General features: G+C 61.3%; 103 protein-coding genes, 1 tRNA gene and 2 pseudogenes (2 of these 106 running past the window's edge). 36 read left to right on the top strand and 70 right to left on the bottom strand.

Annotated features, from left to right (window positions below):
- The 7 genes in view from mdoH to Thiowin_RS09455 are tightly spaced (at most 59 nt apart) and all read left to right on the top strand, a layout consistent with a single transcriptional unit that may run on beyond the window.
- Positions 1-1511, top strand: partial view of a glucans biosynthesis glucosyltransferase MdoH gene (gene mdoH / locus Thiowin_RS09485; protein WP_328987483.1) — the 3' portion only. It extends 265 nt beyond the left edge of the window; the window shows 1511 of its 1776 coding nt (coding positions 266-1776); its start codon lies off the left edge, out of view; its stop codon occupies positions 1509-1511.
- Between the two features lie 11 nt (positions 1512-1522).
- Positions 1523-2518: a zinc-dependent alcohol dehydrogenase gene (locus tag Thiowin_RS09480; RefSeq protein WP_328988051.1), complete on the top strand. Its 996-nt coding sequence runs from the start codon at positions 1523-1525 to the stop codon at positions 2516-2518.
- Between the two features lie 59 nt (positions 2519-2577).
- Positions 2578-2988, top strand: a complete 411-nt coding sequence (locus Thiowin_RS09475; protein WP_328988050.1) for a 6-pyruvoyl trahydropterin synthase family protein — start codon at positions 2578-2580, stop codon at positions 2986-2988.
- Positions 2989-3020: 32 nt separating this feature from the next.
- On the top strand, positions 3021-4112 hold the full coding sequence (locus tag Thiowin_RS09470; RefSeq protein WP_328987482.1) for a glycosyltransferase family 4 protein: 1092 nt from the start codon (positions 3021-3023) through the stop codon (positions 4110-4112).
- On the top strand, positions 4105-4923 hold the full coding sequence (locus tag Thiowin_RS09465; RefSeq protein WP_328987481.1) for a class I SAM-dependent methyltransferase: 819 nt from the start codon (positions 4105-4107) through the stop codon (positions 4921-4923). Before Thiowin_RS09470 ends, Thiowin_RS09465 begins: the two co-directional genes overlap by 8 nt.
- Before the next feature lie 8 nt (positions 4924-4931).
- A complete protein-coding gene (locus Thiowin_RS09460; RefSeq protein WP_328987480.1) occupies positions 4932-5663 on the top strand; it encodes an ATP-binding cassette domain-containing protein in 732 nt (243 codons plus the stop codon).
- A 23-nt stretch (positions 5664-5686) separates the two neighbouring features.
- Positions 5687-7285 (top strand): ABC transporter permease/substrate-binding protein, encoded by a 1599-nt coding sequence (locus tag Thiowin_RS09455; protein ID WP_328987479.1) that lies wholly within the window; start codon positions 5687-5689, stop codon positions 7283-7285.
- A gap of 49 nt (positions 7286-7334) precedes the next feature.
- On the opposite strand, the gene Thiowin_RS09450 is transcribed toward Thiowin_RS09455, so the two are convergent.
- The 8 genes and pseudogenes from Thiowin_RS09450 to Thiowin_RS09415 all read right to left on the bottom strand — a co-directional run bounded on the left by Thiowin_RS09450 (position 7335) and on the right by Thiowin_RS09415 (position 13521).
- The gene (locus tag Thiowin_RS09450; protein ID WP_328987478.1) at positions 7335-8306 is read right to left on the bottom strand and encodes a RibD family protein; all 972 of its coding nucleotides are present in this window, start codon (positions 8304-8306) and stop codon (positions 7335-7337) included.
- A gap of 2 nt (positions 8307-8308) precedes the next feature.
- Complete coding sequence (locus Thiowin_RS09445; protein WP_328987477.1) at positions 8309-9724, bottom strand: hypothetical protein; 1416 nt, start codon at positions 9722-9724, stop codon at positions 8309-8311.
- 7 nt (positions 9725-9731) lie between these two features.
- On the bottom strand, positions 9732-10322 hold the full coding sequence (locus Thiowin_RS09440; protein WP_328987476.1) for a cytochrome b: 591 nt from the start codon (positions 10320-10322) through the stop codon (positions 9732-9734).
- Between the two features lie 97 nt (positions 10323-10419).
- Positions 10420-11349: a hypothetical protein gene (locus tag Thiowin_RS09435; protein WP_328987475.1), complete on the bottom strand. Its 930-nt coding sequence runs from the start codon at positions 11347-11349 to the stop codon at positions 10420-10422.
- 5 nt (positions 11350-11354) lie between these two features.
- Positions 11355-11585, bottom strand: a complete 231-nt coding sequence (locus tag Thiowin_RS09430; RefSeq protein WP_328987474.1) for a 4Fe-4S binding protein — start codon at positions 11583-11585, stop codon at positions 11355-11357.
- Positions 11578-12441: a thiamine pyrophosphate-dependent enzyme gene (locus Thiowin_RS09425; RefSeq protein WP_328987473.1), complete on the bottom strand. Its 864-nt coding sequence runs from the start codon at positions 12439-12441 to the stop codon at positions 11578-11580. Before Thiowin_RS09425 ends, Thiowin_RS09430 begins: the two co-directional genes overlap by 8 nt.
- Complete coding sequence (locus tag Thiowin_RS09420) at positions 12438-13007, bottom strand: hypothetical protein (RefSeq protein ID WP_328987472.1); 570 nt, start codon at positions 13005-13007, stop codon at positions 12438-12440. Before Thiowin_RS09420 ends, Thiowin_RS09425 begins: the two co-directional genes overlap by 4 nt.
- 1 nt (position 13008) lies before the next feature.
- Positions 13009-13521, bottom strand: a pseudogene (locus tag Thiowin_RS09415) (carbon monoxide dehydrogenase beta subunit family protein).
- Positions 13522-13754: 233 nt separating this feature from the next.
- Here Thiowin_RS09415 and Thiowin_RS09410 point away from each other — a divergent pair.
- The 4 genes from Thiowin_RS09410 to Thiowin_RS09395 all read left to right on the top strand — a co-directional run bounded on the left by Thiowin_RS09410 (position 13755) and on the right by Thiowin_RS09395 (position 18489).
- Entirely contained in the window at positions 13755-14657 is a 903-nt protein-coding gene (locus Thiowin_RS09410; RefSeq protein ID WP_328987471.1) for a LysR family transcriptional regulator, read from the top strand.
- A gap of 123 nt (positions 14658-14780) precedes the next feature.
- On the top strand, positions 14781-16409 hold the full coding sequence (locus Thiowin_RS09405) for a SulP family inorganic anion transporter (RefSeq protein ID WP_408034185.1): 1629 nt from the start codon (positions 14781-14783) through the stop codon (positions 16407-16409).
- A gap of 37 nt (positions 16410-16446) precedes the next feature.
- The gene (pyrC, locus tag Thiowin_RS09400) at positions 16447-17484 is read left to right on the top strand and encodes a dihydroorotase (protein WP_328987470.1); all 1038 of its coding nucleotides are present in this window, start codon (positions 16447-16449) and stop codon (positions 17482-17484) included.
- A gap of 15 nt (positions 17485-17499) precedes the next feature.
- Complete coding sequence (locus Thiowin_RS09395; RefSeq protein ID WP_328987469.1) at positions 17500-18489, top strand: L-threonylcarbamoyladenylate synthase; 990 nt, start codon at positions 17500-17502, stop codon at positions 18487-18489.
- 569 nt (positions 18490-19058) lie between these two features.
- On the opposite strand, the gene Thiowin_RS09390 is transcribed toward Thiowin_RS09395, so the two are convergent.
- From Thiowin_RS09390 to orn, 15 genes and pseudogenes are all read right to left on the bottom strand, one after another.
- Positions 19059-20255, bottom strand: a complete 1197-nt coding sequence (locus Thiowin_RS09390) for an O-succinylhomoserine sulfhydrylase (protein ID WP_328987468.1) — start codon at positions 20253-20255, stop codon at positions 19059-19061.
- 60 nt (positions 20256-20315) lie between these two features.
- Entirely contained in the window at positions 20316-21845 is a 1530-nt protein-coding gene (gene purF / locus Thiowin_RS09385) for an amidophosphoribosyltransferase (protein ID WP_328987467.1), read from the bottom strand.
- 27 nt (positions 21846-21872) lie between these two features.
- Positions 21873-22364 (bottom strand): CvpA family protein, encoded by a 492-nt coding sequence (locus Thiowin_RS09380; RefSeq protein ID WP_328987466.1) that lies wholly within the window; start codon positions 22362-22364, stop codon positions 21873-21875.
- Between the two features lie 45 nt (positions 22365-22409).
- On the bottom strand, positions 22410-23135 hold the full coding sequence (locus tag Thiowin_RS09375; protein WP_328987465.1) for an SPOR domain-containing protein: 726 nt from the start codon (positions 23133-23135) through the stop codon (positions 22410-22412).
- A 45-nt stretch (positions 23136-23180) separates the two neighbouring features.
- A complete protein-coding gene (folC, locus tag Thiowin_RS09370; protein WP_328987464.1) occupies positions 23181-24515 on the bottom strand; it encodes a bifunctional tetrahydrofolate synthase/dihydrofolate synthase in 1335 nt (444 codons plus the stop codon).
- Positions 24516-24556: 41 nt separating this feature from the next.
- Complete coding sequence (gene accD / locus Thiowin_RS09365) at positions 24557-25417, bottom strand: acetyl-CoA carboxylase, carboxyltransferase subunit beta (protein WP_328987463.1); 861 nt, start codon at positions 25415-25417, stop codon at positions 24557-24559.
- A 58-nt stretch (positions 25418-25475) separates the two neighbouring features.
- Positions 25476-26282, bottom strand: coding sequence for a tryptophan synthase subunit alpha (trpA, locus tag Thiowin_RS09360; RefSeq protein WP_328987462.1), 807 nt, complete (start codon positions 26280-26282; stop codon positions 25476-25478).
- Positions 26279-27484: a tryptophan synthase subunit beta gene (trpB, locus tag Thiowin_RS09355; RefSeq protein WP_328988048.1), complete on the bottom strand. Its 1206-nt coding sequence runs from the start codon at positions 27482-27484 to the stop codon at positions 26279-26281. Before trpB ends, trpA begins: the two co-directional genes overlap by 4 nt.
- A gap of 79 nt (positions 27485-27563) precedes the next feature.
- Positions 27564-28202: a phosphoribosylanthranilate isomerase gene (locus Thiowin_RS09350; protein WP_328988047.1), complete on the bottom strand. Its 639-nt coding sequence runs from the start codon at positions 28200-28202 to the stop codon at positions 27564-27566.
- Positions 28203-28212: 10 nt separating this feature from the next.
- Positions 28213-29139: a tRNA pseudouridine(38-40) synthase TruA gene (gene truA / locus Thiowin_RS09345; protein WP_328987461.1), complete on the bottom strand. Its 927-nt coding sequence runs from the start codon at positions 29137-29139 to the stop codon at positions 28213-28215.
- Positions 29140-31374 carry a FimV/HubP family polar landmark protein gene (locus Thiowin_RS09340; protein ID WP_328987460.1) on the bottom strand — a complete coding sequence of 745 codons (2235 nt, stop codon included), beginning with the start codon at positions 31372-31374 and terminating at the stop codon, positions 29140-29142.
- Positions 31375-32283: 909 nt separating this feature from the next.
- Positions 32284-33171, bottom strand: a pseudogene (locus Thiowin_RS25565) (type IV pilus assembly protein FimV); the annotation flags it as partial.
- Positions 33172-33471: 300 nt separating this feature from the next.
- Positions 33472-34587 carry an aspartate-semialdehyde dehydrogenase gene (gene asd, locus Thiowin_RS09335; RefSeq protein ID WP_328988046.1) on the bottom strand — a complete coding sequence of 372 codons (1116 nt, stop codon included), beginning with the start codon at positions 34585-34587 and terminating at the stop codon, positions 33472-33474.
- Positions 34588-34820: 233 nt separating this feature from the next.
- The gene (locus tag Thiowin_RS09330) at positions 34821-40310 is read right to left on the bottom strand and encodes an alpha-2-macroglobulin (RefSeq protein ID WP_328987459.1); all 5490 of its coding nucleotides are present in this window, start codon (positions 40308-40310) and stop codon (positions 34821-34823) included.
- Between the two features lie 199 nt (positions 40311-40509).
- Complete coding sequence (orn, locus tag Thiowin_RS09325) at positions 40510-41058, bottom strand: oligoribonuclease (RefSeq protein ID WP_328987458.1); 549 nt, start codon at positions 41056-41058, stop codon at positions 40510-40512.
- A gap of 39 nt (positions 41059-41097) precedes the next feature.
- Here orn and Thiowin_RS09320 point away from each other — a divergent pair, with 39 nt between their 5' ends.
- Both Thiowin_RS09320 and rsgA read left to right on the top strand, forming a co-directional pair.
- A complete protein-coding gene (locus Thiowin_RS09320; protein ID WP_328987457.1) occupies positions 41098-41541 on the top strand; it encodes a hypothetical protein in 444 nt (147 codons plus the stop codon).
- 18 nt (positions 41542-41559) lie between these two features.
- On the top strand, positions 41560-42588 hold the full coding sequence (gene rsgA / locus Thiowin_RS09315) for a ribosome small subunit-dependent GTPase A (protein WP_328987456.1): 1029 nt from the start codon (positions 41560-41562) through the stop codon (positions 42586-42588).
- A 42-nt stretch (positions 42589-42630) separates the two neighbouring features.
- On the opposite strand, the gene folK is transcribed toward rsgA, so the two are convergent.
- Together folK and folB are read right to left on the bottom strand one after the other, a co-directional pair.
- The gene (gene folK / locus Thiowin_RS09310) at positions 42631-43140 is read right to left on the bottom strand and encodes a 2-amino-4-hydroxy-6-hydroxymethyldihydropteridine diphosphokinase (protein WP_328987455.1); all 510 of its coding nucleotides are present in this window, start codon (positions 43138-43140) and stop codon (positions 42631-42633) included.
- Between the two features lie 3 nt (positions 43141-43143).
- A complete protein-coding gene (folB, locus tag Thiowin_RS09305; RefSeq protein ID WP_328987454.1) occupies positions 43144-43503 on the bottom strand; it encodes a dihydroneopterin aldolase in 360 nt (119 codons plus the stop codon).
- Positions 43504-43640: 137 nt separating this feature from the next.
- On the opposite strand from folB, the gene plsY reads away from it, so the two are divergent.
- Both plsY and uvrA read left to right on the top strand, forming a co-directional pair.
- Positions 43641-44285, top strand: coding sequence for a glycerol-3-phosphate 1-O-acyltransferase PlsY (gene plsY / locus Thiowin_RS09300; RefSeq protein ID WP_328987453.1), 645 nt, complete (start codon positions 43641-43643; stop codon positions 44283-44285).
- A gap of 57 nt (positions 44286-44342) precedes the next feature.
- Positions 44343-50006: an excinuclease ABC subunit UvrA gene (gene uvrA, locus Thiowin_RS09295; protein ID WP_328988045.1), complete on the top strand. Its 5664-nt coding sequence runs from the start codon at positions 44343-44345 to the stop codon at positions 50004-50006.
- A gap of 224 nt (positions 50007-50230) precedes the next feature.
- On the opposite strand, the gene Thiowin_RS09290 is transcribed toward uvrA, so the two are convergent.
- The 3 genes from Thiowin_RS09290 to Thiowin_RS09280 all read right to left on the bottom strand — a co-directional run bounded on the left by Thiowin_RS09290 (position 50231) and on the right by Thiowin_RS09280 (position 52037).
- On the bottom strand, positions 50231-50806 hold the full coding sequence (locus Thiowin_RS09290) for a Uma2 family endonuclease (RefSeq protein ID WP_328987452.1): 576 nt from the start codon (positions 50804-50806) through the stop codon (positions 50231-50233).
- Positions 50807-50976: 170 nt separating this feature from the next.
- Positions 50977-51540 (bottom strand): Uma2 family endonuclease, encoded by a 564-nt coding sequence (locus Thiowin_RS09285; RefSeq protein WP_328987451.1) that lies wholly within the window; start codon positions 51538-51540, stop codon positions 50977-50979.
- Between the two features lie 251 nt (positions 51541-51791).
- Entirely contained in the window at positions 51792-52037 is a 246-nt protein-coding gene (locus Thiowin_RS09280; protein ID WP_328987450.1) for a group II intron maturase-specific domain-containing protein, read from the bottom strand.
- A 296-nt stretch (positions 52038-52333) separates the two neighbouring features.
- Between Thiowin_RS09280 and Thiowin_RS09275 the strand changes: the two genes are divergently transcribed.
- The 10 genes from Thiowin_RS09275 (at position 52334) to Thiowin_RS09230 (ending at position 61502) form a co-directional block, all read left to right on the top strand.
- On the top strand, positions 52334-54190 hold the full coding sequence (locus tag Thiowin_RS09275; protein WP_328987449.1) for an OPT family oligopeptide transporter: 1857 nt from the start codon (positions 52334-52336) through the stop codon (positions 54188-54190).
- Positions 54191-54373: 183 nt separating this feature from the next.
- Positions 54374-55105, top strand: a complete 732-nt coding sequence (locus Thiowin_RS09270) for a hypothetical protein (protein ID WP_328987447.1) — start codon at positions 54374-54376, stop codon at positions 55103-55105.
- Between the two features lie 321 nt (positions 55106-55426).
- On the top strand, positions 55427-55699 hold the full coding sequence (locus tag Thiowin_RS09265) for a Fic family protein (protein ID WP_328987445.1): 273 nt from the start codon (positions 55427-55429) through the stop codon (positions 55697-55699).
- Positions 55696-56025: a Fic family protein gene (locus tag Thiowin_RS09260; protein WP_328987444.1), complete on the top strand. Its 330-nt coding sequence runs from the start codon at positions 55696-55698 to the stop codon at positions 56023-56025. The genes Thiowin_RS09265 and Thiowin_RS09260 overlap by 4 nt, the downstream gene beginning before the upstream one ends.
- Positions 56026-56185: 160 nt before the next feature.
- Positions 56186-56536 carry a hypothetical protein gene (locus Thiowin_RS09255; protein WP_328987443.1) on the top strand — a complete coding sequence of 117 codons (351 nt, stop codon included), beginning with the start codon at positions 56186-56188 and terminating at the stop codon, positions 56534-56536.
- A 232-nt stretch (positions 56537-56768) separates the two neighbouring features.
- A complete protein-coding gene (locus Thiowin_RS09250; RefSeq protein WP_328987442.1) occupies positions 56769-57524 on the top strand; it encodes a hypothetical protein in 756 nt (251 codons plus the stop codon).
- A 70-nt stretch (positions 57525-57594) separates the two neighbouring features.
- A complete protein-coding gene (locus Thiowin_RS09245) occupies positions 57595-58680 on the top strand; it encodes a MoxR family ATPase (RefSeq protein WP_328987441.1) in 1086 nt (361 codons plus the stop codon).
- Between the two features lie 6 nt (positions 58681-58686).
- Complete coding sequence (locus tag Thiowin_RS09240) at positions 58687-60012, top strand: VWA-like domain-containing protein (RefSeq protein ID WP_328987440.1); 1326 nt, start codon at positions 58687-58689, stop codon at positions 60010-60012.
- A gap of 334 nt (positions 60013-60346) precedes the next feature.
- A complete protein-coding gene (locus tag Thiowin_RS09235) occupies positions 60347-61036 on the top strand; it encodes a toll/interleukin-1 receptor domain-containing protein (protein WP_328987439.1) in 690 nt (229 codons plus the stop codon).
- 91 nt (positions 61037-61127) lie between these two features.
- Positions 61128-61502 carry a hypothetical protein gene (locus tag Thiowin_RS09230; RefSeq protein WP_328987438.1) on the top strand — a complete coding sequence of 125 codons (375 nt, stop codon included), beginning with the start codon at positions 61128-61130 and terminating at the stop codon, positions 61500-61502.
- Positions 61503-61602: 100 nt separating this feature from the next.
- Here the strand turns inward: Thiowin_RS09230 and Thiowin_RS09225 are convergent, their stop codons facing one another.
- Positions 61603-65085, bottom strand: coding sequence for an acyl-[ACP]--phospholipid O-acyltransferase (locus tag Thiowin_RS09225; protein ID WP_328987437.1), 3483 nt, complete (start codon positions 65083-65085; stop codon positions 61603-61605).
- A gap of 102 nt (positions 65086-65187) precedes the next feature.
- Between Thiowin_RS09225 and Thiowin_RS09220 the strand changes: the two genes are divergently transcribed.
- Positions 65188-66228 (top strand): GMP reductase, encoded by a 1041-nt coding sequence (locus tag Thiowin_RS09220; RefSeq protein WP_328987435.1) that lies wholly within the window; start codon positions 65188-65190, stop codon positions 66226-66228.
- Positions 66229-66262: 34 nt separating this feature from the next.
- Here Thiowin_RS09220 and Thiowin_RS09215 read toward each other — a convergent pair whose 3' ends face one another.
- The 22 genes from Thiowin_RS09215 to tpiA all read right to left on the bottom strand — a co-directional run bounded on the left by Thiowin_RS09215 (position 66263) and on the right by tpiA (position 88015).
- Positions 66263-66820, bottom strand: coding sequence for a sugar transferase (locus Thiowin_RS09215; RefSeq protein ID WP_328987434.1), 558 nt, complete (start codon positions 66818-66820; stop codon positions 66263-66265).
- Complete coding sequence (locus Thiowin_RS09210) at positions 66817-67770, bottom strand: UDP-glucose 4-epimerase family protein (RefSeq protein ID WP_328987432.1); 954 nt, start codon at positions 67768-67770, stop codon at positions 66817-66819. The genes Thiowin_RS09215 and Thiowin_RS09210 overlap by 4 nt, the downstream gene beginning before the upstream one ends.
- A 107-nt stretch (positions 67771-67877) precedes the next feature.
- On the bottom strand, positions 67878-69749 hold the full coding sequence (locus Thiowin_RS09205; RefSeq protein ID WP_328987431.1) for a nucleoside-diphosphate sugar epimerase/dehydratase: 1872 nt from the start codon (positions 69747-69749) through the stop codon (positions 67878-67880).
- A 264-nt stretch (positions 69750-70013) separates the two neighbouring features.
- The gene (gene nuoN, locus Thiowin_RS09200) at positions 70014-71453 is read right to left on the bottom strand and encodes an NADH-quinone oxidoreductase subunit NuoN (RefSeq protein WP_328987430.1); all 1440 of its coding nucleotides are present in this window, start codon (positions 71451-71453) and stop codon (positions 70014-70016) included.
- A 49-nt stretch (positions 71454-71502) separates the two neighbouring features.
- Positions 71503-73056: an NADH-quinone oxidoreductase subunit M gene (locus Thiowin_RS09195; protein ID WP_328987429.1), complete on the bottom strand. Its 1554-nt coding sequence runs from the start codon at positions 73054-73056 to the stop codon at positions 71503-71505.
- A 79-nt stretch (positions 73057-73135) separates the two neighbouring features.
- Complete coding sequence (locus Thiowin_RS09190; RefSeq protein ID WP_328987428.1) at positions 73136-73648, bottom strand: ribonuclease toxin HepT-like protein; 513 nt, start codon at positions 73646-73648, stop codon at positions 73136-73138.
- Positions 73649-73651: 3 nt separating this feature from the next.
- Positions 73652-74086, bottom strand: coding sequence for a nucleotidyltransferase family protein (locus tag Thiowin_RS09185; protein WP_328987427.1), 435 nt, complete (start codon positions 74084-74086; stop codon positions 73652-73654).
- The gene (nuoL, locus tag Thiowin_RS09180) at positions 74073-76067 is read right to left on the bottom strand and encodes an NADH-quinone oxidoreductase subunit L (protein WP_328987426.1); all 1995 of its coding nucleotides are present in this window, start codon (positions 76065-76067) and stop codon (positions 74073-74075) included. The genes Thiowin_RS09185 and nuoL overlap by 14 nt, the downstream gene beginning before the upstream one ends.
- A gap of 3 nt (positions 76068-76070) precedes the next feature.
- Positions 76071-76376 carry an NADH-quinone oxidoreductase subunit NuoK gene (gene nuoK / locus Thiowin_RS09175; RefSeq protein WP_328987425.1) on the bottom strand — a complete coding sequence of 102 codons (306 nt, stop codon included), beginning with the start codon at positions 76374-76376 and terminating at the stop codon, positions 76071-76073.
- Entirely contained in the window at positions 76373-77026 is a 654-nt protein-coding gene (locus Thiowin_RS09170; protein WP_328987424.1) for an NADH-quinone oxidoreductase subunit J, read from the bottom strand. Before Thiowin_RS09170 ends, nuoK begins: the two co-directional genes overlap by 4 nt.
- An 81-nt stretch (positions 77027-77107) precedes the next feature.
- Positions 77108-77599, bottom strand: coding sequence for an NADH-quinone oxidoreductase subunit NuoI (gene nuoI, locus Thiowin_RS09165; RefSeq protein WP_328987423.1), 492 nt, complete (start codon positions 77597-77599; stop codon positions 77108-77110).
- 154 nt (positions 77600-77753) lie between these two features.
- The gene (nuoH, locus tag Thiowin_RS09160) at positions 77754-78794 is read right to left on the bottom strand and encodes an NADH-quinone oxidoreductase subunit NuoH (RefSeq protein WP_328987422.1); all 1041 of its coding nucleotides are present in this window, start codon (positions 78792-78794) and stop codon (positions 77754-77756) included.
- Positions 78795-78798: 4 nt separating this feature from the next.
- Entirely contained in the window at positions 78799-81189 is a 2391-nt protein-coding gene (gene nuoG, locus Thiowin_RS09155) for an NADH-quinone oxidoreductase subunit NuoG (RefSeq protein ID WP_328987421.1), read from the bottom strand.
- A gap of 61 nt (positions 81190-81250) precedes the next feature.
- The gene (gene nuoF / locus Thiowin_RS09150) at positions 81251-82573 is read right to left on the bottom strand and encodes an NADH-quinone oxidoreductase subunit NuoF (RefSeq protein WP_408034184.1); all 1323 of its coding nucleotides are present in this window, start codon (positions 82571-82573) and stop codon (positions 81251-81253) included.
- A gap of 36 nt (positions 82574-82609) precedes the next feature.
- Entirely contained in the window at positions 82610-83137 is a 528-nt protein-coding gene (locus Thiowin_RS09145) for an NADH-quinone oxidoreductase subunit NuoE family protein (RefSeq protein WP_328987420.1), read from the bottom strand.
- Positions 83137-84396: an NADH-quinone oxidoreductase subunit D gene (locus tag Thiowin_RS09140; protein WP_328987419.1), complete on the bottom strand. Its 1260-nt coding sequence runs from the start codon at positions 84394-84396 to the stop codon at positions 83137-83139. Before Thiowin_RS09140 ends, Thiowin_RS09145 begins: the two co-directional genes overlap by 1 nt.
- Positions 84389-85120, bottom strand: coding sequence for an NADH-quinone oxidoreductase subunit C (locus Thiowin_RS09135; protein WP_328987418.1), 732 nt, complete (start codon positions 85118-85120; stop codon positions 84389-84391). The genes Thiowin_RS09140 and Thiowin_RS09135 overlap by 8 nt, the downstream gene beginning before the upstream one ends.
- A gap of 90 nt (positions 85121-85210) precedes the next feature.
- A complete protein-coding gene (locus tag Thiowin_RS09130; protein WP_009146990.1) occupies positions 85211-85687 on the bottom strand; it encodes a NuoB/complex I 20 kDa subunit family protein in 477 nt (158 codons plus the stop codon).
- A gap of 118 nt (positions 85688-85805) precedes the next feature.
- Positions 85806-86162, bottom strand: a complete 357-nt coding sequence (locus Thiowin_RS09125; protein ID WP_328987417.1) for an NADH-quinone oxidoreductase subunit A — start codon at positions 86160-86162, stop codon at positions 85806-85808.
- A 246-nt stretch (positions 86163-86408) separates the two neighbouring features.
- Positions 86409-86493, bottom strand: a tRNA-Leu gene (locus tag Thiowin_RS09120).
- 61 nt (positions 86494-86554) lie between these two features.
- The gene (gene secG, locus Thiowin_RS09115) at positions 86555-87067 is read right to left on the bottom strand and encodes a preprotein translocase subunit SecG (RefSeq protein WP_328987416.1); all 513 of its coding nucleotides are present in this window, start codon (positions 87065-87067) and stop codon (positions 86555-86557) included.
- A 186-nt stretch (positions 87068-87253) separates the two neighbouring features.
- Positions 87254-88015 carry a triose-phosphate isomerase gene (tpiA, locus tag Thiowin_RS09110; protein ID WP_328987415.1) on the bottom strand — a complete coding sequence of 254 codons (762 nt, stop codon included), beginning with the start codon at positions 88013-88015 and terminating at the stop codon, positions 87254-87256.
- A 373-nt stretch (positions 88016-88388) separates the two neighbouring features.
- Here tpiA and Thiowin_RS09105 point away from each other — a divergent pair, with 373 nt between their 5' ends.
- Positions 88389-90068 (top strand): DUF342 domain-containing protein, encoded by a 1680-nt coding sequence (locus tag Thiowin_RS09105; RefSeq protein ID WP_328987414.1) that lies wholly within the window; start codon positions 88389-88391, stop codon positions 90066-90068.
- A gap of 71 nt (positions 90069-90139) precedes the next feature.
- On the opposite strand, the gene Thiowin_RS09100 is transcribed toward Thiowin_RS09105, so the two are convergent.
- The 5 genes from Thiowin_RS09100 to Thiowin_RS09080 form a co-directional block, all read right to left on the bottom strand.
- Positions 90140-91006, bottom strand: coding sequence for a PP2C family protein-serine/threonine phosphatase (locus Thiowin_RS09100; protein WP_328987413.1), 867 nt, complete (start codon positions 91004-91006; stop codon positions 90140-90142).
- A gap of 47 nt (positions 91007-91053) precedes the next feature.
- Complete coding sequence (locus Thiowin_RS09095; protein ID WP_328987412.1) at positions 91054-91839, bottom strand: DsbC family protein; 786 nt, start codon at positions 91837-91839, stop codon at positions 91054-91056.
- A 19-nt stretch (positions 91840-91858) separates the two neighbouring features.
- The gene (locus Thiowin_RS09090; RefSeq protein ID WP_328987411.1) at positions 91859-92341 is read right to left on the bottom strand and encodes a YajQ family cyclic di-GMP-binding protein; all 483 of its coding nucleotides are present in this window, start codon (positions 92339-92341) and stop codon (positions 91859-91861) included.
- Between the two features lie 102 nt (positions 92342-92443).
- Positions 92444-93343: a site-specific tyrosine recombinase XerD gene (gene xerD, locus Thiowin_RS09085; protein ID WP_328987410.1), complete on the bottom strand. Its 900-nt coding sequence runs from the start codon at positions 93341-93343 to the stop codon at positions 92444-92446.
- Positions 93340-93831, bottom strand: a complete 492-nt coding sequence (locus tag Thiowin_RS09080; protein WP_328987409.1) for a methylated-DNA--[protein]-cysteine S-methyltransferase — start codon at positions 93829-93831, stop codon at positions 93340-93342. The genes xerD and Thiowin_RS09080 overlap by 4 nt, the downstream gene beginning before the upstream one ends.
- Positions 93832-94589: 758 nt before the next feature.
- Here Thiowin_RS09080 and Thiowin_RS09075 point away from each other — a divergent pair.
- The 3 genes from Thiowin_RS09075 (at position 94590) to Thiowin_RS09065 (ending at position 96052) form a co-directional block, all read left to right on the top strand.
- The gene (locus tag Thiowin_RS09075) at positions 94590-94862 is read left to right on the top strand and encodes a type II toxin-antitoxin system Phd/YefM family antitoxin (RefSeq protein ID WP_328987408.1); all 273 of its coding nucleotides are present in this window, start codon (positions 94590-94592) and stop codon (positions 94860-94862) included.
- Positions 94843-95118 carry a Txe/YoeB family addiction module toxin gene (locus Thiowin_RS09070; RefSeq protein ID WP_328987407.1) on the top strand — a complete coding sequence of 92 codons (276 nt, stop codon included), beginning with the start codon at positions 94843-94845 and terminating at the stop codon, positions 95116-95118. The genes Thiowin_RS09075 and Thiowin_RS09070 overlap by 20 nt, the downstream gene beginning before the upstream one ends.
- Before the next feature lie 175 nt (positions 95119-95293).
- Positions 95294-96052, top strand: coding sequence for a PD-(D/E)XK nuclease family protein (locus tag Thiowin_RS09065; protein WP_328987406.1), 759 nt, complete (start codon positions 95294-95296; stop codon positions 96050-96052).
- Positions 96053-96225: 173 nt separating this feature from the next.
- On the opposite strand, the gene Thiowin_RS09060 is transcribed toward Thiowin_RS09065, so the two are convergent.
- The 6 genes from Thiowin_RS09060 to Thiowin_RS09035 all read right to left on the bottom strand — a co-directional run bounded on the left by Thiowin_RS09060 (position 96226) and on the right by Thiowin_RS09035 (position 99386).
- Positions 96226-96363 (bottom strand): tyrosine-type recombinase/integrase, encoded by a 138-nt coding sequence (locus Thiowin_RS09060; RefSeq protein WP_328987405.1) that lies wholly within the window; start codon positions 96361-96363, stop codon positions 96226-96228.
- Positions 96344-96850 (bottom strand): tyrosine-type recombinase/integrase, encoded by a 507-nt coding sequence (locus Thiowin_RS09055; protein WP_328987404.1) that lies wholly within the window; start codon positions 96848-96850, stop codon positions 96344-96346. The genes Thiowin_RS09060 and Thiowin_RS09055 overlap by 20 nt, the downstream gene beginning before the upstream one ends.
- Before the next feature lie 4 nt (positions 96851-96854).
- Positions 96855-97019, bottom strand: coding sequence for a site-specific integrase (locus tag Thiowin_RS09050; RefSeq protein WP_328987403.1), 165 nt, complete (start codon positions 97017-97019; stop codon positions 96855-96857).
- Positions 97016-97525, bottom strand: coding sequence for a methylated-DNA--[protein]-cysteine S-methyltransferase (locus tag Thiowin_RS09045; RefSeq protein WP_328987402.1), 510 nt, complete (start codon positions 97523-97525; stop codon positions 97016-97018). Before Thiowin_RS09045 ends, Thiowin_RS09050 begins: the two co-directional genes overlap by 4 nt.
- 80 nt (positions 97526-97605) lie before the next feature.
- The gene (locus Thiowin_RS09040; RefSeq protein ID WP_328983484.1) at positions 97606-98286 is read right to left on the bottom strand and encodes an ISAs1 family transposase; all 681 of its coding nucleotides are present in this window, start codon (positions 98284-98286) and stop codon (positions 97606-97608) included.
- A gap of 20 nt (positions 98287-98306) precedes the next feature.
- Positions 98307-99386, bottom strand: a complete 1080-nt coding sequence (locus tag Thiowin_RS09035) for a Druantia anti-phage system protein DruA (protein WP_328983485.1) — start codon at positions 99384-99386, stop codon at positions 98307-98309.
- 242 nt (positions 99387-99628) lie between these two features.
- Here Thiowin_RS09035 and Thiowin_RS09030 point away from each other — a divergent pair, with 242 nt between their 5' ends.
- Both Thiowin_RS09030 and Thiowin_RS09025 read left to right on the top strand, forming a co-directional pair.
- Complete coding sequence (locus tag Thiowin_RS09030) at positions 99629-100072, top strand: YcgN family cysteine cluster protein (RefSeq protein WP_328987401.1); 444 nt, start codon at positions 99629-99631, stop codon at positions 100070-100072.
- 41 nt (positions 100073-100113) lie between these two features.
- Positions 100114-100719, top strand: coding sequence for a Maf family protein (locus Thiowin_RS09025; RefSeq protein WP_328987400.1), 606 nt, complete (start codon positions 100114-100116; stop codon positions 100717-100719).
- 5 nt (positions 100720-100724) lie between these two features.
- On the opposite strand, the gene Thiowin_RS09020 is transcribed toward Thiowin_RS09025, so the two are convergent.
- The 3 genes from Thiowin_RS09020 to Thiowin_RS09010 form a co-directional block, all read right to left on the bottom strand.
- Entirely contained in the window at positions 100725-101717 is a 993-nt protein-coding gene (locus Thiowin_RS09020) for a S49 family peptidase (RefSeq protein WP_328987399.1), read from the bottom strand.
- Between the two features lie 35 nt (positions 101718-101752).
- The gene (locus tag Thiowin_RS09015; protein WP_328987398.1) at positions 101753-102406 is read right to left on the bottom strand and encodes an HAD-IA family hydrolase; all 654 of its coding nucleotides are present in this window, start codon (positions 102404-102406) and stop codon (positions 101753-101755) included.
- 112 nt (positions 102407-102518) lie between these two features.
- Positions 102519-103505, bottom strand: coding sequence for an RluA family pseudouridine synthase (locus tag Thiowin_RS09010; RefSeq protein WP_328987397.1), 987 nt, complete (start codon positions 103503-103505; stop codon positions 102519-102521).
- 691 nt (positions 103506-104196) lie between these two features.
- Between Thiowin_RS09010 and rne the strand changes: the two genes are divergently transcribed.
- The 4 genes from rne (at position 104197) to Thiowin_RS08990 (ending at position 110365) form a co-directional block, all read left to right on the top strand.
- A complete protein-coding gene (rne, locus tag Thiowin_RS09005) occupies positions 104197-107172 on the top strand; it encodes a ribonuclease E (protein ID WP_328987396.1) in 2976 nt (991 codons plus the stop codon).
- 13 nt (positions 107173-107185) lie between these two features.
- Positions 107186-108388 carry a sulfotransferase gene (locus tag Thiowin_RS09000; RefSeq protein WP_328987395.1) on the top strand — a complete coding sequence of 401 codons (1203 nt, stop codon included), beginning with the start codon at positions 107186-107188 and terminating at the stop codon, positions 108386-108388.
- Positions 108382-109554 (top strand): glycosyltransferase, encoded by a 1173-nt coding sequence (locus tag Thiowin_RS08995; protein ID WP_328987394.1) that lies wholly within the window; start codon positions 108382-108384, stop codon positions 109552-109554. Before Thiowin_RS09000 ends, Thiowin_RS08995 begins: the two co-directional genes overlap by 7 nt.
- 139 nt (positions 109555-109693) lie before the next feature.
- Entirely contained in the window at positions 109694-110365 is a 672-nt protein-coding gene (locus Thiowin_RS08990; protein ID WP_408034183.1) for a polysaccharide deacetylase family protein, read from the top strand.
- On the opposite strand, the gene Thiowin_RS08985 is transcribed toward Thiowin_RS08990, so the two are convergent.
- The 5 genes from Thiowin_RS08985 to Thiowin_RS08965 form a co-directional block, all read right to left on the bottom strand.
- Positions 110322-111032: a PqiC family protein gene (locus Thiowin_RS08985; RefSeq protein ID WP_328987391.1), complete on the bottom strand. Its 711-nt coding sequence runs from the start codon at positions 111030-111032 to the stop codon at positions 110322-110324. The two genes, Thiowin_RS08990 and Thiowin_RS08985, sit on opposite strands and share 44 nt — an antisense overlap.
- 352 nt (positions 111033-111384) lie before the next feature.
- Positions 111385-112077: a rhodanese-like domain-containing protein gene (locus tag Thiowin_RS08980; protein ID WP_328987390.1), complete on the bottom strand. Its 693-nt coding sequence runs from the start codon at positions 112075-112077 to the stop codon at positions 111385-111387.
- A 393-nt stretch (positions 112078-112470) separates the two neighbouring features.
- A complete protein-coding gene (locus Thiowin_RS08975; protein ID WP_328987389.1) occupies positions 112471-112761 on the bottom strand; it encodes an RNA recognition motif domain-containing protein in 291 nt (96 codons plus the stop codon).
- Between the two features lie 142 nt (positions 112762-112903).
- The gene (locus Thiowin_RS08970; RefSeq protein ID WP_328987388.1) at positions 112904-114247 is read right to left on the bottom strand and encodes a DEAD/DEAH box helicase; all 1344 of its coding nucleotides are present in this window, start codon (positions 114245-114247) and stop codon (positions 112904-112906) included.
- A 334-nt stretch (positions 114248-114581) separates the two neighbouring features.
- A protein-coding gene (locus tag Thiowin_RS08965; protein WP_328987387.1) for an Hsp70 family protein crosses the window boundary here: on the bottom strand, positions 114582-115343 show its 3' portion. The gene runs 672 nt beyond the window's last position; 762 of the gene's 1434 nt are visible here — the last part of the coding sequence; its start codon lies beyond the right edge, outside the window; the stop codon is at positions 114582-114584.

Below are 115343 nucleotides of genomic sequence, written 5' to 3'. Positions count from 1 at the left end.
GCTGGAACAGGACGGTCGATCAGAAGGTCGCCATTCTGAGCTGCATCCGCAATGAGGATGCGGCGACCGTATTCCGCAACCTCGACCGCATGGTGGCCGGGCTGGTCGAACGCGGGGTGGCGGATGGTTTCGCGGTCCATCTGCTGAGCGACTCGACCTGGGCGGAATGGATCGCCGAGGAGGAAGGCTTGATGGCGAGCTTCCGCGATCGCTGGGGATCTGCCTTGTCCCTGAGCTATCGGCGACGGCGCGACAACCCGGGCTTCAAGGCTGGCAACATCGGCGAGTTCATGGAGCGCCGCGGGGCGGATTACGACCTGGCCTTGGTGCTCGATGCCGACAGCCTGATGGACCCGGACACCCTGCTGCGCATGGTGCGCATCATGCAGGCCAATCCTGGTCTCGGCATTTTGCAAAGCTTGGTGGTAGGGCTGCCATCCGCCAGCGCCTTCGCGCGGGTGTTTCAGTTCGGCATGCGATTCGGGATGCGCTCCTACACCCTGGGCAGTGCCTGGTGGCAGGGCGATTGTGGCCCTTACTGGGGACACAATGCACTGCTGCGGGTGCGTCCCTTCATCGCGCATTGCCGGCTTGCGCCCATTCCCGGTCGCGGGCCGCTGTCCGGCTGGGTGCTGAGCCACGATCAGATCGAGGCGGTGCTGATGCGTCGTGCCGGGTATCAGGTGCGCGTGCTGCCGGAAGAGACCGGCAGCCATGAGGAGAATCCCACCACCCTGTTGGAGTATATCCGCCGCGATCTGCGCTGGTGCCAGGGGAATCTCCAGTATCTGAGGCTGCTCTGGATGCCCGGTCTTCATGTCATCAGCCGGGTGCAGTTGGTCTTGGCCATCCTGATGTTCGTCGGCTCGCCATTCTGGGTGCTGCTGATGGTGATCGCGGCGTCCCGGGCCTTTTTCGCCTCCGGATCCGCCCTGTTCGATCCCGGCTACGGCATGCCGCTGTTGTTCATCATCCTGACCATGGTGTTCGCGCCCAAGCTCGCCTCGGTGATCGACGTGCTGGTCGATGCGCACAGAAGGCGCGCTTTTGGCGGCGCCTCTCGGGTGATCGGCGGCGCCCTTGGCGAGGCGGTTTTCAGCACCTTGCTGGCACCCGTGTTGGCCATTGCTCACACGGTCTTCATCGGCGGCTTGCTGGCGGGTAAGAAGCTGGTGTGGGAGCCGCAGCGGCGGGCGACGCATCGGGTGCCGGTGGCCTTGGCCTGGCGACGACTCTGGCCGCAAAGCCTGCTCGGATTGGCGGCGACCCTGGCCCTGATCACCCACGGCGGCCTGACGGTGGCGCTCTTGTCGCCCTTTTTCATCGGCGCCCTGCTGGCCGTGCCGATCGCGGTGCTGAGCGCCGATCCGCGCCTCGGGCGCTGGGTGACGCGACGGGGTTTGTGGACGATTCCCGAGGAATTGATGCCAAGTCCCTTCCTGGCCTCTCTGCATCTCGAGGCGCTGGAGAGCGATCGGGCGCGGATGGCGGGCGCGGCGGGGAGGTCTTAGCACAGGTGGCGCTGGAGAATCCTATCGCCACGGCCTTCTGGGTGAACGCGCCGGGTCGCGGAGAGCTGCGCGAGGAACGTCTGCCGCCGCTGGCCGCGGGCGCTGTGCGAATACGCACCCTGTTCAGCGGCATTAGCCGTGGGACCGAGGGCTTGGTGTTTCGCGGCGAGATTCCGGAGAGCGAATTCGAGCGCATGCGCGCGCCCTTCCAAGCCGGGCGTTTTCCGGCGCCGGTCAAATATGGCTACTGCAATGTCGGGCGCGTCGAGGCGGGACCGGACGACTTGATCGGCTCCCCGGTCTTCTGTCTCTTTCCCCATCAAACGGTGTTTCAGGTGCCCCTCGACTGGGTGCATCCCCTGCCTGCTGGTCTGGCGCCCGAGCGCGCCGTGCTGGCGGCGAACACGGAAACCGCGATCAACGCACTCTGGGACGCGGCCGCCCGGGTTGGTGACCGCATCGCGGTGGTTGGCGGCGGCGTTCTTGGCAGTCTCTGTGCTTGGTTGGCGGGACAGATCCCGGGCGCCGAGGTCGAGTTGATCGATCTCGATCCGCGGCGTGCCGCCATTGCCGTCGCGCTCGGTGTTGCCTATCGCCATCCGGACCAAGCCAGCGCGGAGGCCGATCTGGTCATTCATGCGAGCGGTTCGCCCGCGGGTTTGGCGCGCGCGCTGGAACTGGCCGGCTTCGAGGCGCGGGTGATCGAACTCAGCTGGTTTGGCACCCGCACTGTGCCGCTTGCGCTTGGCCAGGGCTTTCATCAGCGTCGCTTGCGCTTGATCTCCTCCCAAGTCGGGAGCGTCGCGGACGCCCAGCGGGCGCGCTGGGATCACCGCCGCCGCATGGCGCTCGCCCTGGCACTGCTCAAAGACCCGGTGCTGGATTGCCTGATCAGCGCCGAGAGCCCGTTCGCCGAGCTGCCCGAGGTGCAGGCGCGGCTCGCCCAGGATCCGCAAGGCGCGCTGATGCATCGCATCCGCTATCCGCTCGCGCAGACGGCGCGCTGATGCATCGGTGATAATCTTAAATCTCAAGCGGGCAGGTGAAACTCAATCGGGGGACGACGATGTACGGGATTCGCGTTCGTGATCAGATGATGATCGCTCATAGCTTCGAGGGGGAGGTGTTCGGCCCCGCGCAACGGCTGCATGGCGCCACCTATGTCGTGGACTTGGATTTTCGCCGCGAGGCGTTGGACGAATCCAACCTGGTGGTCGACATCGGCCTCGCCAGCGCGGCCTTGCGCGCGGTGCTGGACGAGCTCGACTACCGCAATCTGGACGAAGTGCCTCGGTTCGCCGGTCAGAACACGACCACGGAATTCCTGGCCCGCTCCATTTTCGATGCCATGGCGCGGCGCATCGCCGACGGCGAGCTTGGCGCGGCCGCGGCGGGCCTGACCAGCCTCCGGGTCGAGCTGGCCGAATCCCATCGCGCCTGGGGCTTTTTCGAGGCGGCATTGCCTCACGCGACGTGACACGGACGCTGTGGTTTCTGATTCCCGGCGACTTGAACACAGCAAGCGGCGGCTATGCCTATGACCGGCGCATCGCGTCCGGTCTTGCCGAGCTCGGCTGGAAGCTGGAAGTCCGCCGTCTCGACGACAGCTTTCCCAACCCCTCGGATTGCGCCCTGGAGCATGCCCGGCGGACCTTGGCGGCGATCCCCGAACAAGCCATGGTGCTGATCGACGGCTTGGCTTTGGGCGCGATGCCGGAGCCGGCGCGAGAGCATGGCCAGCGCCTGCGCTTGGTCGCCCTGGTGCATCACCCGCTCGCGGATGAAACCGGGCTCGACCCGGCACGCCAGGCCGAACTGCGGCACAGCGAGGCGCGCGCGCTGGCCTGGGTGCGCGGCATCATCCTGACCAGTGAATTCACGGCGCAACGCCTAGTCCGCTATCAGGTGCCACGGGAGCGGCTGCGGGTGGTCGAGCCCGGCGTCGACCAAGGCTTCCAACGCCTTGGCGCCCGAACCGATCCGACCGATCATGTTGGCAAGGCCCCGGTCTCCCTGCTCTGCGTCGCGAGCCTCATCGAGCGCAAAGGTCATGACCTGCTGCTGCAAGCCCTGTCCGAGCTTCGCCACCTGCGCTGGCAGTTGACCTGCATCGGTGATGTGACGCGCGATCCGACCTGGACGGCGCGCATCCTCGCGCTGCGCGAGGACTTGGGCCTCGGCGAGCGGGTGCACTTGACCGGCACCTTGCCTGCAGCGGAAGTCGAACAATATTACCGACAGGCCAATGTCGCGGTGCTGGCGACCCGCTTTGAAGGCTATGGCATGGTGATTGCCGAAGCACTGGCGCATGGCTTGCCGATGGTCGTGACGCGCGGGGGCGCCGCCGCCGAAACCCTCCCCGACACGGCGGGCTTGAAGGTGCCGGTCGAGGATGTCGCCGCCTTGCGCGACGCGTTGCGGACCCTGATCCTCGACTCCAGCCTGCGCGCCCGTCTTGCCGAGGGCGCCCGGCGTGCCGCGCTCGGCCTGCCAAATTGGCGCCAGTCAGCGCTCGCCTTTGCCCAGGCGCTGGAGCATTTCGGGCAGCATCCGGCGCCGCTTGACGCGCCGACGGCGCCGGTGGAACCCGCCCATGCCTGAGGAGACCGAGCGCTTCGCGACGGATTGGCTGAGCCTGCGCGAGCCGGTCGACCATCGCTCGCGATCGGCGCCCGTCCTGGCGGCGGTCACTCGCTGGGCCGCCGGCCGCGATCAGCTGCCGGTGGTCGATCTCGGTTGTGGGTCTGGCTCCAATCTGCGCTATCTTCTTCCGCGGCTGCCGGGTCTCCAGCACTGGGTTTGTATCGATCAGGATGCGGAGCTGCTCGAGCGGCTGGTCGCCACGGCACCCGATTCGTCACGGCTCGCGGGACTGAGCACCCGCTTGGGCTCGCTGCGGGCTTTAGACGCGCTTGCCGACATCGAAGCCTCGACCCTGGTGAGCGCCAGCGCGCTACTGGATCTGGTATCCGCGGCCTGGCTAGCAGACCTGGTGGCCTTGTGTCGGCGCAAAGGCGCCGCGCTCTTGGTCGCGACCACCTATGACGGACACGTCGACCTGCATCCCAAGCACCCCGATGACGACTGGATGATGACGGAATTCAACACCGATCAGCGCCGAGACAAGGGCCTGGGGCCGGCGCTCGGGCCGGATGCGGCACGCACACTCCGGCAGTTCGGCGAAGCACAGGGGTTCCGCCTGCATCAGGGCCGGTCGGATTGGCGATTGGACCGCACTGACCGCGCTCTCGCCGCGCATCTGATCGCGGGCTGGGCGGAGGCGGTCGAGCGACGACGGCCGAGCGAGAGCGCGCGCATCCAGGCATGGCATGGTCGGCGTCAGGCCGCTCTCGCCGCCGGCGAGTTGCTGATCCGCGTCGGCCACCAGGATCTGTTTCTTCAGCCGCAGTAGAGTCGCGCATGTTCGAGCTCGATCAAGTCACCAAGCACTATGGTGCAACCCTGGCCCTGGACGCCGTCAGTCTGCGGCTTGCGCGCGGGCGGACCACGGCGCTGATCGGGCCATCTGGCTGTGGCAAATCCACGCTGTTACGCACCCTGATTGGCTTGATCGAGCCCGATGCGGGACAGGTGCGCTTCGATGGCCAAGGCCTTGAGCGCAAGACGATGCGTTCCCAGCGCCAGCGCATGGGCTATGTGATTCAGCAGGGCGGCCTGTTTCCGCATCTGACGGCACAAGAGAACGTCGCGCTCATGGCCCGCTACTTGAATTGGCCCCCGGCGCGGATCGACACCCGGCTGACCGAGCTGCTGGAGCTGACGCATTTCCCGCGCGTGGCCTTGGCACGCTATCCCGGTGAGCTGTCCGGCGGCCAGAATCAGCGCCTGGGACTGATGCGCGCCTTGATGCTGGACCCGGAGGTTTTGTTGCTCGACGAGCCGCTCGGCGCCCTGGATCCCATGATCCGCTTCGACCTGCAGGAGGAACTCAAAGAGATCTTCGCGACCCTGGGCAAGACAGTCGTTCTGGTGACCCACGACCTGCCCGAGGCGGCCTTCCTAGCCGACAGCATCGTGCTGATGCGCGCTGGCCGCATCGTGCAGAGCGGAACCCTGGCCGATATGCTGAACCAGCCCGCCGAGCCCTTCGTCGAACGTTTCGTGCGCGCGCAGCGCAGTCATCTCGCATGAAGGTCCGAGCACGGATTTCTCCCATGCCGGGCCGCGCGCGACGAGTTGCACCAGCAGCCCGGCCAAGCGGCGTGACCGGGCGCTGCGCGCGGCTCGGCTGGCGGCTGGTCTTGGTCGTTCTGGTGCTCGGTTTGCTCGGCGCATGCAGCCGCCCGGATGACGAGATCCTAATCGGCAGCAAGAAGTTCACCGAGGGGATCATTCTTGGCGAGGTGCTGCAGGGGCTGGTCGCCGAGGCCGGTCTGCCGGTGCGGCACCGGCGGGCGCTCGGCGGCACCCGCATTGTCTTCAATGCGCTCGTCAATGGTGAGATTGATGCCTATGTCGACTACACCGGGACGCTGCTGCACGAGATACTGCCGGAGGAGGGCGCCAATCTGGGACAAAGCCCGAGCCAAAGCCCGAGCCAAAGCCTGGAGGCGCGGCTGGCCGCCCGGGGCATCCGCCTGGCCGGCTCGCTCGGATATCAGAACAACTATGCCCTTGGCATGCCGGAAGCGCGGGCGGCATCGCTTGGCATCGCGCGCATTTCGGATCTGTTGGATCACCCCGAGCTGCGGTTTCGCTTTGGCAACGAGTTCATGGACCGTGCCGATGGTTGGGCGGGGCTAAGATCCTTCTACGGACTGCCGCAGACCGATGTCCGGGGGCTGGAGCATGAGCTGGCCTACCGCGCGCTCGCAAGCGGCGAGGCGGACCTGACCGATCTTTACACCACCGACGCCGAGATTGCCCATTACCAGCTGCGTCCGCTGCGTGATGATCGCGACTGGTTCACCCAGTACGACGCGGTCTTGCTTTATCGCGCCGACCTGGCGCGGCGCTCGCCGGATGCCGTGGTCGCGCTTCAACGAGCCCTGGGGCTGATCGACGCCGCGCGCATGACGGCGATGAATGCCGCCGTTCAACTTGAGGGCCGCTCCGAGCAGCAGGTGGCCGGCGAGCTGTTGCGCAAGCGCTTGGGGGTCGAGACGCAGACCCATACCCGGAGTCTCGCCAGCCGCCTCGCGCAACGCACACTTGAGCATGTCACCCTGGTCGGGGTGTCCCTGTTCGCGGCCGTGCTGGTTGCCATCCCGCTGGGCCTCGCCGCCGCGCACCGACCGCGCCTCGGTCAGCTGCTGCTGGCCACTGTCGGTATCGCGCAGACCATTCCGGCGCTGGCCTTGCTGGTGTTGATGATCCCCTTCTTCGGCATCGGCGCCGGCCCGGCTCTGGTGGCCTTGTTCCTCTATAGCCTGTTGCCGATCGTGCGCAACACCCACGCCGGGATCAACGGCATTCCCACCGCCATGATCGAGTCCGCCGACGCACTCGGGCTGCCGCCGAGCGCGCGCCTACGCTTGGTCGAGATCCCGCTGGCGCTGCCAACCATCCTCGCCGGCATCAAGACCGCCGCGGTCATCAATGTTGGCGCCGCCACCCTCGGCGCCCTGATCGGCGCCGGCGGCTATGGCCAACCCATTCTGGCCGGCATCCGCCTCGACGACCTGGGGTTGATTCTCGAAGGCGCGCTGCCGGCCGCGGCGCTCGCGGTGCTGGTGCAATGGCTGTTCGAGCGCGCCGAGCACGCCGCGCTGCCGCGCGGCATTCGCGGGCTGGGGCGGAATGCGAACGGCTGAACTGCCTGACCTGGCTCTCCGGGTGACCTGGGTCCGCGGATGACAGCGCTCAGGCAATCCGCTCCAGACCGCTCGGCGGTTGATCGGCGCGACCCTCGCGCGGATGGCGCATGTCCAGGTCGTAGAGGATGTCGCGCCCCATGCGATAGAGGCGACACGGCGGGCAGATGGCGTTGCGCAGCAGGTCGCTGGTCGGTGGCGACAGGCCGGCGCGCCCGCCGCCAATCAAAAGTGGCGCGATGGCGACCTGCAAGCGATCGACCAGACCGGCGGCGACAAAGGCCGACACGGTGGCGCCGCCGCCCTCGATGAACAGGCGGCGCAGGCCAAGCTCGGCGACTGTGTTGACCAGGACGCTCAGATCCAGCCGACCATCGCGGGTCGGGACGCCGAGCAGCCGCCCTCGCTTGGGGACCGGGCCGGGCGCCGCAAGCCGGCTGTGGTCACAGATCAGCCAGGTGTCCGCGGCATCGTCGGTGAAGACGCGCAGATCCGCGCGCAGCCGACGGCGGCGGTCAAGAATGATGCGAACGGCATTGTCACCCTTCACCATCCGTGTGGTGAGTTGGGGGTCATCGCAGGCGGCGGTCTCGGTGCCCACCAGCACGGCGTCGGAGAGCGCGCGCATGCGGTGCAGGTGGCGCAGGTTCTCATCCCCGGTGACATAACAGGAGTCCCCGCAGGCGGTGGCGACGCAGCTGTCGATGCTTTGCCCGAGGTGGGCGAAGACCAGGCGACCCTTGGTCATGGGTTGGCACAGTGGTAGATAGAGTTCAGCCAGGGAGCGTGCCGGATCCGCGGGCGGCGCTGACGTCAGTCGCCAGCCGTCGCGCGGTGACCATTCGATGGCGGCCTCCTCTGGCCCCGCCGACACCCGCTCGAGTGCGGGCGCGGGTCCATCGCGCAGTGCGAAACGGCCCTGGATCCCGGGATCGAGCGCGCCCGAGCGAACCAACCGCGAGGCGCCGAGAATCAGCGCCCACAGCCTCCGCGCCGACTCGGTGTCAGTGCTCGCGTCCATGCTCAAGGCGTCGCCGGCTGTGCGCTGGACAATGGCCGCAAGGGGCCAAAGCGCTCATCGAGGATGCGCCAGGAGACCGGCAACCATGGGGTCATGTAAGCCATCCCGGTAGACGCAACCCGCTCGCAACCATCGCGTGGCAGCAGGATCGCGATCGGGGCGAGGGTATCGCTTCCGCGCTGTCTGAAATCGGGGCGGAAGAGCAAGGCATTCATGGGTGCATTCCACTCGTCGATCATCGCCATCCATGGCCATTGCAGCGCAAAGGGTGACTGACGACCGTGCTGAATACAAGGCGCGCCAGGTTCACTGACGACATTCTGCAGCCCGCGGGTCGCGGTCCACCAGGCCGCGCTCTTGACCAGCATCAGCGCGGCGATGGCCATCAAGGCGATCCGCAACACCGGCGTCCAGTGGGACAGGAGCGCTTGCGGATGTGATGCGGGGCGTCGCGCTCGGGCCGGGCTGTGCAGCGCGGCGATCAACATCAGCAGCAGTTGCGCGGGGAAGGTAATGCCGGACTTCAGCCGCCAGCCCTGTCCCCAGATCAACTCGTGGCCGAGGAGGATGGCGGCGACGATCAGCACACCGGCAACAGCCGTTGGCGCGAAACTGAACACAGGCAGCGGGCCTTTCAGCCAGGCAAGCGCGATGCCCAGGCCGACCACGACGACGCCAAACAGCATCAGATGCTGCCCGGGCGTCTGCGTCAGCAGATACCAGAGCGCGCCGTCCCCGGCGAGGTGGGATTGTTCATAGCCGCTCAGCCCGCGCAGGCTCCACAGCAGCCGCGGCAAGGCGCAGGCGGCGAGCCAGGCGGACAGCCATCGATCCCGAATGGTCAGCTCGACGACGACGGCCAGCATCAGACAGGCCAGCAGCGCGACCGGATGCAGGGTCAGGATCAGGGGCGGGGCCAGCCACGGGAGCCACCTGACGGCGCGTTTTTCTCCGTACAGGCTGAGCGCGAGGACCAGCGGCCAGATCAGATAGAGGATGGCGAGCAGTTCCGAGACCGCAGAGGCATTGATCTGATTGAGCAGCGCGCCGCTTGCCGGGAGCACCATCAACCCGGGAGCGCGGGAGCGGACGATCAACCAGCAGGCCAGCAGCGACAGCACCGGAAGCAGCAGATAGCCGAGCGAGAACGCCAGCCTCAGGGCATCGAGGCTGGCGCCGAATCGCAGCAGCAGCCAAGCCGGCAGTTGCGGGATGACGGCGGCCAGACGTCCGTCCGAGACATAGGGCAGGCCATCGACGATGATGCGGAACAGATAATGACCGCCGTCGGCATACAAGGGCAAGCCGACCCAGGCGGCGATCAGATAGGCCGCCGCGACCAGCGCCAGCAGGCCGTCGATCGCGCGCGGCGCCAGCCCGGCCGCATCCATGGCTGAAGGCCGGAACCTTAAGTCCATCGGCGATTCAGTCGCGCTTGGCGAACAACGCCATGCGGTGCATCACCCCGTCGCGCCAGAGGAGCCAATGCAGCAGCGCGGCGCCGGCGTGAACCAGGATCAAAGCGATCAGCACGAAGCCGATCAGCGCGTGGAGCTCGAACAAGGCCTTGCTGAGTTCCGGGTTCCTGTCGATCAAGCCGGGCAATGTCCAATTGAAGAACTCGACCGGATACCCACCGGCCGCGGTCGCGAGCCAGCCAACAACCGGCATGGCGATCAACAACCCATAGAACGCCCAATGACTGACGCGGCTTGCGATGCGCTGCCAGCCCGGCAATGCGCGGGCGTAATCTGGCGCGCCCAGCGCGACACGCAGCCCCAGTCGCGCGATCATCAACCCCAGAACCAGCACACCAAAGGTCTTATGGGTTTTGTACATCAAATTGGTCACATCATTGCCGAAACGCTCGACCAGCCCCTCATAGCCGAGCGTCCCAATCACCAAACCGGCCATCAGCAACAGGATCACGAAGAGAGCGATCAGCCAATGCAGCAGGCGCTGGATCAGGGCATAGGGTCGGCCGTTCACCGACGGGTCGTGGGTCTCCGCGGACATCAGAATATCTCCCTCGTTTAAGCTATGATCGCCAAATATCGATTCTCAACGCTCTCATCAAGGAGACTGGTGGCTGCGTGAACAGGTCCCTCTGCCGCTATACCGGGCGCGACGAGTCGGGCGCGGGATGAGGCACCAGCAATTCGTAATCGACCAGCGCCCAGAGCGTCCGGCCGTGGCAACGGACCAGCCGGCCCGGCTCCACAGCCGGGCGGACGATGACATGGCGCGCCTTGTGATCGATCACGTCCCAGCCGAAACCCCGCAGCTCTTGCCGTGCCTTCTGGTAGAGCGCGCGCAGCTCGCTGATGGTGAGATACGCCTGCTGACAGGCCGTCTCGGCGTCGACCCCGTCGATCCAGCGATAGATCAGGACGTAGATCCGCTCCCAGAAATAAACCACTCGGGCATCCTCGGGCTGCTCGGCCTGATCCTCGGCGAGCACGCGATCATACCACCAGCGGCGGTGATCAATGCGCCCGAGTTGCCAGCCGAGGTAGCGGGTTGCCGGCGAGTAGATCGCCAGCGGCGCCTTGGTCGGAATCCGCACGCCGGCGCGCGCGCGCAACCGCTCCAGGTTGCCAAATTCCTGGAAAGGGGACAAAAACTCACTCGCCGCGATCCGATCACGCTCGGCCCAACCCAGCGGCTCGTTCGGGTCGATCGAAACCAGGGCATCCTGGGCGAAGCGGCTGAACTTCACCACCAGCGCAAACCCGGGTCGCGTCCGATGGGGGACTGGCATCCGGTAGACGGCGCCGGTCGCCCCGGCGAGCTGGCGCCCGATCTTGCTCAGACGGTCGCCGACGAACCACTGCGACGGGAGGATCGACTCCAGCACCGGCCATCCGTGGCGGGTGACATAGAGATCGCCCGAGCCTTTGCCGCGCAGGTGCAGGTAGTCAACCCCGAGGACGCGCCGCCTCAGGCGCGCGGGTGCGTCGTCGAAGGAGCGCGGCTGGTGCCGATGCGGCAGGAAACCGAACGGCTCCAACCCAATGTCCCCGCGTCCTCCGGTTCCAGACATGACGGTTAGCCGTTCAGGCTGACTTGTTTCACGCTCATCGCATCCTTGGTGCACAGGGTGATGCAGATGCCGCATCCCTTGCAACGCTTCTGGTCCACGGTTACCTTGTCTCTGTCCTCGCAATAGGTGGTAACCTGCAGATCATCCTTGTAGGCGGCCATGCCCAGGATATGCGCCGCGGTGACGACACCCTGACCGCCCAGGCCGGACATGCGAATGGAAATTTTCTCAGCCATGTCTGCTTGCCTCCTCGAGCGCGCTCAAGTAACTCCGGGCGTCGTCGGAGATGTATTCGGACTGCTTGAAGTGCTTCTCCTTTTCCCGGGTCTTGATCGACACCAAGGTGTCCGAGGGCTTGGTCTTGAAGTTGGTGGGACAGGGACTGAGCAGCTGCACATAGGTGGATCCGACCTCGCGGGCGATCAGGATGGCGCGTCGCACCATCTTGCCCAGCTTGCCCGGGCGCGACGGGGAGGTCGCGGCCACATAGGCGCAGCCGGAGGCTTCGGCCACCCGGGGCAGATCGGCTTTGGGGAACACCTTGCCCTTGGGCACCATGTTCATCACAGTCCCTTCCATGCTCATGCCGCTCTCCTGACCGCCGGTGTTGGCGTAGGCCTCGTTGTCGAGCATGATGGTCGCGATCTTCTCGCGCCGGAACCAGGACTGCATGACCATGTCCAGGCCGATGTCGGCAGTGGCGCCGTCGCCGGCAACCACGACCACATCCTTCACCTGGTCCGGAAAACGCAGGCTCAGCGCGCGCTTGATGCCGCTCGCCACGGCGTTCTGGTTGCCGAACAGCAAGTGGACGTTGTGCAGGCCGACCTGCGGAAACACCAGGGCGCTGCAGCCGGTGGAGCCAACGATCACCGTATCCTCGGGGCTCGGCAGCGAGCCGAGCACCAGCCGCAGCGACAGCGCCAGCCCGCAGCCGGCGCACAGCGGATGCTCCTCGATCAGTTCCTTGTACTTGCCCAGATCAGTGACCTTGTAGTCTTTCCCGTACGGGCCGTTCTCCACCAGTTCCTTGTATTCCTGGGGCATCACGTCCTCGAACGCGGGCGAGATGCTGACGATGCGCGTACTCACTGGAGCACCCTCCTGATTTCATCGACGATGAGATGGGCTGGCATGGTCATGCCGCCATAGACCCGGGGAGCGCCAACCACCTGCCGGGGGGGCGTCCACCACGGCCTTGATCTCCTTGGCCAGCCAGCCCGCCCGGTTGAACTCGGGCACGATAACGGCGCGTTTTCCAGCATGGTATCCGGCTGGATCGTCAGCGGACTGTTGATGCCGCGGGTCAAGAAGGCACAGACAATGGGCAGTCGCGAGCCGGCCCACACCGGGAACATCTCGAACGCCCGCATAGTGCCGGGGCCGCCGGTGGCGGTGAAGACGCGCACGCCGGCCACCGAGGACATGACCGCGAACTCGTTTTCGCCGCGGAAATACTCTTTCACATAGCCTTCGGCAAAGAGGTCGCCGACCAGGTGCATGCTCTCTGACTGCGGCGTGATGGGATAAGAGATGGCCATATCCACATTTGCCTTCCTGATCGTCTCGCGGATAGCTTCACTGCCGCTCAGGAAGTGCTTTTTCTTTTCCGCCTCGAAAAACGGGTACTCGGGGCTTCTTACTTGCTGCTGCCGCATCTCAGTCCTCCGCCTTTAACCGCTTGACCGCCGCCGTCAGCGCCTGCAAATCGGCCAAGTTGAAACCCCGCAGGGAGATCATGGCATCCTCGTGGCCGGCTTCCGCGCACAGGGCAATGGTGGCGCAATCGGTGCCGCCGCGAATGATCTTCAAGGCGACATCGGCATAGTGGCAATGCACGCCGATGAACACGCAGACATCGATCTTGTTATGCCAGATGGTCAGGTTCGGATGGTTAGGGTTGACCTCGATCTCCGGGTTGATCATCGGGTACCTGGGCCGATCATCCGGCATCGGGATGATTTTCACACCCAGGGTGTCGGCCAAATCTTTTAGCGCCCGCGCCTATTCCGCGATCCCATCCTTCCAGTTCCAGAGAATGAGCGGACCGGGGAAGAAGGTCGGTTTTTTGGCGCGTATTAGTCGCATCGCGGCCTCTTCCAACGCGCGTGCGGTCGGAACCCGCGCACCTTCGACGAGACCTTCACCCAGCTCCGGCAGTTCGACGCCCATCAAGGCGGCGGCCGGTGGCAGAAATCCTTCTGGTCCCGGAACCACTTTGTATTGCCGTGGAAACATGTCAACCTCCGATTCGATTGTCTTCATGTGTCTTGATTCGCTTAAGGCGCGCCAGAACGCGGCCAGACGAGGAAGGGCTAGAAATAAACCTTGCGGAAAGTAAAGTATATTCGTATTCTTCTGCTGAATTGTTCGGGGGAAACTGACAATCGCGAGAGCGCCGGGCTTTGAACTACAAGCAGTTGTTTTACTTTTGGAATGTGGCGACCCTGGGGGGCGTGTATCGGGCAGCCGAAAGACTGAATCTCACACCACAGACCATCAGCGGCCAGATCAGCGAGCTGCAAAAGAGCCTGGAAGTCGACCTCTTCCGCCGCGTCGGCCGCAAGCTGGAACTCACCCAGGCCGGTCAATTGACCTTGGCCCAGGCGGAAAAGATCTTCCAGTTGGGTGAAGAGCTAGAGATGAGTCTGCGCAACTTCCCCATCGAAAACGAGTTGTTGTTTGAAGTGGGCGTGATGGACGCCGTTCCCAAATCCATGGCCTACCGGCTGTTGCAACCGGCTTTTGAGATCGACCGGCCCATGCGCCTGATCTGCCACGAAGACAAACCAGACAACCTGTTCGCGGAGCTGGCCATCCGCAGGCTCGACCTCCTGATCGCCGACCGTCCTCTTCCACGCGAACTTGGCATTCGCGGCTTCAACCACGAATTGGGAACGAGCAGCGTGACCTTTTGCGCGTGCGAATCGCTCGCGCGCCAGTACGCGTCAGGATTTCCGGAGTCGCTTGACGGAGCCCATTTGCTGTTGCCACGCAAAGGCGCCACACTCAGAGGGGCCGTCACCAACTGGCTAGCAAAAGCGGGTATCCATCCGCGCATTGTTGGCGAGTTCGACGACACCGTACTGATGAAGGCCTTCGGACAGGCTGGCCTTGGCGTGTTCCCGGTGCCGACGGTCATTGCCGAGGAGGTGATGAACGCCTTTGCCGTGCGGAGCCTTGGATGCGCGAACGACGCGACGGTCAAATACTTCGCCATCGCGCGCGAACGCGAGCCCAAGCACCCGGCGGTGGTCGCTGTAAATCACAAAGCCCCCAACACCTTTGCGCCGGCGAAGTGCGACTGATGCCATCGCATTTTGCGCATTTTGGCGCGGGTCGGCACGGTCGCAGCTGGGTTGTTTTCGCGGTATGACGCATCCATGCAGCGCTTGACAGTCAAACATTTTGGATCGGATCTTGCCGGCGGGGTGACCACCTCCATCCTGTCGCTGCCACTGGCGCTTGCGTTCGGCGTGGCTTCCGGGGCCGGTCCACAGGCAGGCCTGTACGGCGCCGTCTGCGTCGGGTTGTTCGCGGCGCTGTTCGGAGGCTCCACCCGCCTGATTTCCGAGCCGACCGGTCCCATGACCGTAGTCATGACCGCGGTCATCACCAGCCTGATGGCCCGCCATCCCGAGCACGGTATGGCCATGGCCTTCACGGTAGTCATGGTGGCTGGGGCGTTCCAGATGCTGATCGGGTTCATGAAACTGGGGCGTTTCATCACCCTGATGCCCTACGCGGTCATCTCCGGTTTCATGTCCGGCATTGGCATCATCCTGATCCTGATGCAACTCCCGCCCATGCTGGGACAGGCGGCGCCTCCCGGCGGCGCACTGGCTACGCTTGATGCCCTTCCCGGGCTGATCCAGGAGCTTGACGCGACGGAACTCCTGCTCGGCGGGCTGGCCTTTTGCTTCCTGCTGCTGTTCCCGGTTCGGTGGCGTCGCTTCTGCCCGCCGCAACTCCTGGTCCTGCTGATCGGCACCGCCGTTGTCATCTTCTTCACAATGCCGGGCAGCCTGCGCACCATTGGCGAGATTCCCATGGGGCTGCCCAGTCTCATGCTGCCGTCTTTCACCCCTGAGGAAGTCACCCGGATTCTCCTTGACGGCATCGTCCTCGGCACCCTGGGCGCCATCGATACCCTGCTGACCGCCATGATCGCGGACAGCCTGACCCGGGAACAGCACGACAGCAACCGCGAGCTGGTTGGCCAGGGCCTCGGCAACATCCTGTCCGGTCTGCTCGGCGGATTACCCGGCGCCGGTGCCACCATGGGGACCGTGGCGAATATCCAGACCGGCGCCAAGACCATCCTGGCCGGTGTGATCCGCGCCCTGCTGCTGCTTGTCGTCGTCCTGTGGGCGGCGCCGCTGCTCGCGGATGTGCCCATGGCAATCCTGTCGGCCATTGCCATGAAGGTGGGCATCGACATCCTCGACTGGAGCTTCCTGAAGCGGGTGCACCGGGTTTCAAGAACCAGTACCATCCTCATGTACAGCGTCATGCTGCTGACGGTCTTCTTCGACCTGATCGTCGCCGTCGGCTTCGGTGTCTTCCTAGCCAACCTCCTCACCATCCAGAAGCTGTCGGAACTGCCGGCGCACAAGGTCAAAGCCATCTCCATCCTGGATGACGGCATCGAGATCAGCGACGAAGACCGCGTCTTGCTGGAGACCGCGGACGGCCAAATCCTGCTGTTCCAACTCAGTGGCCCGATGATTTTTGGGGTTGCCAAGGCCATCTCCCGCGAACACGCCGCCATCGCCAACGCCAAGGTGCTGATTCTCGACATGACGGATGTACCGCTCATGGGCACCTCGGTCTCGCTGGTCATTGAGACTATGGCCTATGATGTCATCGCGGCGGGGGGGCAGGTGATGGTCGCGGGCGCCGGCGAACCGGCCAAGAAGCGCCTGCGGAACTTGAAGGTGTTCGATCGCGAAGAGGTATTGGATTACCCGGATCGTCACACGGCCGTTCAAGCCGCCATGGATGTTTTACGAAAACGCGTGAGAAACAGCGCGTCAGATCGGAAAATGCTCGCGGCATGACGGTCTTCGCAACAATCACCAGATACTCCAGTTTGACATGTCAAACCAACACATTCGCATCACCAAACCCGACGATTGGCATCTCCATCTGCGCGATGGTGAACTGCTGAAGTCGGTGATCCCAGCGACAGCACGCTGCTTCGCGCGCGCCATGGTGATGCCGAACCTCAAGCCGCCGGTGACCACCGTGGCGCAGGCCGTGGCCTATTGTGAACGCATTCTGGCGGCGGTCCCCGAGGGCATGCGCTTCGACCCGCTGATGACCCTCTACTTGACCGAAAACACCTCGCCCGATGAAATCCGGCGGGCCAAGGCCGCGGATTCGGTCCATGCGGTTAAGTATTATCCGGCCGGCGCGACCACCAATTCCGACACGGGCGTTCGCGATCCGAGCAAGGTTGACGCGGTGTTCGCGGCCATGCAGGAGGTCGATCTGCCGCTGCTGTTGCACGGTGAAGTCACGGACCCGGAAATCGATGTCTTCGACCGGGAAGCCGTGTTTATCGAGCGGCATCTGCAGCAGATCAATGCCCGCTTTCCGGCCCTGCGCACCGTGCTGGAGCACGTCACCACCAAGGACGCCGTTGACTATGTGCTGGCGGCCTCCGAACGGGTCGCGGCGACCATCACCGTGCATCACTTGTTACTCAATCGCAACGCGCTTTTCGATGGCGGGTTGCGACCGCATCATTACTGCCTGCCGCTGCTCAAGCGCGAAAGCCATCGCCAGGCGTTGCTGGCCGCCGCCACCAGCGGCAGCCCGAAGTTTTTCCTCGGCACGGATTCGGCGCCGCATCCAAAACACGCCAAGGAGTCGGGTTGCGGCTGCGCCGGTATCTACAGTGCGCCGGTCGCTATTGAACTCTATACGGAGATCTTCGCCACTGCCGGGGCCTTGGATCGACTGGAAGGCTTTGCCAGTTGCCATGGCGCGGATTTTTACGGCTTGCCCCGGAATGCGGACAGCATCACCCTCGCAGCCCAAGCCTGGTCGGTGCCCGAGCTGATCAGTGCCGGGTCGGACGAGATCCTGCCACTGCGCGCCGGAACCGACGTCGCCTGGCGGCTGGTTTGAACCTTCGCGCCAGCCATGGAACTGCTGCGACCTGACCCAGTCGGCATCCAGCGCGCAGTCACCCTGTTGCAACAGGGTGACTTGGTCGCCTTTCCGACCGAAACCGTCTACGGCCTCGGTGGCGATGCCCAGAATGATCAAGCCATTGGCCGGATTTTCACCGCCAAGGGGCGGCCCACCGAGCATCCGCTGATCGTGCACTTACCCGATGCCCAGGCCATGACGGCCTGGGCGCGCGCGATTCCGGATGCGGCCTGGCGATTGGCCGAGTTCTATTGGCCCGGGCCGCTGACGCTCATCTTGAATAAAACCACTGGTGTTTCAAACCGCATCACAGGCGGGCAGGCGACTGTCGGCTTACGCGTACCCGAGCACCCGGTCGCCCGGCAACTGCTGCATGCCTTTGGCGCCGCGCTAGCGGCGCCCTCGGCCAATCGCTTTGGCCGCATCAGCTCCACCACCGCCGTGCACGTGCTGGAGGAGTTTTCGCACGGGGAAAAGGTCGCCGCCGTGCTCGACGGCGGCGCCTGTCGCCTCGGCTTGGAGTCCACAATCATCGACTTCAGCGATGACCAGCCCCGGTTGCTGCGCCCGGGCATGATTGGCCTGACCGACATCGAGCAGTTGCTGGGTGAAAATGTTGCCATACCGGCCATCGGCGCTGGCCCCCGTGCCTCGGGTCGCTTGCCCTCGCACTACGCACCGACCACACCCTTGACGGTGATGTCTTGTAGTGAGATTGCCGCGATGCTGGCACAAGCAAGGCCAAGAGTGGCCGTACTCGCTTTGCAAACGTCAATTGCAGATATCGGCTCTCATCACTGGGTGATCATGCCGCGGGATCCAAACTCCTATGCATCTGGTCTGTATGCGCACTTGCGCAGACTCGACCAATTGAAACTGGATCGAATTCTGGTCGAGCAACCCCCAAAATCGCCCGAGTGGGATGCCATCAACAACCGTTTGGAGCGGGCCGAAACGAAAAGCAGGACTGGTCAGCACTGAAACCATTATCAAGCCCCAGGTCAGAGAACCTGATCAGTAAGTCACCGATTTCCGCGAGATCAGCATGGGCGTCGCCGGATTGCCGACCCCTCAAGAGGTGTCAATCACCAGCCATCTGGTGGAACCTGCTCTCAACCCTGCATGCACAGATCAAGGCCAACAGCCTGAGCGCTCTTGTCACTTTTAGTATGCTGAAGATCCAACTGGAGGCCCAACAGCAAACAGCAGGCTCAAGGAGACACTAAAACGCGCAGCGGCTCGGCCGGCCAGCCGCGGTCAATGGACCTTGAGGCAATAGCACAAGCTATCGACCGATTCGACTAAGAAAATGCCCGACAACTCTGCGAGCGACTTCTCAATGAGAACGCACTGTCATGACGAGCTGAATACGGCGTGACTCCCAGCCTGTCCGAGCGCTCCAAGTGCTGATGGTCTTTGCCGTCGGCTATCTGTTCAACCGCTGGGTAGGGGTACCGCAGACCATTGCCGGACCTTGCGCACTAATCGCTAGCAGCCATTTCTTCGCGCTGGCGTTGGGCACACTCTACACTCTGCTATCGCACGGCGAATCAATCGAGTCCGCGCGCCAGATCGACCTGTATATCGGCAATATCCTCAAGTCCCACGGCGAGCCGTATTAGGCCATCGGTGATGCCGGCGGCGAAGCGCTCTTCGGGTGTCAGACGGGCGTGGGTCGTGGTAGCGGGATGGGTGATTGTGGTTTTGGTGTCGCCGAGGTTGGCGGTGATGGAGAGCATCTGGGTGTGATCGATGACGCGCCAAGCGGCATCGCGGCCACCAGCAACCTCGAACGACAGAATCCCCCCGGCATGCAGCATCTGATGGCCGATGAGTTGATGTTGGGGATGTTGGTCCAAGCCGGGGTAGTGCACGCCGGTAACGGTCGGATGCGCGATCAGCCATTCCGCGAGCTGTTGCGCGCCTGCTGAGTGGGCGCGCATGCGCAGACTCAGCGTTTCCAGACCCTTGAGGAAGACCCAAGCATTGAAGGGACTCATGGAAGGACCGGCGGTACGCACCACGCCGAACACGTCGGCAATCACGGCTGGATCGCGGGCGATGACGGCGCCACCCAGGCAGCGGCCCTGCCCGTCCAGATATTTGGTGGCGGAGTGAATGACCAAGTCAGCGCCCCACTCCAGCGGGCGCTGCAAGGCAGGGGTGGCGAAGCAGTTGTCGACCGCGAGCAGACAGTCCCGTTGGTGCGCCAGTTCGGCCAGGGGCGCGATGGCAGTCATTTCGGCCAGTGGATTAGAGGGGGTCTCGAGAAACAGCAGCCGGGTCCGTGGCTCCATCGCTGCCCGCCAAGCGTCAAGGTCATCAAGGGGGACATACCGGGTTTGGATCCCGAAGCGCGCCAGGTATTTGTCAAACAGCATGCGGGTACTGCCGAACAGGCTGCGCGAGGCGAGGATATGGTCCCCGCTCTTCAATAGCCCGAGCACCATGGTCAGGATGGCCGCCATGCCGGAGGCGGTGGCGACACAGCCGGCACCGCCCTCGAGGGCATTTAGCCGCTGCTCGAAAGCCTGCACCGTGGGATTGGTAAAGCGGGCATAAACATTGCCTGGGGCGTCCCCGCTGAAGCGGGCGGCGGCTTCGGCGGCGGAGGCGAAGACGAAACTGGATGTCGCAAAGATGGGTTCGCTGTGCTCGCCCTCTTGCGTGCGATGGTGTCCGCTGCGAAGCGCGAGAGTATTGAAGCCTGGCAGGCGTTCGATGCCATCATCCATGGCGGTGGCCATTCGTTGCGGATGGCTGACGGAAGGAAAGCCTAGGGCGCATGTGGTAATGGCCCGCGCGCCTTAGGCGGCGTTGTAGAGGCCGATCATGTCGGCTTCGTTCTCGCCGCCATCATCAAGGGTTCTTTGTGTGCGAGCAGACTCGCCGCGAACGCGCTCCAGATTGGTCAGATAGTCTTCGGTGACATCGCCGGTGATATAGACCCCATCAAACACCGAGGTATCGAAGCGGTCGACCAGGCTTTTGTTCTTTTTCTGCACGGCTTCAATCAGATCCTGAAGATCCTGAAAGATCAGACGGTCACAGCCGAGCAAGCGTTCGATATCCCATTCGCTACGACCATGGGCGACCAGCTCGCTCGCGGCCGGCATGTCAATGCCATAAACATTGGGGAAGCGCACCGGCGGCGCGGCCGAGGCGAGATACACTTTTTTTGCTCCGGCCTCGCGCGCCATTTCAATGATCTGCCTGGATGTGGTGCCGCGCACAATGGAATCGTCCACCAGCAGAACGTTTTTTTTGCGAAACTCGAAATGAATGGCGTTGAGCTTCTGACGAACGGACTTTTTGCGCACCGTCTGCCCCGGCATGATGAAAGTCCGCCCGATATAGCGATTTTTGATAAAACCCTCGGCATAGGGCACGCCCAGATGATTGGCGAGCTGCAACGCGGCGGTGCGACTGGTATCCGGCACCGGAATGACCACGTCGATATCGTGCCCTGGCCAGATGCGTTTGATTTTGGCCGCCAGCTTTTTGCCCATGCGCGAGCGGGCCTTGTGCACCGAGATATTGTCGATGACCGAATCTGGCCGCGCGAAGTAGACAAACTCAAAGATGCAGGGCGAGAGCACCGGCTGGGGCGCGCACTGCCGGGTGTGGATCTCCCCATTGGCGCTGATAAAGACAGCCTCTCCCGGCGCGATATCGGAAATGAGCTTGAAGCCAACGGTGTCGAGCGCGACGCTCTCGGAGGCGATCATATACTCGGTGCCGCCGGTGGACTCGCGCTGACCATAAACCACGGGCCGAACACCGTGCGGATCGCGAAAACCCACAATCCCGAATCCAGGAATCATGGCCACCACGGCATAGCCACCACGGCAGCGGCGGTGCACGCCCTCAATGGCATTGAAAATATCCTGCTCGTCAATGCGCAGCTTGTTCTGCACCTGCAACTCATGGGCAAAGACATTCAGCAGGATTTCAGAATCCGAGTTGGTATTGATGTGGCGCAGGTCATCGACGAAAACGTCACGCTTTAGCTCCTCGGCATTGGTCAAATTGCCGTTGTGCGCGAGCACGATGCCATAGGGAGAGTTAACGTAAAACGGTTGTGCCTCGGCCGAGCTGGCCGCGCCGGCGGTAGGATAACGCACATGGCCAATGCCCATGTTGCCGCGCAGTCGCAACATGTGGCGGGTGCGAAAAACATCGCGCGCCAGGCCATTGTCCTTGCGCATGTGGAGTTTTTCCTGGTCGCTAGTCACGATCCCTGCGGCATCCTGGCCGCGGTGCTGCAGCACCAGCAGTGCATCATAGAGCAGTTGGTTAACAGCGTGCTTACCGACAACACCGACAATGCCGCACATAATGCCCCCGGTCAGTCCCTAGTCTGGTTAGATCGACTTGACCCGCGCCGTCAATTCAGGCGGCACCAGTGCCAGCAGCTGATCGGCCAGGTGCTGGAAATGCACCAGCAACTGAGATTGCTGCCACCAGGGGTCGGCGGTCAGCGGCGTCAGCGCCGCGAGAAAAACCGCGAGCGCCACGATCACGGCGCCGCGCGCGGCACCGAACACCAACCCCAGCAATCGATCAGTACCGGACAGACCGGTTTTCTCGACCAACAAGGTGAGGATGTAGGCGAAAATTGCCCCAAGAAATAGCACCCCTAGCACCAGCAGCAAAACCGCGAGCCCCAGACGCAGCGATGGGGTGGACACCCAAGGCGTGAGCATCTCCGAGACCGGCTGATAGAAGGTCCAGGCCACGAAGATGGCCACGCCCCAGATTGCCAGGGAGACAACCTCTTTGATCAATCCGCGTACCAAGCCGATAATGGCCGAAAGCACAATGACACCGATAATGGCGTAGTCGACCCAGATCATTTGCGCTTACCCCTGCCCGTGGCCTTTGCATCAGAATGAGATGATTCAGCGGTATTGCTGAACCAAAGGCGCGCTACCCGTTTCCGCGCCAATGGCGGTTGCCATCTTATCGGCACGGGCGCGGTCCGCTTCCGGCCCTACCCGCACCCGATAAAAAGTGGCGTCGTTGATCTTGGCTTGCTCGATGAAAGCGGGATAGCCCTTGCCACGCAGCTCGTTGCGCAGGCGTGTGGCCGCATCCTCCACGCTCAAGCTAGCCACCTGCACCACCCAGGATGGCGCCCCCGCGGGAACTGGCGGTGGCGGCCCGGCCGGTTTGGCCGCCGTTTCAGGGCGCGAGGATGATACCCCGCTCGAGACCTGTGATGGGGGTTTCTCGGACGTCGGTGCCTGCACCGGTGCTAACGCTGGTGTCGGTCGAGCTGGCGCCGGAGCAACCGGTTTGATGGGCAGGCGTTCGACCTCAATCGGTGCCGGTCGGACAGCACCAGGACGCAGATCGCGCGCATCAGCATGGGTTTGTGGCGGGCTTTCCACTTGGGGTTGCCTTTGAACCTGCGTTTGCGGCTGGGGCACCGGGCGATTGAATTCATCCGCGGAAGGCTCGACCGAGGCGTCGAAGCGCGAATCGAACGAGGGTGGAGTTGGGATCACAATTGGCTCGCCAAGCTGGTCATTGTCTTTGTCATCGACCAACATGGGAACGAAAATAACCATCAGGGCGACCAGCACCGCGGCACCGACCAGCCGGCGTTTGGCGTTTTCATCCATCGCGTGACTTTGCCTCCTGTGTGCTTTGCTGATTCATGCCGCCCATTATACAGAAGCCTTGCTTGCGATAGCGGCAGAAGCGGCCGCGGGCGCGCGATAGCGCAGGGCGGCCTCCACCGTCATGAAAGAGCCCGTGACCACGATCAGATCAAGCCCAGAGGCACAAGCCATTGCCTGCTGCAAGGCGTTCATCAAATCATCGCACAGCATGGGATCGGACCCAGTTGCCGCGACCACCTTCGCCGCCAGCGTCTCTAACGGCATGGCGCGTTTTCCCGGCGGCTCGGCCAGATACCAGAAATCCACCACGGGCGCCAGAAGCGCCGCGATGGTCTCGGCCTCTTTATCTTCAACAACTCCAAACACCAGATGAACCTGCCCGGCCACCTCCAACTCGCGAAGATTGTCTGCCAGCACACGGGCAGCATCCTGATTATGGGCAACGTCAAGAATCCATGATGGTGCCCCCGGGATGCGCTGAAAACGTCCCGGCAATCTGGCCGCATTTAGCCCGCTACGCAGGTGCGCATCCTGCATCTTCCAGGCTGTTTGCTGCTCACGCGCAAGCAGATGCAGCGCGCAAAGCGCGGCGGACGCGTTATCCAGCTGCACCCGCCCGGTCAGTGCCGGCAGCGGCAGATGCAAAAATTCCGTTCCATCGGCATGTCGCCAGTGCCATGTTGGCGGATCGCTCTTACCACTATCCGCCAGTTGCCAGTCAAACTCCCGCCCCAGTTGATACACCCGCGCATTCACCGCCTCGGCCTGGCCACGCAGGCGTGGCGGTGGTTCGCGGCTGCCGATGATGGCTGGTCGCCCCGAGCGGAAAATACCCGCTTTCTCGAAGGCGATCTGGTTCGGATCCTCGCCCAGCCAGGCCATGTGGTCACGCCCAATGCTGGTGACCAGGGCAATGTCGGCATCAAGCAAATTGACCGCGTCGAGTCGTCCACCCAGTCCGACCTCGAGCAGAATGAGCTCAACCCGGGCACGGCTGAATAACTCCAGGGCAGCCAAGGTGCCAAACTCGAAATAAGTGAGCGAAATCTCCCCTCGCGCCAGGTCGATGCGCGCGAAGGCTTGGCACAGTGCCTGGTCGGATGCTTCTTGCCCATCAATGCGCACCCGCTCGTTGTAGCGCAGCAGATGAGGCGAGGTATAGACGCCGGTTTTCAGCCCGGCGGCACGGCAGCAGGCATCAAGGTAAGTGACAGTGGAGCCCTTACCGTTGGTGCCGCCGACGGTCATCACCGGCCCATGCAATGGCGGTGGACCCAGTGCTTGCCATACGGCTTGCAAGCGTTCCAGGCGCAGATCGATCCGCTGGGGATGCAGTCCTTCCTGCCAGGCGAGCCATTCGTCCAGGGTGTTCCAACGCATGGGCAGCGGCGGGCTCGGACTCTTGTACTTGGACGCCGCGCTCAGGGACGCGGACGACGCATCAGCATGGCGATCATGCCGCCGATGCGATCCCGATGCTCGCGACGGTCGATGATGGCATCAAGCGCGCCATGTTCGAGCAGGAATTCGCTCTGCTGAAAGCCCTCGGGCAAGGTCTCTCGCACGGTTTGTTCAATCACACGCGGCCCGGCGAAGCCAATCAGAGCCCGCGGCTCGGCCAGATTGATATCGCCGAGCATGGCCAGGCTGGCCGAGACGCCGCCCATGGTAGGGTCGGTCATCACCGAGACGAAGGGCAGTTTGCGCTCGCGCAGACGTCCGAGCGCGGCACTGGTCTTGGCCATCTGAAACAGGGAAAACAGCGACTCCTGCATGCGCGCCCCACCGCTGGCGGAAAAGCACACCAGGGCGGCGTTGTCTTCAATCGCGGCCTCGACCCCACGCACAAAGCGCTCTCCAACCACCGAGCCCATTGAGCCACCCATGAAGCGAAACTCGAAGGCCGCGGCCACGCAGGCCATTCGCTTGAGCCGTCCGCGCATCACCACCAGGGCTTCTTTCTCGTTGGTTTGTTTTTGCGCCTGCGACAGCCGGTCGCGGTATTTTTTCAAGTCCTTGAACTTAAGCGGATCGGTGGATTCAAGATCCTGGCCGATTTCCTCGCGCGCATCCGAGTCAAGAAAGACATCAAGCCGCCGCCGCGCGCTGATGCGGTTGTGGTGCCCGCACTTGGGGCAGACTTCGAGATTGCGCTCCAGCTCGGCGCGATAGAGCACCGCGCTGCAGCCCGGGCACTTGGCCCAGAGCCCCTCGGGCACTGTACGCTTGTTGCTCGCCTCGATCTTTATCCGGCTGGGGACCAGCTTTTCAAACCAGCTCACGCTTGTATCCTGTTGCTCATGTCAAATACCACCCGATCTGCCGCACTCCACACCAGCCTTAGACCTTGTCGATGGCCTGGCGCAAGCTGGCAACGAATTCACCCACAGCGTCAGGGATCTCGGCCGGGCGTTCAACCAAGGCCTCGATACGGCCAACGATGGCGCTGCCGACGATCACGGCATCGGCAATGCCGGCGACTTTCGCGGCCGTCTCGGCATCCTTGATCCCGAAGCCGACGCCCAGTGGCAAATCGATGCGCGAGCGAATCAGGCTCAGCTTCTCCGTCACCGCGTCCAGGTCGAGATTTCCGGCACCCGTCACCCCCTTGACCGAGACATAGTAGACGAATCCCGAGGCGATGGCGCCAATTCGCTCAATCCGCCCGGCATCCGAGGTGGGTGCGAGCAGATAGACCAGATCCAGCCCCTGGGATTTCAGCGCCTCGACAAGATCATGGCCTTCTTCCGGCGGCACGTCGACAATGAGCACGCCGTCAACCCCGGCATCGGCCGCCTGGGCGGCAAATTCGGCATAGCCCAGCACCTCGATGGGGTTCAAATAGCCCATGAGCACCACGGGGGTATCGGGGTCTTGGGCGCGAAAAGCGCGCACCAGTTCCAGAAGCCCGCGCAGACTCATCCCCCGGGCCAGAGCGCGCTCGGTGGCACGCTGGATGACTGGCCCATCGGCGATGGGATCGGAAAAAGGCACGCCCAGTTCGATCAGGTCCGCACCGCTGGATACCAAGCGGTGCATCAAGAGCACTGTGATTTCGGCTGTCGGATCGCCGGCGGTGATGAAGGGGATGAGCGCCGTGCGGCCCTGTTCGCGGCAGGCGGCAAAACGTGCGGCAATGCGACTCATAGCGAAATCCCGTCGAGCTGAGCGACTGTGTGCATGTCCTTGTCTCCACGGCCGGACAGATTAATCACAATGGTCTGATCCGAGCGCATGCGCGGGGCGAGTTCAGCGGCATAGGCCAGGGCATGGCTGGTCTCGAGCGCCGGGATAATGCCCTCGGTGCGGGTGAGATCATGGAAGGCCGCCAGCGCCTGCGCGTCGGTCACCGAAGCGTAGTGGGCGCGACCGCTGTCCTTCAGCCAGGCATGCTCTGGACCGACGCCCGGGTAGTCGAGCCCGGCCGAGATGGAATGGGTCTCGCGAATCTGGCCATTATCGTCCTCCATCAGGTAAGTGCGGTTGCCGTGCAGCACGCCTGGCCGCCCGGCACACAAGGGCGCGGCATGGCGGCCAGTACTCAGGCCATCGCCGCCGGCCTCGACGCCGTGCAGATCGACCTCGGCGTCCTCGATGAAGGGATAAAAGAGCCCCATGGCGTTGGAGCCGCCACCGACACAGGCCACCAGCGCGTCCGGCAGGCGACCGGTGCGCTCGAGCATCTGCGCGCGTGTTTCACGACCGATCACCGCTTGGAAGTCGCGCACCATGGCCGGATAGGGGTGCGGGCCGGCGACCGTGCCGATGATATAGAAGGTGTCGTCGATATTGGTCACCCAATCGCGCATGGCCTCGTTCAGCGCATCCTTTAACGTGCGCGAGCCGGATTTGACCGCCACCACCTCGGCGCCAAGCAGGCGCATGCGATAGACGTTCGCCTCCTGACGGGCGACATCGACTTCCCCCATGTAGACGATGCACTCGAGCCCCATGCGTGCCGCCACTGTTGCCGTGGCCACGCCATGCTGACCAGCGCCGGTCTCGGCAATAATGCGGGTCTTGCCCATGCGCCGCGCCAGCAGTGCCTGGCCGACAGTGTTGTTCACCTTGTGCGCGCCTGTGTGGTTGAGATCCTCGCGCTTGAGATAAATCCGTGCGCCGCCGAGCTTGGCCGACCAGCGCTCGGCCAGATAGAGCGCCGAGGGCCGCCCGACATAGTCGCGCAGGTCGGCATCAAGCTCGGCCAGAAAGTCCGGGTCGCGCAGATAACGCTCATAGGCGGCGTGCAGCTCCTCGAGCGGATGCATCAGGGTTTCAGGCACATAGATGCCGCCATAGATGCCGAAATGCCCTTGCGCATCCGGCAGCGTATAGGCACCTGGGGGCATTTGGGGGGCGCCGGTGTGGCTACCGGTGTGGCTACCGGTGTGGCTGCCGGTGTGGCTACCGGTGGGGCTGCCGGTGGGACTATTGGCCTCGGCGGAACTGATCGCCATTCGCTACCTCTTGCATGAATGCGGAAATTTTTTCACTGTCTTTAAGGCCCTTGTCGCGCTCAATGCCGCCGCTCACATCGACCGCATGGGGCCGCACTCGGGCAATGGCGAGCGCGACATTCTCAGGGGACAGGCCGCCGGCCAGTATGCTGCGGCGCGCCAGCCATTCTGGCACCAATTCCCAATCGAAGCAGCGCCCGGTGCCCCCGGCCTTGTTTGGATCATAGGTGTCAAGCAGCAGCGAGGCGGCGCCCTGGTAGTCTTTCGCGGCCCGCGAAAGGTCAGTCCCCTCGCGCACCGCGATGGCCTTGATCCAGGGGCGCTCGAACGCCTGGCAATAATCAGGCGGCTCTGTTCCATGAAACTGCAGCGCGCCGAGCGGCACCCGCGCAAGCACCGCGCGCACCAGGGTCGGCTCGGCATTGACGAAGAGCCCGACCAGGGTCACGAAAGCCGGCACCGCGGCGGCGAGCGCGCGGGCCTGCTCGACAGCAACCGCGCGTGGGCTCTTGTCGAAAAACACCAGGCCGATGGCATCGGCGCCATGGGTCACAGCCGCCTCGATGTCGCGCGGGTGCCTGAGCCCGCATAGCTTGACCCTTGTTCGCATCATCGGTGTTCTAAGCCCCGGCTGGTCCGGGTTCCATGGGTGCCGGGTGATCATCTGATACCCCGAGAGGGTCCGAACGGCCAAAGGGGCTATTGTAATCAAAGGCAGGCGCACCAGAGAAGCGCGGCCAAGAACTCGCCGTTAGTGATGCGGCATTCGGGCTTGGCACCGCGAAATGCTCCGGATAATCGACCGCGCTCAAGTAAAGCCCCTGCGGTGGTGCCGTGACGCCGCCGCGGGTGCGGTCACGCTGGGCAAGCAGTTGCTCTGTCCAGCCAATGGGCGCATCCCCGCGGCCGATGGCCATGAGCACCCCAGCGATGTTGCGCACCATGTGGTGCAGAAAGCCGTCGGCACCCACGGCCAGTTCAATCAAATCTCCCTGACGGCTGAGGTCCAGGTAATGCAGGGTGCGCACTGGGCTTTTGGCCTGACAACCCTGGGCGCGAAAGCTCGAGAAATCCCGGGTACCCACCAGCGCCCTGCCCGCCTCGCGCATGGGTTCAAGCGCCAACGGCCGGTGCGTCCACACCGCCCGTCGCGCAAGCAAAGCCGAGCGCGTTGGACTATTGAGAATCAAATAGCGGTAATGGCGCGCGCGGGCGCTGAAGCGGGCGTGAAAGTCCGCCGACATGGCGCGTGCCCAGCGGATGGCGATCTCGGGTGGCAATTGAGCGTTGATGCCAAGTACCCAAGAGCGCTCGGTGCGCACGGCCGGGGTGTCGAAATGAGCCACCTGCGCAAGGGCATGCACGCCGGCATCCGTGCGCCCGGCACAGTGCAGCACCACCGGGTGATCGGCCACCCGGCTGGCGGCAGCCTGCACCTCCTGCTGCACCGTGGGTGCGTGATGCTGCATTTGCCAACCGCTGAAGCGGCTGCCATCGTATTCAATACCAAGCGCGATGCGGTGAGATTGGACCTCGCTGTCGTCCATTCAGCCATCAAGCTTCTTAAGCAACCCCTGCGCCTCGGCGCGCTGCTCGTCGTTGCCCTCGCGAATCACCTCTTCGAGGATAGCGCGCGCGGCCTCGGTGTCTTCCATTTCCACATAGGCGAAGGCCAGATCCATCTTGGTGGCAACCTCGTCCCACATGGCTGAATCCATGCGCCACTGCGAGGAGAGAACGTCACTGGCACCGCTGTCTGGTGCCATTAGGGACTCATCGCCAAACATGGGCGACTCATCACCAGAGGAGTCGCGCGCCCCCGGCTCATTGAATGCGGGCGACCCGGCTGATCGATTGGCGGTGGCAGTCGCATCCTCCGACAAATGATCATCCCTTGCTTGGGGATCCGACGATTTTGGCGCCTCTTTGTCAGTCAGCGATGCGCCCAGCGACTCGAGGTCTTCCAGCCCAAAATCGAGATCCGGAAGATCCGAGGATGGTGTCTGGCCAGGTGCCGCCGAGGAAGGTACCATTTGTGTATGGAAACCTGCCTCGGATGACATATCTAGGTCGAGCTCATCGTGGTTTTCAGCCTCGGGCTTTGTGATCGGCTCCGGAGTTTTCTCATTTCCGCCATATAAAAACTTCTCGATGTCGGCAATCACATCATTGTCCGGGGTCGCCTCGGGCGCGCGTGCGGGCGGTTCCTCCGGCAGATCGAGTATCTGCAGATCACTGTCATCGATCGGAGTTGACTCCTGTGCAGCTGCATTGGTCGGTGCATCGACGGAATCACCCAGCGGGTCTTCGACTGACGATAGATCCAGGTCAGGCAGACTATCTGGGGCGTTGCCAATGTCGGCTGTCGAACCAAACGACTGCTCGGGCAGTTCACCACCGAGTTCATTTGCCACCAGTTCCTCGAAGGGATCGACACCACGGTTGGATTTAGCCGCATCTGTTGCACGTTCAAGCGGCGTTCGCGGCTGAGGCTCTGGCGCATTCGCCTCAGCAGAGAATTCTGGCAGATCCAGCGACGACAGATCATGCTTCTCAGCCGCGTCCCCTTTGGGCGCGAAGGGCTCCTCGGGAAGATCGAACTCTTCATTCTGGTCGACCGCGTCCAGATCGGCGAAGAGACTGTCGCCCAGCTCATCGCCGCCGAGTTGTTGATCAAGATCCTGCAGCGGCAGCGAGACATCAAGGTCCGGCTCGCCAGGAGCAATCTCGACCTGATCCAGGCGCGCCTGGCGCTCCGGCGGTTGCGTCGCGGCCGGTGGGGTCTTGTCGTCACCAACAGCCTCGGGAAAGGCTATCGCCAAGTCGTCTTCGTTCAGGTCGTTAAAATTGAGCCTGAACGACTCGAGTTCCGATGGCCCATCAGAATCCTCAGCATCGGGCGTCGACATGCGCCGCGACGCGACGTTCGGTTCCGGTGCCCCAAGAGTGGAGGAAGCGACCTCTGCCGCGGCGACAGCCCCAGCAGAACCGACCAGTGCCAAGATGCCATTCCAAACTTGGGGATAGCGCTCGGGAAGTCCGCGAGCGGCCATGCGTTGCTGCAACTTGGCGAAGTTTTCCATATCACCGCTGCCAGCATAAGCCTCGGCAAGCTTGAGTTGGAGAGCATCGGATGCAGGTAGCTTTGCAAGCGCCGTCATCAGCGTTCCCTGCGCATCGTGGTGGCGGCCGGAGGAGATGTCGTTGTTCGCCTTTTCCAGTGCTTTTTGCTCGATCGCGAGCAGTTCGTCTGACTTCGCAGAAAGAGCAACAATTGGCAGGGGTGTGGCCGTTTCGGTGCGAAGGCCAGCCGGAGCTGGTGGCTCAGCTGGCGGTGGTTCTGCCGTCCGCAATGGAGCTTCGGGGGCTGGTGCTAGTGGAGGTGTTTCCGAGACCGAGGCCGGGATTGGCTCGGATTTTGGCTCAGGTACTGGCTCAGGTACCGGCTCGGATTTTGGCTCGGATTTTGGCTCGGATTTTGGCTGAGGCTCTGGTTCTAGCGCTAACCCGGGAGCTTCCTGGACTGTTACCGGTTCTGAACTCCGTATTTCCTCCAGCTCATGGCCTTCGACTGCTTGCGGCTTAACATTCGCATCCGCATGCTCATGTGAATCTGCCTTAGTTTTTCCACGCTCTGAAACCAATTTCACACTGATAAGAGCAAACAAGGCCAAAAACAGTGCCCCGCCCGCTCCGACCAGCGACCAAAGGAGTACAGGATTCAGGCCCGAAGAGGATGCTTCGGGATCGGGTGGTGTCTCGGCAGCTTGTTCTTCAAGCAAGGATCCGAGCTTGCTGAGTTGAGCCTCAAGCTCGCGAATGCGCTGCTGCATGGCTGCATCTTCTGGATTCGCAGGCGCGCTTTCAGCAGCCGCTTCGGTTGCAGTCGCATCTTCGCTCTCAAGCTGCTCTGGCGCGCTATCAGCAACCGCGGCAGTGTCAGCGGAGGTGGTTGGCGCGGCGCTTTCAGATTCAGCTGCCTCTGCTTCGGCCCCGTCAGCATCCGAAGTGTCAACGGAAGCAGCCTCCGAGGTATCTGACTCAGCCAACGAGGACCGCGCCTGCTCGGACGCTGCATCGGCGAGAGCAGGATCTTGGCCCGCGCCTGCTTGGGCGGTGACTTCCTGGGAGAGCGCCGCGGGCATTTCAGCGGATGCCTCGCTATCCAAAATGGCATCCTGCCCCTCAGACTCGGCGTTCGCCGCGGATTGGCCAATATCGGTCGTCACGGGAGTTTGGGTATCAGAATCAGCGCTCGCTGTATCTTCAGCGTCTTCATTGGCCTGCCCTGCCTCGGCATCCGATGCATCCGCGAGGACTTCCAGCTCCTCGGCTTGATCCAAAGCCTCGGCTGTTAGCTTATCTGAAGAATCCCCAGGGCTTGAAGAATCCGCGGAGGCGATCTCCCCTTCGCCTTGCGCACTAGCCTCGGACGCTTGATCTCTTTCCTGCCCAGCTTCCTCCCCAACTTCCTGATCGCCTGACTGACTTGCCTCCGCTGCGGCTAGATCGGCAGATTCAGGTTTTTTTTTTACCTCATCAACTGCTAGCTCGACTGGCTCAGCGCTAGCAAGCCGCTCTTTGGCCGGATCGGCGAGCGGCTGATTTGCAACGGGCTCTCCGGCAAGCGCCGCCTTGTACTGGCGAGTGGCCTCGGCCGGAGCCAGGGCAAAAAGTTCGGCAGCGGAGGGGATGACGAGCTTGGAGCCAGTAATCAACCGATTCACACTGCCGTTGCCGAAGGCTTTGGGATTGCTACGATAAAGAGCCATGGCCGTCTGCTGCACGGTCGCCCCTTCTGGAGCGATCGAATTAGCAACGCGCCAGAGTCCGACACCAGCAGCGACCGGGCCATAGTGGATCGGGAACTCACCCGCGTCGGCATCATCGGCGTAGGTCGCCGGCACCCGATCCGGTGGTTCCCCTGCAATAAGCGGCTGCTCCAACGCTGAGCCCTCCGCATCCTGAGGCTTCGCGACAACGTCTGCGGAATCGGCTCTGGAAACAGTCTCGGCATCGCTGGTATTTAGAGAACCTGCGTCCGCCTCGGCCACATCAGCTGGGGCTGTGGGAGCTGGCGATTCAGAAGCGACATCTTGAGCCTCGCTCAAGACCGGCTCCGGGGAAAAAACATCTGAACTGATCAGCTGGCCTTTGACGACCACTTCCGGCGGTTCAATGCCAGCCCGGGGTGGATCCAGCAGAATGGTGTATTCCTTGACGATCCGTCCCTGTGCCCAGACCACTTCAACCAGAAAATCCATGAATGGCTCTCGGACCGGGTTCCGGCTGGAAACCAGAATGACAGGATCACCAGCGGCATTGAGCCCAGGCTCGAAGGTGAGTTCTGTCAGAAAGAAGGGGCGCGGCACCGAGGCCTTTTTAAACTCTTCGGGGCTGGCCAATTTTGCCTGGATACCGTCAAGCTCATCCGCCCTTGCATCGTAGAGTTGAATTTCCCCCTCGAAGGGTTGATTCAGCGCGGATCTTGATACCAGGGAACCCAGGCCAAGCGCCCAGGATGTCGCGGAAGCGAACGCCAGAGACAGAGCAAGTAAGACCGATGCGAAGCGAGACATCATCTCTCCTAGCCGAATATTTTGCGACAATCGATGTTGCGACAATGATGCAAATCTTGTTAAGGGCATCTGAAAATCCCCGCCGACGGGAGCGTGGCGTCAGCACCTATGGCATTCAGAACCGGCATTCAGAACCCCAGTAAAAAGCCACGATCTGAGCAGAATCCCCTTGCGCTCACCGTCTTAAAGCTGATCGCCTTTAACAAGATAACGGAAAGCACGGGAGAACCTCAATTTATTTCTCTATAAAGTAACAGATTATCGGCATTTGTGTGACGCCAAAGCGCGAAACTCCAAAGATTATTGTTCAAGCAACAGCCTCAACATGCGCCGCAGCGGTTCGGCCGCACCCCACAGAAGCTGATCGCCAACAGTGAAGGCACCAAAGTAGTCAGGCCCCATGGCTAGCGGATGCAGACGCCCGATGGGAATATCCAAAGTGCCGCTGACCATGGCGGGCGACAAGCCAAGGATGCTCGCTTCGCGTTCATTGGGAATCAGTCGCACCCAGGGGTTGGCACTGGCGATGATATCCGCCACTTCATTCTCGGGGATGGCTTGCCTTAGCTTAATGGTCAAACCCTGACTATGGCAACGCATGGCGCCAATGCGCACGCACAGACCATCGACAGGTATAGGCCGGTCGGACCGCCCGAGGATTTTATTGGTTTCCACCCCGCCCTTCCATTCCTCGCGACTCTGCCCGCCGGGCATGGCTTTGTCGATCCAGGGGATGAGACTACCCGCCAAGGGCATGGTGAAGAGTTCATCGGGGAAGGACTCCGCGCGCAAGCAGTCACTCACGGCGCGGTCGATGTCAAGAATGGCAGTGCCGGGATCACTTAACTGGCTGGCCACGGCCGCGTGCAGGGCACCCATTTGACTGAGCAACTCACGCATGTTGCGCGCGCCGGCGCCAGAGGCGGCCTGGTAGGTCATGGCGCTGACCCAGTCGACCAAATCGCGGCGCAGCAACTCGCCGATGGCCATGAGCATGAGGCTGACGGTGCAATTGCCGCCGATGAAATCGCGCCGTCCGGCGTGCAGGGCATCCTCGATCAGCGCGCGATTGACCGGATCAAGCACAATGGTGCTTTCGGGCGCCATGCGCAGGCTGGAGGCGGCATCGATCCAGAATCCCTTCCAGCCGCGCTGGCGCAGCGGGTCGAAGACCGCGCCAGTGTAGTCGCCACCTTGGCATGTGAGGATGGCATCCATGGCCGCGAGGGCGTCGAGGTCATTGGCGTCACCCAGCGGCTGGGGCCCCCTGCCAACATCCGGGCCGGGCTCTCCCTGCTGGGAGGTGGAGAAAAACACCGGCTCGGCGATTTGCGCGAAATCATCCTCCGCGCGCATGCGTTCCATCAGCACCGAGCCAACCATGCCACGCCAGCCGACAAAACCCACTCGCTTGATCTTCACCATCCGTACCCCTGAAAAATGATTCTTGTGCTGCTGACGATGGAAGAGTCGCGGACCCGCCCATTTGACTGGTTCATCCGATGCTCTGTCGAGACCTGGATATTTTTTTGGCTTTTGTCAGCGGAGAAACGATGCGAGTGAGTCTATCCGATGGATTCTTGCCTGTCACGAACTGGGCTTCCGGCCATTTTTCCCATTGAGACGAGCCGGACAATCCAAGGGACGCCTTATTGTGTCGCACTGATCTTAACCTCCCCGGCATCCGTCCAGGCGCGCTCTTGCGGGCGGTACATGTCCTCCACCCGAGCCTGTGGATGAGCGAAGCGCCCGGGCGAGACCGCGCGCACCGCGTAGGCCAGGCGAAAATGCTCGGGATCGCTGGCATCGCGGTTCACGGCGGCCAGCATGCGATCAGCCAGGAAGGCTTGATAGTCGGGCCGCGCCAGCGGCTCGGGCCCTTGTTGCAAGCCGGGCAGTCCGCTGAGATCGCCAGCGGCGAGCAGATGCGGATTGTCGATTTCAAATCCGGCTGGCAGCGGATCCTCGACCATCAGGCGCGCGGCGGCGCGCCGGTCGGCGGTGATGTCGAGCACCGCGATCAGGCGCATGCCTTGGGTGATCTCGCCTGCGTCCACCAGGTTGCCGGACAAATCATGGAACTGGCGACTGATACGATAACCCTGGCCGCCAGCGGTCGGCGGGGTGCGCGGCTGACCGGTCAGGGTGACGATGGCGGTTTGCGCTTGCGCGCCGAGATTGCGGATCACCAGCGGCTCGGTTGCCAGATCGACGGCGTCAAAACGCCTGTTCCACGGACCTTTGTGGGGCTGACCGTCGATCTCGAGCTCCGGGGTGGTGGCGCCCGTCATCTGGGCTTGGGCAGCGAGAACCAGCCAGGCTTGTTCCTGCGTGCTCAGGCTTTGACTCAAGCCGGAGCTGTCGGTTTTGGTCGTGGCTCGCGCATTCACCTCCCGCGCCAGCTCAGCCAGCGGCAGGGCGTCGGGTAGATGCTCGGCGGCGAGCGCGAGCAGAGCCGCGCCATCGCGCAGATGGGAGCCGAAGTCCGGTCGCCAACCGGCATCCTCCAGACTGGCGTCGCGCGCTTGCCACAGCTGGTAGGCGGATGCAAAGGCCTGCCGAGCGCGCGGTTGCGCACCCTGCAGCGCCAGCGCCGCGCCGAGCTGGGCACGCGCCATGGGCGTGGCGAATGCATTCAACTTGGTTTCGAAATAATAACGAATATCGCCCAGGGAGATGCGCCCATTGCGCGCCAGCACATTAAGCGCATAGGCGATGCCCTGGCCGCCGTGGTCGAAGTCCGAGCTGTAGGCGAGGCGGTTTTTCAGATTATCGAGTGCCAGCTTGAAGGCGGTCTCGGGCGTGTCATAACCCTGCTCGGCCGCGCGTGTGAGGAAGTCGGTCACATAGGCATCCAGCCAGAGCTCCTGCTCCTGGTCGCCGCCATCATGGGGCGACCAGAGGCCGAAACCACCGTCGCTTGCCTGCTTGCCAATCAGCTCGCGGATGGTCCCAGCGATCCGTTGCCTGAGGTCTCCATCGGGTTCGACATCAAGCGCCCCATCGCCGCCCTGCCCCGGCGCCGTCTGTTGAATGCCCAGCGCCAGGCTGTCGACATAGAGCAGAGGCAAGGCGCGACTGGTGAGTTGTTCGGAACAGCCGTAAGGATAGCGATCAAGCGCCTGCAGCAAACCGACCACATCAAGCCCGCCGGCGCCCGTGATCGAGACCTGCCAGGACTCGGTCCCCGTCACCAGGGCCTGGCGAGCGGCCTCGCCCAGCCGCACGTCCAGCAGGCCGGTGCCGAGTTCAAGACCGGGGCCACGCGGGGCAATCTCGCGCTGCTCGCGCATTTGCACCGGTGGAGTCAGATCCCGCACCTGCAGCCGCAGGCTCTTGGTGAGCTGCTTGCCATCGGGCGTGGTGAGTGCCAGATCGAGCTGGCCCTTGCCGGAGGCCAACGCCTTAAGGGGGAACTCTGCACGCACGCGGCCTTCAGATGCGATTTCAAACTCGGCCGCAGCGGGCCCGTCGAGCGCAAGTGCCACCCCGTCGCTAGCAAGCTCCAGGCGCACGCGCCCTGTTGGCCCCTCGACATGGGCCAAATCGACCAGGAGCCGCGAGCTGTCACCTGGCGCGAGAAAACGCGGTAGCGAAGCGGTGAGCACGATGGGATCGCGAATCAGAGTGTCGCTCGCGGCATGACCGACGCCATCGGCGCTCCAGGCCATGGCCATGATGCGTGCCCGACCGTTGAAATCAGGTAATTCAAAGCGGACCTGGGCGCGGCCCTCGGCATCGGCCGCTAGCACGCCGGAGTGGAAGGCCAGCAGGGCCTCGCTGGGCGGCGGGCCATCCACGCGCATCAGGGCCGCGGCATCGCCACCGGTGCGCAGGCGGCCGGGCTCGCCCTGCATGGGGTCGATCAGCCGACCATAGAGATCGCGAATCTCGAATCCCAGGCGGCGCTGGCCGAAGTACCAGTCATCCGGCGCCGGGGTTTTGAAATCAGTCAGGTTGAGAATACCCTCGTCGACGGCGGACAGGGTCAAATAGGCCGGCTCTCCGGCGGGCAGGTTGGTAATCCGCAGCCCGATTGGCAGTGGACCGCGTGGCTCGACCTGTTCCGGGGCCTCCAGGACCAGGTCGAGTCGCCTCGGGCCCGGATCGACCCCCGCCCATTGCAGCCCGAGCGCGCGCTTGGGCATGCGTTTGGCCGCGACATCCAGCGGGCGATAGAGCGCGGCGGTAATGTACGCACCACTGCCCCAATCGGCGGTGACTGGGAGTTCAATCTCCCCGCCCTGCTCCGTGACCCGCACCGGGTGCATACTGACAATGCCCTGATTGATCACCATGACCAGCGCCAGCCCTGGAAAGCGCGGTTGAAGATGCACGCGCGCGGTCTCGCCGAGACGGTATTGGGCTTTGTCCAGCACCAGTTTGACGGCATCCGGAGTGTCGTAGGCCTTGGGCGAGACATACCAACCGGCATCGAACGCCAGGCTGACCGGCACCAGGGCACCCGCGCCCTCCCCGGCCCGCACCTCCAGCTCATAGGCGCCCCAATCGACGGGCATTTCCAATTTGGCCGGTGCCGAGGCGGTCAACTCCAGCTGACCGCTGGCGACCCGGCGGCGCTGCTTGATGGGCTCGAAGCGCCAGTTGCCGTCGCGCTGATACCACTGAAAGGAGGTGCTAACCCGCGACAGGGTCCAGGCCAGATCGGTTGCCGCCATGGGCTGGCCGTCGGCATCCAGGGCAATGAGTTCAAATTCCGCCTTGTCGCCTTCCGGCAGCGCGCCATCGAACAGCGGCTTGAGGCCCAGCCGCGCGCGCTTGTCGACCAGCGGCAGTTGCAGCTCGCGCTCGACCGGCCGGCCACTGGCCTCGATCACCCGCACGCTGATGTCGGCGCGCAGCAGCTGGCTTGCCGAGACCCCGTCGGGCAGCTCGACCGGCAACTCGGCGCGGCCCTCGGTGTCGGTCTCGGTGCCATCGAAGAGTTCAAGTTCAGGCGTGAACTCCTCATCCGCCAACCCAAAGCGATAGCCGGGAAAGGCCGCCAGAGCGCCGCTCGCGACCACCCGCGCCTGGCCCTCGACACGCAGACTGGCCGCCGGGGCACCGTAGAGATAGCGCGCGTCCAGCTGCAACAGGGGCGGATTGCTTGGGTCGATTTCCTTGGCCTGGGTGTCGAGCCCGAACGCCAGGCGTTCGGGCTCGAAATCCTCGACCAGAAAAGTCACGCGCGCGAGCGCTGGCTCTTCGGGGTCGAGATGCACCGCTGCCTGCCAGGCACCGCGCATGGCATCCGGCAACAAGCCAAGATCAAGCCCATGGGCGCCCAGTCCCAGGTCGGGGGCTGGCTGCCGCAAGAATTCAACACCATCCGGGCGCTTGATAATAAAGGTCAGCGGCAAATCGGGAATGGCGCCTGCCAAAGGATCGCGCGCCAGTGCCGTGAGCGCGACCCGCTCGCCAGGGCGATAGACACCGCGTTCAGTCGTTAGAAAGACATCCACTGGATCGGGTGCCGGACGGCCTGCCACGCCACGATCTGTTAGATCAAAGGGGCTGGCGTTGAGATCCAGAAAACCATAGTCGCCACTTGGGCTTTCAGCCGTGAGCAGCGCGGCGCGATTGCCGCCAGTACCGCGCAGCAGGCCGGGATCGAAACGCGCATGGCCACTGGCATCGGTGCGCGCCTCCCCCAGCACCTGTTGGTTGACCGCCAGCAGGCGCAGGCGCACATCGGCCAGTGGCTCGGCGCTGGCAAGGGAACGCACCAGCGCATGCAGGCCATCGTCGCCGGAAAGCGCCGTGAGGCCCAGATCGGAGATTAAGAACCATTGGGTGGCGAGGCTGTAGTCCTGATCCAGGCGCTCGCGCGAGCGCGCGGTCAGCACATAGATACCAGGTGCCAGGCCGCGATCAACAGGGCGACCACCAATCAATTCGGCCAGCGGGAGGCTGGAGGTAATGTCTTTATTGAGCACATTGCGCACCTCGAACTCGCCTTTCCAGAGCGCTTCGCCGGAGCGCTCGGCCAGTTCATTGGCACTGTCTTCATTCAGGGTCTCGAACAGATTCTCTTGCGCCGCCAAGCCGCCGAGGGCGCGATCCCCAATGCGATAGAGCTGGCCCTGGATCACATCGGTGTTGACCGAGACAATGGGCAGACTGGCCCCGCCGCCACTGGGCAGCACATAGGCGCGACCGGGAAAATGCACCGAGGGCCGACGGTCGCGCACATAGACCTCCAGCTCAACTGTCTTGGGCAGCGTCTCGCCATCGTGCGCGGGCAGACCGGCGCGCAGGCCAATGCGATAACGCTCGCCGTGACGCACGCCGTCGATGCAGATGGCGCGTTCCTCGGGCTCGATGGCGAGATCCGCCTGCTCAAGGGTGACATAGTCCGACAGAGGCGCGGCTTGCTCGGATCCGGCGCCAGATTGGCTTCCATCCAGGGCTAGCACATCGGAGAATTGCACGCAAATGCGCGGGTCGCTCGCATCCGATGACACCTCATGGCCGGTAATGCGAAAGCCGTGCTTGGCGATGAGCTTGTCGAGATGCTCGCGATAATTTGGGTTGTCCGCCACCGCCAGGGAGGCGCGCCAGGCACGGATGGCACCGCGCCAGTCCGACCTCAGTTCCAACGCCTGCCCGAGGGAGGCCAGGGCATGCGCGGCACCGGTTTTGGTGTTCGCGCTCAGGTAGGCATTTATGGCCGCGGCGCTGGCCTCCTGCTGCATGTTCCGGCGTTCCTTCCAGCCGTTGGGACGATAGGCCAGGGCCGCGCGCGACAGGCCAAACCAGGCGGCATGGCGCTCGGCTCCGCCCTGTTGCAAGGCTTGCGTATAGAGCTTGATGGCCGCTTGGGGATTCTTGTTCTGGCGCTCGGTCTCGGCCTGTTGCAGCAGGGCCAGCGGCGGAGGGCTGTTGGCGGCCGCCGGGCTGGGTTGCAGGCGTGTGCGCTGTTGTTCAGCCTCCTCGAGATAGGACGCCGGGAGGAACGCGAGCGCCTCGGTGCTTGGTGGCCAGACCTCTTTGGTACCATTGCTGGCCGCCGCCGAGAGGGATCCGGACAGGCCAACTAAAGACAAGATCAGCAGGGCTAGGATGATCAGGGATCGCGAAATAAACGGCAACCAAGCGACTGGCGCCCACTGGCGGAGTCCGGCGGTTGTCAACATGATGGCGAATCTCCGTGGTGGCCTGACAGGACAATTGCTTGGTTGCTGAGTTGCCTTTTAAGGGAGTTTGATCCTCCAGGTCAACTCCGCGCGACCCCAGGGGCGAGGGCGACTCTTCCAGCTAGGTCACCGCTCCCGAACCTGGCCCGAAATTGGCCCGAAACCGGCCCGAAACTGGCCCGAAATTGGCCCGGTCAGCTTAATCAACCCGCAAAAATTCGGACCTATAGTGCTTGAGTTCGGTAATGGACTCGCGGATGTCGGCCAAGGCTTCGTGGCGGTTCTCCTTCTTGAAGCCGTCCACCACCGCCGGGGCCCAGCGCTGGGCCAAAATCTTCAAGGTACTGACATCCAGATTGCGATAATGAAAAAAAGCCTCGAGCCGCGGCATGAAGCGGGCGAGAAACCGGCGATCCTGGCAAATACTGTTGCCACACAAGGGCGATTTCCCGGCCTGGCAGTACAGCTGCAAAAAGCGCAACATTTGCTGCTCGGCCTCGGCTTCGTCGGAATCGCTAAAGCGCACCCGCTCAATCAGGCCGGACTCGCCATGATGCTCGCGATTCCAGTCATCCATGGCCGCGAGCACTTCTTCTGACTGGCGGATGGCAATACAGGGCCCCTCGGCCACCACCTTGAGCTGACTGTCGGTGATAATCACCGCCATCTCCAGGATGCGATCAGTGAAGGGATCGAGCCCGGTCATTTCCAGATCCATCCAGATCAGGTTATCTTCGCTGGCCGCCATAGTATGTCAGCTTCCTATTGAACCACAGGAGAATGCAGAATGACCCAAGTCGCAAATCGCTCGTCCAAGTCACTTCAAGTTCCGAACACCAATCTTCCAGCCAAGAGCCTTCCAGCCAGGAGTCTTCCAGCCAAGAGTCTTCTGGCCAACAGTCTTCTGGCCAACAGTCTGCCGACCAAAAGTCTGCTGGCGGCTGCCCTGCTGCTGCCGCTCGCGGCTTGGGCCGCGTCGGATGCAGCCGCGGAGCCTGAAACCGAAGCCGCCACCGACATGGCGGAGGCGGGAACGCTGTTTGAATCCAATTGCACCAACTGCCACGGCAGCGAGGTCTATACCCGTGACGACAGACGCGTTGCATCCTTGAGCGGGCTTGAGGCCCAGGTGCGGCGCTGTGAAACCTCGCTTGAACTGCAATGGTTCGATGAGCAAGTCATGGCCGTGACCGATCTTCTCAATACGCGATATTACCACTTCAAGCCCTGATCGCATCGGCCAGTCGAGATGCCACGGCGACGGCTGTCGGAGCAGCAACTCAAGCGCGTTCGGGCGATTCAGGAACGGCGCCGCCAAAAGCACGACATCCGCGCCGAGGAGCAAATCGCCTGTGCAGGAGACGCCACCACCCTGACCGGGCTGGTCGTGGTGCGTCATGGCGCCAACCTGGCGGTTGAGCGCGACACTGGACAAGTCATACACTGCGTGAGCCGCCAGCACATCGGCGATCCAGTCTGCGGCGACCGTGTCATCTGGCGCTCGACTGGCGAGGGAACAGGGGTCGTCACCGCCATTGAGCCACGCCAGTCGCTGCTGAGCCGACCAGATGCGACCGGGCGCGGCAGGCCCTTGGCGGCAAATCTCACCCAACTCGTGGTTGTTTGCGCACCCGAACCGCTGCCAAGCGGGGATTTGATCGATCAATATCTAGTCGCGGCTGAACACATCGGCGTTCATGCTTTGCTCTTGTGTAATAAGTCGGACCTGCTCGGCACGGCAACCGAGGCGGCGGTGATCGGGAAACTCGCCCTCTACCGGCATATTGGCTATCCGCTGTTAACCCTGAGCGCACGCGACCGGGAGGGACTGGACGCTCTGAGCGAACATCTGCGCGATGAGATCAGCGTACTAGTGGGTCAATCTGGCGTCGGCAAATCCTCCATCACCCAAGCCATGCTGCCCGATCAGGAGGTGCAGATTGGCCAGTTGTCGCGCGCAACCGGACTCGGGCGGCATACCACCTCGGCGGCGAATTGCTATCGGCTGCCTGATGGTGGACATCTGATCGACTCCCCAGGCGTACGCAGCTTCCGCCTGCCAACACTCAGCACGGGCGAGCTTGAGTTGGGATTTCGCGAATTCCGCCCGCATCTTGGTCAGTGTCGGTTCGCGAACTGTCGCCATGAAGTCGAACCGGACTGCGCCATTCGCGCGGCGGTCGATGGCGGGCAGATCGCGCCCGAACGACTGGCGGTTTTTCACCGCCTGCTCAAGCGCGAGGATCGGAGCGCCGCACCTGAGCGCCACCCGTCATGAAGCCGCCTGAGGGCGCGGGGCGAAAATAGTCCGCGCAGGGATCTACACGGCGGCGAAATCAAGCTCGAGCGCCACCTCTCGGGGCGGCGACTGGCCGCGCGCGCCAAGATCGAAATTCCGCCACAAGTCCGCGTAGCTCAAACCGAGTTCAGGATGCCCTTCCTCCGGTGCCACCGCGGCCAGAGGCGCAAGCACGAAAGCATAGTCAAGAATCTCCGGGCGCGGCACCTGGTAACCCTCAATGACACCCGTCAGCTGACCATAGGTGAGCAAGTCCAGATCGAGCGTGCGCGGAGCGAATTTGTCTTGGCCGCGCACCCGGCCATGGGCATCCTCAATGGCGCAAAGAAGCGCATTGATGGCGGTCAGGCCCAGCCGTGTCTCAATCCCGACCACCAGATTGAGAAAGGGCGGTCCCTCGGTGCCAACTGCCTGGGTTTCAAACACCGGCGAGACCAGCAGATCGCCAAAGCGCTGATGCAGGTCGCGCAGCCCATCACGGATCGAGGCTTCGCGACGCAAATTGCTGCCAACACCAATCCAACAACGCATGCCTTACCCTGGCCTCTGGCCCCGCTCGATGATCACGCCAACTCCCTCGGCATCGGTCACCGCGCCGATTTTGTTCAGGCGCAGGCGCACCCAAGGCACGCCAAACTCCACCCGGATCAGGCTCGCGCAGGCCTCGGCCAGGGTTTCGACCAACTCGAAGCGAGCCTCGCCCACGAACTCCTTGAGCCGCTTGGCCACGGCCTTATAGTTGAGGGCGTGCTCAATGCGATCACTCGCCGCGGCGGCGGCAAGGTCGGCGGCCATTTCAATATCCAAAATCACCGGCTGACGGATGGCCTTTTCCCACTCGTAGATGCCAATGGTGGTCTCGATGCGCAGTCCGGTTAAAAAAACAGTATCCATGTGCCTTTGTGTGCATACCCTCGGGTCATCGCTGGAACGAGGATAGGACATCGCCCCCGTCATGACCAGCCCCAATCGGCGCCCGAGCCACCGCCGTCGCACGCGGACACTTGACCCCAAGGCGCCCAAGCCGTCAAATGGCGGCCATGAACATCCTAGCCCTCATTCTTCCCGCCGCGCTTGTCCTGTTGGCCTATCTGCTTGGCTCGGTTTCAAGCGCCATCATTGTGTGCCGACTTATGGGCCTGCCAGACCCCCGCACCCAGGGCTCCGGCAATCCGGGCGCCACCAATGTGCTGCGCATTGGCGGTAAGCAGGGCAAGCGCGCCGCGGCCATCACCCTGCTCGGCGACAGCCTCAAAGGCCTGCTGCCGATGCTGGCCGCGCATCTGCTCGGCGCGGGTTACGAAACCCTGGCCGCCGTGGGTCTGGCGGCCTTTCTCGGACATCTGTACCCGGTCTTCTTCGGCTTTCGCGGTGGCAAAGGGGTGGCAACGGCCCTGGGCGTGCAGTTTGGTCTCTACTGGCCCGTCGGCCTGTGCGTGGCGGCCATCTGGCTGTTCGTTGCCAAGGGGCTGAAGATTTCCTCGCTCTCGGCACTCATTTCCATGGCGCTGGCGCCCGTCATTGTCTGGTTCTTCCGTCCGGAGCCTGAGTTGATTGGCATGCAGCTGGTCATCACCGGTCTGCTGTTCTGGCGCCATCGCAGCAATATCCGCAAGCTGATTGAGGGAACCGAGGGCAGCATCGGCGCTGACTCAGGCCCGGCCGACTCCGCCTGATAAAGAAATCGAGCTGGTCCGAGCGGATCCGCGCGAAACTGAATAAGCCCCCCCTTGATCCCCGAACCTCCCAAAGCCAACCACATCCTGCTGCGCGGCCTGCGCCAACATAACCTCAAAAATCTCGATCTCGACCTGCCGCTCGGTGAGCTGATCCTGGTCACCGGCGTGTCCGGCTGCGGCAAATCCTCACTGGCCTTCGATACCCTCTACGCCGAGGGCCAGCGCCGCTATGTCGAGACCTTCTCGCCCTATGCGCGGCAGTTTCTCGACCGCATGGACCGCCCGGTGGCGGATCGCATCGAGGGGATTCCGCCGGCCATCGCCATCGATCAGACCAACCCGGTGCGCAGCTCGCGCTCCACCGTCGGCACCATGACGGAGCTGAATGATCACTTAAAGCTCCTATTCGCGCGCGCGGCGCGGCTATTCTGCCATGGCTGTGGGCATGAGGTGCACCTGGACACCCCGGCGAGCATCTGGGCCGAACTGCGCCGACGCAGTGCTCGGCTGACGGGCGATGATCCACCGCGCGCGCTGATCTGCTTTGCCGTCGCCGTGCCCGAGAGCCTCACCATCAGCCAGGTGAAAGAGCTGTTGGCCCAGCAGGGCTATGCGCGCATCTTGAGCGAGTCAGACACCATACTTGAGGTCATTCAGGATCGACTGCGCCTGACTGACGACAATCGCGAGCGCGCGCTGGAGGCCATCGAGGCGGCACTGGATCAGGGCCACGGCCAGATCCGTGTCTATCCGCTCGATGCCGAACGCGCGGCGCTCGCGCCCTGGTCCTTCTCCGCCGCGCGCCACTGCCCGGACTGCGACATCCGCTATCAGGAGCCGCGACCGGGGCTGTTTTCCTTCAACTCCCCGGCGGGCGCCTGCCCGCGCTGTCGCGGCTTTGGTCGGGTGATTGGCATCGACTGGGATCTGGTGATTCCGGATCAGAGCAAATCCCTGCTGGAAGGCGCGGTCAAGCCAATCCAGTCCGATAGCTATGCCGAGGTGCAAGAAGACCTGATCGGCGCCGCCCATCGCCAGGGCATCCCGACCGACATCCCCTGGTCGGCCTTGACCGATGCGGATCGCCGTTGGGTGATCGAGGGCGAGGGCGATTGGGACTCGGGTGTTTGGTATGGTCTGACGCGCTTTTTCGACTGGCTGGAAGGCCGCGCCTACAAAATGCATGTGCGGGTGCTGCTGTCGCGCTATCGCAGCTACGAACCCTGCCCAGACTGCCAGGGCGCGCGACTGATCGACGAGGCCTTGGATTGGCGCATCGGCGGTCATGAGCTGGCCGACCTGGCGCTGGATCGGCGGACGCGCTTTCGCCATGGGCGTGTCACTATGCCGGAGATGGCCTGGCTGGGACTGCCGGGGCTGAATCTGCACGATTTGATGACGCTGCCGCTGGACCGGCTGGCGGCTTTTTTTGACGGCCTGGAACTCCCCGGCAGCATGGATCAGGCGCTGCGGCTGCTGCTCGATAACATCCGCAATCGGCTGAATTATCTGCGCACCGTGGGCCTGAGCTATCTGAGCCTGGATCGCCAGTCGCGCACCCTCTCGGGTGGTGAGGTGCAGCGCATTAATTTGACCACGGCGCTCGGCACCTCGCTGGTCAATACGCTCTTTGTGCTTGATGAGCCCAGCATCGGCCTGCACCCGCGCGATCTCGACCGCATTCTCGGCATCCTCCAGCGGCTGCGCGATCAGGGCAACAGCCTGGTGGTGGTCGAGCATGATCCGCAACTCATCCGCGCGGCGGATCGCGTTCTGGATCTCGGCCCCGGCCCCGGCGAGCGCGGCGGTCACTTGCTGTTCAACGGCCCGCCGGCGGCACTGCGCGACCACCCTGATTCCCTCACCGGCGCCTATCTCAGCGGTCGCCGTCGGGTGGGAGCGGCTTTAGCCGCGCCAGCCAAGCCCCGTCCGGCCGCCCCGCCGCAGCCCGAAGAGCCACAGTTGCGTGTGATCGGCGCCAGCCAGCACAACCTCCAGTCCCTCGATATCGCCTTCCCCCTGCGCCGCCTGGTAGTGGTCACCGGCGTGTCCGGCTCCGGCAAATCCACCCTGATTCATCAGGTCCTCTACCTGGGCCTGAGTCGGCTCAAGGGTCATGCCGAGGGCGAGCCCGGCGCGTGTGACCGTATCGAGGGCGCCGAGCTGATCGAGGATGTCATCCTGATCGACCAAGCCCCCATCGGGCGCAGCGCGCGCTCCAATCCCGCGAGCTATGTCGGCGCGCTCGACCCGCTGCGCAAATTGTTCGCGGCCACGCTTAGCGCGCGCGAGCAGGGCTTCAAGGCCGGGCATTTCAGCTTCAACTCCGGTTCCGGGCGCTGCCCCGGCTGCGGCGGCTCCGGCTTCGAGCAGGTGGAGATGCAGTTTCTCTCCGATGTCTATCTGCGCTGCCCGGACTGCGACGGCCAGCGCTACCGCCCCGAGGTGCTCGCCATCCGCCTGCCCGAAGACAGCCCGCTGCCCGGCGCCAACATCGCCGAGGTGCTAAATCTCACCGTCGCCGAGGCGCTCGCCGCCTTCGGCACGGATCGGGACATGGTTCGCGCCCTGCAACCGCTGCGCGAGGTCGGCCTGGACTATGTCCGCCTCGGCCAACCAGTGCCGACCCTCTCCGGCGGCGAGGCGCAGCGTCTCAAGCTCGCCGGCCATCTCGCCGCCCATCTGAACAAGGCCGGGCGGCGGCGCAAAGGCGCGCTGGCAACACCCGGCGGCCTGTTGTTTCTGCTCGACGAGCCCACCACCGGCCTGCATGCCGACGACATCGCCACCCTGCTCGGCGCCTTCCAGCGGCTGCTCGACGCCGGTCATTCGCTGATCATCATCGAGCACAATCTCGACCTGATGCGCGCGGCGGACTGGATCATCGACTTAGGCCCCGAGGGCGGCGACCAGGGCGGCGAGCTGGTCGCCAGCGGGACGCCTGACACTCTGGCACGCCACCCGAACAGCCACACCGGGCGCGCGCTGCGCGAGGATGCCGACGCCAGCGCCGCCCTCGCCACCGCGCTCGACAGAGTCGCCGAAGCCCCGCTGATCGGCTATGGCGGCACAGCCGGGCCCGCGGGAAACCATATCGGCATTCGCCATGCGCGCGAGCACAATCTGAAAGACCTGTCGCTGGACATCGAGCGCGGGCGCTTCGTCGTCATCACTGGTGTGTCCGGCAGCGGCAAGAGTACCCTGGCCTTCGATGTCCTCTTCGCCGAGGGCCAGCGCCGCTATCTGGAATCGCTCAATGCCTACGCGCGCCAATTCGTTCAGCCAGCGGCCAAGGCCGAGGTCGATGCCATCTTCGGCATCCCGCCGACCGTGGCCATCGAACAGCGCACCAGTCGCGGCGGGCGCAAGAGCACCCTCGGCACCCTGACCGAGATCCATCATTATCTGCGCCTGCTCTTCGTCAAGCTCGGCATCCCCCATTGCCCGGACTGCCAAGTGCCGGTCGCGCCCCAGAGCCTGGAGGCCATTCTGGCGCAACTGGTCGAGCACTTTGGTGGTCAACACATCGAGTTACTCGCACCCAAGGTGATCGCGCGCAAGGGGATTTACAAAGACCTCGCCGAATGGGCGGCGAAACAGGGCCATGACCATCTCATCGTCGACGGCGAAGCGCTGCCGACCGCCACCTGGCCAGCGCTCGACCGCTACCGCGAGCATTCCATCGACCTGCCGCTCGGCACCCTCCGGCTCGACCCCGACGCGCCCGCCCCGGCCCGCGCGCTGCTCGAAACCGCGCTGCACGCGGGCGATGGCCTGGTGCGGGTGCGCCCGGTCGATGCGCCCTACAGCGCCGCGCGCACCTTCTCCACCCAACGCACCTGCCCCGGCTGCGGACGCGGTTTCGCCGAACCCGACCCCCGCCTGTTCTCCTACAACTCGCGCCACGGCTGGTGCCCGAACTGCTTCGGTACCGGGGTGCAACTGAGCGGTTTCGATGCCGAGCAGACCGGCGAGGAACGCCAGTGGCAAGAGACCAACAGCGCCGTTCAGACCTGCCCGAGCTGCCACGGCCAACGGCTGAACCCCGAGGCGCTCGCGGTACGCTTTCGCGACCAGTCCATTGGTGAGCTTTCGGCACTGACTGTCACCCAGGCCAGCGCCTTTCTCAGCAGCCTGGCATTGAACGACCGCGAAGCCGCCATCGCCAGCGACCTGCTCGCCGAGGTGCGCGGGCGGCTCGGCTTTCTCGACCAAGTCGGGCTCGGCTATCTAACGCTCGACCGCGCCGCGCCGACCCTCTCTGGCGGCGAGGCGCAGCGCATCCGCCTCGCCGCCCAGCTCGGCTCCAACCTGCGCGGCGTCTGTTACATCCTCGACGAGCCCAGCATCGGCCTGCACGCCCGCGACAACCAACGCCTGCTGACCACGCTGGAGGATCTGCGTGATCGCGGCAACTCGGTGCTGGTGGTCGAGCACGATCAGGAGTTCATGCACCGCGCCGAGGAAATTATCGACCTGGGGCCTGGTGCTGGCGTCCAGGGCGGACGCCTGGTCGCGCGCGGAACCGCCGCCGAGTTGATAAACAATCCCGACTCCATCACCGGGCGCTATCTGGCGCGTGCCCGCGTCGAGTTGGCAACCGCCGCGTCCGCTGCGCCCGATGCGCCCGATGCGCCCGATCCACAACAGCAGTTGCACATCCAGGGCGCCAGCCTGAACAACCTGAAACACCTGGATCTCGCCATCCCCCTCGCCCGCCTGGTGTGCGTCACCGGCGTCTCCGGCTCCGGCAAATCCACTCTGGTGCGGGATGTCATCGGCGCCTCGCTGCGCAACCTGCTCGGCGCCATCGGCCCAAATGGTCGCCCAAATAGCCATCCAGACAAGCGCCAGCGCCGCGCCCAAGTCATCGGCTGCCGCTCCCTCGGCGGCTGGCAAGCGCTCGCCCGGGTGCTGGAAGTCGACCAAACCCCCATCGGCAAAACCCCCCGCTCCTGCCCGGCGACCTACGTCGGCTTTTGGGACAGCATCCGCAAACTCTTCGCGTCCACGCCCGAGGCCCGCATGCTCGGCTGGGGCCCCGGCCGCTTTTCCTTCAACACCAAAGGCGGACGCTGCGAGGCTTGCGAAGGCCAGGGCTTCCAACGCCTGGAAATGAGCTTCCTGCCCGATGTGACGCATCTGTGCGAAGTCTGCCGCGGCAGCCGCTTCAATCCCGAGACCAACGCCATCCGCTACCTCGGCCACCGCATCGGCGAGGTGCTCACCATGCCGGTCGATCAAGCCGTTGAGGTCTTCCACGCCCACCCCGCCATCAAACAACCGCTCGAACTGCTGCAAGCCATCGGCCTCGGTTATCTCAGCCTCGGCCAACCCAGCCCGACCCTCTCCGGCGGCGAAGCCCAGCGCATCAAACTGGTCAGCGAACTCGGCAAGGCCCGCACCAGCCTCGAAGGCACCGCCATCCGCCCAACCCTCTACCTGCTCGACGAGCCCACGGTCGGTCTGCACATGGCCGATGTCGAACGCCTGATCGCCGTGCTCAGAAGACTGGTCAGCGTTGGCCACTCGATGCTGGTGATCGAGCATGATCTGGACCTGATCGCCGCGGCGGATTGGGTGATCGATCTGGGGCCGGAAGGCGGCGATGCGGGCGGGGAGCTGGTGGTGGCGGGGACGCCCGATTCGCTCGCCGCGACAGGGAGCGGCCACACGGCGACTCACTTACGCGACTCCCGTTGTACCGCCTCATTGTGAGGTGGTTCTGGCCGCGGTTAGACCTGGATGGCCACCAGGTTTCTTCAATGATGCAAATGCCTTGATCAATAATGCGACCATACCGGCCCAGCAAAAAGCCGAGCTCCCAGCGCATGATTTTCTGTTCGACTTTGATACCCGACAAATCCTACTCAAGACGCGCAATATCGGATATGGTGGCAACAGAACCGGCCAAGGCATCGCGAAAGGCCTCTTTCTGTGCTTCAGCCGTGGCTAGCGTCGGTTAGGTTAACGCCGCCAAGCACGGCATCCAGCTCCAGTTCGATGGCCTCGAAGGGCGGGATGCGGGCGCGGCCGCTGCCGTCGAGCCTGGCGATCTCGCGCCAGTCGCCATCGATCAGGCGATAGGCGATCAACCGCCGCTCCTCGGGCCAGATCAGCCAGTAATCGGGCACGCGATGCCGCTTCAGCAACAGCGGTAGCAGAATGGTGTCCTTCTTCTCATGTCCGGGAGAGACGATCTCGCAAACCCAGTCCGGCGGCAGATCGATGACGCCATTGGGTGGCTTGGGCAGCCGCTCGCGACGCCAGCCGGCGAGATCGTGCGAGGGGCACTCCTGGACTTCGTAGGCGACGCTGACCTCGGTGGCGAACCACCAGCCACCGCCAGATCGATCGCGGCCACCGAAAGGATAGAGCTCGCCGCGCAGGTTGCCCTGCGCGACGCCGTGGGCAAAGCGCGCCATCGGTCGGCGCACGAGGTCGCCACCGATGAGTTCCACCCTCTCTTCCGGACTTAACAGCAGATCGTCGACAGTGTGGAGTTTCAGTGCTTCCATGGAACGCCTCCGGCAATGAGTCGAGACGCCGGCTGTCGAGACCATATCCGCGCACGACTCGCCGGCGACTCACTTGCGCGATTGAATGATGCCGTTCAATAAGCGTGACTTTCCTGAACTGATCCGAGCAACAAGCCTTTCCTGATGCCTCGGTTTCGCCAAGTACGTGGTCAGATCGGCAGTGGCACATCCTCGTACAGGGTATCCAATGACACCTCCACATCCAGACAGTCCAGACGCAGGCTGCCCTCGGTGATGTGCTCCATCGCCCAATCGCGGTAGCGCCGGTAGATCTCCACCGCGCGCAGATGCTGTTCAATCAGCACATAGGCTTGCAAGCTCGCGATGGTCTGGTAAGCCAGAAACTTCTCCCGCCGATCGAGTCGGGCGGTGGAGTCCGACAGCACCTCGACCAACAGGCAAGGATGGCGGCGGTAGTAGGTCTCTCGGTCGTGGGGATCACAGCCGAGCAACAGGTCGGGATAATAAAAGATGTCCTGACCGGCGATCGCAAGCCTGACCTTCATGTCGTTGGCGAACAACTGGCAGCCAGTGCCGCGCAATCGCGGGCGAAGAAAGGCATACAGATTGCCGACGATGAGTCCGTGCCGGTCGCTGGCGCCGGTCATGGCATAGAGCTCACCGTCGATGTACTCGTGACGCACATCCGCGCCATCCTCGGCGGCGAGGTAGTCAGCGACGCTCAGGCGCAATCGGGGGGCAAGGTTGGTCATCTTATGATCCTCTCTTTGTCCAGCGACGGAAGCGGCACCTTAGACCTTCGGTCAGGATGAATCAAGCAGACAGGTCAGCCGGATCAAGCGAAACGGAGTCGCGACCACGGACCCTTGTCACCAATGGCCGGTTAGTTTTAATGCTGCGCACGGCGCGCCCGAATCCCGAGCGCGGTGGGTTAGTCCATGACTCTCGCGATCAGATCCAGCAGTGATTTGTTCAGCAATTGATCGCAACGATTCGGTCGTTGTCAGGGGGATTCGCCTTTGATCAGAACCACCCGCTCTTCCGGACTCAACAGCAGATCGTCGATTGCGTGGGGTTTCAGCGCTTCCATCGAACTAACCTTACTCATCGCCAGACTGGAGTTACGGAAATGGAAGTAACCCGCCCAGCCACGCAGGCTGCGCTCGACCCTCCCCACCACATCGCCGAGCGGAGTGCAGGTCAGTTCCCTTCGTGTTAAGTCCGTCACTTTTTCCATGATTTTACCCACGGCTTTGTCCGACAGGCGCACATTGGGGTATTATTTGCCGGTCTTGTTGCCTCGGCTCATCTGAGGCGTGAAGCCCAGAAAAATGAAGCCCGATTCCTTGACATCCACCACATGGGCCTTTATCTCAATTGGCGTCTCGTTGAGCGTAAAACCCAGTCGATCCATGACGTGGCAGACGACCTTCAGCAGTTATTCCACGCACTGCTTGCAGACCACGACAAAATTATCCGCATAACGAACAATGCGCGCCTAGTGATCGAGTGGGCCAATCTGCCAAGTTCGGCTGGGTTTTGCGTGTGATCTCGCCACCACAACTGACAATTCGCGCTGTGCTGACCGGTTTTGTGCTTGGCGCTTTGCTCGCGCCCTGCAATGTCTACAGTGGGCTGAAGATCGGCTGGTCATTCAATATGTCCATTGCCGCGGCGCTCTTGAGCCATGGCTTCTGGACGGGGCTGCATCGTCTGGGACTGGCACGGCCCTGGGGCATGCTCGAGAACAACATCAACCAGACCACGGCCTCCTCGGCCGCGTCCATCATCTCCGCCGGGCTGGTGGCGCCGATACCGGCATTGACGCTGCTAACCGGGCGTGAGCTGGCCTTTCCGGTGCTGGCTGTGTGGGTCTTCACCGTCAGCTTCACCGGCATTGTCTTGGCCATCGGATTGCGCCGGCAGATGTTGATCGAGGAGCAACTGCCCTTTCCCAACGGGGTGGCGGCGGCCGAGACGCTGCGCGAGATCCATGGCCGCGGGCGCGAGGCCATGGCCCGCATCGCCTGGCTGCTCGGCGCGGGGTTGATGGCCGGTTTGGTCAAGGCCGTCGATGCTTTCTGGCAGCGATTGCCGGCGCTGGTGCCCTTGTCGAAATCCTGGGGTGTCGATCTGGCGGCGACCTGGGGGTTGGCGGCGCAGGGTGTGAGTCAGCTTAGTCCGCGCAACCTGGGCTTCGTGCTGGAGCCCTCACTGATGATGATCGGCTTCGGCGCCATTGTCGGCGCGCGGGTAGGGGTTTCGATGTTTGCCGGCGCGTTGCTGGCCTGGGGCTGGCTTGGTCCCTGGGCCCTGGCCAATGGTTGGATTCCGCCGGGTCCGGCCGATCCTGGGGCGTCCTGGTTCAATGCGCTAGTCGACTGGCTGTTGTGGCCGGGCGTGACCTTGATGTTGGTCGCGTCCCTGACGTCCGTCGGCTTTTCACTGTTGCGTCTGGCGCGGCGCTGGATGGCGAGCCGGCGCGGCACCTTGGTCAGGGCTGACGCCGAAGCCGGGGGCAAAGCCGAGCTCAGTGGCGAGTCCATGACCGGCACCGACGAGGCCCGTTTGCATATCCCCTGGAGCTGGTTCTGGGGCGGACTGGCGATCGCGCTGATGATCTCGACCTGGGCGCAACATGCCATCTTCGCGATTCCGATTGGCCTCGGCCTGTTCGCGGTGTTACTTACCTTTGTCCTCGCCATTGTCGCGGCACGGGTGTCGGGCGAGACCGGCATTCCGCCCATCGGCGCGCTCGGCAAGATCACCCAGCTCAGCTTCGGCGCGCTTGCGCCGGCCAATACCACGGTTAATCTGATGGCGGCCAATGCCACCGGCGGCGCGGCCGGGCAATGTTCCGACCTGCTGCATGATCTTAAAACCGGCATGCTGGTCGGTGCGCGAGCGCGGCTGCAGACTATCGCGCAGGTCTTCGGCATTCTTTCCGGCGCGCTGGCCGGGAGTGCGGCCTATCTGATCTTGATCCCCGATCCCCAGGCCATGCTGCTCACACCCGAATGGCCGGCGCCCGCCGTGGCGACGTGGAAAGCGGTGGCGGAGGTACTGGCGGCTGGACTCGGCAGTTTACCCAAGGGAACCGTGCCGGCCATGGCTGTCGCCGCCCTGGCAGGGGTAGCGCTAGCCGTGGCCGAAGCTTTGGTCCCGAAGAAGCACCGCCATTGGGTGCCGAGCGCACCAGCGCTCGGCTTTGCCTTCGTGATCCCGGCCTCAATCAGCCTGGCGCTGTGTTTGGGCGCCCTGCTTGGTCTGCTCGCCCGCGCCTTGGCGCCGAACTGGCACCGCCGCTTCCTGATTGTCGCCGCCGCCGGGCTGGTGGCGGGCGAAAGCCTGGTCGGCGTGCTAGATGCCTTGCTGCAAATGCTCGGTGACGCGGTGCATTAGCGGGCAACATCAAAAACACTAGCGCGAGGCCACCTGTCTGACATATCCCTCCGCATCGACAGACCCTGCCCTGGAGGCAGGACTGACCGCGCAATTGTCTCGGATCAAGCGTGACTTACCATCATCAATGAATGGTTGGTACAATGGTCGTTTTCGAAGCTTTTCAATAACACGCGGGCAAGCATGACGAAACAATCACCGAACAAAAGACAAAACCAAGTGTTGTCAACGGTTATAGGTAAAGGTCCAGATTCATTTTTCGAGTATCGCATCAACTACGAGCCGACAGTCGATAAAAACATCCCTCGTCAGCTTCGCGATCAAATAGAAGACATTTTCCCGCTTATTCAGTCCGACCCTGTGCAAGCAATTGACAGGTTGACGACTTTAAAGAAAAGATACCCAAAAATTCCGCTCATCTCCAACCATTTGATCGCGGCTCATGGCATGCTTGGTAACAAAGCAATCAGCCGCGATTTGGTTATTGAAAATTACCAGGAAAATCCTGATTATATATTTGCGAAAATTAACTATGCCCAAATGTGTCTGAAAGCAAATCAACCTGAAAAGATCCCTGAAATATTCGAAGAAAAATATGATTTGAAATTACTCTATCCCAAGCGAGATGAATTTCATGTTACTGAATTCGCCGGGTTCACTGGCGTCATGTGCGTCTATTTCAGCATGATTGGCGAAAAAGACTTCGCCAAACGGTATTACGATGCCTTGTTGCAAGTCGCTCCTGATTCAGACATCGCGACTTACACCAGGCACTTTATTAAACCATCGCTTGTCGAAAAGCTAAGGCTATGGTTGCAAGCAAGGTTAAGAGAGAATGAGAAAAAGTTAAAACAGGCTAAGAAACTGGGCGACAAGAAACCCAAGAAGGAGAATGATACCCATTTTTCCGCCTGACTGCGGAGAATATACCTTCTAGCACTTCCAGGAGCAGCATCCCTATCATTCTTATCCAGGGTTCGGAGTGAGCGAGAGCGAGAAACAGGACATCGCCAATCCCCAGCGATCAAGGCGATTGATGCCCGGAGCCAAGTGCTTGGAGCCACTACAGCAGCCGGCGCGCCGCCTAAGAGCAGCTGTACCGCAAGCTCACCGGTCCGGGGGCAAGGATCCGCGGCGGGAAGTCCCTGCATAGCGACCCTGCATATCGAGTTCGGCGACGCGCCGCTATGATGCTGCGTCGCTTGGGAGTCATAAAAATATCAGGGGGCTTTTGATTTGTTCGCGTGGTTGCGCGCCACCGAGGCGCATCCACTCATCGCCAGCTCGATTTTTCATGACGAATTCGAGTTTATTCACCCTTTCGCCGATGAGAATGGCCGCAGGCATGGGACGACTGTGGCAGAACCTGATCCTGACCCATTGGAACCCGCTGTTCGCGGACATTCCGGGGAAAAGTCTAATTTTCGAGCACCAGGAAGAGTATTACCAGGCGATCGCCGAAAGCACCCGTCAGAGCGACACCGGCCCCTTCGTCAGCTTTGCGGATGATCCTGGAGGTTCTCACCGCATCCACCCCCCCCAAATCAGCCCCCAAATCAGCCCCCAAATCAGCCCCCAAATCAGCCCCCAAATCAGCCCCCAAGTCAGCCCCCAACGCCCTGCTGGCGGCCATCCGGAGCGAAATTCGCCGCGACGCCCTGCAAGCCGCGCTTAGTCTCACGGACCGCAAATCTTTCTTCGAGCGCTACCCCAAACCCGCCTTGCTCGATAGCCTGATCGAAATGACAATCCCCGACAAACCCAACAGCCGCCTGCAGAAGTACCGCCTTACCGACAAGGGCCGCCAACAACGGGCGCAGCATGGCGGCGGATGATCGCCAAACAGCCGGCCGCACTGTTACCTCGCTCTCTGACTCCAGCCTGCTAGCGCGTTCTGACGCTCCAGCGTCCAGTGGCCTTAGGCAAGACAAAAGGACATTGAACAATGCATGAAAGCCACCAGCCGCTGTTCAGCACCGCGTATCTCCGCTCCCTGTGGGCACAGGATTTTCCCGCCTTCCAACAGTCCGACGCCGCCCTGCACTCCTCGACCGACTAAACAACTGGGCCGACAAGGACTGGCAGCAAGAAACGGCGGCGGGTAGCACCTTTATCGATCTGTTTTTCAAGCAAACCTGGGGCTATTGCGCAAGCGGGGAAGGAGAAAAAGGGAGTGGTTACACCCTGATTCCAGAATTTGCGGTGAAAGGGGCGGGTTCCGGCGGTGGGACCGGCATGAAGCCGCTTTACGATCTCGGGAAAGCGGAAAATTTGACGATGACCAATGGTATCGATTCGGTCTCCACCAAAATATCGACAAACAGGAAATCCCTAAGCTTTCCGTAGCTCAACTCGTGCCCGGAATGCGTGTCTGCTTCGATTCCAAATGAACCAGCTTGCCTATCGGCTCTATGGATTGACCGTGGAAGCGATTCGATTCGTGGAAAGCGGATAGCGTTAGACGCTAGAAACCGCTCCAGAATCGCCGCTACCTGGTTACAAGCCGCCGCGAGTTGATTATGATCATGCGCAGAGACTGTCGGCACACGCACCCCTCCTCACCTCATCTGGCTTTTCCATGTCCATCGCCCGTCATCGCAAAATCGCCTTGAGCCATACGCAGAAGGTTCCCGCTTGGGCGGTCGAGGAAACCGACCCGAGCGCCTGGCTTGAACACAGCGTCCGCCCGCTACTGGCGGGGCTGCCAGTCGCGGTCACAATGGCTCACGACTTTGCCGGTCGAAAACCCAATCAGGATTCTTTCCCTGACACGGCACTGGTGGTCGGCGACGTCCGCCTCAACAAGGAGCGGGACTATGACACGGGAATCGGTTTTTATCTCTATTGGATCGGTTCCCAGCGCCATGTCGCCATCGCCCCACGCGAAATCGGTCAGCGCTGGCGTTATCCCTATGATCGCCTGAGCGACTGTCGCTATTTCGCCGAGCCCGGTGCACTGGTCGCGTTAGTGCACGAGCTGCACCAGTTTATCGAGGAACAAAAATTCAACGCCCACAAGCGCGAGAAAGTGCGCAACCTGCAACGCCAGGCCATCATCGGGCAGTTGCGTGAACTGGCCAACCAGGAGCAGTTTGCCTTTTTTGTTGAAAACACGGCTCGCTTGATAAAAATCTCGATTCGACTCAGCGATCATTTGCAGGTGACCATTTCGGTTCCTTTTTCCGAATTTGAGAACACGCTGCCGCAGATACGCGAGATGGTGCTGAATCTGCGCGCCCTGCACGAACGGAAAATTCGGGTGAAAACCGCTCAGGCGCGGTATTCCGCCCCCTGGATTCTGCCCGAGTCACCAGACCCTGGCGCCGCCGCTTAGCCCGACAGGCTACCCGCGCTAGGAAAGGGCATTCACAACACACACGCAAGCGAAGGTATTCAAACAACTCATGGCCATCCGCGTTGACGCACGCGAACTGACTGATATCCTCCATCTCACGCCATCCGACCAGAACCTGATGCTGGTTGGACGCCATGGTATTGGCAAATCCGAGATCGTGCGCGCCATCTACACCCGCATGGGATTGCCGGTGGAAGCTTTCTTTCTCGGGCAGATGAGCGATCCCGGCGATCTGATCGGGCTGATGCACAAGGACGAAGCGACCGGCCACTCGGTCTTTCTGCCACCCTATTGGTGGCCCGCCGGGCAGGAGCCCATGGTGCTGTTTCTCGACGAGCTGAACCGTGCCCGCCCGGAGATTCTGCAAGCCGTCTACGATTTGGCGCTCAATCGTCGCCTGGCCGGCAAAAGCCTCCCGCCTGGCAGCCGGGTGGTGGCGGCAATCAATCACGGCGAGGAATACCAGCTCACCGACTTGGACCCGGCACTGCTGTCGCGTTTTAATCTGTATGAATTCGCGCCCACGGTTGACGATTGGCTGCTGTGGGCGACAGAGAACCAGCTCGATCAGCGGGTGATTGATTTTATCCAGGCCGAGCCCTACCAACTCGACGGCGCCCGCGCCGAGGGCGACAGCGGCGAGTTCCAGGCGGATCTGACGAAGACCCCGGATCGACGCGCCTGGGCCAAGGTCGCCGCCTTCATCGCCCCCCTGCCGCGGCTGGAACCACTGCATGTGAAAGCCATCGCCGGCATCGTTGGCTCCACCTCGGCAATCGCCTTGCAGCAGCGCCTGGCCGCCAGCGGCCAGCTTGGACCGGAGCAACTGCTGTTACACTGGCGCGAGCATCAGGAACGGATCAAAGACCTCAGTCTGCACGAGACCATCCAGCTCAACGAGCGCATCCTGCTGTATTTGCACGGTCTCGCGCAGCCGGTCGCGAATGCCGAAACCTTGCGCACCAATCTGCTCAATTACCTCAAGCGCCTGAAGCGATTGAAACGCAACGAGGCCATCGCGCATTTTGCCTCCCTGCTCGAAAACCCCAATTATGATCGTGCCATGGCCCTGTGCTCCGGTTCGGTGGAGCTGCTCGGGCTGCTCACCGACTACATCGCCGGCATCAAGGGCTAGGACGACATGGACCCCCGCGCACGCATGGGCCAGGTGCTGGAGCGCTGGTTCATCACCGAGCCGCTGCTGTTCGCGGTGTTCAGCGATCACCGTATGCTGATTGAACCCATCGCTACCATCCGCGTCGGCGAAGGTCGCATCGGCTACAACCCAGCCTTCATCGACGGCCTGGACGCGAGCCAGCTCGACGCCGTGATGCGCCTGGAGGCGGTGCGCATTCTACTCAAGCATCCCTACAGACGCCGTCAGCATCCGCCGCACATCAGCTACCAGGCCAGCAATCTCGCCCTGCACGAGCATCTGCACCTGCCGCTGCCACTGCCAAGCGCCTTCACGACCTTTGGTCATCATGATTACGACCAGCAGTTTCATGAGTTTTACCATGCGCGCCTACTCGAACAGGCCCTGCCCGCATGGGGCGCGTCGGCGCCTGATTCGCCATCAGACCCGCTATCCGACCGGCTAGCGGACCCGCCATCGGAGTCCGGCGGCCAACCACAGCCAGGCGGCCAGCCGGGTAAGGCCGCCGGCGCTGACGCCGATGCGCCGGCACCTATCGCCGACCGCGTGCCGCCAAGCCTGACCGACTATGGCCGGTCCCCATGCATCGGCGAGGAAAACACCCGTCCCTGGGGCGAGGACGAGTTGATGAGCGAGCGCATCGACGAGCATGTCGCCGATGCCGAACTGCGACAATCCTGGGGCAACCTACCCGGCGCCATTCGCCAGCGGGTGATCGCCAACCGCCAGCCGAAGCTCGACTACCGTGCCGTTCTGCGCCAATTTCGGCTCTCGGTGCTATCCACAAAACGCCGACTCACGCGAATGAAGCCCAGCCGTCGCTATGGCTTTCTCTATCAGGGCAGCCGCTACGATTTTCGCACCCGCCTGCTGGTCGCCGTCGATGTCAGCGGCTCCATGAGCGATGAGGACATTGCGCGCGGATTTTCGCTGATCAATCGCTTTTTTCACTACGGGATCGAGCGCGTCGACGCCATCGCGTTTGACACCCAAGTTCAGGGGCCGGCACTGACGCTCAAGCACGCACGGCGCACCTTTGCCATTCGCGGTCGTGGCGGAACCGATTTTCAGGCCGTGATCGACTACCTTGATAGTCATCCAGGTTACGACGGTGCGATCATTTTTACCGATGGATATGCCCCTACACCAAAACCGCCGCGTGATCGCCGCAGCAGATTACTGTGGATTTTCATTAACGAAAGCGCTTATCACCAAGCCAGGGGACTGAAAACCCTCGGCACCACCCTGTTCCTGCGCCCTGACAGCGCGCGGATTCGCTCACCATCATCAGCCAGGCTGTCAAAACCCTAATGAACGGCCTTGATCATAATCTGGGCAACCTCAACCCTCCGGTTGCGAAGTGTGAGGTTGCCTTGGCCCCATATACGATCAAAGCCACCCTTGTCCATCCATCCGCCAGAGTTTCTGCCCCGGAGCCCCGCATTCTAGTTATGCTGTTTAGGCTAACTCACAATCTTTTGGGTCTTCTTGCAAGGGGCGGCTTCAGCCTCGACAGATCCCGACCGAAACCGCCCCAACAGGCAAGAAGTTGCATCATTTTACTATCTTGGTTCGGTGGGCTTGATGTGGATAGACTTCCTCATGATCAGGATTCTGGAGTCCTTGTGGCTTGGGGTGGCGGATCATGATGAATAAGCAAGAGCGGCCCATTGTGACGGAGTTTGGTGCCGTCATTTTGGGTTTGATGTTGGTGCTCTACCTGGCGCTGGTCTTTCTTGGCGGGGTCGACTATGCGAGCGCCTTTGAGCTTGTGCTTTATGCGCTGGCCGGTTTGGCCGTGATGATGATCTTCGGGCTGAGTCTCGCGACACTGCGAAATAACGACATCCGCAAGATTTTTATCCTCTATGATGCGCAGGATGCGGGTTTCGTTTCTAAACTCTATGACGCGTTGAAAATGGCCCCCTTTAGAATCCTATGGGACAAAAAGGAAGTTCAGGTTGGCGACAACACCGATGACAAGCTCAAGGAGCTATTCGACAGCAGCAGCGACATCATTTTCGTGGTGTCTCATCAGAGCGTCGGGGCAAGCTGGACAAATCCGGCCATCGCCAAGTCAATCAAGAAGAATAAACGGATTTTTCCGGTGTTGCTCGATGACGCGGCCCCCCCTGAACCGCTTCAGGGGATCAAGGCAGCGGACTTCCGGCTGTCATTCGACGACGGCTATTTCAGTCTGAGAGAGGCGCTGCGGACACGCAGGAAAGAAGCGCCTTCACCTGCAAAATCACCCAATGCTGGGCAGGACGTTCAACAAGAAACCGGGCAGAATGCTCGTCCAAGTGTCGAACCAACTCAGCGGCAAGACAGGTGACAAGATCGCGACAATACAGAACTCTTCTGGACGCGCGAGCGTCTTTTTTCTCACGACGCACAAGCGTCCCTAATCTGAAGGTGTATCAAAAATGGATAATAAGCAAATTCTGATGACTGCTACCGCAGGACTCGCACTGGCATTCTCCGGTGCTCTGTTTGCAGAAACCTCTGCCGACATGGCGGCGAAAGCAGCCAAACAAGTAGCTGAAGAGGTTGACACCGCCGCTGCGGTTACTCAGGGCGTCGCAGACGCTGTGACCGATGCCACCGCCGATGTCAATGCCGCCAAGGATGCGGGCCTTGCCACTTCGGTCGAGGCCGAAGCGGCTGACCGGATGTCGGAAGCTGTCAATGCGGATGCCGCCGAGATGATGAAGGCCAAAATCGTCGCGGATAAGATGGCGAAAGACGCCGCCACCGAGGCTGTGCTCAAAGACTCCACGGATCTGATACAGGGTAACTGATCTCAGGCTTACTGGAAATCTTAAGGTTAGTGTAAGGTATCCCTGCGTTGAAGAACAGGCTTGAATAACACCAAGCTGTCATTCAACGCAGGGCCCCTCTCTAATTCACGATTCGAGGATTCAGACTCTCATCGACGGAGAACTGAAGCGCGAGTTGCCGCGCGGCGCCAAAGTCAGTCTTGCCGCTGCCCAGCTTGGGGATGGCCGCGACCCGCAGGATATCGGACGGGATGGCCAGCGGATTCATGCCGGCACCCATCAGCGTCTTGCGCAGCGCATCGGTCTCTAGCTCATCGGCCACCAAGAGGACGATGCGCTCACCCTTGCGCTCATCCGGCAAATTCACCGCCACCGCTTCCAGCTCGGCCCGCCCAAGCGCCCGGCGCACCTGATCCTCCACCGCGCTCAGGCTGATCATCTCCCCGCCCAGTTTCGCGAAGCGCGAATAGCGATCAACAATGGTCAAAAAGCCATCGGCATCCAGATGGCCCTTGTCGCCGGTCTTATACCAGCGCAATCCATCCAGCTCCACCACGGCAGCGGCGGTCCTGTCCGGATCGCCCAGATAGCCCTTCATCACCTGTACGCCGCCAATTAGAATCAAGCCGTCCTCGCCCGGCGCCAGGGGCGCGAGTGTCTCGGGGTCGACGACCCGGAAGCTGGTCCCGGGCAGTGGCAGGCCCACGCTGCCGGGACGCGAGCCGGTCTGGACCTTCCAGCTCAGGGTATCGAGTGAATCCGGCACATTCACGCTGGCCACGGGCGTGGTCTCGGTGGCGCCGTAGCCCTCATAGAGGGTTTTATGAAACTTCAGCTCGAAGGCATCGCGCACATCTGGACTCAGGCGCTCGGCCCCGGCGACCACCACCCGCAGCGACTGCAACATCAGCGGATGAATGCGCTTGTTGCGGGTATGCAGCCGCAGAAAGGTCGAGGTACTGCACAACACAGTGGCCCGATAGCGAGCGATGGCCTTGGCACTGCCAACGGCGTCGGTCGGGTCAGGATGGCACACCATGGGCACCCCCTCAAGCAACGGCATGAAGGTGGTCGCGGTCAGCCCAAAGGCATGAAAGAGCGGCAGATTCGAGAGCACAATGTCGCTGCGCTCGGTATTGAGCACATCGGCGATCTGGCGCGCGTTCGCGCGAATGTTGCGATGGGTCAGCTCCACCCCTTTTGGGCGGCCCTCACTGCCGCTTGAGAACAAAATCGCGGCGGTCTGATCCGGCGTGGTCGCCCGCCCGAACAATGCCAGCAAGGCGCGCGCCGGCAGCAGACTGGCGAGCAGCAGGGCGTTGAGCGCAGAGAGCTTGCCGATACTGGCGCGCATGTCCTCCATGGCATGGAAACGCACATCCGGCAGCGCCGCGCGCGGGTCGATGCCGCGCTGTTCAAGCTTGCGCAGAAAACGCTCGGCGGTGATCACATCACTGAGCCCGGCCTGCTCAACCCCGGCGCGCAGGGCCTCGGCGCTGGCGGTGTAGTTGAGATTGACCACAGTCCTGCCAGCCAGCAAACCGGCGAGATTGGCAATGGCCCCGGCACTGCTCGCCGGCAGCAGAATGCCGATCGCCGGCGCCCCGCCCAGACGCTTGATGCGCGCCGCGAACAAGAGCACCGCCGTGATCAAGCGCCGGTTGGACAGGCGCGCGTTGGTGGATTCGATCACCGCCGTCGTCCCCGGCTCACGCTTGGCGGCGCGCAGCCAGGCCAAGGGCACCGGCTCAAGGGTCTCGACATAGCTGCGCCAGGAGGTAACCGACAATTCAAACACTGCCTGCTTGACCTGCTCGGCGGTGGCGGTCAACGCCAAGGGCTGACCAAAGGCAACGATGATCTCGCGCACGCGGCCCGCGCGGCGGTCGGTTTTAAGCTTGGTGCTGGCATAGGAAAAGCGACTGCCCCAGAGACCGCGCTGATAGAAGGGCAGAATCACTCCCTGGCGCGCGGCTCCGGCGGCGCGCTCGAAGCCGCGCTTGAACTCATTGAGCTGACCGTTCTTGCTGAGCGTCCCCTCGGGAAAGAGACAGACCACCTCGCCCGCGTCCAGCAACTCGGTCACTGCCGCGATGGCTTGGCGGCTGGCCCCGCGCGAAATGGGCACCACGCCGAAAAAGTCCAGAAAGCGGCGCAGATACCAGCGCTCGTAAAGATTGCGCTCCATCACGAAGTGCACCGGGCGCGGGCTGGCCATCTGCACCATGGCCCAGTCAATCCAGCTCACATGGTTGCCCAGCAACAGCACGCCGCCCTGGGCCGGCAGCTTGGACAGGCCGATGACATTGAGCCGGTAGCGGGTCCGCATCAGGCGCGCGATCACGAAGCGCACCAGCGACTGCGGCAATTGATAAATGGTGTAGAGCGCGCCCAGGGTCGCCACCACGGCCAGGGCAAACAACAACACCAGGCTGCCAAGCTGCAGATAGGCCGCCGCCACGGTGAGACCCAAGAAGCTGAGCATCAGCAGGTTCTGGATGAAATTGTTCGCCGCCAGCACCCGCCCCAGCGCCTGCTCCCCGGCATTGAACTGAATGAGCGCATTGAGCGGCACCAAAAACAGTCCGCCGAGAAATCCCAGGGCAATGAAATTCAGCCCATGCGCCCACGCGGACTCCAGCCCTGGTAGCACAAAGAGGGCTAGCGCGATGCCGATGGCGCCAATCGGAATGAGCGCGACCTCGATATGATGCCGCGACACCCGCCCGGCCAGGTAGGAACCGAGAATAATGCCAATCCCGGAACAGGCCAGCAGCCCCTGGATGACCACGGTGTTGGTCTCGCCAAGCGTCTCCTTGGCAAAGGCCGGAAAGACCGCCAGCACCACCTGGGAGATGGACCAGAACACCGCCAAGCCAACGATGGACAGCCAGATCACCTGATTGTCCCAGGCCGCCTTCAGGTTATCGCGTAAATAGCGCGCGCTCAAATAGGCACCCCAGCGAAAGCGGATGCTATTGCCCGCCGTGGTGCGCGGCAGGCGATAGGCCATGAACACCTCAAAGAGCGCGCAGGCCACCAGCCCCCAGCCGAGCGGCGCGATCAAATACATCGCCTCGCCAGGACTGGCGAAGGACTGCCCGGCCAGGCGCGCCTCGAACAAAATGGAGAACAGAAAAATGCCGGCCAAAATGGCCGTGGTGCTGGTCGCCTGCACCCATCCGTTGGCCGCCGCCAGCGCCTCCTTGCCGACCAACTCCTTGATGTAGCCGTACTTTGCCGGAGAGTAAAAGGCACTCTGGGCGGCAAGCAGAAAGGTCATCGCAAAGGCCGCGATAAACCAACCCAGGTAATAAAACATCGTGATGGCCAGGGTGCAACCAACCGCGAACCAGGCGCTGACGCGCATGACTTTGTGCTTGGGGAAGCGATCGGCCATGAAACCCGAGGGCGTAAACAGCAGCACGAATGGCAGCAGAATCAAGGCATTGACAATGGCCGTCAGCAGAATCTGGGTATCGCCGTCATAGGTCTTGAACAACGTATTTTGGATAATGATCTTATGCCCGAGGTCAACAAAGGCATTCAGAAAAATCATCACCACATAGGAAAAAAAACCACTGATACGGAATAATCGACCCATGTTCGAGCTCCTGTGTGGGCACTATAATTCCCAGACGCTGACAATTTACAGATTCTCTCGCGAAGCGAAAGCTCTTTTTCCAGGCCCCGCAGGAGTCCGCCCATGCGCATCGAAGCCGATTTAAAGCTTGGATTCAAGGATGTGATGATCCGCCCCAAGCGTTCCACCTTGCGCTCGCGCGCGCAGGTATCCTTGGAGCGCAGCTTCACCTTCCTTCACAGTGGCAAGACCTGGACCGGGGTGCCCGTCATGGCTGCCAACATGGACACCATCGGCACCTTCGAGATGGCGGCCGCCCTGGCCCGGTCGGGCCTGCTCACCGTCATCCACAAACATTACAGTCCGCGGGCCTGGGAGGACTTTCTCGACACCCACCAGGGCATTGAGGACAACCTGGCCATCAGCACGGGGACAACCGAGCGCGACCTCGATACTCTAAAAACCGTGCTGGAGCATCATCCGCGACTGTATTTCATTTGCGTTGATGTCGCCAACGGCTATAGCGAGCACTTCGTTGACTTTGTTGGCAAGACCCGGAAACATTTCCCTGAACACGTCATCATCGCCGGCAATGTGGTCACAGGGGAGATGGTCGAGGAACTCTTGCTCTCAGGTGCTGACATCATCAAGGTCGGCATTGGACCCGGCTCGGCCTGCACCACCCGCATCAAAACCGGAGTTGGCTATCCTCAGCTCTCGGCCATCATTGAATGCTCTGACGCGGCTCACGGCCTGGGCGGGCAAATCATCTCGGACGGTGGCTGCACTGTCCCTGGCGACATCGCCAAAGCCTTCGGCGGCGGCGCCGATTTCGTCATGCTCGGCGGTATGTTGGCCGGTCACGACGAATCCGGCGGCGAAAAGATCGAGCGCGATGGCAAGCAATACACACTTTTTTACGGCATGAGCTCCGACACCGCCATGAACAAGCACGCAGGTGGCGTGGCCGAATATCGCGCGTCAGAAGGCAAGACGGTCGAGGTGCCCTATCGCGGCCCGGTGATCAACAGCATCCAGGACATCCTGGGTGGTCTGCGCTCGGCCTGCACCTATGTCGGCGCCCAGCGACTCAAGGAACTCAGCAAGCGCACCACCTTCATTCGCGTCCAGGAGCAGCATAACCCAGTATTTTCCGACGCCTGAGCTCGGAGAAATCAAAGGATTCGAGCAGGAGGCATTATTGTCTGGGTTGGACTCGGTCGCCTCCGCCCTTGCCAAACAGGGTGTGGAAAATGTAGCCAAAATAGTCCGCTGTTGTCAGCGCGGACATCATTTTGGCGTCCGTCTCAGCCAGTAACACCGGTGTTGACATATCGATTTTGTTCACCTGGGCCAAGCCGGTGATTCCCGGGCGTGCTTCATACACCCCTCGCTGCGCTCTTTCAGCGATCAATTCTCGCTGATCCAACAAACAGGGGCGCGGCCCCACCAGACTCATCTCCCCTTTGAGAACATTCCACAGCTGGGGCAATTCATCCAGTTTGGTTCGACGCAAAAACTGGCCCAAGGGTGTAATGTCCTCGACACTCGCCAGATGGGTGGCCACAGATGCCGTGCCTGGGCGCATGGTTCGAAATTTCACCAGTACAAAAGGTTTTTGATATCGCCCAACCCGTTCTTGCCGAAAGAAAGGCGAGCCAGTATCCAGGTAACCAACCAGCACGAGCACCAGCATCAAGGGCCATCCAAACATCAGCCCCAGGGTCGCGAGCAATAGGTCGAAAAGACGCATCATCCCTGTTTTCCTCGCGCAGTCCGGCGCAGTCCCTCGTCTAGGTCGAAAGGCGGCGTCCAACCCAGAGTCTTGCTGGTATGAGATAGGTCAACTTGCAAACTGCCGAACAACCGCCGCGCGACATCGTCTTTGCCCAGCCATCTTGCCGCGGCCATCAGCAGGCTTGGCGGCACTGGAATCAAACGCGCTGGATGTCCCATGGCCCGCCCCAGACGACGCAACAGGTCCGCGAGGGAAAGATCCTCGCCGTCGCTGACCAGAAAAGTCTCATTGGCGGCGGCCGGATGTTCGACACAGGTCAGGATGAAGTCAACCAGATTGTCCAAACCCACCAGGCTACGACGATTGCAGGTCACAGCTCCGAGCGGCAAGGGAACACCACGCCGCAACCAGTCCATCATCGCAGCGAAGTTGCCTTTGACTCCCGGGCCATGGACCATCGGTGGACGAATGATGACAAGTTCCATACCCGTCCTTTCGGCCAGAGCACGCAAGCCCCGCTCGGCCTCGAACTTGGAAATGCCATAAGGATCGACCGGCTTAGGCTGTTGAGCGGCATGGAAGGCTCGGCCCGGTGCTGTTTCTTCACCGTTGACCTTGATGGAGCTTACAAAGACAAACCGACGCACCCCTGCAGCCGCCGCCTGCTCTGCCAATGCCAAGGTCCCAGCCACATTCACCCGGCGGAATTCCGCCACAGGATCGGCGGCAGTATCGGGCATCATATGCACGCGCGCAGCCGCATGGATGACGAGATCGATGTCGAGCACACCAGCCTCCCAATCGGCGTCGGCCGTCAACCCGGCGACCCGTACCCAATCCACGGATTCCCACATGGGTGGTCTCTCGTACCGATAAACCGCGCGCACCAGATGCCGACCATCCTCCAGCAAAGACCTGACCAAGGCAGCGCCAACAAAGCCGCTCGCTCCTGTAACCAAAACCTTCATGACACAACACCCCGGCGGAAGCTTCTCCAGAAGCTCGACACCCGTGGAGCGACAACTGGAGCAGCACCCTGCCCGGCGCTTGGTCGGTTCATGTTCCCCGCCACTGCTTATTCCTCCGGCACGACCATGGAAACGTGATGACCTGGAATGTTGACAGGCCGATCCAACTCAGGCACCAGATCCAGTATTAGACCAAGGAGTCGATCCTCGTCATAGGACTCACAAGCACTGCGCAGCCACATCACTCGGTCCCACAACCAGTCCCACTCGAGATAGCGCGGGTTGGCTAATAACAGCTTTTCTTGCGAGGTGGCGCGCAGATTCTCTTGCTCGTGGAACAACTCCTCAAAAAGCTTTTCTCCTGGTCGTAGGCCCGTGTAGACGATTTCGATATCCTCGCCCGGAATCTTGCCACTGAGGCGAATCATTTGCTCGGCCAAGTAATGGATTTTAATCGGGTCACCCATATCCAGAACAAAAATCTCACCGCCACATCCAACTGAACCCGCCTCGATGATCAGCTGGCACGCCTCGGGAATGGTCATGAAATAGCGGGTAATCTCCGGATGGGTGACAGTCACAGGTCCGCCCTTGGCGATCTGCTCATGAAATAGCGGTACAACACTGCCCGCGGAGCCCAGGACATTGCCAAAGCGAACCGTCACGAATCGGGTCGCGGACCGGACATTCAGGTTTTGGCAGAAAATTTCCGCGATACGCTTGCTTGCCCCCATCACATTGGTGGGATTGACTGCCTTATCGGTTGAAATCAAAATAAAGGCCTCGCATCCATGACTATCCGCCATCTGCGCAGCGGTGACGGTTCCAAGGACATTGTTTCGTATCGCCTCACGCACCTGCCCCTCCAACATGGGCACATGCTTGTAGGCTGCCGCGTGGAACACCAGATGCGGCCGGCGATGCGCAAATACCCACTCCAGAGCCGTCCTATCGCAAACATCCACCAGATGGGCATGGAGTGGTAAGTCGGGGAAGCTACCCCTCAATTCCTGCTCCACCTTGTAGAGATGATGTTCGCCGTTTTCGACAATCACCAGCGACCTGGGGTCGAGGCGCGCTAATTGTCGGCAAAGCTCGGAGCCAATAGAACCACCACCTCCGGTTACCAACACACACTTACCTGCCACATGCTCCGTCACCGCTTCCCAGGACAGTTGGATCGGATCGCGTCCCAACAAATCCTCAATCGCCACCTCGCGCAGTTCCTGGATCGAGACTTTCCCGGACACCAAATCCTTTGTCCGCGGCAGGATACGGAAGGGCACACCGGCGCGCTCGCATAACTCGACCACCCGTCGTACCTGGCGACTCGATCCGCCTGGCAGCGCAATCAGTATTAACTCCACTCGATGAGTTTTGACCAGAGATGGAATGCTGTCTAATCGCCCGGCAACCCGCACACCATGTATCTCTTTGCCTTTCTTGCGAATATTATCGTCCACAAATACCACAGGGCTGTAGCCAAGTTCAGGCTGGCGCAACAGATCTCGGACAAGAATTTCGCCAGCACGTCCAGCGCCGACAATCAGAACATTCCTAGTGTCACTGGAATAAAGACGCCGATCCTTGTAGCCACGGTACGCAAATCGCGCACCACCCAGCAGCAACAGCAGGAAAACGGCATACAGCAAGGGCACTGAACGAGGTATTGACTCCAGCCTGTTCAACATGAACAGGATGATGGTTGTCAGCACAACCCCCACAAGCACTCCCTTCGCGATACGAATAAGATCCGGAATCGAAGCGAAACGCCAGACGCCACGATAAAGCCCGAAGTACCAAAACACCCCGCCCTGCACCAAAATCAACAAAGGAAGGGCAACAAGTGCCTGCTCCAGAAATAACGCTGGTATCACGTCAAGATTAAACCGGACCCAGTAGGCCCCCATCCAGGCAATAGGCACTGCCGCCAGATCGTGCAAAAATACAACGAATGGATTACGCCATCGACGCATCATGGGTGGTGCTCTACTGTAACTGACCAGAAACTAACATGACCAGTGCTTGAAGATACCACCGAAACGCTCCCATCCGGTGCCCAAACACCAGTTGAGTGGGACCATTGCTGCGCTTCGACGCTGCCTTTGCCAATCCATTTGGAAGCGGACGCGAAGATGGAGAAGAGTTTCTGTCGCAGAGGCGCGATTGGTAAGCCCGAAAAGAAGGATGGAATCTGTGCAGGCTGTGCTTAAGCCTTGGAAGGCAGAAGCTCAAGTATTGCGCTAGCCAGCAAAAGCGGCGTTGCAGATACCCAGCAATGAGGCAGGAAAGATCCCCAGAAACAGCACCGCCAGTCCATTGACCGAGATGGCGATGCGGGCATCGCCGGCAAGCCGCAGCGGGGACTCTTGAGCGGGTTTGTCGAAGTAAATGAACTTCACCACCCGCAGGTAGTAGAAGGCGCCGATGATGGAGAAGACCACGGCAACCACGGCGAGCCAGGTGAGACCAATGCTGACCACGGCATCAAGCACCAGCAGCTTGGCGAAGAAGCCCACCGCCGGCGGTACCCCGGCCATGGAGAACATCATGAGCGCGAGCATGGCGGCAAGCCAGGCATCGCGGTCGTTCAATCCCTTGAGATCATCAAGATTCTCAATCTCCACGCCCTTGACCGAGATGATGGCCAGCACCCCAAATGCACCGGCGGCCATGAGCGAATAGACCACGGTGTAAAACATGGCGGCAGCGTAGCCCTCGGAGGTGCCGGCCAGCAACCCGAGGAAGATGAAACCAACATGGGAGATAGTTGAGTAAGCCAACATGCGCTTGATGTTGGTCTGAGCAATGGCGACCAGATTGCCGAGCCCCATGGAGAGCACCGACAGGATGATCAGAATCTCACCCCAGTCCGCCTGCAAGGCACCCAGGCTGTCGATCAGAATGCGAGTCGCCATGGCAAAAGCCGCGATCTTGGGCGCGCTCGACAGGAAGAGCACCACCGGCATGGGTGCGCCCTGATAAACATCGGGCAGCCACATGTGAAAGGGCACGGCGCCGAACTTGAAGGCCACGCCGATCAGCACAAACACCAGCCCGAATACCAGAATTTTGTTCTCCATGCCCTCGGCCGTGACAACCTGGGCGACCTCGGTGAAATCAAAGCTGCCGGTGGCGCCATAGAGCATGGAGATACCGTAGAGCAGCATCCCTGAGCCCAGGGCGCCGAGCACGAAGTATTTCATCGCCGCCTCGGCGCCGGGTTTGGAATCACGATCCAGCGCCACCAGCGGATACAAGCACAGGGCGAGCAACTCAAGCCCCAGATAGAGCGTCAGGAAGCTGTGCGCCGAGACCATGATCAGCATCCCTAAGGTGGCAAAAAGAATCAGCACATGGTATTCGCCCACCCAGAGTCCACGCTCGCGCATATAATCGCGTGAGTAGACAAAGGTCAAAATGGTCAGGATCAGTATGATGCCTTTGAGCAAGTCGCCAAAGGGATCTCGCACCAAGGTATCGCTGAAGGCGAAGGTGACTTCGCCGCTGCCAACCAGGCCAACGCAACCCAGGGTCGCGGCCAACCCAAGAATCGACAGGTTATGGTTCCAGACCCGCTGCTCGTCGTTTAGGTACAGATCCATGACTAGGACTGCACAGCCCGTTGTCAGCAAAATAAGCTCAGGCAGGATGGTCGCGAGAAAAGCGGGTTCGAACGCCATAGTTAGAAATCCGTTGGCTACTGGAGCGAAAGCGAATGATGGGTGCTAGTCAGGGAGCCTCGGGCTGGCGAGCCAGCGCCGGATCAACCCCAGGCAACTTGCTAACCTGAATCTGGGCCACCAGGTTTTCGATGGTCGGTTCCATCACATCAATCAGCGGCTTGGGCCAGAGACCGACGGCCAGCACCACGGCGGCGAGCACACCCAGGTTGAAAGTCTCGCGCCGGTTCAGATCTTTCAATTCCGCGACCTTTTCATTGCCAACCTCGCCAAAGACCACGCGCTTGACCATCCACAGGGTAAAGGCAGCCGCCAGAATCAGGGTGGTCGCGGCCAGGAAGGCGTACCAAAAATCGGCGCGGAAGGCGGCCAGTATCACCATCAGCTCGCCGACAAAGCCGGAGGTTCCCGGCAGACCGGCATTGGCCATGGCGAAGAACACCATGAAGCCGCCGAACCAGGGCATGACATTGATCACGCCGCCATAGTCGGAAATTTCGCGGCTGTGCAGCCGATCATAGAGCACGCCAACGCAGAGGAAGAGCGCGCCCGAGATAAAGCCATGGGAAATCATCTGCACCATGCCGCCCTCGATGCCCATGACGGCGCCGCTGGCGACCTCCGGCTGGCGGAAAATGGCGAACACCAGGAAAAAGCCCAGGGTGACAAAGCCCATGTGGGCGATGGACGAATAGGCGATGAGCTTTTTCATGTCAGACTGCACCAGCGCCACGAAGCCGATGTAGACAATGGCGATCAGCGACAGGGCAATGATAAAGCCATCAAGCGCGGCACTGGCATCGGGGGTGATCGGCAGGCTAAAGCGCAAGAAGCCATAGCCGCCGATTTTCAGCATGATGGCGGCCAGAATCACCGAGCCCCCAGTGGGCGCTTCCACGTGCGCATCCGGCAGCCAGGTATGCACCGGGAACATGGGCACCTTGACCGCGAAGGCGAGCAGGAAGGCGATAAAAATCAGGATTTGCGCGGTCATGCCCAGCGGCAGCGCGTGGTAGTCCAGAATGCTGAAGCTGCCGGACTGGAAGTACATGTAGATCAGCGCCACCAGCATGAACACCGACCCAAAGAAGGTATAAAGAAAGAACTTAATGGTGGCGTAAACTCGATTCGGCCCGCCCCAAACACCGATCACGATGAACATCGGGATCAGCATGGCCTCCCAGAAGACATAGAACAAAATGGCATCGAGCGCCGAGAAGACGCCGACCATGATGCCTTCCATGATCAGGAAGGCGGCCATGTAGAGCGATGGCTTGTAGGTGATCACATCCCAGCCCGCCACCACCACGAAGATAGTGATGAAGGTGGTGAGAATGATCAGCGGCATGGAGATGCCATCGACGCCCAGGTAGTAGTAGACATCGAAGGACGGCACCCAGGGCGCGTATTCGACAAACTGCATGCCGGGCGCGGCGGGGTCAAAGCCAAACCACAACGGCAGGCTGACCAGGAAGGTCGCGACCGACACCCCGAGCGCCAAGCGCTTGCTGCGTTCCGCCATCGTATCGCCACTGACAATGACGCCAATACCACCGAGAATCGGCAGCCAGATGGTCAGTGTCAGCCAGGGAAAATCAGTCATTGTCCTTGCTTCTCCGGTTCCGCGACTCTTGCCGCGTCACGACTTTATACTCGGCGCCCGTTGTTAAACAGGTCTCGGTTCAACTGTCCGCACCCGACAGGCCATCGGCTTCGACCAGCAGCGACTCAAGAAAACCTGAAAACCGATCAAGGTCTGCCTCAAGTCGCGGTCGCATGCGCTCGTAGACAGTCATCAGGAACTCCAACCGCAGCCAATCGTAATCGAATTCATAGTAGTAACGCTTGAAATGGCGAAATCGGCGCAATTCATCCAGCAGCTTGAAGGTCTCCGGCGACAGAACCGCCGGTCGCAATCCAGGCACCTCAATGTGCATCTTTTGGAGCAGGTGTTTGTGCCACCGTTCTGAGTCAAGATGATTCTCGAACACCCGCGAAATTCTGAACAAAACTGTCTCAATGCAGGTGTAGGTGTTACCGAGTATCTCCGCCAGCATCACCGCATCGGGTAAACCCCGCGCTCCCTCGTCGCGAAAACGCGAACCATAGTGACGGTAGAGCAAATCAATTTTTTCAAGCGCCCGTCGCCCCTCCCCAACTTCGCCAAGTAGCAGTCGAAGCTCATCCTGTTGCATCGTCTAATGGCCAGTGCGTTCTGAATTCGACGACGAAATGAGTCGCCGATAGCGAATCTCACCCTTCATCAGGATAACCCGTTGGAACTCGGGTTCAAGGTTTTCCCAGCGCACCACGTCCAACGGAAATTTTGTCTCTGCCTCGGCGAGTCGAAACAGCGTTAAAAATTCAAGCGACCCCACCCCTTCAATAGCCAAATCGATATCCGAGATCGCCGAGAAGTGGCGCGGCTCCAAAACCGAGCCCCATTGGATAATCCGACTCGGATTGAAGCGGGCAATCACCATGTCGATAATCCGCTCGGCATCCGCCCTCGCCTGCTGCCATAGAGCAAACCGTGATTGCCTTCTGCCCTCTTCCCGCGCGTGCAAGTACCGCCGTGCCGCGGCGATATCGAACGGCCGCTCTGCGGTGAATGCGGCTTTAGAAGGCAACATAGGCGGTCAGCATGGCGACCAGGCCGATAATCATGGCGATGGCGTAGTGATAGAGCATGCCGGACTGTAACCAACGAACACTGCCAGCGAGGCGCCCGACCGACAGCGCCGAGCCGTTGACGATGGCGCCGTCAATCACCGCCCGATCACAGGTGTTCCACAACAGCCGGCCGATATTCAAGCCACCGCCGGCGAAGACGCGCTGATTGAAATCATCAAAGCCGTATTTGTCTTGCAGCAGCCGGGTCAGCGGGCCGCCGGCGCGTTGCAGCAGCAGGTCGAGATTGGGTAGCAGCTTCACACCGAACCACCAAAACAGGGTGGCCAGCCCGAGCCCGGCCATGGCGAGCTTGAAGGGCCAGCCGTGCATGCCATGCTCGATGAAGGCCTTCTGCCCATGCCAGTGCGCCGCCAGCTCGTGCAGGCTGTCATGCCCGTGCGCCACATGAATGGCATCGCCCAGCCAGTTGTTGATCAGCAATGGCTCCACCGCCAGCCAACCGATGAAAATGGACGGGATGGCCAGCGCGATCAGCGGACCTGTCACCACCCAGGGCGTCTCGTGCAAGTGCGAGCGAGTGTGTGCGTCCATGCGCGGCTTACCGTGGAACACCAGATAGTACATGCGGAAGCTATACAGGGCTGTCACGAAGGCGCCCACCGTCAGCAGCACCCAGGCGACATTGGCGCCGAAGACATGGGAATGGCCGACCGCCTCGATAATGGCATCCTTGGAGAAGAAACCGGAGAAGCCGGGGAAGGCAATGAGCGCCAGGGAGCCGATCAGCGCCGTCAGCCAGGTGATGGGCATTTTCTTCCACAGCCCACCCATGTTGCGGATGTCCTGATCGTGGTGCATGGCGATGATGACCGAGCCGGCGGCGAGGAACAGCAGCGCCTTGAAGAAGGCATGCGTCATCAGGTGAAAAATACCCGCCGCGTAGGCCGAGGCGCCCAGCGCGGCCACCATATAGCCGAGCTGCGACAGCGTCGAGTAGGCCACCACCCGCTTGATGTCATTCTGCACCAGGCCGATTAGCCCCATGAAGAAGGCCGTGACCGCGCCGATGATGAGCACAAAGGACAGCGCCGTGGTGGAAAGTTCATAGAGCGGCGACATGCGCGCGACCATGAAAATACCGGCGGTGACCATGGTGGCGGCATGGATGAGCGCGGAGATAGGCGTCGGGCCTTCCATGGAATCCGGCAGCCACACATGCAAGGGCACCTGAGCAGATTTACCCATGGCGCCGATAAATAGCAGGATGCAAATGAGCGTCATCAGCGACACGCCGCCGAAGAGTGCGACCTGGGTGTCGGCGAACTCAGGCGCGCGCGCGAAGACCTCGGCATAGTTCATGGAGTTGAAGTACATGCCAACAGCCGCGATGCCGAGAATAAAGCCGAAATCCCCTACCCGGTTGACCAGAAAGGCCTTGAGGTTGGCATAGACGGCGGATTCACGCGTCGACCAGAAGCCAATCAGCAAGTAGGACACCAGACCGACCGCCTCCCAGCCAAAGAAGAGCTGGATGAAGTTATTCGACATCACCAGCATCAGCATGGAGAAGGTAAAGAGCGAGATGTAGCTGAAGAAGCGCTGATAGCTGTTCTTACCGGCCAGCGAGCCATGGGGCCAGTTATGCTCGTCATCGGCCATGTAGCCGATGGTATAGACATGCACCATGAGCGACACAAAGGTAACGGTCGCCATCATCAAGGCGGTGAGGCGATCAACCAAAAAGCCGATCTCGAAGCGAATGCCATCGGCGATCATCCAGGTATAGACGCTGTCATTGAAGACACCGAGGTTGCCCCAGATGAACCCCGCCAGCACCGCCAGCGACAGCAGGCAGGAGATGCCGACACCGAGAATAGTCGCGCGATGGGCGCCCACTCGACCAATACGCGCGCCAAAAAAGCCGGCGATAACAGCGCCCGCGAGCGGGGCGAGAACGATGAGCAGATAAATCAGTGCCATGCGTCAGCCCTTCAGCAGATCGAGATCGTCGACGTTGATGGTCTGGCGCCCGCGGAACAGGACCACCAGAATGGCCAGGCCGATGGCCGCCTCAGCGGCGGCGACGGTGAGAATGAAAAAGACGAACACCTGCCCCGCGGTATCGCCGAGAAAATGCGAAAAGGCGACGAAATTGATATTCACCGCCAGCAGCATCAGCTCAATGCACATCAGGAGAATAATCACATTCTTGCGATTGATGAAAATACCGGCCACGGCAATGGTGAACATCAGGCCGGCGAGTAGCAGATAATCCGAGAGCGCGATCATTGGTTTTCTCCCTTATCGCCCGCCTCGGCTGCCGGCACCGGCGCCGGTATCGTCTCGGGCGCCATCTTGACAATGCGAATGCGATCCGGTCCCTTGCGCACCCGCACCTGGGCGGAGGGGTCGAGATACTTGGCCGCGGGTCGCCGTCGCAAGGTCAGCCGAATCGCCGCGACGATGGCCACCAGCAAAATCACCGCCGCGATCTCGAATTGATACAGATAGGTGGTGTAAAGCTCCATACCCAGTTCGGCGGTATTGCTATACCCCGCCGCCTTTGCAACAGGGTTGGCGAACACATCCAGACCGAAATGTCCAGGGCCAAGCACCAGCAGCATGTTGAAGATCATCAGGCCAATGATGACCAGCCCGAGCGGAAGATAGCGAATAAACTGCGCGCGCATGGCGGCGATATCGATATCCAGCATCATCACCACGAACAAAAACAGCACCATGACTGCGCCGACATAGACCAACACCAGCACGATGCCGAGGAATTCCGCCTCGATCAGCAGCCAAAGCGCGGCAGTGGCGACAAAAGTCAGCACCAGATAGAGCGCCGCGTGCACTGGATTGCGCCGCGTCACGACCATCCCCGCGCCGAACAGGGTTATCGCGGCGAACAGAACAAAGAGAAATTTCTCGAAACCCATGAATGCGATGTCCGGTGATGAATCGGGGTAATGAAAAGCGACAGGGGTATTGCAGCCAAAGTCCCAACAGCCGATGTCGACCTAGCGATAAGGCGCGTCGGCCGTCCGTGCCGCGGCAATGCGTTCCTCGTACATGTCGCCAATGGCCAGGAGTTTGTCCTTGGTCATGATGTTGTCGCCGCGATTCTCGAAGTGATACTCATAGATATCGGTCTCGACAATGGAATCGACCGGGCAGGACTCCTCGCAGAAGCCGCAGTAAATGCACTTGAACAAATCGATGTCGTATCGGGTGGTGCGCCTTGAGCCATCCTCGCGCGGTTCAGCCTCGATCGTAATGGCCAAGGCGGGGCAGACCGCCTCGCACAGCTTACAGGCGATGCAGCGTTCCTCGCCGTTGGGGTAGCGGCGCAGCGCGTGCAGCCCCCGGAAGCGCGGCGAGATGGGCGCTTTTTCTTCCGGGTACTGAATGGTGAACTTGCGCTTGAACAGATAGCCGCCCGTCAGGCGCAGGCCTTTCAGCACCTCGACGAGCATCAGGCTGTTCAGATAATCAAGCGCGCGTTGCAGCATCGTCGGTTCTCAAGGTTTCGTCGGTCGAAAAATTCTTGCTCATCGGCCGCATGGAGAGGCGACTCGATCAGGCCCCCAATCAGGCCCCCAATCAGGCCAAGCATACGGCTCAGGCCGCTTCACTTCATTTCACTCTCACACTTGGAGGTTCACATTAGGCCGCTGACCACCAGGGTGGCACTTCAAGTACCACGCCCAAGGCCACCACCAAAATCCAAACGATGGTGATGGGAATGAACACCTTCCACCCCAGACGCATGATCTGATCATAGCGGTAGCGCGGCAGGGTCGCGCGCAGCCACAGGAAGACAAACATAAAAAAGAAGGTCTTCAGCAACAACCAGATCAGGCCAGGCACCCAGGAAAAGAGCATACCAAGCACCGGAATCCCCTGGAAAGGTGACAACCAGCCACCGAAGAACAGGAGCGCTGTCAGCATGGCGATCAGCACCATGTTGGCATATTCGGCAAGGAAAAAGACCGCGAAACCCATGCCGGAATATTCCACATGAAAGCCCGCGACGATTTCCGACTCACCCTCGGCGACATCGAAGGGCGCGCGATTGGTCTCGGCCACGCCAGAAATGTAATAGACCCCAAGTAACGGCAGCAGCGGCAGCCAATACCAGGTCAAGAAACTGCCACTTTGCGCCTGGACAATGGCGGTGAGATTGAGACTGCCGGCAGCGACCAGCACCCCGACCAGGGCGAAGCCCATGGCGATCTCATAGGCGACTATCTGGGCCGCGGCACGCAGTGAGCCCAAAAAAGCGTATTTGGAATTGGACGCCCAGCCCGCGATGATAACCCCATAGACACCAAGCGAAGTCAGCGCCAGCACATAGAGTAGCCCGGCATCGATGTCGGCCAGCACCAGACCATCGTCGAAGGGCACCACGGCCCAAGCGGCCAAGGCGGGCGCGATGGCAATCAGGGGTGCGGCGAAGAACAGCACCTTGTTGGCCTTCGCCGGCACGATGATTTCCTTCACCATCAACTTGAGCGCATCGGCGATGGGTTGCAGCAGCCCGCGCCAGCCAACCCGATTGGGGCCGATGCGCACCTGGATGTAGCCGATCACCTTGCGCTCGGCGTAGGTGTACCAGGCAACCACCGCAAGCAGCGGCCCGAGAATGGCCAGGGTGGCTGTGAGACTGCGCAACGGCAGGGGCAAACTCGACCAAAGCTCCATCATCGGGCTATCCTCGCGCCTTGCTCAGGGTGACGGGACCAATCTGGGCGCCCAAGGTCTCGCTGCCTGGCACCGCCGCCGGAATGCGCGCGCACCCGAGAGGCAAGCTGTCAGTGATGCCGACTCTGGCCGTCGCCGTGGCATCGCCTTGACGGATGCTGACATCGTCTCCAGCAGCCAGACCCAGTTTTTCCGCCTGTTCGGGATTCAACTGAACACCAAGGCCTTCCGCCAGCGTGGTGCGTTGCAGCGCTGGGGCATGTCGCACCAGCAGGTCACTCGCGTAAATGGGCACTGGACCGACCCGCGTCAGCGACTCACCAATGTCTGGCAGTTCCACCGCCGGGCGCGGGGCCCGGGCACCGTTATCGAAGCCGCTATCAAGCTGGGTCTCACCGCACAGCTCCCGCACCTCACTAGCGATATCGCGCGCGCTGTTGTAGCCGAAGCCGTCCAGCCCGAGCAGATTGCCCAGCACCCGCAGCACCTTCCAGCCCGGGCGCGCCTCGCCAGGCGGCGCCACCGCACCCTGAAAGCGCTGCCACAGCCTCCCAGCGTTCACAAAGGTGCCGGAAGTCTCGGCAAATGCGCCGATAGGCAGCAGCAAATGCGCGACCTGCTCGAGCGCGGGTGTGCGCAAGGCCGAGCAGCCAATCACCAACTGCGCGCCTGCCAGCGCGGAGCGCGCCAACGCCGGGTCGATGAGATCAGCCGCCGGATCCAGATCCCACAGCAGATAAGCCTGGCGCGGCGCGGTCAGCATCTCGCGCGCATTCAGGCCAGAGGTCTCCAGCACGGCCGCGCCAGCCCCCAAATGCGGCAGCGCGCCGGCCAAGGCCGAGGCGGTACTATTGGCCGCCGGCAGATAACCCAGGCGCGCGCCACTGCCGCTGGCAATGGTCTCGGCCAGCGCCTTGATAATGGCATAGTCAGGATCGGCAGCGGCCAGAGCGCCGAGCAGAATAACGCCACCGCCGCCGGAACGGGCCGCGCGCAGTTGCTCGGCCAGCGCTCGGTGCCGGTCATTGGGTTCGGCCATGCCGATCAACTCGGCCACCGCGCCCGAGCCACGCAAATCGAGCGCCGCGGCCAGGGCGCCAAGCTCGACCAATAGACAGCCGGGCGGCGCGATGAATTGCTGGCTCGGATGCGTCAGCGCCAGACTGAAATAATGAAAGACAGCAACAGTGGCACCCTTGAGCGCAGCCTTGCGGATACGATGAGCCAACAGCGGCTGCTCGGCGCGAAGGTCGCTGCCGATCACAACCACGGCCTGCTGGCGTTCCAGCTCGGCGATGGGCAGCCCCAGCCAGGGCCGGACGGGATCCGATCCATCGCCGCGAAAATCCTGCTGGCGCAGGCGGCTATCGATGTTGGCACTGCCGAGCCCGCGCACCAGCTTTTGCAGCAGATACTGTTCCTCGAGCGTGGCAGTGGGCGCGAGTAGACAACCGATCTGTTCGGGGTCGACCGCGCGCAGCCCATCGGCGGCCAGCTTGAGCGCGGATTCCCAGTCGATCTCCCGCCAACGTCCGTCGCGCTTGACCATGGGCTGCTCAAGCCGCGCCTCGCTGTTCAGCCCTTGGTAACTGAAGCGGTCGCGATCGGAAATCCAGGTTTCGTTGACATCCTCGTTGGCTCGGGGGTGTACTCGCATCACCTGATTGCCGCGCACATGCAGGCGCAGATTGGTTCCCACTGCATCGTGCGGCGAGATGCTGTCGCGCCCAGTCAACTCCCAGGCGCGGGCGGTGAAGCGATAGGGTTTGGACGTTAGGGCACCGACTGGGCAGAGATCAATGATATTGCCCGAGAGTTCATGACTGACAGTGTGCGCCACGAAGGTGCCGATGCGCATATCCTCGCCGCGGCCAGTGGCACCCAACTCGCGCATGCCAGCGATCTCGGCGCCAAACCGCACGCAGCGGGTGCAGTGGATACAGCGGGTCATGTCGGTCGCGATGAGCGGGCCGAGATCCTCGTCCTGGACCACACGCTTGCGCTCGCTAAAGCGGGAGACATCCTCGCCATAGCCCATGGAGACATCCTGCAGCTCGCACTCCCCGCCCTGATCGCAGATGGGGCAGTCGAGCGGATGGTTGATCAGCAGGAACTCCATGGTGCCGCGCTGCGCCTCGAGTGCCTTGTGCGAGCGGGTTTGCACCTTCATGCCCTCGCCGACCGGCGTGGCGCAGGCTGGTATCGGCTTGGGGAAGGGCCGACCGCCCTGTTCGGCCTCGACCAGGCACATGCGGCAGTTGGCCGCGATGGACAGCTTGGGGTGATAGCAAAAACGCGGGATGGCGATGCCCTCGCGATCAGCGACCGCGATGATCATCTCGCCAGGCGTCGCCTCACAGGTGCGACCATCGATTTCCAGTGTGATCTTGTCGGACATCGCGCCCTTGCTATGCAGTGAAATGGGGGATCGGTGAATTCGCGGATCCTGGCTCGAGTAATCAGGCCGCCTTGGCGCTGACAGCGCCCTCGGAGGCAGGCTGGACTAACCTCTGGTCAGCCGCCTCGATCAAGTCTTCGAACTCGTGACGATAGTGCTTCAGAAAACTCTGCACCGGCATGGCAGCGGCATCGCCCAGAGCGCAGATGGTGCGCCCGCCGATACGTCCGGCGACACTATCGAGCAGGTCGAGATCCTGCCGTCGCCCCTGCCCGTTAAGAATGCGGTCCAGCACCCGCGCGAGCCAACCGGTGCCCTCGCGACACGGGGTACATTGGCCGCAGGACTCGTGCGCGTAGAAATGCGCCAGATTGGCCAGCACCTTGACCATGCTGGTACCCTCGGCGATGACAATGACGGCACCCGAGCCCAGCATGGAACCAGCCTTGGCGATGGAGTCGTAATCCATGTCCACGTTCATCATGAGCTGGCCCGGCACCACGGGCACCGAGGAACCACCGGGAATCACCGCCTTTAACTCGCGTCCCCCTTTCACGCCGCCGGCCATGGCCAGCAGCTCGCGGAAGGGCGTGCCGAGCGGAACCTCGAAATTGGCGGGGTTCTCGACATGACCGGTGACCGAGAACAACTTGGGCCCGCCATTATTCGGCCGCCCCTGGTCAAGAAACCACTGTCCGCCCTTCTCCAGGATGACCGGCACCGAGGCCAGGGATTCGGTATTGTTGATGGTGGTCGGTCGGCCGAACAGCCCCGCTTGCGCCGGGAAGGGCGGCTTATAGCGCGGCTGGCCTTTCTTGCCCTCAATGGACTCAAGCAGGGCGGTTTCCTCGCCGCAGATGTAGGCGCCAGCACCAAGGTGTGTGTAAAGATCAAAATCCACGCCGGAGCCGAACACATTCTTGCCGAGCAGTCCGGCGCCATAGGCCTCCTCGAGGGCGGCATTAAAGCGCGCGATGGGCTCGTGGAACTCGCCGCGGATGTAGTTGTAACCGGCGCTGGCACCGATGCAATAACCGGCGATGGCCATGCCTTCAATCAGCTGATGTGGATTGAAGCGCAGGATATCGCGATCCTTACAGGTACCTGGCTCGCCCTCGTCGGAGTTGCAGACAATGTATTTCTGCCCCGGTGCCTGACGCGGCATGAAGCTCCACTTCAAGCCCGTTGGAAAACCCGCGCCACCACGACCACGCAGGGCCGAGAGTTTTAACTCCTGAATGATGTCGTTCGGGTCGATCCGATCACGCAGAATTCGCTCCCATTGCTGGTAGCCACCGAGCGCCTGGTATTCCTCCAGCCGATAGCGCCGCTCGGGCGGCAGATGCATGGTGCGGAAGCAGACGGTATTGTGGTTTTCAACCATAATCGCAACTCTTGAATCGCAACTCAGGCCGGCGGATCAGTCGAGTGCGTTGATCAGGCGGTCGAGCGAGGCAGGCGACAGCCGCTCGTGATACACCTTGTCAACCAGCACGGCGGGCGCGTCCTTGCAAGCACCGAGACACTCAAACTCTTTCAACGTGAATTTGCCATCGGCGCTGGTCTGGCCGGGCTCGATCCCATAACGCTCGCGCACATGATCGATCAGCTCCTCGCTGCCATTGAGCAGGCAAGAGATACTGTTACAAATACAGACCTTATGGCGACCGACGGGCTCAAGATCATACATGCCATAGAAGCTGGCCACCTCATAGACCGAAACCTCGGGCATGTCCAGATAGGCGGCGATATCGTCCATCAGCGCGCGCGTCAGGGAGCCGCCATTGGCATCCTGAACCAGTGTCAGGGCCGCCATCACCGCGGATTGCTTCCATTCAGATGGATACTTGGCGACTTCCCGATCAATGGCGGCGCGCAAATCCTCACTGAACAGACTGTCTTTGTCGCGGTCATGGATGACCGCAAGTGGAGCGGTACGAAAGCTCATCAGCGGTCCACCTCCCCGAAGACGATATCCATGGTGCCGATAATGGCGACCACATCGGCCAGCATGTGCCCCCGTGACATTTCATCCATGGCGGCCAGGTGCGCGAAACCGGGCGCGCGAACTTTCAGCCGATAAGGTTTGTTCGCGCCATCGGCGACAATGTAGCAGCCAAACTCGCCCTTGGGTGCCTCCACGGCGGCATAGACCTCGCCGGGCGGCGGGCAGTAGCCCTCGGTGAACAGCTTAAAATGATGGATCAGACCTTCCATGTCGTCTTTCATCTCGGTGCGCGCCGGTGGCGAGACCTTATGGTCGCCGATCATCACCGGGCCCTGATTGGCGCGCAGCCAGTCGATACACTGGCGAATGATGCGATTGGACTGGCGCATCTCCTCGACCCGCACCAGATAGCGGTCATAGCAATCGCCATTCACCCCCACCGGGATATCGAAATCCATCTTGTCATAAGCGGCATAGGGCTGTTTCTTGCGCAAATCCCATTCCACACCCGAGCCACGCAGCATCGGTCCGGTAAAGCCCAGCGCCTTGGCGCGCGCGCCATCGACCACGCCAATACCAACGGTGCGCTGCTTCCAGATGCGATTGTCGGTCAGCAGGGTCTCGTACTCATCGACCAGGGCCGGGAAGCGATCAGTGAAGTCCTGAATAAAATCGAGCAGCGAGCCCGCGCGCGCTTTGTTCAGACTCTGGAACTCGCGCTTGCCATGCCATTTCGAGCTTTCCTCGGAGAAGCGCGGCATCTGGCCCGGCAGATCGCGATAGACACCACCGGGGCGATAATAGGTGGCATGCAGGCGCGCGCCCGAGACCGCTTCGTAGCAGTCCATCAGATCCTCGCGCTCACGGAAGCAATAGAGAAACACGCTCATGGCGCCGACATCGAGCGCATGGGCACCAAGCCACATCAGGTGGTTTAGAATCCGCGTGATTTCATCGAACATGGTGCGGATATATTGGGCGCGAATGGGCGCTTCTATCCCCAGCAGCTTTTCGATCGCCCGCACATAGCCGTGCTCATTGCACATCATGGACACATAATCGAGGCGATCCATGTAGCCGATGCTTTGGTTGAAAGGCTTGGTCTCGGCGAGTTTCTCGGTGCCGCGATGCAAAAGCCCGATATGTGGATCCGCCCGTTCGATCACCTCGCCCGACATTTCCAGCACCAGACGCAGCACACCATGGGCCGCCGGGTGCTGAGGGCCAAAGTTCAGCGTGTAATTGCGAATCTCAGGCATTGGCCTCTCCGCTGGTCAGGCCTTCGTCAAGATAGCGACTGTCATCGCGAATCACGCGCGGCACCAGCACGCGTGGCTCAATGCTGACCGGCTCGTAGACCACCCGCTGTTGCTCGGGGTCATAACGCATCTCGACCTGACCACTGAGCGGAAAGTCCTTACGGAAGGGATGGCCAACAAAGCCGTAGTCAGTCAGGATACGGCGCAAATCCGGATGGCCATTGAACAGAATGCCGAAAAGATCGAAACACTCGCGCTCAAACCAGTCCGCCACTGGCCAAAGCGACACCACGGAATCCACCATGGGTGAGGAAGCCGACACATGCACCCGCAAGCGCAAGCGGCGATTGTGCTTCACCGACAGCAAGTGATAGACCACGGCGAAACGCCGATCGGAGTCCAGATTTAAATCCGGTTCACGATCGACACCGCGGCCAAAACCGTCACTCGAGGCCAGTTCAGTCTCCCATTCGGACTGACCGAAGGCCGCGTAATCCACCCCACAGAGATCAATCAGCTGCTCGAAGCTGAATGTGGGTCCATCGCGCAGCTCGCCACACACAGCAAGCAAATCAGCTGGCGTCACGACCAGGGTCAGTTCGCCAGGCGCACGGATGAGTTCTTGTACGCGCGTTGTGAAGGACTCGACCAATGACTCGGCCAGCGCATCAAGGCGCGCATCGCCGGTGCTCGTGGAAGGTGCGGTATCAGCGAGTTGATTCACGGCAAAGTCAGGGTCTCGGTAACGGATGCTGAACTGTAACTGGAGACGGGATGCGTGCGGTTAGGAGTCAGTGCCAGTTTGGATACAAAGTTAGCGCGCGATCGTATTGGTGCGGCGAATCTTGTTCTGGAGTTGCAACACACCATAGAGCAGCGCCTCGGCCGTTGGCGGACAACCCGGCACATAGATATCGACAGGAACAATGCGATCACAACCGCGCACCACTGAGTAAGAGTAGTGGTAATAGCCACCGCCATTGGCACAGGAGCCCATGGAAATGACCCAACGCGGCTCGGCCATTTGGTCATAGACCTTGCGCAAGGCCGGTGCCATTTTATTGACCAGGGTTCCGGCGACAATCATGACATCGGACTGGCGCGGACTGGGGCGGAAAATAATCCCAAAACGGTCAAGATCATAGCGCGCGGCGCCGGCGTGCATCATCTCCACGGCGCAGCAGGCCAGACCGAAGGTCATGGGCCATAGGGAGCCGGTGCGCGCCCAATTGATCAGTTGATCGGCCGTCGTGGTGACAAAGCCTTCTTCCAACAAGCCTTCAATGCTCATCGTACGCTCCCGTCATTCAACCCGAGGCCAAGCCGATCAGAGGTGACCTGATCAAAAACCACCCTGCTTGAGGCATCCCGAGTTAACGAATTCTGACCAGCGGCCGCCGGACAGGCGATCATTCCCATTCGAGTGCCCCTTTTTTCCACTCGTAAATGAAGCCGACAACCAGGATACCAAGGAAGAGCGCCATGGCGATCAAAGCCGTCATTCCCAAGTCATCAAGCACCACGGCCCAGGGGAAAAGAAAGGCGATTTCCAGGTCAAAAACGATAAAGAGGATGGCAACCAGGTAGTAGCGCACATCAAACTTGATGCGGGCGGTCTCGAAAGCATCGAAACCACACTCGTAAGGAGAGTCTTTTTCAGCATCCGGCTTGCGCGGACCGATGAGCGCGCCAAGCACCAAGGGACCAACGCCAATGAGCAGCGCCACTCCCGTGAAGATCAGAATATGCAGATAGTCCTCGAGCATGCGAGTGACTCCCCTCCCCTGCCCAACAGTGGTAATGGGAGCGCCGTGACAATTGTCAGAGCCCAAAGGCTGCGCGAGCCAGGACATCTGTCATCAGCGCGACCACCGGAATGGTCCATCAAACAGGCTTGGCCGGTCTTGAATCAAAACCGCTCAAGCTCAAAAAACGGCGACGAAGCAGTCGCGCTCCCCCTGAGGGGAATGCGCTTTATAACAGGTTTTTTCTGACTGCTTACTATCCGTATTTGGTGCCGACGGCCGGACTCGAACCGGCACGGCTTGCGCCACTGCCCCCTCAAGACAGCGTGTCTACCAATTCCACCACGTCGGCGATAAAAGTGAGTGTGACAAATGACCCATTGCGCTTAGCGAGTGTGGCGCCAGAAGCGCGGTTAGCGGTCGCCTTCTGGCACGCCAGTATCACCTTGGGTCTCATCATCCAAATCAGCATCCGAGTGCGCTGACGGCAAATCTGAGTCTGATGTTTGCGTATTCGCCCCAGCATCGGGCACTTCCACATCAGGCAGATCATCCATTTCCACATCCGGAAAATCATCGGTCGACGGGGCCTGTGCGCTCTGGCCTTCAGCAGATTCGTTGACTCGCGGTAATGCGGATTCAATTTGCTTGGCATCAGAAAGCGGAAGATCATCCATCAGCCCCGCTGGCTCCCCAACCTTGGTCGCATAGTATGCCAGTGCGATGCTGGTCAGGAAAAATGCCGTTGCCAAAATCGCCGTGGAGCGAGATAGAAAATTACCTGATCCTTGCGCTCCAAATACTGTTGCTGAGGCGCCACTGCCGAAGGCTGCTCCAGCATCGGCGCCCTTGCCATGCTGGATGAGCACGAGCGCGATCAGCCCGATCGCAAGCAGCAGATGTACAATGGTTAAAATCGTTTGCATGAAACACTCGCCGACCTATCAGGGCGAACCTAAATGAGCGCCGCCCGTTCTGTCCTACCGTCCGGAGTTGGTGGCACTATTGCCCGATACAAAATGTGCCAGATGCAAAATGCCTGATGAAATCCCTTTCAAGTACCCTTTGCCTTAATAGGAGCCAGCAAACTGATACCCATACCGCTGAATCGATTAGGCATTCGCCTCGGCCGCCGCGCATATAGCGAGGAAATCACTCGACTTCAGAGCTGCTCCTCCAATCAGGCCACCGTCAATGTCCGCCTGGCCAATGAGCTCCATCGCGTTGCCGGGCTTCATGCTACCACCGTAGAGAATCCGCACCGCTTCGGCCTCGGCTTGACTTTTGGCCGCGATGCGCTGGCGCAGAAAAGCATGAACCTCTTGAGCTTGCTCGGGTGTCGCCGTGACGCCTGTGCCAATGGCCCAGACCGGCTCGTAGGCGATCACGCCGAGACCTATAGCCTTGGCCCCCGCTCCTTCGAGTACGGCATCGAGATGGCGAGCGACCACTTCCTCGGTCTTGCCATGCTCGCGCTCCTCAAGCGACTCGCCAACACAAAGAACGGGCGTTAGGCCGGCGGCGAGCGCCTGATCGTATTTCTTAGCGATCAGGGCATCAGACTCGGCATTGAACATGCGACGCTCGGAATGGCCGATGATGGCGTAGGTGCAACCGAAGTCCTTCAGCATGCGCGCGGACACCTGGCCGGTGAAGGCACCGTCGGACTCGTTCGAGACATCCTGAGAACCCCAGCGAATATTCGACCCGGCGAGTAACCCCTCAATGAGCTGAAGGTAGGGAAATGGCGGACAGACGGCAATTTCCGCCTTCTGAACTTTCGCGGCTCCGGCTTTGATGCCGTTAACCAAATCCGCAGCATCCGCTTTGCTGCCGTTCATTTTCCAGTTACCCGCAACCAGTGGCTGGCGCATGTCATTTCCCTCCAAAAAAGAGCCGTGCATGTTAGCGATATTGGACCGACAGCGCAACCCAATGCGATGCAGTCGCGACGGGAAAAGTTTCGTACACGATTAATGTTACACTACAGCGTTCTTGATTTGCTCTCTGATTCAATCATTTGAGCAAAAATCGCGATGTTTTGCCACAATGTCCTCAGGCACTTTCCAAGGTTCGGTCGCTTGACCTACCCGCTCAGCCGAAGGTCACTACTCTTGATGGTCACTCCCGCCAAAGTTCGCATCGGCTCCCCGCGCCCTCCCCCCTAACGCCTGGCAACGCAAAACAGCATCAAGATCAGGTGCGACAGCCCTGTTGACCGCATTCCACGCACAGGAATTCTAACCCATGTCACCGGACTCCAAGCCATCCGACACTTTACCCCCAAATCGAACTCAGGTCGCCCTGAATCGCAAAGCAGCTGGCAACCGGGTGATCGCCCGGGTCACTCTCGGCAAGGAACCGCTCACAATCGATCAAACCTGGCTGACCACCGAGCTCCAACACGCCGACTTGAAAGGCGCGGTCATTTCAAAAACCGGCATTTTGCAGCTCCAGCGAATGATCGCCAGCGGTGAGGACGGAGAGGTTGAAATTGGCGAATACCATGATGCCGTCGTCAGACTCCAGATCAGCGATGACAACTTGGTGGCCAAGCTGATCCTAAAAACCGCGCGCGGGGGCGAACCCACCTCCAGCGAACATTTGTCGGAAGTTTTCGAACACGCAAAGATCGCAAGCCATCTTATTGATCACAAAGCCATCAATCGACTGCTCGCGGCGGTTCCCACCGCCACACCTGGCTCGACCCTGCAAATCGTCATTGCGCGCGGGAAGGCACCTATCAATGGGCGGGACAGTTATTTTGAGCCGTTGGTTCAGGTCAGCGAGAGACGCCCGGCAGAACGTGCTGACGGGTCGTTGGATTACCGAGATCTTGGCGCGATTCCAACCGTCAAACCAGGAGACATCCTGATGCGTCGCCATCCCCCAACCAAGGGAGATGATGGCTTTACAATTGAGGGTGAGGTCATCAAAGCCAAGGACGGTCGCCAACTCCAATTCAAGCGGCACAAAGGCACCGCCATCGCCGAAGATGATCCGAATCTGCTGATCGCATCCATTAATGGACAACCCGTATTACAGCAAGCCGGTGCGTCCGTCGATCCCGTGCTCACGGTCGAGGATGTCAACCTGCGTTCGGGTCATATCGACTATGACGGCACCCTAATGGTCAGAGGCAGCGTCAGCCCTGGCATGCACATCAAAGTCTCAGGCGACGTACACATAATGGGAATGGTGGAATGCGCCAAACTTGAGGTCGGCGGTAACCTGGATGTCAAAATGGGAATTTCAGGCCCAACCGACGATGCGCGAGAGGAAGGCTTGAGCATGCACGTGCGTTGCCATGGGAACCTGAGCGCCGGTCACGTCGAGAAAGCCGAGCTGGATGTCAAGGGTGATATCACCATCAAGAGCCAACTCACTCACAGCCAGGTGAATTGCGACAATCAGGTCATCGTGGGTTCGACCGGACAGCCGCGCAGCGGCATTGTTGGCGGTTGCATCCGCGCCACCACGCTGATTCGCGCGCAAAACCTGGGTGCCCAGGCGGGCATCACGACCGAGGCAATCATTCAGACATCCGTCGACATCCTAATCAAACTCGAAGAACACAACGACGAAATCGCCTGTAAACAAGCGGATCTTGGCCGCTTGCTCAAGGTGATGGTTGAGCTCTCCAAGACCCAGGCACCCGACATTGAAGCCCGCCTAACAACCATCAACAGCACCTGTGACCGCTTAAAGGCGGAACTCAGCACCATTACCCTTGAACGCGAGCAGCTGCAAGCAAGGGCCGATGACATCATGAATCACTGCATCGAGGTTCCAGGCACCGTCTATCCAGGCGTCGTGCTGACCATTGGTGACAAAACCCTGGAAATCACCGACGCCATCAGCCAAGTTTGCTTCCGCTATGCCGAGGATCGACTGACCCATCGGCCCCTGCAACCCCAAACCAAGTAGCCAGTCCTTGCCCCCCCATATTGACAGGCAGGCTGGCAGGCAACGCCGCCTGACAGTCCGCCCCGAAGGCATCAAGACGGCTGGGGGGCTTTTGATGGGCGTAATATTTTTGTTGGCGCATCCGCCAAGGACTGGGCATCTGCCGCCGCCTTGGGAGCCTTCGTCCCGTCCGCCGGTTGCTCGACCTGATTGACGCGCACCAGAGCGACCGTGATGTTATCCACGCCGCCACGCTTGCACGCAAGCTTGATCAGGGTATCGGCCACCGTCTCCAGGGAGCCCGCGGCGATCAAGACATTTTGCAGCTCATCGAAGGGCACCATGCCCGTCAACCCGTCGGAGCAAAGCAGGTAGATATCCCCTTCGAGGAGATTGGTGGTGTCAGTGGTGGCCTTGATATGCGCGGCCGAGCCGAGGGCGCGCGTTAGCACATTGTCGGTAATGCCATATTCACGAGCATCGGCCAAGCTCGGGAAAAAGCCCTGGTCGACCACTTCCTGAATGAAAGAATGATCGCGCGTGAGTTGTTTGAGCTCACCATCGCGGAGCCGGTATAGGCGCGAGTCACCGACGTGACCATACACCATCCATCCCTGCCCGAAAAAGCCCATCACCACTGTGGTACCCATCCCTGAGCATTCGGGCTCCTCGCGCGCATGGCGCACAATAGCGCCATTGGCTTCATCCACCGCGGCCTCGGTCAACAACTGCGCGATGCGCGCATCCGAGCGGCTGGGCGCGCGCTTGATAAAACGCTCGGAGATGATGTCCACCGCCATGCGACTGGCCACTTCTCCCGCACTGGCTCCACCAACCCCGTCGGCGACAATCGCCAGGCAATGCTCGGGATGCACCGCGACCGAGTCCTCGTTGCCCTTGCGAACCATGCCACGATGCGTACGACAGGCGAACTCCAGTGCCCCATGTTGGTCAGCCACTGCACACCACCTCTTTCACCCCTTATCCTGATATCCTTTGTCAATGCCTATTGCGAGGCAGCATCGAGCAGCTGGGCCAAGCGCTTTGGTTCCACATATCCTGGCACCATCTCGCCACTCTCAAGCACAATCGCGGGTGTTCCGCGGATGCCAAGCAGCTCTCCCAGTTCCATGTGCTCACGGACCGGATTCTTGCAGTTAGCCGATGGCACTTTCTCGCCGTTCTTGGCCGCGGTCATCGCGGCTCTCTGGTCATCGGCACACCAAACCGAAACGGCTTTGTTATAAGAAGGGCTTCCCGGACCACTGCGCGGGTAAAACAGGTAACGCACGCTGATCCCCTCTTGATTGTAGCCATCAATCTCGTGATGCAATTTTCGGCAGTAGCCGCAATCGATATCGGTGAACACCGTGACCTGGTGTTTAGGCTGGTCGGCGGCGAATAGAATCACATCCTCGTCCGCGACACCCGCCATGGTGCGCTGGCGCGCCTCGGCCTGGGCCGACTCGGCAATATTTTCCCGCGTCTGCAAATCAATCACCGCGCCGTCGATCAGGTAGCGACCATCGGAGGTCACGAACATGACCTGCGGACCTATGTCCACCTGGTAAAGACCATCGACCACCGATGGCTTGACCGATGTCGGTTGATGCTCAGGCAATACTTTGGCCAGCGCTGCGCGAATCGTCGCGGCATCATCCGCCAATGTCGGACCTGTCAACGCCATACCCAGCGCAATCAGCGGCATCGCCAGAATGCTCTGCAGTGACCGTCTTCCGCGACCCTGAGGAGAGTGATAGGTGGAGGTTCGGGAATTGGTGGATGCCATCATGCAAAATCCTCGCTCATCGTTAATCGCGGAAATTTGTGAATTGAAGCGGCAGCTTCCAATCGGTATTGCGCAACTCGGCAATGGCGTCTTGCAGATCATCGCGTTTTTTGCCGCTGATCCGCAGTTGATCACCCTGTATCTGCGCCTGTACCTTGAGCTTGCTGGCCTTGAGCGCCTTGATCATGCGCTTGGCGGTGTCCGAGTCGACACCCTGCTTGATGCCGATGCGTTGCCGGGCGGCATTCAGCGTGGTGATGGGGTCATCGACCTCCAACGCGGCGAGATCGACCGAGCGTTTGACCAGCTTCTGGCGCAAAATGTCCATCATTTGTCCCAGTTGGAATTCCTGCTCGGCGTGCAGATCAATCGCGCCATCCTGGAGTTCAAAGCGCGCCTCGACCCCTTTGAAATCAAAGCGCGTCGCAATCTCGCGCCCAGCCTGATCAACCGCATTGCGGACTTCCTGCAGGTCGGCCTCCGCGACCACGTCAAACGAGGGCATCGCGCCTCCACCAAAGTTTAAAGCAACCCATGAATGCTGGAAGGCTACCATAGTTTCGCGCCGCGGCGAGAGTGTTTGCGCGGGAGAGCACGGCCTCATCATTCATGCGCGCGGATGATGCTGGGCATGGAGTTCCTGCAGGCGCGCCTTGGCGACATGGGTGTAAATTTGGGTGGTTGATAAGTCGCTGTGACCCAGTAGCATCTGCACCACGCGTAAATCAGCGCCATGGTTGAGCAAATGGGTAGCGAAAGCATGGCGCAGGCTGTGCGGCGACAGCTCCACCACAATGCCGGCTTCCAGCGCATAGCGCTTGATCAGCTGCCAGAACGCCTGGCGGGTCATGCAGCAACCGCGACTGGTCGGAAACACTTGAGTACATTGACGCGCGCCCAGTAGCTCCGCGCGTGGTCCGCGCGCAAACTCTGCAAGCCACGCCAAGGCTTCCTCGCCCAGAGGCACCAGACGCTCCTTGCTGCCCTTGCCCATCACCCGCACCACGCCTTGATTGAGGCTGACGGAATTCCATTCGAGCGTCACCAGCTCGGTCACCCGCAGGCCGGTGGCATAAAGCACCTCCAGCATGGTCCTGTCCCGGTGCCCGCGGGCCGACTCGGTGTCGGGCGCTTGCAGCAGGGCTTCCACATCCGCCTCGCTGAGCGAGCGCGGCAAGGGCCGGCCAAGCTTGGGCGCATCAATCCGCGTGCTGGGATCCTTGTCGATCAGCCCCTGGCGCAACAGATGGCCATAGAATTGGCGCAAACAGGACAACACCCGCGCCGAGGAACGCGGCTTGATGCCCTTGACCGCCAGAACCCCCAGATAATCGATGAGATCAATCCGATCCGCCGCCGCTGGTTCGCGCGCGCGGGTGGCCTCCAGCCAGTCGCAAAAGGCGCGCAGATCAGATTGGTAGGCCGTCAAAGTGTTGGGACTCAGCCCCCGTTCCATCCACAAGGCATCGGCAAAAGCTTCCACCACGGTCGCAGTCGCGTCTTTCATCCACCGAACTCCGCCAGATTCACGCCCTCATGCCGAAGCAGCCAGGTTTTGAGGTTAAGCGACGCGCCTTGGGTCTGTCCAACAAAACCACCCAGACCCGCGCTCGCCACCACCCGATGACAGGGCACCAGGATCGGACAAGGATTCGCGCGACAGGCATTTCCGACCGCGCGGGCGCTGCTGCCCAGCTCGGCGGCAAGCTCGCCGTAGCGACGAACCGTCCCACAGGGAATCCGCCGCAACAGCTGCCAGACACGCTGTTGGAACGCCGTGCCGGAAAGCTCCAGGCTCAAGTCAAAAGGCTGCCTGGGGTCATAAAAATAACCTTGAACCGCGCGCTCAAGCCAGTCAGGCGCCGCCACGGTGGGGAGCTGCGCTTGCGCATCGCCAAGCGGCAGACGCAGCCCAACAACCACCTGCCCCTGCCAGTCAACGACCAGCGGACCAAGCGGCGATACAAGAACAGACGATTGCGAGGAACTTCTCAAGATCGCGATGACCCTCTGCCGCTGAGAACTCAAAGAGATGATACTTGATAGGGACTGCTTGCCGGGTGACATGCTATTCGCGTCGCACTTCAACAAGCTGATCTTGATCGCCATCCCCCAAAAGGACGCGGGGCTGATCAAAATGTCGTTCGTGGCATCCTGAATCAGCATCCTAGCAGTAGCGCTGAGAGCAGGGCTGGCTTCCTCCAAAATCGGGTGTTTCATATTTCCTCACCTATGGGAAACGACGGGCATTGTAGAGCGGATCGAAACAGCCCGGCTTGGTGAGCCATTTACGGGAACTGCGGGTCAATGCGTCTTTTCGTAGTTGCCGCGACGGCTGTTAGGATGTTCGGGCCGGTGGAACGAGAGAGAACGACATACCGCTTCAATTTTTGGTCGCATAACTGCATTCGCAATGTGGGTACAGTTCCATGTCAACAAATAGTTGATTCCATTGACTGCAGCGATTGCGACATGATAAGCGTCAAGTTCAGCTTTCTGAGGCAGCGATCCATGGTTCAATAAAGCTTGCGCCACCAATTTGACCTATTCTGTTGCTTCGAGCTCAGGAATATCCACTATGGCAGACATCCGGCGAGACGCAGCATCTAAATTCCCACGAGACGCTTCTGCGATAACGACAGCAATAACCGGCGCAATTGGAGCGTAGCGGAAATTGCGTCCGGGTTGATTGCATTGTTAGGGCTGGCGGGCTAAAATGTACTGCAATGCAGTACATATATAAGGATAGAATAGTGGATACTATCAGCGTCAACCAGTTTCGAGATAAGCTGAAAAACTGTGTAGAACAGGTAATTAGCGAACATATACCCATTAGAGTAACTCGCCGAAATGGTAAGGATTTTGTGGTTATTAGCGCAGAAGACTGGGAACGTGAGCAGGAAACCCTATTTGTGCTCCAGAATTCCAGCTTGATGGAGCAGATTGCCGAATCAGCCCGGACACATACGAGCCTTACTGGGTACACACCAACTGATGAAGAAACCCATGAGATCGTTGGTGTTTGAAGGTAATACATGGGCTACCTATGAAGAACTCAGAACACGCGATAAAGGCTTGCACAAAGCGCTTTGCGCCATCCTGAAGGAAATGCTCCGCAATGATCCAGCCATCGGAACAGGGAAACCTGAACCCCTTCGCCAAAACCTGACAGGATTTTGGTCGCGCCGACTGAGCCAGAAAGACCGCGTGATATACAAATTCGACGAGCAATACATATATATCTTTGCTATCGGTGGGCACTACGATCAGTTTAAGCACTAACGCCATGCTCAGCCGAGCCGGTTGAGCGAGCGCGAAACCGGCTTCGGCTGGAGAACCGTGTTAGATAATATTAAATGGTGGTCTGTCCCGGTTTTTCCCACGCCCGCTTGGTTTGCATCGGCTATACTCAACCCGAACAACCCATGCCACAACATCCCGTGCCAAGGCCATCACAATGACCGAAAGCGAACTGAAAGACGCCATCAAACGCGAACTGCCCGGCTATCTGCGCGAGGATCCGGCGTTTCGTGCCTTTGTGCTGGAACTGACGCGCGAGGCCTATGCGGATCGAGCCCAGACGACTGACTGGTTCCAGCAGGCCATGGCCGAATTGCGCGAGGGCCGTGCACGCGAAGATGAGCGCTGGAAAGCCTACCTGCGCGACCGCGAGGATCAGAATCGTAAGTGGGACGAGCAAAACCGCAGGTGGGACGAGCAAAACCGCAAGTGGGATGAGCAGAGCCGCAAGTGGGACGAGAACCAGTCTGAAATTCGCCAGCTCAATGAAGCCTTGACGGCCATGGCGAAAAAGCATGACCGCGGTATTGGCGCCTTGGGCGCGCGTTGGGGTTTGCAATCCGAGAAAGCCTTTCGCGATGCTCTGGCCGGAATTCTCGAAGAGAACTTTGGCGTTGAGGTGATCAACTACAACGGCTATGACAATTCCGGCGAGGTCTTCGGCAAGCCTGAACAGATCGAGCTGGATGTCATCATCAAGAACGGGCTGCTGATCCTCTGCGAACTAAAGTCGTCCATCGACAAGGGTGGCATGTATCTGTTCGAGCGCAAGGCACGCTTCTATGAGCGCGAGCACCAGCGCCAGGCAACGCGCTTGATCGTCATCTCGCCGATGATCGAGCCGAAGGCGTACAAGGTGGCTGAGCGGCTGGGGATTGATTGTTATGGAGATTCGTTGGAGGTTGAGAGCCTTTAAGGGCGAATCCTGGGTAAGCGCTGGGTTCTTTATCCTAGGGGCTGAAATAGGTAGCCAAATCTCTTGGTCATTATTTTAAAGTAGCGGCAGGCGGTTTAATGATTAACCGAACCTGGAACATTTTTTCCAGCGCGTTGATTCGATGCCTGAGAATCAAATCGACCCTGACCCCATTAATTGACCAGATCGGCGCCATGATTGAGCAAGTGGGTGGCAAAGGCGTGGCGCAGGCTGTGCGGGGAGAGCTCCGCCATAATGCCGGCCTCGAGTGCATAGCGCTTAATAAGCTGCCTAAAGGCCTGAAGGGTCATGCAGCAACCGCGACTGGTCGGGAACACCTGGCTGCACTGGCGCCCCCCCCAGCAACTCAGCCCGCGGCCCGCGAGCAAACTCCGCCAGCCAGGTCAGTGCTTCCTCGCCCAAAGGCACCAGTCGCTCCTTGCTGCCCTTGCCCATCACCCGCACCACGCCCTGATTGAGGCTGACTGAACTCCAGTCGAGCGTGACCAGTTCAGTGACCCGCAAGCCGGTGGCATAGAGCACCTCGAGCATGGTTCTGTCCCGATGACCGCGCGCGACTTCGGTATCGGGCGCCTGCAGCAGGGCTTCGACATCGGCCTCGCTCAAGGAATGCGGCAGCGGCCGACCAAGCTTGGGCGCGTCGATGCGGAGGCTGGGATCCTTGTCGATGAGCCCCTGACGCAACAGATGCCCGTAGAATTGCAGCAAACAGGACAAGACCCGGGCCGACGAACGCGGTTTCAGGCCCTTGCCTGCCAAAACCCCGAGATAGTCCATCAGATCAATGCGATCCGCAGCCGCTGGTTCGCGCGCGCGCGCCCTCCAGCCACTCGCAATAAGCACGCAAATCGGACTGATAGGCCGAGAGGGTATTGGGACTCAAACCCCGCTCCATCCAAAGCGCGTCAGCGAAGGCCTCCACCACCGCCGCGGTGGCGTCTTTCATGCACCCAGCTCCGTCAACTCCAAGCCCTCATGGCGCAGCAGCCAGGTTTTGATGCGCATGGTCGCACCCTCGGTTTGTCCAGCAAAACCGCCAAGACCGCGCCGCGCCACGACCCGATGACAGGGCAGCAGCAGCGGACAAGGATTGGCCCGACAGGCGTTACCGACCGCGCGCGCGCTGCTGCCAAGCTCCGCCGCCAAGTCACCGTAGCGGCTGACGCGACCAGCCGGAATCCGCCGCAGCGCCTGCCACACCCGTTGCTGAAAGGCCGTCCCCTCGGGCCGCACGGCAAGGCTGAACTCATGGGTCGCAGCGCGAAAATAGGCTTGAAACTCCTGCTCGAGCCAAGCTGGCGCCGGCACAGCCTGAGCGGGTGGGAGCGCCTTGTCCAGCGGCAGGCGCACGCGGCTGACCACTCCATCCCGCCAGTCAACAGCCAGGGCGCCAAATGGGGCGGAGATCATGGAGCAGTTGGTATTGGAGGTCATCGGGAGTTTCGCCGCCATCAAGTTAGATCCCGAGCAAGCGCTCGCCAGGGCGCGCACGGATCGATTGCCCGAACCAGACAACCCACGGCAAATCCGTTCTAACCAACAGGCGCGACACGGGCAGCGCGGGGCATTGAGTTTGCCGTCATGCCCAGATAATCGAAGACACGGCGGACTTTGCGCGCGAGCTTCTCGATGGTGGCTGCCACGGAATCCTTGGATTTCGTTTTGATCAGACCGGCGGCAAACCGGCGCAGTCGGGTGATGTTTTCTGGTCCATGGCCGGTGCGGATGGTGCAGCGATCCTCATCCCAGTTCCAGTCGAGGATCCAGTGATGGGCTTCAATGCCCCAATGCCCACGGTTGAAGGCGAGCAGGCGCTTAGGGCTTGCACTCTCAGGGGTATGATCCGTGACGCCGAAGACTGTCTCGACGGAGGTCTTGTCGGTTTTTTTCTCAGTGGTGGTGCGCTCAATGGCGAAGACCTGCCCGACATGGGGGAAATCGAGATAGTTGTTCAGCGCCGTGGAGGTCCAAATCGCGCGGCTTTCGATACGCCCATGCGCAAGGTCCGATGACTCGCGAAAATCCGGCTCGCCCCGCGCCTGGAAAAGCAGGCGGATGTCGGCAACCAGCGTGGGCTGATTCTCTTTGGCGATAAAGACGTAATGCGCGCCCCGTTCGATGAGATACTCAGCGAGCGAGCGCTGGGTGAGCAGGGCGTCGGCGGTGAGGGTCTTGTCAGTGAGGTCGAGGGAGTCGAGCACCGGGATGGCCATCCCGATCTCGTTGGTTTGCTTCAGTTCATCACTGCCATTGACAGGCAAAGCACCGACTTTTTTTGGGTGTGACAGACCTTGGAGTCATGTCCAACGACACCGAGGATGTGGGTCTGGCGTCCCTCGGCGTCGATGGCATTGCACATCGTCTTGCCATCAATGGCCAGGCCCTCGTCCTCGGCGCCCATCTGCGCATTCCAGCCCTGCAGCGCCCCATCAAGGGCGTCGGGATCGACCCGGGTGAGGACATCGCGGATGCGCGTGCGGCTGGGCACCTCATAGCGACCGTTGCGATAACGGCAACCAAAGCGCGCCCGGGCCGCCTGGCTGAGATCCTTCGCCCAAGCGGCGATGGCCTTATAGCCACGCGCCCCGCACAGCACCGCCGCGGCGGAGATCGCAAGAACCACCGGCAAGGGATGACGCCGGCCTTGGCCGCGACGCGGATCAGGGACATCGACAAAGAACGCAGGAAGCGAACGCATCTGTTGTGCGGAGATCATGAGTTTTGGGGCTCCATAGCGATACTGGGAATCGAGTCTTGGGTCGGACAAGCGTGCTTGGACCTGCCCGATCAAGGGGCGGACAAACACCCGCTTGGCGCCATCGGGCTGCTGGCTGTAGCCGGCGCGCGTGCGGCGGTACCCGCGCGTCTGCCCGACCTCCAGCCAGTTGGCCGCGCGATAGCAGGTGCCGGTAAAGCGGCGCGGATCGACGAAGGTCTCCAGCAACCACAGCGGATAACCGAAGCGGGTCTGCCAATCAGTGCTGACCTGGCGCTCGCACAGCGACAGCACCTTGGAGGCGAGATTGGGCACATGCCACTGGGGCAGAATGAGAAAGCGGGCGTTGTTGGCGATCAGATGCAGGCGGTCGAACTGGTAGCGGCGATCCCAGCCGATCCACTGATCGCGCGCCGCGCACTTCCAGGCCGCGGCGCTCAGCACCAGCAACGCCAACCACTGATCCCGCCAGATGGCGACATACCAGAGGGTGTGACCGATTTTTGCCGCCGCGCCCAGGTAGTGATACGCCTCGAGCAATGCTTTGAAGCGCGCCTCTTCATCTGGGGCGACCGCACGCAGGGTGATGTCGTGCAAGTTCAGGGGGCTGCCTCGTCAATCAACATAGGCAGGCAGTTTGAACGAGTCGGACGGAAATGTCCAGAATCGAGGGTAAATACTTCTACGGCTTGTCAATTAGGGCTAGCACGGTTTCGCCCTGCCAGACAACCGGCTCGTAACTGAAAACCGGGTTGCGACAGGTATAATGGCAGTGGCAAGCATCCTGGCAATCCAAACCAGCCATCAGATCCAGACCATTCAGCAGAGGCCACCCGGTTTTGAACAACACCTCCTTGCCCTTTTGGGAAAGCACCCCGCTCGAGGCCATGACCCTGGAACAGTGGGAGTCTCTGTGCGATGGCTGCGCGAAATGCTGCCTGAACAAGTTTGAGGACGAGGATACCGGGGAGATTCATTACAGCAATGTAGCCTGTTTTCTACTGGACCATGATAGCGGGCGTTGCCTGGATTATCCCCTTCGCTCCAGCCGGGTGCCAGACTGCGTGACCCTCACCCTGGAGACTCTGTACAACCCGGGCTGGCTGCCACGGACCTGCGCCTACCGACGTCTGGCCGAGGGCAAACCTCTGCCCGACTGGCATCCACTCATCACCGGAGATCCGGACTCTGTAATGCGCAGCGGCCATTCGGTGCTTGGACGCATTGTCTGCGAGACCGAGGCCGATGATCCTCTGCTACACCTGATCGATTGGATTCGCTAAGCAGACCCGAGACGCACCCCCTGAAACCAGCACTTTGCACCATGATCACAACCACTATCGTACTCGCATCCACGTCCCCCTACCGCCGTGCCTTACTAGACAAACTCGAGCTGCGGACACTGGGGTTTGACCTGCGCGTCGATACGCCGGACATCGACGAACAGCCACGTCCAGGCGAAGCCCCGGCGGCCCTGGTCGAGCGCCTCGCCCTCGCCAAGGCGCGGGTCGTGGCGCCCCGCCACCCGGATGCGCTTATTATCGGGTCCGATCAGGTCGCCAGTGTCGATGGGGAGATGCTCGGCAAACCCGGGGAGCATCAGTCAGCCATCGCACAGCTTGAGCGCCTGTCCGGACAGCATGTCTGTTTTCTGACCGGGCTGTGTCTTCTCAATACCACCACAGGCCAGGCGCACAGCTGCTGCGAGCCTTTTTGGGTGAGCTTCCGCCGCCTGTCGAAGAAACAGATCAGCGCCTATGTTGCGCGCGAACGCCCTTACGACTGCGCCGGAGCTTTCAAGTCCGAAGGGCTCGGCATCGCGCTCTTCTCGCGCTTGGAGGGCGCGGACCCCAACAGCCTGATTGGGCTACCGCTGATTCGCCTGGTCTCGATGCTGGCTGCCGAGGGCATCGAGGTACTCGCGTCCTGACGCCATTAGCGCAGACTCACCATGCCCTCGGCGCCAATCAGCCGCGCCCAGGTCGAGGCGATGGATGTGCCCAGTTGCTCGGTGAGCTTTTCGAGAATATCGCGCTTGCGGCTGTAGGTGACAATCTCTTCGGCGCCGATCAGATCGCGCGCCACGAAACTGCTGCTGCCCAGACCATCGGCCAAACCAAGCTCGACACTTTCCGCCCCGGTCCAGAACAAACCGCTGAATAGCTCATCGTTCTGGGCCAGGCGGTCGCCTCGCCCCTCTTTGACCGCATCAATAAACTGCTGATGCAGGCCATCAAGCAGCCGTTGGATAAACTCTTGGTCGAAGGGCTCCAGCGGCGCGAAAGGATCGAGAATCCCTTTGTGCTCGCCGGCGACCAGCAGTCGGCGCTCGATGCCGAGCTCTTCCATGGCGCGCGAGAAACCAAAGCTGCCAATGCGCACGCCGATGGAGCCGATTAGGCTGGCCTTGTCGACATAGATCTCATCCGCCGCCACGGCGATGTAATAGGCCCCGGAGGCACAGGCATCCACGGCCACGGCATACACCGGTTTGTCGGGATATTTATTCTTGAGACGGCGAATTTCGTCGTTCACATAGCCCGACTGCACCGGACTGCCGCCTGGGCTATTGATGCGCAGGATCACGCCCTTGGCCTTCTCCTCCTTGAACGCCTTGCGCAACGCGGTGATGATTTTATCGGCGCTGGCATCGCTATCAGACGCGATCATTCCGTCGACTTTAACAAGAGCTGTGTGCTCTTTTCCCGCACCAACCGACTCACTCAGATTCCCGGCATAGACCACCGCCAGCAAGACCACCACATAGGCCAAGGCCGCGAGTTTGAAAAACAGCCCCCAGCGCCGTCCACGGCGCTGATCGCGCAAAAACTCAACCGCCATGCTGTTAATCAGCGCACGCTCCCAGTTGGGGTCATCGGGGTCTGGCAGTTGGCTCGAGGGCAGTTGGCGAAAGGGCCAGCGCTTCATCTTTGTGTCTCCGGTGTTGGGGTCGGTCAGTCAAGTCAGGCGCGTGCGGCGAGCCAGGCAGGCAATTCGCCAATGGCATGAATCAGGCCGAGCGGCTGACAGGCGAGCAGCCGCTCGCTGTCATGCACACCATAGCTGACGGCGAGCGACGCCATGCCGGCATTGTTCGCCATCAGCAGATCGAATTCGGTATCGCCCACCATCAGGGCCGCCTCGGCGCGGGTGCCAAGCTCGTCGAGCAACTCAAACAGCATTTGCGGATTAGGCTTGGAAAGGGTCTCATCAGCGCAGCGGGTGGCGTGAAAATAGGGCACGAGCCCGGACTGCACCAGCGCCCGATCAAGCCCGCGGCGACTCTTGCCGGTCGCAACCGCGAGCAGCAGCCCCTGCTGGTGGAGCGCGCGCACCACCTCGGCGGCGCGATCAAACAATAGCGTTGGGGTGGGATCCTCGCCAAGAAAGCGGTTGCGATAAGCCTCTATCAGCCGGCTGATGAGTTCGGGGCGTGCCCGCGGACAGAGCGTCTGCATGGCCTCCTCAAGCCCAAGCCCGATCTGGTCACGCATCAACTCAGGCGCTGGCGGCTGGACATCCTGCTCGACAAAAGCCGCGGTCATGCAGTTGACAATGCGCGCGGCCGAATCCATCAGGGTGCCGTCCCAGTCGAAAATGATCAGTTCAACTTGCATGTGATGGGTTTGCGATTATGGGTGATGCAGTGAGTCATTGGCGGTCCTTTGGTCTTCTGCGTGAATCCATGGCCTGGCGGTCACCAGCGGCCAATCCCTCCACTTCCAAGGTTCAAACGCCCGCCTGGTGTCTCAGCCTCTGCAATACCTGCTGCAAATCCTCAGGCAACGGAGCGCGCACCACCAGGGGGTCCGCCTCTGGATGCGGGCGAAAGCCAAGTTCGGCGGCATGCAAGAATAAGCGATTCAGGCCCAGACTGCTCAGGCGCTGATTGTCCGTGGCATCGCCATATTTATCGTCACCGGCAACAGCTGCTCCAAGATGGGCCGCATGCACGCGGATTTGATGCGTCCGCCCGGTCTCCAGCCTGACATTCACCAGAGTACAGCCCGCGAACGCTTCCACCCGGAGAAATCCGGTCCACGCCGCCTTGCCCTCGGCATGATCGACCCGGACCACCCGTTCGCCACCGCGCAGCAGGTTCTTGCGCAGGGGTGCACGCACTTCGACCCGCTCACGCGGCAAGCCACCCACCAGCAAGGCCTGGTACTTTTTGCGTACCTGTCCCTCGCGCAATTGCCGATGCAGCCAGCGCAAGGTCGCGGTTTTTTTACTAATCAGCAAACAACCCGAGGTCTCGCGATCAAGCCGATGCACCAGTTCGAGCGACTGCGTCGGCCGCATGGCCCGCAGTGCTTCGATCAGTCCTAGACTCAACCCGCTACCGCCATGCACCGCGAGCCCGGCGGGTTTATCAATCAGAATCAGGCCCTCATCTTCATAGAGCACCGCATCCGACAGGCGTGCCTGCAATCCTGCCGTTGGCGCCGCCGCGGGCGCCGCCGGGTTGAGACGCAGCGGCGGCAAGCGCAGGGAGTCTCCCGCCTCGAGCCGGGTTGATGGCTTGACACGGCAACGGTTAACCCGCACTTCTCCGCTTCTTACTATGCGATAAATCAGGCTACGCGGCACACCTTTAAGGTGTGCGAGCAAAAAATTGTCGATGCGCTGCCCCTGGTGATCCGCCCCGATCTCAAGGTAGCGGACTCCGCCTGCGTCCTGGTTGACTGGACTTACTGGCGGCTCGACGGACGGCATCCGCCGGGGTTGCTTAGGTTTTTGGACGGGTTTCCGGATGGGTTTTTGTTTGCTCAATGGGTGTTTCGCTGCTATCTTGACTGATCGCTATCGAAGGATTGCGACCTGTTGGGGTCCATTCGCTGTGCCAGCCGATAAAAGTTTGCGGCACTGCTAACCTGACAGTTAATGTCGGAATTGGAGCTGGCATCCCGCCATTGTAGGCTGAAGGCCACTGTCGGATGCTCGTTATCTTCAGGGTTGCCCCTGAAGCTCGGCTCGTCCGACAGCGCGCGAGAAAACGACCGGTCAAGATCCCGTTGCGGTGAAACATCTGTTTCATTCTCCGGGTCGCCGAGATGCAGTGCTAACCAACTCGCCGCAATGACACCCGAACCAAGCAGGCTCGGGTGGTAGCAGAACAATCAGGCGCGACCCCACCGGGGGTGCGCAACCAGGATTGATCCGCGGGCTCTGGCGGAGCTTGCGGACCAAAGGATAACAACCTGCCGCGCGCAACAGTGTCGATGCATGGCCGGATCAGTGATGAGCGCGCGCGAGGCCACAAGCCGTCGCGCCGCCACCTTGCCCGGACACCATCGCCGCCAGGCCCCGCTCCCGCCCGGGGCCTGTACTGGCTTGCCACGAACAGACCCATCATGGGGTCTGTTCACAGCCGCCAGTGCGCGCTGTCCAAGAGATTTCACCAACAATGAAAAGAATGCTGATCAACGCAACTCAGCCCGAAGAGTTGCGCGTGGCCATCGTCGATGGTCAACAACTGTTCAACCTTGATATCGAGTCTCCCGGTCGCGAACAAAAAAAAGCCAATATCTACAAAGGAACCATCACCCGAGTAGAACCCAGCCTGGAGGCAGCCTTCGTTGACTACGGCAGCGAGCGCCACGGCTTCCTGCCGCTGAAAGAGATCGCTCGCGGCTATTTCGAGGGCGATCCGGCCAAGCCTGGCACCAAAAACAATATTCGCGGATTGATCCGCGAGGGCCAAGAGGTGGTGGTCCAGATCGACAAGGAAGAACGGGGCAACAAGGGCGCGGCCCTGACCACCTTTATCTCCCTTGCCGGGCGCTATCTGGTGCTGATGCCAAACAATCCGCGCGCCGGCGGCGTGTCGCGTCGCATTGAGGGCGCGGATCGCACCGAGCTGCGCGAGGCCCTGAGTCTGCTCGACATCCCCGAGGATACCGGGCTAATCGTGCGCACCGCTGGCGTGGGCAAGAACGCAGAGGAACTTCAGTGGGATCTCGACTACCTGACCCAGCTTTGGGACGCCATCAAGGCCTCCAGCGAGGAGCGCAAGGCGCCTTTCCTGATCTACCAGGAAAGCGATGTGATCATTCGCTCCATCCGCGATCATTTACGCGCGGACATTGGCGAGATCGTGGTGGATGATCCCAAAATGTACGAGAAGGCGCAGGCCTTCGTGCGCTCGGTCATGCCACACAACCTGAAGAAACTCAGGCTTTATCAGGACGAAGTCCCACTCTTCACCCGCTACCAGATCGAAAGCCAGATTGAATCCGCCTTCCAACGTGAAGTCCGCCTGCCCTCGGGCGGCTCGCTGGTCATCGACCACGGCGAGGCGCTGACCTCCATCGACATCAACTCGGCGCGCGCCACCAAGGGCGCGGACATTGAGGAAACCGCTCTCAACACCAACCTCGAAGCCGCCGACGAAATCGCCCGGCAACTGCGCCTGCGCGACCTGGGTGGGTTGTTCGTGATCGATTTTATCGACATGACGCCGGCCAAGAACCAACGCGAGGTTGAAAACCGCCTGCGCGACGCCCTCAAGCAAGACCGTGCCCGGGTGCAAACCTCGCGCATCTCGCGCTTTGGCCTGCTGGAGATGTCACGCCAGCGTCTGCGACCATCCCTTGGGGAATCGAGCCAGATTGTCTGCCCGCGCTGCAAGGGCCAGGGCACCATTCGCGGAGTCGAATCTCTCGCGCTCTCGGTGCTGCGCATCGTCGAGGAAGAGGCGATGAAGGACAGCACCGCGCGTATCCTCGCGCACCTGCCCATCCCGGTCGCGACCTATCTACTCAACGAGAAACGCCGCGCCGTTCTCACCATCGAAGACCGCCACCAGGTTGAGATTCTGCTGGTTCCCAACAAGAGCATCGAAACGCCCGAGTACCGCATTGAGCGCATTCGCAGCCAGGACGTGGTCAAATCCGGCAGCGACGATGCCGTCAGCTACGAACTCGCCGAGGATCTGACCGCCGAGGACAGCCATTCGCTAGCCACCACCAGCCGTCCCGCCGACGAGCCCGCCGTCAAGCAGCTCGCGCCCTCCATGCCGGCACCGCATCGCAGCGAGACGGCGCAAGCCGAACAGCGCCACCCGGGCGCCGCGGCCGCCGCCACCCATGAACGCAATGAGAATTTGCTCAAGCGTCTTTGGGTCACCTTCTTCTCGGCCGGTAACGACCAGACCACGCAATCTCAAGCGTCGGCATCCAAGCCCGCATCCGCGGCACCGCGCGAGGAACCCGCGCTCGCGAGCGAGAGCGCTGCGTCTCGTGGCCGTTCACCGCGCCGCGCACCGAACGGCCAGCGTCAAGATCGCCCAAGCAGCAGAGCACAGGCTGCCGCAACCACTGACATCCCAGCGGCCGTCACTGACGGCTCGTCCGACAGCAGCACTGACAGCCGACCAGGCACCGAACAGACGGGCGGCGAGTCAGCGCCAAGATCCGAGCGCTCGCGCTCCAGTCGCCGCGGCGGCCGCGGCCGCGGCAAAAGATCCGCCTCCAGCGAGGCCAACACCAATAGGCAGACGGAAGCAGGCGCAGCGCCCGAGGAACATCCCAGTGCGAATCCGGGCGTGGCGGACAGAGCCAACCACTGGAGTCCGGATCAAGGGTACGTCGGCGCACCGCGCGCGCCCGACATGGCCGCGGCGGATTCTGGCTCCCAGGGTGCTGAGGCGGACAGATCCGCCGATCAATCATCCCATGGCGATCAGAACGTCCCGCCCGACAGCGACAGCCAAGCAGGCGAGGGCGATGCGCCGCCGCGGCCGCGCTCCAGCCGCCGGCGCCGTGGCGGGCGTAACAGACGCAAGCCGAGTTCTCAGCCGGCCACGAACGGCGACGCCAAACCCGCGCAGGATGGCACAGCAGCGGCAGCGTCTGGCGCTCAGGGTACGGCGGAAACAGAAGACCCCAGAGCGGTTCCGGTGCAGGCAGAACCCCAGCCAACGGCGATTCATCAGCCGGCGCCATTCGCCGCCGAGCCGGCAATGAAAGACAGATTCCTGGAGCCATTCCCCACGAAGCCACCCTCCATGGAACGTCCCCCCATGGAAGCTTCCCGAGCGGAACCTCCACCGCTCACCAAGGCCGAGTCTCCGCCGCCCGCGTCAGAATCAAGACCACCGATGGACAACGAGTCCTCGCCTGCACAATCAGCCAGGCCTGGCACCTCGACCGAGCCATCGGCAACCGGATCCGAGCACCAGGAGCCCCGCGCTGGCGAAGCTGTTAGCAGCCCGGAACTGCTCCCAACTCAGACTCCAGTTCAGCAACCAGCTCCGTCAGCTCCGTCAGCTCCGTCAGCACAGACGCATCCTCAATCCGAGGCCCTGCCTCAGGAACGCTCGCCAGCCAAGGAGCCCGAGCGGCCATCCGCTGACAATCCGCCTGACAAGGAAACACCCTGAACATCTTCATTCGATGTTAAAGCTCTTTTTTCTCACAGCGAAGCGCTTCGCCAGCCTGGCTATCCAGAGCTTCGGCCGCCATCCGGCCATCGACGGGGGCTCGGCCTGGCTGCGACTGCGCCGCCGCCTGGTGATGATCGGGTTTCTCCCCTTTCTCGCGCTGGTACTCGCTATTCACTGGCTAGGCTTTCTGCTCGATGAGATCTTCTTTCGCGGCTACCGCAAGATACCCATCCGCGAACCTCTGTTCGTGCTGGGCGTACCGCGCAGCGGCACCACCAATCTGCATCGAGTTCTGGCGCGGGATGCGCAATTCACTACCTTCAGCACCTGGGAAAGCCTGTTCGCGCTCTCCGTGAGCGCACGCAAGTTCTGGCTTGGGCTGGCGCGACTCGACCGCTCCCTGGGCGGTTATCTGGCCCGCGCGCTGGGGTGGCTGGAACAACATGGCTTCGCCGCCATGGACGATGTTCACCCCATGACACTCAATGCACCAGAGGAAGATTATTTCGCCCTGCTACCGATTCTCTCCTGCTTTATCCTGGTCCTGCCCTTCCCCTTCCATGAGCGTCTGTGGGACATGGGTCAATTTGACCGCCGCATTCCAGTCGACGAACAGCAGGCGATACTCGCCTATTACCGCCGTTGCTTGCAGAAGCATCTCTACGTTCACGGGCCGGACAAGCGCCTGTTGTCCAAGAACGCGGCCTTCGCGCCCCTGGCCGGCGGACTCAGCCGCACCTTTACCGACGCCCGCTTTTTGATTTGTCTGCGCGAACCCGAGCGCACCCTGCCCTCGCAACTCAGCTCCATCGGGTCAGGTCTGGCATTCTTCGGCACGCCCGCGCGCAGTCCTTGGGTGCGGGATCAATTCATCGAGCAACTGCGGTTTTATTACCTGAACTTGGCGGCCCAATTGGGATCAACACCGCCCGAGCGCTGTGTCTGGGTGAGCATGAAAGCCCTGCGCGAGACGCTCGACAGCACCCTGTCCGACGCCTACCGGCAGCTGGGACTCCCGCTCTCGGATGGCTTCGCCGCCATCCTTGCGCAGGAATCAGAGGCCAGTCGGCACTACCGCAGCGGCCACAATTATGCACTCGCCCACTTTGGGCTGGATGCGGCCGAGCTTGCCCGCGCCTTTGCCGATGTCCGTGCCAACCCTCATTTGGCCGCTGTTCTCCCGCCGCCAGCAACAGACGCAGTCCCATGCTGAAATCCGACAGCGCATCCGGTCCCCTGCCATCATCAGCCGCGCAACCCCTGCGCGTGGCCATCCTCTCGGACGCCGCCCCCGAGCGCAATGGCGTCGGCGCCTATTATCGTGACCTGGCCGAGCACCTGCGCGGCGCCGGGGTGTTGGTGCGGATCATCTCCCCGCGCTATCGCAACGGACGTTGGTATGGCGGCTTCGCGGTTCCCCTGCCGGGTGACCGCACCCAGAAGTTCATGCTGCCCTCGCCGCTGATGATTCACCGGCGGCTCAAGCGCAGCAACCCCGATGCCATTGTCATCCCCACGCCCGGCCCTTACGGCATGCTCGGGCTGCTCTTTGCCAAGAGGCACAAGGCACGCATCATTGTTGGCTTCCATACCCACTTCGAGCGCCTCGCGGCCATGAATCAGGACTGGTCCGCGCGCGCGCCCGCCGCGCAGTGGTATCTCAACACTTGCAACCGCAAGCTATTTCGCGACAGCCAGTTGGTACTGGCCAATTCCCAAGAGATGGTCGAGATTGCCCGGCGCATCGGTGCCGAGCATGTCGGGCTCATGGGCACGTCCATTCCCAGACGTTTTATCGAGCAGCCACCCAAAGCCTTGCACGGTAGCCTCGAGCGGGTTCTCTTCGCCGGGCGCCTGGCACCAGAGAAAAACCTCGAAGCAGTCGTCCAGGCCGCCGCGGCGCTGCCGCGGATGCAATTTCTAGTGGCTGGCGAGGGTCCCATACGTCCCTGGCTGGAGAGCGAGGCACGGCGGCTTGAGAATATCAAGCTGCTCGGCTGGATCCATCGCCAGAGGATGCTGTCACTGATCGACAGCGTCGACGCCCTGGTTCTTCCATCCACGGTAGAGTCCTTTGGCACTATTGCATTGGAAGCCATGGCCAGGGCGCGGCTGGTCGTGGTCTCATCGCATTGCGGCATTCTGAGCTGGGATCAGCTCAACCGCGGCCTGTTTCAGATCGAACCACAGCAGACCCTGGCCGATGTCCTTGGGCAGATCGCCGAGATGGACCCGGCACAACGCAGCCACAAAGCCGAGATCGCCCGCACCGCCGCGACCGACATCAATGCTGATAATCTCAACCATTGGCTTGAGATTCTGCGCGACGGCCGTCTGACCGGGATCGACAAACTCCCTAAACCCAAAACACCTGTTTGATCTTCCGCGATCGCCAGACCATGCGCCTGATCATGAAACCTCGGTTTGACCTTTCCAGGGGCCCGACACCATGAGCCCCAGCCCTGCCCTCCCTTCGTCGCCACGGGGACCCTTAAGCCTAGTCTCCATGCATGATGTCATGCCGGAAACCTTGAGGGTGGTCGAGCGAGCGCTGGCAACCCTGTCCAGCCTGGGGGTCCAGCCGGTCACACTGCTAGTGGTTCCTGGTCGCGACTGGTCCGCGCCTGACCTGACCCGATTGCGGGCCATCGCCGCTCAGGGTCATGAACTGGCTGCCCACGGCTGGCGGCACCAAGCCGAGCGTATCGGCGGTCTTTATCACCGCCTGCATGCCCTGTTTCTTTCCCGTACCGTCGCCGAGCATCTGGCGCTGGATGCCGATGGGATACTGGCGTTACTAAAGCGCAGCCAGGATTGGTTTATTCAGCAGGGATTCGCGCCACCGACCCTCTATGTGCCACCGGCCTGGGCCATGGGCGCTATCTCGCGCGCACGCTTGAGTGACGAGGGGCCCTTTGCGCGCTATGAGGTCTTCGGCGGCATCTACGAGGCGACCACCCAGGAATGGCGCCCGACTCCAATGCTTGGGTACGAGGCCGACACACCCGGTCGCGTGTTGCCATTGCAGCTATGGAACGCGCTCAATCGCCAGCGGGCGCGCACCGCCGGGGTCATCCGCATTGGCATCCATCCGCATGATCTGGACTACGCCCTCGCCAAGGATTTAAAGACCGATCTCCAAACGTTCAGCCGCTACGGCCGTTATGCCGGGCACTCGTCACGCGACTAGGAGCCTGCCAGTTCATGCCTGCCAGCTCAGCCCCAAGTGGCTTTGGCTTTGGCAGGCGACGAAGCTCATCGGCCACATCGCGGCTAAAATCCGCCAAGGCGGCACTCAGGGCCGCGACCTGCTGGGACACGCTGGCATTAGCGGGGAGGCGCTTGCGATAGCTGTCCTCGCGCATGCTCAGCACCTCTTGCGAGAAGGGATCGAGCACGGCCCAGCGCACCTTGAGCAGAGCCTGATCAGATGGACCCGCCTCGAAGGCCACCACCTCGGCCATCACGCGAAAATCGAGCTGCATGCGCAGTTCGCTCGGGAAGACCACAACACGACTCGTCTGCAGTAGCTGGGCCAGATTCTCAGCGAACACCCGCAGAAAATCGTCATCCAGACTCCCGCCCCAGCGATGGAATTCATCAAGCCTGAGCTGATGTCCACCCTGGCGCTGAACCACCTGCGGGCGATCAAGAAAGCGCGGAAAGCTCACCGGCCCGAGTCCCACCGCGAGCCGCCCGCCCTGAATGGCCTGGTCTCCCCCGTCTGGCCCACCAGCCATGGCCTCCAGGGTATAGAAGGCTGATGGGGGAGAACTAGCGCAGCTGCCAAGCAACCACGGCAGCGCGGCGATCATGAACAGTGCAGGAGCTATCCCTCGGGTTTGAGTTCCTCTCACCTGATTCATCCTGTTCCTCTCAGCGATGCCTCGGGATGAGGTTCGAGCGAATCCGCCAGCATTCCCGCGGCATGGGCCGCGGACTAAAACTCCCGTTACACGCGCACTGAACTATGCTGGCTTGCACCAACGGCGGGGCATATTGCAATGAATCACACTCGTGACAAAGGGACAGAGCCATGGCAGCGCCGGTGAAAACGCCATGCTGGTCCAACTGCTGGGCTTTTTGCGCAACCGGTTGCCACAGCCAAGGGCGCTTAACAGATTCTTGAGCAGGCCGCTGATGCAACCTGCCCTCCCGGCTGATGACAGATCAAGGACAGCCCCGACTCAGCAAGCTGCCACTCAGACTTCAGTCCGGCTCCACAGTGGTCAGTCCAACACTGAACCAATCCTGCATGCCACCGCGATACCATTTCATTTTTTCCACAGGATAGCCAATGGCATGGAGCGTTTTGATATTGATGGACGATTGCGGGCACCAGATGCCGTTGCAGAAAAACACCAGGGTCTTGGCATTCTCAAAGGACCAGGATTTGGTCTGTGGATTCTGCTTGGCGCCAAAGTCGTCGCTCAAAATGCGTACCAGCGAGTCCGCCGCGCTTGGCACCTCGAAGGTCTTGCCTCCTTCATGGTTGATTTTATTCCAGGGAATATTGACCGCGCCTGGAATGGTCCCCTGCATCACCCAGTCAGGCGTGCGCGAATCGACCACCAACACCTGTTCATCACCTTGGCTAACGCGCTGTAAATAGCCAAGCATGTCGATTTCGCCAATGGTTTCAACGCCGGGAACAACAACCATCGGCTGCACACAAAAAGGCGGGCAACCACGATCGGTCTTCTGATACATCTCCGGCAAGGTCGCATCGCGATCATGACCACGTTCAATAGTGATCGGCTCGCCCTTGTGCATGACCTCGACCGACTCAATGTCCGGGGTGATGCGATTGTCCGCCGCGCTCAATGTCATTGGCAGCAGCAAAGCCGCGATCATGCAGCCACCACGCCCGCTCGAAAAAGGTGCGATTGAAAGGGTTTTCATAGCGACAAATCTCCTTTGGTCAACAGCGAATGCGCATCATACGAGCCACCCTTGGGACGATGACGCTCTTGTATCAAGCCAAGCTCTCTTGGCGCGTCCAGCCAAGATCGCCATCTTATCAGCTTGGCTCTCCTCTCGCGCTCCAAGCCGCGCCTCGCCCCGGCGAACTCTCAAACTCGGGAGCCGCATGATGCATGGCAGCCGTCATCCTGACGGATGCTTCACTTCTTGGATCAGCGTATGGGGGAGAAGGAAGGGAAAAAAGCCAGACTATGAAAGGCCGGCAGGCAGGATGCGATGAGATGGGAAGGGACCGAGGAAAGAAAGTCCGCGAGCCAGGGAGGACTGTAGACCCTGGCTCGCGGTCAAGCCCGCGGAGGCTTTGACGCGTGCTTACCAGCGCGCACCACCACCACCACCACCACCACGAGCAGGGCGGTCGCTGCGTGGTTTAGCCTGATTGACGCGCAGCGGGCGGCCTTTCAGGGGGGTTTCATTCAGGGCTTTGATCGCGGTATCGGCTTCGGAATTGTTCGGCATCTCAACAAAGCCAAAACCTTTGGAATCACCGGTGAATTTGTCGGTGATCAAATTGGCGCTTTCCACTTGACCATAGGCGGCAAAGGTGTCGCGAAGTTCGTCTTGGGTGACGCCATAGGCCAGGTTGCCAACGTAAATATTCATCTATCGCTTTCTCTCTAAGGGACATTGCGCATCAAACTAAGAAGACTCCAGCCAGGCGATGCGCGGCCTGGTTGAAGAGCGTACGGCCTACCCCAGGAGGGTACGGCCGCGACTATTGGTGTTAACCTGATGTCAACCCTCGCTAGCGCACGGCACGTGGTGCCGCCGAGGATCTCGCTCGCGAGTGCTTGCGCCCGTGCGCACCAGCACCGGCGGGAGCCGAACCCGATGCCTGACGATGCGCCCGCGGGTGTCCCGCCTGTGCAGCACCAGGTCGCGGCTGGCGTGGCGCATGGCTGCGTGATCGGCCATCTGAAAAATCATCCTCGCTGGCAGAACTGGCCTTGCGATCCGAATAGCCGGCGATGGCCTGACTTTCGATACGGCGGCCAAGCAGACGCTCAATGCCGGCGAGCAGCGAACCTTCCTCTGGGCTGACCAGGGACACGGCAGTACCGCTTTCCCCGGCGCGCCCGGTGCGCCCAATGCGGTGCACATAATCCTCGGGCACATGGGGCAACTCAAAATTCACCACATGCGGTAAGCGCTCGATATCAAGCCCGCGCGCGGCAATATCCGTGGCGACCAGAGTACGCACCGCGCCGCGCTTAAAATCGGCCAGTGCGCGCGTGCGCGCACCCTGGCTTTTATTTCCATGGATGGCCGCGGCACTGATGCCGTCACGCTCAAGCTGCTGCGCCAGTCGGTTGGCGCCATGCTTGGTGCGAGTAAACACCAGCGTCTGGTCCCATCCGCCGCTGGAAATCAGGTGCGACAGCAACGCGCGCTTGTGGCCACGCTCAACCGGGTGGGCAAGTTGGCGCACCGTCTCGGCAGCCGTGTTACGGCGCGCGACCTCAATGCGCAAGGGATCATTGAGCAGACCAGTGGCGAGCTGCTCGATCTCGCGCGAGTAAGTCGCGGAGAACAATAAATTCTGGCGTTTGGCTGGCAGCAGCTTGAGCACCCGACGAATAGCTGGCATGAACCCCATGTCGAGCATGCGGTCGGCTTCATCAAGCACCAAGAGTTCGACCTGGCCCAAGTCTAGATTGCCTTGCCCCACGTGATCAAGCAGGCGCCCAGGGGTGGCAACCAAAATATCAACGCCACGGCGCAAGGCGGTAATTTGCGGCCCCATGCCAACGCCACCAAAAATCTGCAAGGCGCGCAATGGCAAATACTGGCCATAGGCATTGACGCTCTCACCCACCTGCGCGGCCAACTCACGGGTCGGCGTCAGTACCAAAGCACGCGGTCGCGGCGACCGGGCGTTGGCTTGCTGGCCGCTGAGGCTCAGACGTTGCAACAACGGCAAGGTGAAGGCCGCCGTCTTACCCGTGCCGGTTTGAGCGCCAGCCAGCACATCGCGGCCCGCAAGAATGGCGGGAATGGCTTGACTCTGGATGGGGGTGGGCTCGGTGTAGCCCCGCGCCACCAAGGCGCGCAGCAATTCGGCCGATAGGCCGAGATGGGAAAAAGGCATGAAAACTCCTGAAGATTCCCTAGATAAGGTATCGGGCTAGAGACTGGGTGGCCTACCCAGGGATTCAGGCTGGGCCGGTCTAGGCGGTGGGGTATGTGTTGGACTTGAGCCCGAAGCGGGCCATCAACGGGCAGGAGCCAAGGCAAAGACCGTGGCAATCATCCGCAAGACCAGGCGCGCCGACCGGAGGGCGCTACATCTGGACGAGTACGATACGCGAACGCGGCGGAAAAGCAAGGATAAAATCTCGAAGGCTGGCAGAGCGAGACAGCGGATCCCCTGATTTCTTACCTCCTTTTCCAGGCTTTGCCTGGCGCGGCACGATAGGTGAGGGTCACGGAACAAAATCAGTCTCCGGCGGCAAGCTCGAACGAATCGATGTCCCCAAGCGCGACACGACGATAAGGTGTTTCTCAAGGGTACGTTCGGCCAATTCCCGCACACGAAAATCCCCTTGCTCGCTGTCCGAGAATGTAAAGAACACCATTTTTGGCGAGCTGAGCGCGCCGGCTTGCAGATGAGCTTCGATCTTCGCAAGACGGGACTCCAGATTTTGCAAGCGACTTGCTTGCAACATCTCAAAATCCGCCAGCTCGGCTGACTCAGTGGTCTCCGCCGCCGACTTAAGCACCTGAGTAGAGCGAGGGGAGCGAGTGGTCGCGTTTGTTTTAGCGCTTGCAGGGTCGTCTGATGTCGGAACCGGCTCCGGGAGATCAAGCCGAAATGCATTGGCGAGGTATTCAGCCGCGGCCAGATCGCTATCGGCTTGCCGCGAACGCCCTTGCGTCCTGCCGCGCTCGGCCTGTTCGAGAAAGGCGTCCATTGAGTCGTCATGCTGCGAGACACCCGCGGCCATCGGGTCAGCCCCTGCTCGCGTCGCCTGCTTGAATCCCAGCCAATCCATGAGATTCAGATTGAACATCATACCGACGGACAGCGCTATGCCGAGGAACGATATTGCCGGGTGGGCCCCCTCATGGGTTTCCCGCTGCTTCATGAAAAGCGCGGCCCAGATGCCCACGCCGATGAATCCGAGGAAAACGGCCAAGATCCAATGCCAGCCCATATGGTGCAGGGCCGAGAGTATGCCCGCGGG

This window comes from Thiorhodovibrio winogradskyi, from assembly GCF_036208045.1.
In the GTDB taxonomy this organism is placed as follows: Bacteria; Pseudomonadota; Gammaproteobacteria; order Chromatiales; family Chromatiaceae; genus Thiorhodovibrio; species Thiorhodovibrio winogradskyi.
This window is presented reverse-complemented; position numbering and strand designations above follow the sequence as displayed.

Coding starts and splice junctions, on each gene's coding strand:
- Thiowin_RS09475 (WP_328988050.1), top strand. CDS start 2,578: ATGTACGGGATTCGCGTTCGTGATCAGATGATGATCGCTCATAGCTTC.
- Thiowin_RS09465 (WP_328987481.1), top strand. CDS start 4,105: ATGCCTGAGGAGACCGAGCGCTTCGCGACGGATTGGCTGAGCCTGCGC.
- Thiowin_RS09460 (WP_328987480.1), top strand. CDS start 4,932: ATGTTCGAGCTCGATCAAGTCACCAAGCACTATGGTGCAACCCTGGCC.
- Thiowin_RS09455 (WP_328987479.1), top strand. CDS start 5,687: ATGCCGGGCCGCGCGCGACGAGTTGCACCAGCAGCCCGGCCAAGCGGC.
- Thiowin_RS09450 (WP_328987478.1), bottom strand. CDS start 8,306: ATGGACGCGAGCACTGACACCGAGTCGGCGCGGAGGCTGTGGGCGCTG.
- Thiowin_RS09445 (WP_328987477.1), bottom strand. CDS start 9,724: ATGGACTTAAGGTTCCGGCCTTCAGCCATGGATGCGGCCGGGCTGGCG.
- Thiowin_RS09440 (WP_328987476.1), bottom strand. CDS start 10,322: ATGTCCGCGGAGACCCACGACCCGTCGGTGAACGGCCGACCCTATGCC.
- Thiowin_RS09435 (WP_328987475.1), bottom strand. CDS start 11,349: ATGTCTGGAACCGGAGGACGCGGGGACATTGGGTTGGAGCCGTTCGGT.
- Thiowin_RS09430 (WP_328987474.1), bottom strand. CDS start 11,585: ATGGCTGAGAAAATTTCCATTCGCATGTCCGGCCTGGGCGGTCAGGGT.
- Thiowin_RS09420 (WP_328987472.1), bottom strand. CDS start 13,007: ATGCGGCAGCAGCAAGTAAGAAGCCCCGAGTACCCGTTTTTCGAGGCG.
- pyrC (WP_328987470.1), top strand. CDS start 16,447: ATGTCAAACCAACACATTCGCATCACCAAACCCGACGATTGGCATCTC.
- Thiowin_RS09395 (WP_328987469.1), top strand. CDS start 17,500: ATGGAACTGCTGCGACCTGACCCAGTCGGCATCCAGCGCGCAGTCACC.
- Thiowin_RS09390 (WP_328987468.1), bottom strand. CDS start 20,255: ATGGCCACCGCCATGGATGATGGCATCGAACGCCTGCCAGGCTTCAAT.
- purF (WP_328987467.1), bottom strand. CDS start 21,845: ATGTGCGGCATTGTCGGTGTTGTCGGTAAGCACGCTGTTAACCAACTG.
- Thiowin_RS09380 (WP_328987466.1), bottom strand. CDS start 22,364: ATGATCTGGGTCGACTACGCCATTATCGGTGTCATTGTGCTTTCGGCC.
- Thiowin_RS09375 (WP_328987465.1), bottom strand. CDS start 23,135: ATGGATGAAAACGCCAAACGCCGGCTGGTCGGTGCCGCGGTGCTGGTC.
- folC (WP_328987464.1), bottom strand. CDS start 24,515: ATGCGTTGGAACACCCTGGACGAATGGCTCGCCTGGCAGGAAGGACTG.
- trpA (WP_328987462.1), bottom strand. CDS start 26,282: ATGAGTCGCATTGCCGCACGTTTTGCCGCCTGCCGCGAACAGGGCCGC.
- trpB (WP_328988048.1), bottom strand. CDS start 27,484: ATGCCCCCAGGTGCCTATACGCTGCCGGATGCGCAAGGGCATTTCGGC.
- Thiowin_RS09350 (WP_328988047.1), bottom strand. CDS start 28,202: ATGCGAACAAGGGTCAAGCTATGCGGGCTCAGGCACCCGCGCGACATC.
- truA (WP_328987461.1), bottom strand. CDS start 29,139: ATGGACGACAGCGAGGTCCAATCTCACCGCATCGCGCTTGGTATTGAA.
- Thiowin_RS09330 (WP_328987459.1), bottom strand. CDS start 40,310: ATGTTGACAACCGCCGGACTCCGCCAGTGGGCGCCAGTCGCTTGGTTG.
- orn (WP_328987458.1), bottom strand. CDS start 41,058: ATGGCGGCCAGCGAAGATAACCTGATCTGGATGGATCTGGAAATGACC.
- Thiowin_RS09320 (WP_328987457.1), top strand. CDS start 41,098: ATGACCCAAGTCGCAAATCGCTCGTCCAAGTCACTTCAAGTTCCGAAC.
- rsgA (WP_328987456.1), top strand. CDS start 41,560: ATGCCACGGCGACGGCTGTCGGAGCAGCAACTCAAGCGCGTTCGGGCG.
- folK (WP_328987455.1), bottom strand. CDS start 43,140: ATGCGTTGTTGGATTGGTGTTGGCAGCAATTTGCGTCGCGAAGCCTCG.
- folB (WP_328987454.1), bottom strand. CDS start 43,503: ATGGATACTGTTTTTTTAACCGGACTGCGCATCGAGACCACCATTGGC.
- plsY (WP_328987453.1), top strand. CDS start 43,641: ATGGCGGCCATGAACATCCTAGCCCTCATTCTTCCCGCCGCGCTTGTC.
- Thiowin_RS09290 (WP_328987452.1), bottom strand. CDS start 50,806: ATGGAAGCACTGAAACTCCACACTGTCGACGATCTGCTGTTAAGTCCG.
- Thiowin_RS09285 (WP_328987451.1), bottom strand. CDS start 51,540: ATGACCAACCTTGCCCCCCGATTGCGCCTGAGCGTCGCTGACTACCTC.
- Thiowin_RS09270 (WP_328987447.1), top strand. CDS start 54,374: ATGACGAAACAATCACCGAACAAAAGACAAAACCAAGTGTTGTCAACG.
- Thiowin_RS09260 (WP_328987444.1), top strand. CDS start 55,696: ATGATCCTGGAGGTTCTCACCGCATCCACCCCCCCCAAATCAGCCCCC.
- Thiowin_RS09250 (WP_328987442.1), top strand. CDS start 56,769: ATGTCCATCGCCCGTCATCGCAAAATCGCCTTGAGCCATACGCAGAAG.
- Thiowin_RS09245 (WP_328987441.1), top strand. CDS start 57,595: ATGGCCATCCGCGTTGACGCACGCGAACTGACTGATATCCTCCATCTC.
- Thiowin_RS09240 (WP_328987440.1), top strand. CDS start 58,687: ATGGACCCCCGCGCACGCATGGGCCAGGTGCTGGAGCGCTGGTTCATC.
- Thiowin_RS09235 (WP_328987439.1), top strand. CDS start 60,347: ATGATGAATAAGCAAGAGCGGCCCATTGTGACGGAGTTTGGTGCCGTC.
- Thiowin_RS09230 (WP_328987438.1), top strand. CDS start 61,128: ATGGATAATAAGCAAATTCTGATGACTGCTACCGCAGGACTCGCACTG.
- Thiowin_RS09225 (WP_328987437.1), bottom strand. CDS start 65,085: ATGGGTCGATTATTCCGTATCAGTGGTTTTTTTTCCTATGTGGTGATG.
- Thiowin_RS09220 (WP_328987435.1), top strand. CDS start 65,188: ATGCGCATCGAAGCCGATTTAAAGCTTGGATTCAAGGATGTGATGATC.
- Thiowin_RS09215 (WP_328987434.1), bottom strand. CDS start 66,820: ATGATGCGTCTTTTCGACCTATTGCTCGCGACCCTGGGGCTGATGTTT.
- Thiowin_RS09210 (WP_328987432.1), bottom strand. CDS start 67,770: ATGAAGGTTTTGGTTACAGGAGCGAGCGGCTTTGTTGGCGCTGCCTTG.
- Thiowin_RS09205 (WP_328987431.1), bottom strand. CDS start 69,749: ATGATGCGTCGATGGCGTAATCCATTCGTTGTATTTTTGCACGATCTG.
- nuoN (WP_328987430.1), bottom strand. CDS start 71,453: ATGGCGTTCGAACCCGCTTTTCTCGCGACCATCCTGCCTGAGCTTATT.
- Thiowin_RS09195 (WP_328987429.1), bottom strand. CDS start 73,056: ATGACTGATTTTCCCTGGCTGACACTGACCATCTGGCTGCCGATTCTC.
- Thiowin_RS09190 (WP_328987428.1), bottom strand. CDS start 73,648: ATGCAACAGGATGAGCTTCGACTGCTACTTGGCGAAGTTGGGGAGGGG.
- Thiowin_RS09185 (WP_328987427.1), bottom strand. CDS start 74,086: ATGTTGCCTTCTAAAGCCGCATTCACCGCAGAGCGGCCGTTCGATATC.
- nuoL (WP_328987426.1), bottom strand. CDS start 76,067: ATGGCACTGATTTATCTGCTCATCGTTCTCGCCCCGCTCGCGGGCGCT.
- nuoK (WP_328987425.1), bottom strand. CDS start 76,376: ATGATCGCGCTCTCGGATTATCTGCTACTCGCCGGCCTGATGTTCACC.
- Thiowin_RS09170 (WP_328987424.1), bottom strand. CDS start 77,026: ATGGGTTTCGAGAAATTTCTCTTTGTTCTGTTCGCCGCGATAACCCTG.
- nuoI (WP_328987423.1), bottom strand. CDS start 77,599: ATGCTGCAACGCGCGCTTGATTATCTGAACAGCCTGATGCTCGTCGAG.
- nuoH (WP_328987422.1), bottom strand. CDS start 78,794: ATGATGGAGCTTTGGTCGAGTTTGCCCCTGCCGTTGCGCAGTCTCACA.
- nuoG (WP_328987421.1), bottom strand. CDS start 81,189: ATGTCCGACAAGATCACACTGGAAATCGATGGTCGCACCTGTGAGGCG.
- nuoF (WP_408034184.1), bottom strand. CDS start 82,573: ATGGTTGAAAACCACAATACCGTCTGCTTCCGCACCATGCATCTGCCG.
- Thiowin_RS09145 (WP_328987420.1), bottom strand. CDS start 83,137: ATGAGCTTTCGTACCGCTCCACTTGCGGTCATCCATGACCGCGACAAA.
- Thiowin_RS09140 (WP_328987419.1), bottom strand. CDS start 84,396: ATGCCTGAGATTCGCAATTACACGCTGAACTTTGGCCCTCAGCACCCG.
- Thiowin_RS09130 (WP_009146990.1), bottom strand. CDS start 85,687: ATGAGCATTGAAGGCTTGTTGGAAGAAGGCTTTGTCACCACGACGGCC.
- Thiowin_RS09125 (WP_328987417.1), bottom strand. CDS start 86,162: ATGCTCGAGGACTATCTGCATATTCTGATCTTCACGGGAGTGGCGCTG.
- secG (WP_328987416.1), bottom strand. CDS start 87,067: ATGCAAACGATTTTAACCATTGTACATCTGCTGCTTGCGATCGGGCTG.
- tpiA (WP_328987415.1), bottom strand. CDS start 88,015: ATGCGCCAGCCACTGGTTGCGGGTAACTGGAAAATGAACGGCAGCAAA.
- Thiowin_RS09105 (WP_328987414.1), top strand. CDS start 88,389: ATGTCACCGGACTCCAAGCCATCCGACACTTTACCCCCAAATCGAACT.
- Thiowin_RS09095 (WP_328987412.1), bottom strand. CDS start 91,839: ATGATGGCATCCACCAATTCCCGAACCTCCACCTATCACTCTCCTCAG.
- Thiowin_RS09090 (WP_328987411.1), bottom strand. CDS start 92,341: ATGCCCTCGTTTGACGTGGTCGCGGAGGCCGACCTGCAGGAAGTCCGC.
- xerD (WP_328987410.1), bottom strand. CDS start 93,343: ATGAAAGACGCGACTGCGACCGTGGTGGAAGCTTTTGCCGATGCCTTG.
- Thiowin_RS09070 (WP_328987407.1), top strand. CDS start 94,843: ATGAGATCGTTGGTGTTTGAAGGTAATACATGGGCTACCTATGAAGAA.
- Thiowin_RS09065 (WP_328987406.1), top strand. CDS start 95,294: ATGACCGAAAGCGAACTGAAAGACGCCATCAAACGCGAACTGCCCGGC.
- Thiowin_RS09060 (WP_328987405.1), bottom strand. CDS start 96,363: ATGACCCTTCAGGCCTTTAGGCAGCTTATTAAGCGCTATGCACTCGAG.
- Thiowin_RS09055 (WP_328987404.1), bottom strand. CDS start 96,850: ATGGACTATCTCGGGGTTTTGGCAGGCAAGGGCCTGAAACCGCGTTCG.
- Thiowin_RS09050 (WP_328987403.1), bottom strand. CDS start 97,019: ATGAAAGACGCCACCGCGGCGGTGGTGGAGGCCTTCGCTGACGCGCTT.
- Thiowin_RS09045 (WP_328987402.1), bottom strand. CDS start 97,525: ATGGCGGCGAAACTCCCGATGACCTCCAATACCAACTGCTCCATGATC.
- Thiowin_RS09040 (WP_328983484.1), bottom strand. CDS start 98,286: ATGGCCATCCCGGTGCTCGACTCCCTCGACCTCACTGACAAGACCCTC.
- Thiowin_RS09025 (WP_328987400.1), top strand. CDS start 100,114: ATGATCACAACCACTATCGTACTCGCATCCACGTCCCCCTACCGCCGT.
- Thiowin_RS09020 (WP_328987399.1), bottom strand. CDS start 101,717: ATGAAGCGCTGGCCCTTTCGCCAACTGCCCTCGAGCCAACTGCCAGAC.
- Thiowin_RS09015 (WP_328987398.1), bottom strand. CDS start 102,406: ATGCAAGTTGAACTGATCATTTTCGACTGGGACGGCACCCTGATGGAT.
- Thiowin_RS09010 (WP_328987397.1), bottom strand. CDS start 103,505: ATGCCGTCCGTCGAGCCGCCAGTAAGTCCAGTCAACCAGGACGCAGGC.
- rne (WP_328987396.1), top strand. CDS start 104,197: ATGAAAAGAATGCTGATCAACGCAACTCAGCCCGAAGAGTTGCGCGTG.
- Thiowin_RS09000 (WP_328987395.1), top strand. CDS start 107,186: ATGTTAAAGCTCTTTTTTCTCACAGCGAAGCGCTTCGCCAGCCTGGCT.
- Thiowin_RS08995 (WP_328987394.1), top strand. CDS start 108,382: ATGCTGAAATCCGACAGCGCATCCGGTCCCCTGCCATCATCAGCCGCG.
- Thiowin_RS08990 (WP_408034183.1), top strand. CDS start 109,694: ATGCCGGAAACCTTGAGGGTGGTCGAGCGAGCGCTGGCAACCCTGTCC.
- Thiowin_RS08980 (WP_328987390.1), bottom strand. CDS start 112,077: ATGAAAACCCTTTCAATCGCACCTTTTTCGAGCGGGCGTGGTGGCTGC.
- Thiowin_RS08975 (WP_328987389.1), bottom strand. CDS start 112,761: ATGAATATTTACGTTGGCAACCTGGCCTATGGCGTCACCCAAGACGAA.
- Thiowin_RS08970 (WP_328987388.1), bottom strand. CDS start 114,247: ATGCCTTTTTCCCATCTCGGCCTATCGGCCGAATTGCTGCGCGCCTTG.